Annotated in this window: 99 protein-coding genes and 2 pseudogenes; 38 read left to right on the forward strand and 63 right to left on the reverse strand. The window is 68.3% G+C overall.

All coding sequences use genetic code 11. The annotated features are described in order from the left end of the window. On the forward strand, nt 1-849 hold an 849-nt coding region (locus H5407_RS12790; RefSeq protein ID WP_310737646.1), incomplete at its 5' end, for a glycoside hydrolase family 16 protein. Nucleotides 850-892: 43 nt separating this feature from the next. On the opposite strand, the gene H5407_RS12795 is transcribed toward H5407_RS12790, so the two are convergent. The 16 genes from H5407_RS12795 to H5407_RS12870 all read right to left on the reverse strand — a co-directional run bounded on the left by H5407_RS12795 (nt 893) and on the right by H5407_RS12870 (nt 19,753). Then, a complete protein-coding gene (locus H5407_RS12795) occupies nt 893-1,621 on the reverse strand; it encodes a GGDEF domain-containing protein (protein WP_183104839.1) in 729 nt (242 codons plus the stop codon). Nucleotides 1,622-1,797: 176 nt separating this feature from the next. After that, on the reverse strand, nt 1,798-2,856 hold the full coding sequence (locus H5407_RS12800; protein WP_310737647.1) for a sn-glycerol-3-phosphate ABC transporter ATP-binding protein UgpC: 1,059 nt from the start codon (nt 2,854-2,856) through the stop codon (nt 1,798-1,800). 1 nt (nt 2,857) lies between these two features. Then, nucleotides 2,858-4,195, reverse strand: coding sequence for a GH1 family beta-glucosidase (locus H5407_RS12805; protein WP_183104841.1), 1,338 nt, complete (start codon nt 4,193-4,195; stop codon nt 2,858-2,860). Nucleotides 4,196-4,239: 44 nt separating this feature from the next. Then, nucleotides 4,240-5,073: a carbohydrate ABC transporter permease gene (locus tag H5407_RS12810; RefSeq protein ID WP_183104842.1), complete on the reverse strand. Its 834-nt coding sequence runs from the start codon at nt 5,071-5,073 to the stop codon at nt 4,240-4,242. Then, nucleotides 5,073-5,993, reverse strand: a complete 921-nt coding sequence (locus tag H5407_RS12815) for a carbohydrate ABC transporter permease (RefSeq protein WP_183104843.1) — start codon at nt 5,991-5,993, stop codon at nt 5,073-5,075. Before H5407_RS12815 ends, H5407_RS12810 begins: the two co-directional genes overlap by 1 nt. Beyond that, nucleotides 5,990-7,282 (reverse strand): ABC transporter substrate-binding protein, encoded by a 1,293-nt coding sequence (locus H5407_RS12820; RefSeq protein ID WP_310737648.1) that lies wholly within the window; start codon nt 7,280-7,282, stop codon nt 5,990-5,992. The genes H5407_RS12815 and H5407_RS12820 overlap by 4 nt, the downstream gene beginning before the upstream one ends. Nucleotides 7,283-7,464: 182 nt before the next feature. Beyond that, a complete protein-coding gene (locus H5407_RS12825; protein ID WP_183104844.1) occupies nt 7,465-8,988 on the reverse strand; it encodes a tryptophan halogenase family protein in 1,524 nt (507 codons plus the stop codon). 23 nt (nt 8,989-9,011) lie between these two features. Beyond that, nucleotides 9,012-10,025, reverse strand: coding sequence for a cupin-like domain-containing protein (locus H5407_RS12830; RefSeq protein ID WP_183104845.1), 1,014 nt, complete (start codon nt 10,023-10,025; stop codon nt 9,012-9,014). A 9-nt stretch (nt 10,026-10,034) separates the two neighbouring features. After that, the gene (locus H5407_RS12835) at nt 10,035-10,730 is read right to left on the reverse strand and encodes a SapC family protein (protein WP_183104846.1); all 696 of its coding nucleotides are present in this window, start codon (nt 10,728-10,730) and stop codon (nt 10,035-10,037) included. Between the two features lie 108 nt (nt 10,731-10,838). Then, a complete protein-coding gene (locus H5407_RS12840; RefSeq protein WP_183104847.1) occupies nt 10,839-13,835 on the reverse strand; it encodes a TonB-dependent receptor in 2,997 nt (998 codons plus the stop codon). A 202-nt stretch (nt 13,836-14,037) separates the two neighbouring features. Beyond that, complete coding sequence (locus tag H5407_RS12845; RefSeq protein ID WP_183104848.1) at nt 14,038-15,084, reverse strand: LacI family DNA-binding transcriptional regulator; 1,047 nt, start codon at nt 15,082-15,084, stop codon at nt 14,038-14,040. Nucleotides 15,085-15,279: 195 nt separating this feature from the next. Next, entirely contained in the window at nt 15,280-16,350 is a 1,071-nt protein-coding gene (locus H5407_RS12850) for an alpha/beta fold hydrolase (protein WP_183104849.1), read from the reverse strand. Nucleotides 16,351-16,601: 251 nt separating this feature from the next. Beyond that, nucleotides 16,602-17,450 carry an alpha/beta fold hydrolase gene (locus tag H5407_RS12855; protein WP_183104850.1) on the reverse strand — a complete coding sequence of 283 codons (849 nt, stop codon included), beginning with the start codon at nt 17,448-17,450 and terminating at the stop codon, nt 16,602-16,604. A 103-nt stretch (nt 17,451-17,553) separates the two neighbouring features. Beyond that, a complete protein-coding gene (locus tag H5407_RS12860; protein ID WP_183104851.1) occupies nt 17,554-18,585 on the reverse strand; it encodes a hypothetical protein in 1,032 nt (343 codons plus the stop codon). 132 nt (nt 18,586-18,717) lie between these two features. Then, nucleotides 18,718-19,332, reverse strand: coding sequence for a LysE family translocator (locus H5407_RS12865; RefSeq protein ID WP_183104852.1), 615 nt, complete (start codon nt 19,330-19,332; stop codon nt 18,718-18,720). Further along, nucleotides 19,325-19,753, reverse strand: a complete 429-nt coding sequence (locus H5407_RS12870) for a VOC family protein (protein ID WP_183104853.1) — start codon at nt 19,751-19,753, stop codon at nt 19,325-19,327. The genes H5407_RS12865 and H5407_RS12870 overlap by 8 nt, the downstream gene beginning before the upstream one ends. An 84-nt stretch (nt 19,754-19,837) precedes the next feature. Here H5407_RS12870 and H5407_RS12875 point away from each other — a divergent pair, with 84 nt between their 5' ends. The 22 genes from H5407_RS12875 (at nt 19,838) to H5407_RS12980 (ending at nt 45,290) form a co-directional block, all read left to right on the forward strand. Next, complete coding sequence (locus H5407_RS12875; protein ID WP_183104854.1) at nt 19,838-21,160, forward strand: PLP-dependent aminotransferase family protein; 1,323 nt, start codon at nt 19,838-19,840, stop codon at nt 21,158-21,160. A gap of 264 nt (nt 21,161-21,424) precedes the next feature. Further along, nucleotides 21,425-21,853, forward strand: coding sequence for a division/cell wall cluster transcriptional repressor MraZ (gene mraZ, locus H5407_RS12880; RefSeq protein WP_183104855.1), 429 nt, complete (start codon nt 21,425-21,427; stop codon nt 21,851-21,853). Nucleotides 21,854-21,855: 2 nt separating this feature from the next. Then, nucleotides 21,856-22,878 (forward strand): 16S rRNA (cytosine(1402)-N(4))-methyltransferase RsmH, encoded by a 1,023-nt coding sequence (gene rsmH / locus H5407_RS12885; protein ID WP_183104856.1) that lies wholly within the window; start codon nt 21,856-21,858, stop codon nt 22,876-22,878. Then, nucleotides 22,878-23,180 carry a cell division protein FtsL gene (gene ftsL / locus H5407_RS12890; RefSeq protein ID WP_183104857.1) on the forward strand — a complete coding sequence of 101 codons (303 nt, stop codon included), beginning with the start codon at nt 22,878-22,880 and terminating at the stop codon, nt 23,178-23,180. The genes rsmH and ftsL overlap by 1 nt, the downstream gene beginning before the upstream one ends. After that, complete coding sequence (locus H5407_RS12895; protein WP_183104858.1) at nt 23,177-24,958, forward strand: penicillin-binding protein 2; 1,782 nt, start codon at nt 23,177-23,179, stop codon at nt 24,956-24,958. The genes ftsL and H5407_RS12895 overlap by 4 nt, the downstream gene beginning before the upstream one ends. 3 nt (nt 24,959-24,961) lie before the next feature. Then, the gene (locus H5407_RS12900; protein WP_183104859.1) at nt 24,962-26,473 is read left to right on the forward strand and encodes a UDP-N-acetylmuramoyl-L-alanyl-D-glutamate--2,6-diaminopimelate ligase; all 1,512 of its coding nucleotides are present in this window, start codon (nt 24,962-24,964) and stop codon (nt 26,471-26,473) included. A 14-nt stretch (nt 26,474-26,487) separates the two neighbouring features. Next, nucleotides 26,488-27,918, forward strand: coding sequence for a UDP-N-acetylmuramoyl-tripeptide--D-alanyl-D-alanine ligase (gene murF, locus H5407_RS12905; RefSeq protein WP_183104860.1), 1,431 nt, complete (start codon nt 26,488-26,490; stop codon nt 27,916-27,918). After that, nucleotides 27,908-29,086, forward strand: coding sequence for a phospho-N-acetylmuramoyl-pentapeptide-transferase (mraY, locus tag H5407_RS12910; protein ID WP_183104861.1), 1,179 nt, complete (start codon nt 27,908-27,910; stop codon nt 29,084-29,086). Before murF ends, mraY begins: the two co-directional genes overlap by 11 nt. A 121-nt stretch (nt 29,087-29,207) precedes the next feature. Further along, complete coding sequence (gene murD, locus H5407_RS12915) at nt 29,208-31,145, forward strand: UDP-N-acetylmuramoyl-L-alanine--D-glutamate ligase (protein WP_183104862.1); 1,938 nt, start codon at nt 29,208-29,210, stop codon at nt 31,143-31,145. Further along, a complete protein-coding gene (ftsW, locus tag H5407_RS12920; protein WP_183104863.1) occupies nt 31,145-32,410 on the forward strand; it encodes a putative lipid II flippase FtsW in 1,266 nt (421 codons plus the stop codon). Before murD ends, ftsW begins: the two co-directional genes overlap by 1 nt. Nucleotides 32,411-32,480: 70 nt before the next feature. Then, a complete protein-coding gene (murG, locus tag H5407_RS12925; protein WP_183104864.1) occupies nt 32,481-33,563 on the forward strand; it encodes an undecaprenyldiphospho-muramoylpentapeptide beta-N-acetylglucosaminyltransferase in 1,083 nt (360 codons plus the stop codon). A gap of 7 nt (nt 33,564-33,570) precedes the next feature. Then, on the forward strand, nt 33,571-34,983 hold the full coding sequence (gene murC / locus H5407_RS12930) for a UDP-N-acetylmuramate--L-alanine ligase (RefSeq protein WP_183104865.1): 1,413 nt from the start codon (nt 33,571-33,573) through the stop codon (nt 34,981-34,983). Then, nucleotides 34,980-35,963, forward strand: a complete 984-nt coding sequence (locus H5407_RS12935) for a D-alanine--D-alanine ligase (protein ID WP_183104866.1) — start codon at nt 34,980-34,982, stop codon at nt 35,961-35,963. The genes murC and H5407_RS12935 overlap by 4 nt, the downstream gene beginning before the upstream one ends. A 27-nt stretch (nt 35,964-35,990) precedes the next feature. Beyond that, nucleotides 35,991-36,824 (forward strand): cell division protein FtsQ/DivIB, encoded by an 834-nt coding sequence (locus H5407_RS12940; protein WP_183104867.1) that lies wholly within the window; start codon nt 35,991-35,993, stop codon nt 36,822-36,824. A 12-nt stretch (nt 36,825-36,836) separates the two neighbouring features. Beyond that, entirely contained in the window at nt 36,837-38,066 is a 1,230-nt protein-coding gene (gene ftsA / locus H5407_RS12945; RefSeq protein ID WP_183104868.1) for a cell division protein FtsA, read from the forward strand. 210 nt (nt 38,067-38,276) lie between these two features. Continuing rightward, nucleotides 38,277-39,509 carry a cell division protein FtsZ gene (ftsZ, locus tag H5407_RS12950; RefSeq protein ID WP_183104869.1) on the forward strand — a complete coding sequence of 411 codons (1,233 nt, stop codon included), beginning with the start codon at nt 38,277-38,279 and terminating at the stop codon, nt 39,507-39,509. Between the two features lie 295 nt (nt 39,510-39,804). Next, on the forward strand, nt 39,805-41,847 hold the full coding sequence (locus H5407_RS12955) for a sensor histidine kinase (RefSeq protein WP_183104870.1): 2,043 nt from the start codon (nt 39,805-39,807) through the stop codon (nt 41,845-41,847). A 17-nt stretch (nt 41,848-41,864) separates the two neighbouring features. Then, nucleotides 41,865-42,800: a UDP-3-O-acyl-N-acetylglucosamine deacetylase gene (gene lpxC / locus H5407_RS12960; RefSeq protein WP_183104871.1), complete on the forward strand. Its 936-nt coding sequence runs from the start codon at nt 41,865-41,867 to the stop codon at nt 42,798-42,800. Between the two features lie 110 nt (nt 42,801-42,910). Further along, on the forward strand, nt 42,911-44,098 hold the full coding sequence (locus H5407_RS12965; RefSeq protein ID WP_183104872.1) for an AAA family ATPase: 1,188 nt from the start codon (nt 42,911-42,913) through the stop codon (nt 44,096-44,098). Continuing rightward, nucleotides 44,091-44,783 (forward strand): hypothetical protein, encoded by a 693-nt coding sequence (locus H5407_RS12970; protein ID WP_183104873.1) that lies wholly within the window; start codon nt 44,091-44,093, stop codon nt 44,781-44,783. Before H5407_RS12965 ends, H5407_RS12970 begins: the two co-directional genes overlap by 8 nt. Before the next feature lie 64 nt (nt 44,784-44,847). After that, nucleotides 44,848-45,108: a hypothetical protein gene (locus tag H5407_RS12975; protein WP_183104874.1), complete on the forward strand. Its 261-nt coding sequence runs from the start codon at nt 44,848-44,850 to the stop codon at nt 45,106-45,108. Then, nucleotides 45,105-45,290 (forward strand): hypothetical protein, encoded by a 186-nt coding sequence (locus tag H5407_RS12980; RefSeq protein ID WP_183104875.1) that lies wholly within the window; start codon nt 45,105-45,107, stop codon nt 45,288-45,290. Before H5407_RS12975 ends, H5407_RS12980 begins: the two co-directional genes overlap by 4 nt. Nucleotides 45,291-45,318: 28 nt before the next feature. On the opposite strand, the gene H5407_RS12985 is transcribed toward H5407_RS12980, so the two are convergent. Together H5407_RS12985 and H5407_RS12990 are read right to left on the reverse strand one after the other, a co-directional pair. Then, on the reverse strand, nt 45,319-47,115 hold the full coding sequence (locus H5407_RS12985; protein ID WP_183104876.1) for an ABC transporter ATP-binding protein: 1,797 nt from the start codon (nt 47,113-47,115) through the stop codon (nt 45,319-45,321). Continuing rightward, the gene (locus H5407_RS12990) at nt 47,105-48,856 is read right to left on the reverse strand and encodes an ABC transporter ATP-binding protein (protein WP_183104877.1); all 1,752 of its coding nucleotides are present in this window, start codon (nt 48,854-48,856) and stop codon (nt 47,105-47,107) included. Before H5407_RS12990 ends, H5407_RS12985 begins: the two co-directional genes overlap by 11 nt. A gap of 601 nt (nt 48,857-49,457) precedes the next feature. On the opposite strand from H5407_RS12990, the gene H5407_RS12995 reads away from it, so the two are divergent. The 3 genes and pseudogenes from H5407_RS12995 to H5407_RS13005 form a co-directional block, all read left to right on the forward strand. Then, entirely contained in the window at nt 49,458-52,517 is a 3,060-nt protein-coding gene (locus H5407_RS12995; protein ID WP_183104878.1) for an ExeM/NucH family extracellular endonuclease, read from the forward strand. 17 nt (nt 52,518-52,534) lie between these two features. Further along, nucleotides 52,535-53,038, forward strand: coding sequence for a PEP-CTERM sorting domain-containing protein (locus H5407_RS13000; protein WP_183104879.1), 504 nt, complete (start codon nt 52,535-52,537; stop codon nt 53,036-53,038). A 186-nt stretch (nt 53,039-53,224) separates the two neighbouring features. Next, a pseudogene (locus H5407_RS13005) lies at nt 53,225-54,245 on the forward strand (transposase); the annotation flags it as partial. 190 nt (nt 54,246-54,435) lie between these two features. Here the strand turns inward: H5407_RS13005 and H5407_RS13010 are convergent. The 4 genes from H5407_RS13010 to H5407_RS13025 all read right to left on the reverse strand — a co-directional run bounded on the left by H5407_RS13010 (nt 54,436) and on the right by H5407_RS13025 (nt 59,290). Further along, a complete protein-coding gene (locus H5407_RS13010) occupies nt 54,436-55,434 on the reverse strand; it encodes an anti-sigma factor (protein ID WP_255501231.1) in 999 nt (332 codons plus the stop codon). Between the two features lie 28 nt (nt 55,435-55,462). Beyond that, on the reverse strand, nt 55,463-56,035 hold the full coding sequence (locus tag H5407_RS13015) for an RNA polymerase sigma factor (RefSeq protein ID WP_183104880.1): 573 nt from the start codon (nt 56,033-56,035) through the stop codon (nt 55,463-55,465). Further along, nucleotides 56,032-56,409, reverse strand: coding sequence for a hypothetical protein (locus H5407_RS13020; protein ID WP_183104881.1), 378 nt, complete (start codon nt 56,407-56,409; stop codon nt 56,032-56,034). The genes H5407_RS13015 and H5407_RS13020 overlap by 4 nt, the downstream gene beginning before the upstream one ends. 133 nt (nt 56,410-56,542) lie before the next feature. Beyond that, on the reverse strand, nt 56,543-59,290 hold the full coding sequence (locus H5407_RS13025; protein WP_183104882.1) for a M9 family metallopeptidase: 2,748 nt from the start codon (nt 59,288-59,290) through the stop codon (nt 56,543-56,545). A gap of 297 nt (nt 59,291-59,587) precedes the next feature. On the opposite strand from H5407_RS13025, the gene H5407_RS13030 reads away from it, so the two are divergent. Both H5407_RS13030 and H5407_RS13035 read left to right on the forward strand, forming a co-directional pair. Continuing rightward, a complete protein-coding gene (locus H5407_RS13030; RefSeq protein WP_183104883.1) occupies nt 59,588-62,272 on the forward strand; it encodes a TonB-dependent siderophore receptor in 2,685 nt (894 codons plus the stop codon). 200 nt (nt 62,273-62,472) lie between these two features. After that, nucleotides 62,473-63,036 carry a GNAT family N-acetyltransferase gene (locus H5407_RS13035; protein ID WP_183104884.1) on the forward strand — a complete coding sequence of 188 codons (564 nt, stop codon included), beginning with the start codon at nt 62,473-62,475 and terminating at the stop codon, nt 63,034-63,036. A gap of 1 nt (nt 63,037) precedes the next feature. Here the strand turns inward: H5407_RS13035 and H5407_RS13040 are convergent, their stop codons facing one another. From H5407_RS13040 to ruvC, 5 genes are all read right to left on the reverse strand, one after another. Then, complete coding sequence (locus H5407_RS13040; protein WP_183104885.1) at nt 63,038-64,312, reverse strand: DEAD/DEAH box helicase; 1,275 nt, start codon at nt 64,310-64,312, stop codon at nt 63,038-63,040. Beyond that, a complete protein-coding gene (gene dbpA, locus H5407_RS13045) occupies nt 64,309-65,745 on the reverse strand; it encodes an ATP-dependent RNA helicase DbpA (protein ID WP_183104886.1) in 1,437 nt (478 codons plus the stop codon). The genes H5407_RS13040 and dbpA overlap by 4 nt, the downstream gene beginning before the upstream one ends. An 84-nt stretch (nt 65,746-65,829) precedes the next feature. Further along, on the reverse strand, nt 65,830-66,471 hold the full coding sequence (locus tag H5407_RS13050) for a triacylglycerol lipase (RefSeq protein ID WP_183104887.1): 642 nt from the start codon (nt 66,469-66,471) through the stop codon (nt 65,830-65,832). Nucleotides 66,472-66,484: 13 nt separating this feature from the next. Next, a complete protein-coding gene (locus H5407_RS13055) occupies nt 66,485-67,096 on the reverse strand; it encodes a LysE family translocator (RefSeq protein ID WP_183104888.1) in 612 nt (203 codons plus the stop codon). 75 nt (nt 67,097-67,171) lie between these two features. After that, on the reverse strand, nt 67,172-67,720 hold the full coding sequence (gene ruvC, locus H5407_RS13060; RefSeq protein WP_183104889.1) for a crossover junction endodeoxyribonuclease RuvC: 549 nt from the start codon (nt 67,718-67,720) through the stop codon (nt 67,172-67,174). Nucleotides 67,721-67,930: 210 nt separating this feature from the next. On the opposite strand from ruvC, the gene H5407_RS13065 reads away from it, so the two are divergent. Next, nucleotides 67,931-68,635, forward strand: coding sequence for a hypothetical protein (locus tag H5407_RS13065; protein WP_183104890.1), 705 nt, complete (start codon nt 67,931-67,933; stop codon nt 68,633-68,635). A gap of 34 nt (nt 68,636-68,669) precedes the next feature. On the opposite strand, the gene H5407_RS13070 is transcribed toward H5407_RS13065, so the two are convergent. Both H5407_RS13070 and H5407_RS13075 read right to left on the reverse strand, forming a co-directional pair. Continuing rightward, on the reverse strand, nt 68,670-69,668 hold the full coding sequence (locus H5407_RS13070) for a phosphatidate cytidylyltransferase (RefSeq protein WP_183104891.1): 999 nt from the start codon (nt 69,666-69,668) through the stop codon (nt 68,670-68,672). After that, the gene (locus tag H5407_RS13075; RefSeq protein WP_183104892.1) at nt 69,665-70,294 is read right to left on the reverse strand and encodes a 1-acyl-sn-glycerol-3-phosphate acyltransferase; all 630 of its coding nucleotides are present in this window, start codon (nt 70,292-70,294) and stop codon (nt 69,665-69,667) included. The genes H5407_RS13070 and H5407_RS13075 overlap by 4 nt, the downstream gene beginning before the upstream one ends. 113 nt (nt 70,295-70,407) lie before the next feature. On the opposite strand from H5407_RS13075, the gene H5407_RS13080 reads away from it, so the two are divergent. Next, nucleotides 70,408-71,097 (forward strand): plastocyanin, encoded by a 690-nt coding sequence (locus H5407_RS13080; RefSeq protein WP_183104893.1) that lies wholly within the window; start codon nt 70,408-70,410, stop codon nt 71,095-71,097. 15 nt (nt 71,098-71,112) lie between these two features. Here the strand turns inward: H5407_RS13080 and H5407_RS13085 are convergent, their stop codons facing one another. The 6 genes from H5407_RS13085 to H5407_RS13110 form a co-directional block, all read right to left on the reverse strand. Continuing rightward, a complete protein-coding gene (locus H5407_RS13085; protein WP_183104894.1) occupies nt 71,113-72,711 on the reverse strand; it encodes a GMC family oxidoreductase in 1,599 nt (532 codons plus the stop codon). Between the two features lie 53 nt (nt 72,712-72,764). Continuing rightward, nucleotides 72,765-74,183 (reverse strand): coniferyl aldehyde dehydrogenase, encoded by a 1,419-nt coding sequence (locus H5407_RS13090; RefSeq protein WP_183104895.1) that lies wholly within the window; start codon nt 74,181-74,183, stop codon nt 72,765-72,767. A 521-nt stretch (nt 74,184-74,704) separates the two neighbouring features. After that, a complete protein-coding gene (purH, locus tag H5407_RS13095; protein ID WP_183104896.1) occupies nt 74,705-76,285 on the reverse strand; it encodes a bifunctional phosphoribosylaminoimidazolecarboxamide formyltransferase/IMP cyclohydrolase in 1,581 nt (526 codons plus the stop codon). A 49-nt stretch (nt 76,286-76,334) separates the two neighbouring features. After that, entirely contained in the window at nt 76,335-76,568 is a 234-nt protein-coding gene (locus tag H5407_RS13100; protein ID WP_183104897.1) for a Fis family transcriptional regulator, read from the reverse strand. Beyond that, nucleotides 76,565-77,647, reverse strand: coding sequence for a tRNA dihydrouridine synthase DusB (gene dusB, locus H5407_RS13105; RefSeq protein ID WP_183104898.1), 1,083 nt, complete (start codon nt 77,645-77,647; stop codon nt 76,565-76,567). The genes H5407_RS13100 and dusB overlap by 4 nt, the downstream gene beginning before the upstream one ends. A gap of 166 nt (nt 77,648-77,813) precedes the next feature. Next, nucleotides 77,814-78,554 (reverse strand): ABC transporter substrate-binding protein, encoded by a 741-nt coding sequence (locus H5407_RS13110; RefSeq protein WP_183104899.1) that lies wholly within the window; start codon nt 78,552-78,554, stop codon nt 77,814-77,816. 228 nt (nt 78,555-78,782) lie between these two features. Here H5407_RS13110 and H5407_RS13115 point away from each other — a divergent pair, with 228 nt between their 5' ends. Both H5407_RS13115 and H5407_RS13120 read left to right on the forward strand, forming a co-directional pair. Further along, on the forward strand, nt 78,783-79,277 hold the full coding sequence (locus tag H5407_RS13115; RefSeq protein ID WP_255501232.1) for a YqaA family protein: 495 nt from the start codon (nt 78,783-78,785) through the stop codon (nt 79,275-79,277). A 129-nt stretch (nt 79,278-79,406) separates the two neighbouring features. Beyond that, complete coding sequence (locus H5407_RS13120) at nt 79,407-80,894, forward strand: carboxypeptidase M32 (RefSeq protein WP_183104900.1); 1,488 nt, start codon at nt 79,407-79,409, stop codon at nt 80,892-80,894. A gap of 143 nt (nt 80,895-81,037) precedes the next feature. Here the strand turns inward: H5407_RS13120 and H5407_RS13125 are convergent, their stop codons facing one another. The 3 genes from H5407_RS13125 to H5407_RS13135 form a co-directional block, all read right to left on the reverse strand. Beyond that, the gene (locus H5407_RS13125) at nt 81,038-81,658 is read right to left on the reverse strand and encodes a DUF642 domain-containing protein (RefSeq protein ID WP_183104901.1); all 621 of its coding nucleotides are present in this window, start codon (nt 81,656-81,658) and stop codon (nt 81,038-81,040) included. A gap of 146 nt (nt 81,659-81,804) precedes the next feature. After that, nucleotides 81,805-83,124, reverse strand: coding sequence for a patatin-like phospholipase family protein (locus tag H5407_RS13130; protein WP_183104902.1), 1,320 nt, complete (start codon nt 83,122-83,124; stop codon nt 81,805-81,807). Nucleotides 83,125-83,277: 153 nt separating this feature from the next. Then, nucleotides 83,278-84,006, reverse strand: coding sequence for a phasin family protein (locus tag H5407_RS13135; protein WP_183104903.1), 729 nt, complete (start codon nt 84,004-84,006; stop codon nt 83,278-83,280). Between the two features lie 265 nt (nt 84,007-84,271). On the opposite strand from H5407_RS13135, the gene H5407_RS13140 reads away from it, so the two are divergent. Then, the gene (locus tag H5407_RS13140; RefSeq protein ID WP_183104904.1) at nt 84,272-86,266 is read left to right on the forward strand and encodes an SDR family oxidoreductase; all 1,995 of its coding nucleotides are present in this window, start codon (nt 84,272-84,274) and stop codon (nt 86,264-86,266) included. A 139-nt stretch (nt 86,267-86,405) separates the two neighbouring features. On the opposite strand, the gene H5407_RS13145 is transcribed toward H5407_RS13140, so the two are convergent. The 4 genes from H5407_RS13145 to H5407_RS13160 all read right to left on the reverse strand — a co-directional run bounded on the left by H5407_RS13145 (nt 86,406) and on the right by H5407_RS13160 (nt 91,120). After that, nucleotides 86,406-87,368 carry a hypothetical protein gene (locus tag H5407_RS13145; RefSeq protein WP_183104905.1) on the reverse strand — a complete coding sequence of 321 codons (963 nt, stop codon included), beginning with the start codon at nt 87,366-87,368 and terminating at the stop codon, nt 86,406-86,408. A gap of 77 nt (nt 87,369-87,445) precedes the next feature. After that, nucleotides 87,446-88,690 carry a hypothetical protein gene (locus tag H5407_RS13150; RefSeq protein ID WP_183104906.1) on the reverse strand — a complete coding sequence of 415 codons (1,245 nt, stop codon included), beginning with the start codon at nt 88,688-88,690 and terminating at the stop codon, nt 87,446-87,448. Nucleotides 88,691-88,888: 198 nt separating this feature from the next. Next, nucleotides 88,889-89,986 (reverse strand): hypothetical protein, encoded by a 1,098-nt coding sequence (locus tag H5407_RS13155; protein WP_183104907.1) that lies wholly within the window; start codon nt 89,984-89,986, stop codon nt 88,889-88,891. A 3-nt stretch (nt 89,987-89,989) separates the two neighbouring features. Then, the gene (locus tag H5407_RS13160; RefSeq protein ID WP_183104908.1) at nt 89,990-91,120 is read right to left on the reverse strand and encodes a GH25 family lysozyme; all 1,131 of its coding nucleotides are present in this window, start codon (nt 91,118-91,120) and stop codon (nt 89,990-89,992) included. A gap of 862 nt (nt 91,121-91,982) precedes the next feature. On the opposite strand from H5407_RS13160, the gene H5407_RS24010 reads away from it, so the two are divergent. Further along, nucleotides 91,983-93,257 (forward strand): hypothetical protein, encoded by a 1,275-nt coding sequence (locus tag H5407_RS24010; protein ID WP_220800595.1) that lies wholly within the window; start codon nt 91,983-91,985, stop codon nt 93,255-93,257. Nucleotides 93,258-93,415: 158 nt separating this feature from the next. On the opposite strand, the gene H5407_RS13170 is transcribed toward H5407_RS24010, so the two are convergent. From H5407_RS13170 to H5407_RS13180, 3 genes are all read right to left on the reverse strand, one after another. Next, entirely contained in the window at nt 93,416-94,033 is a 618-nt protein-coding gene (locus tag H5407_RS13170; protein WP_183104909.1) for a YdeI family protein, read from the reverse strand. An 81-nt stretch (nt 94,034-94,114) separates the two neighbouring features. After that, nucleotides 94,115-95,500, reverse strand: coding sequence for an MBL fold metallo-hydrolase (locus H5407_RS13175; RefSeq protein WP_183104910.1), 1,386 nt, complete (start codon nt 95,498-95,500; stop codon nt 94,115-94,117). A 401-nt stretch (nt 95,501-95,901) separates the two neighbouring features. Beyond that, complete coding sequence (locus H5407_RS13180) at nt 95,902-96,936, reverse strand: zinc-binding alcohol dehydrogenase family protein (protein WP_183104911.1); 1,035 nt, start codon at nt 96,934-96,936, stop codon at nt 95,902-95,904. 106 nt (nt 96,937-97,042) lie between these two features. Between H5407_RS13180 and H5407_RS13185 the strand changes: the two genes are divergently transcribed. Beyond that, complete coding sequence (locus H5407_RS13185) at nt 97,043-98,020, forward strand: LysR family transcriptional regulator (RefSeq protein ID WP_183104912.1); 978 nt, start codon at nt 97,043-97,045, stop codon at nt 98,018-98,020. Between the two features lie 20 nt (nt 98,021-98,040). Continuing rightward, nucleotides 98,041-98,883 (forward strand): NAD(+) diphosphatase, encoded by an 843-nt coding sequence (nudC, locus tag H5407_RS13190; protein WP_183104913.1) that lies wholly within the window; start codon nt 98,041-98,043, stop codon nt 98,881-98,883. A gap of 3 nt (nt 98,884-98,886) precedes the next feature. On the opposite strand, the gene H5407_RS13195 is transcribed toward nudC, so the two are convergent. The 8 genes and pseudogenes from H5407_RS13195 to H5407_RS13230 form a co-directional block, all read right to left on the reverse strand. Continuing rightward, the gene (locus tag H5407_RS13195) at nt 98,887-99,771 is read right to left on the reverse strand and encodes a class D beta-lactamase (RefSeq protein WP_183104914.1); all 885 of its coding nucleotides are present in this window, start codon (nt 99,769-99,771) and stop codon (nt 98,887-98,889) included. Between the two features lie 69 nt (nt 99,772-99,840). Beyond that, nucleotides 99,841-101,346 carry a hypothetical protein gene (locus H5407_RS13200; RefSeq protein WP_183104915.1) on the reverse strand — a complete coding sequence of 502 codons (1,506 nt, stop codon included), beginning with the start codon at nt 101,344-101,346 and terminating at the stop codon, nt 99,841-99,843. A gap of 67 nt (nt 101,347-101,413) precedes the next feature. Beyond that, nucleotides 101,414-101,941, reverse strand: a complete 528-nt coding sequence (locus H5407_RS13205) for a cysteine hydrolase family protein (protein WP_183104965.1) — start codon at nt 101,939-101,941, stop codon at nt 101,414-101,416. A 21-nt stretch (nt 101,942-101,962) separates the two neighbouring features. Continuing rightward, nucleotides 101,963-102,181 carry a SlyX family protein gene (locus tag H5407_RS13210; protein WP_183104916.1) on the reverse strand — a complete coding sequence of 73 codons (219 nt, stop codon included), beginning with the start codon at nt 102,179-102,181 and terminating at the stop codon, nt 101,963-101,965. Nucleotides 102,182-102,281: 100 nt separating this feature from the next. Further along, the gene (locus tag H5407_RS13215) at nt 102,282-102,617 is read right to left on the reverse strand and encodes a cupin domain-containing protein (RefSeq protein WP_183104917.1); all 336 of its coding nucleotides are present in this window, start codon (nt 102,615-102,617) and stop codon (nt 102,282-102,284) included. An 80-nt stretch (nt 102,618-102,697) separates the two neighbouring features. Then, nucleotides 102,698-102,928, reverse strand: a complete 231-nt coding sequence (locus H5407_RS13220; RefSeq protein ID WP_183104918.1) for a hypothetical protein — start codon at nt 102,926-102,928, stop codon at nt 102,698-102,700. A gap of 4 nt (nt 102,929-102,932) precedes the next feature. Further along, a complete protein-coding gene (locus H5407_RS13225; RefSeq protein ID WP_183104919.1) occupies nt 102,933-103,448 on the reverse strand; it encodes a DUF1697 domain-containing protein in 516 nt (171 codons plus the stop codon). A 118-nt stretch (nt 103,449-103,566) separates the two neighbouring features. Beyond that, a pseudogene (locus tag H5407_RS13230) lies at nt 103,567-103,893 on the reverse strand (antibiotic biosynthesis monooxygenase family protein); the annotation flags it as partial. A 320-nt stretch (nt 103,894-104,213) separates the two neighbouring features. On the opposite strand from H5407_RS13230, the gene H5407_RS13235 reads away from it, so the two are divergent. After that, a complete protein-coding gene (locus H5407_RS13235; protein ID WP_183104920.1) occupies nt 104,214-107,054 on the forward strand; it encodes a TonB-dependent receptor domain-containing protein in 2,841 nt (946 codons plus the stop codon). A gap of 110 nt (nt 107,055-107,164) precedes the next feature. On the opposite strand, the gene H5407_RS13240 is transcribed toward H5407_RS13235, so the two are convergent. Further along, the gene (locus tag H5407_RS13240) at nt 107,165-107,650 is read right to left on the reverse strand and encodes a hypothetical protein (RefSeq protein WP_183104921.1); all 486 of its coding nucleotides are present in this window, start codon (nt 107,648-107,650) and stop codon (nt 107,165-107,167) included. Nucleotides 107,651-107,819: 169 nt separating this feature from the next. Here H5407_RS13240 and H5407_RS13245 point away from each other — a divergent pair, with 169 nt between their 5' ends. Continuing rightward, nucleotides 107,820-108,539 carry an SDR family oxidoreductase gene (locus tag H5407_RS13245; RefSeq protein ID WP_183104922.1) on the forward strand — a complete coding sequence of 240 codons (720 nt, stop codon included), beginning with the start codon at nt 107,820-107,822 and terminating at the stop codon, nt 108,537-108,539. Between the two features lie 3 nt (nt 108,540-108,542). On the opposite strand, the gene H5407_RS13250 is transcribed toward H5407_RS13245, so the two are convergent. The 9 genes from H5407_RS13250 to H5407_RS13290 all read right to left on the reverse strand — a co-directional run bounded on the left by H5407_RS13250 (nt 108,543) and on the right by H5407_RS13290 (nt 113,560). Continuing rightward, nucleotides 108,543-108,923 carry a VOC family protein gene (locus H5407_RS13250; RefSeq protein WP_183104923.1) on the reverse strand — a complete coding sequence of 127 codons (381 nt, stop codon included), beginning with the start codon at nt 108,921-108,923 and terminating at the stop codon, nt 108,543-108,545. Between the two features lie 42 nt (nt 108,924-108,965). Next, nucleotides 108,966-109,595: a hypothetical protein gene (locus H5407_RS13255; RefSeq protein ID WP_220800597.1), complete on the reverse strand. Its 630-nt coding sequence runs from the start codon at nt 109,593-109,595 to the stop codon at nt 108,966-108,968. A gap of 110 nt (nt 109,596-109,705) precedes the next feature. Beyond that, a complete protein-coding gene (locus H5407_RS13260; protein ID WP_183104924.1) occupies nt 109,706-110,074 on the reverse strand; it encodes an ankyrin repeat domain-containing protein in 369 nt (122 codons plus the stop codon). Nucleotides 110,075-110,467: 393 nt separating this feature from the next. Further along, the gene (locus H5407_RS13265) at nt 110,468-110,692 is read right to left on the reverse strand and encodes a hypothetical protein (protein WP_183104925.1); all 225 of its coding nucleotides are present in this window, start codon (nt 110,690-110,692) and stop codon (nt 110,468-110,470) included. Between the two features lie 97 nt (nt 110,693-110,789). Further along, nucleotides 110,790-111,293, reverse strand: a complete 504-nt coding sequence (locus tag H5407_RS13270) for a DUF6265 family protein (protein WP_183104926.1) — start codon at nt 111,291-111,293, stop codon at nt 110,790-110,792. A 46-nt stretch (nt 111,294-111,339) separates the two neighbouring features. Continuing rightward, nucleotides 111,340-111,930 (reverse strand): DUF1877 family protein, encoded by a 591-nt coding sequence (locus H5407_RS13275; protein WP_183104927.1) that lies wholly within the window; start codon nt 111,928-111,930, stop codon nt 111,340-111,342. Nucleotides 111,931-111,999: 69 nt separating this feature from the next. Then, complete coding sequence (locus tag H5407_RS13280; RefSeq protein WP_183104928.1) at nt 112,000-112,320, reverse strand: hypothetical protein; 321 nt, start codon at nt 112,318-112,320, stop codon at nt 112,000-112,002. Nucleotides 112,321-112,581: 261 nt separating this feature from the next. Next, nucleotides 112,582-113,091 (reverse strand): type II toxin-antitoxin system RatA family toxin, encoded by a 510-nt coding sequence (locus H5407_RS13285; RefSeq protein WP_183104929.1) that lies wholly within the window; start codon nt 113,089-113,091, stop codon nt 112,582-112,584. Between the two features lie 139 nt (nt 113,092-113,230). Further along, a complete protein-coding gene (locus tag H5407_RS13290; RefSeq protein WP_183104930.1) occupies nt 113,231-113,560 on the reverse strand; it encodes a hypothetical protein in 330 nt (109 codons plus the stop codon). Between the last annotated feature and the right edge of the window lie 179 nt (nt 113,561-113,739).

Here is a 113,739-nt window from a genome sequence, read left to right on the forward strand (position 1 = left end):
CACGTGGTCGGCGGCGCCCCGGCTGCCACGCCTGCGCCTGCGCCAGCGCCAGCGCCCAGCCCGGCACCTACGCCCACGCCTACGCCCACGCCCACGCCCACGGCGCTGAGCCGCCCCGCCGACCACGTGCTGGTCTGGTCCGACGAGTTCGATCAGCCCGGCCTGCCCGATCCGCGGCGCTGGTCCTATGACACCGGACGCAATGCCAGCGGCTGGTTCAACCACGAGCTGCAGTACTACAGCGCCGCGCGCCTGGAGAACAGCGAAGTCCGGGGTGGGCGCCTGGTGATCACCGCGCGGCTGGAGAGCCGCACCGAGCAGCCCGACTGGGGCGGCCAGCGCTACAGCTCGGCCCGCCTGCTCACGGCCGGCAAGGCCCAGTGGACCTACGGTTTCTTCGAGGTCCGCGCCCGGCTGCCTTGCGGCCGCGGCAGCTGGCCGGCCATCTGGATGCTTGGCGCCCAGGGGAGTTGGCCCGCGCAAGGCGAGCTGGACATCATGGAGCAGGTCGGCCGCGAGCCGGCGAAAGTCTTCAGCACCGTGCACACCAGCAGCGGCTCGGGCGGGCAGGGCAAGGGCGGGGCCGTGCAGCTGCCCACGGCCTGCAGTGCCTTCCACGACTACCAGATGCTGTGGACGCCCCAGGGTCTACGCTTCGGCGTGGACGGCGTCGAGCATGCCCGCTACGACAACCTCGGCACGGGCCCGGCCCAGTGGCCTTTCGACGCGCCGCAGTTCCTCATCCTCAACCTCGCCATCGGTGGCGATCTGGGCGGCGCGGTGGACGACAGCATCTTCCCGCTGAGCTACGAGATCGAGTATGTGAGGGTCTACCAGCGCCAGCCCTGAGTGGGGCGGGCCGGGAAGGCCCGTAACCGCCCATGCCCTACGCCTAGTCCAGAGAGGCAGCGTCCGGCCTTGCCTTCTTGACCCGGTACATCGCTTCATCCGCCTTGCCCAGCAGGGCGCCGACGGTGTTTCCATCATGAGGATAGCTGCTGACCCCCACGCTCACGGAGGCAGCCAGCTCGCATGAGGCCGGCATACGCAGCCGGCTGACGGCCTGGGTGATCTTTGCGGCCAGTTGGATGCCGTCCTCCCGCGTGCTGATCGGGGCAAACACCACGAATTCGTCGCCGCCCAGCCTGCAGACGGTGTCACTGGCGCGAACGGTACCGACCAGGGTCCGGGCAATGCCTTGGAGCAGCTGGTCGCCCACTGCGTGGCCCAGGGTGTCGTTGACCTGCTTGAAGTTATCGACGTCAACGAAGCAGACGACCAGCATGGAGCCATTGCGCCGTGCCAGATTGAGATCGTGCTCCAGGCGGTCCCACAAGGCCAGGCGGTTCAGCAGGCCGGTCAAAGGGTCCGTGCGCGAGGCATGGACCGCCTTCTCCAGCGCCGCATAGGCGGTGGCGGTGGCCTGGTGGGCGACCAGGTTGGCGGCCGTCAGACGCTGGTTCTCGGCGGCCATGCCGCGAATGACCTCACGCCCTGCGTTGCCGCGTGCGGCATCGATTGACGCCTGCAGCGCGAGCAGTGTGGCTTCGGCCTCGGCGATCTTCCGGCGCAGCGCGCGCAAGCGGCGCTGTTCGGCGGGGATGCCATCGCGGGCAGTCATGAGTCCCACTCCTTGATTGGCGGGATCGAGCCTAACCTGAATTGCCGCCTGCGCTCCATCGGCTGCATGCAGGCCCTTCCGGCACTGGCGCCCACGACATCCCGTCCCTAAGCATACGCCCTTGGCCCATGGTCGTGGCAGGGGCGCATGCTTAGAGACGGGCTGGGCGCCCCGGGTCAGCCCCGCACACGCGCTCCTTCCCCATCAAATCCCAGCGCCCGCAGCGGCGAAGCGTCCAGCCCGATGCGGTCACCCGGCTGCAGGGCCGGCACTGCGCCGTTGAGCTTGAGGGTCAGGGCTTTCTCCAGGCCTTCGACGCGCGCATAGAGCAAGTGGGTATCGCCCAGGTGTTCGGCGAAGTCCAGTTGCGCCGGCACGCCCTCGCCGGCGGGGGCCAGCTGCAGGTGCTCGGGGCGCACGCCCAGGCGCCGGGCGTCAGCGGGCAGGGCCGCGGCCCAGCGGGACCACAGGGCCTGGTGGGCGGGGCTGGCGCTGCCGGCGGGGCGGTCCACGAGATTGATCGCGGGCGAGCCGATGAAGCCTGCCACGAACTCGGTGGCCGGGTCCTCATACAGCGCCAGCGGCGTCCCCAGCTGCTCGATGCGGCCTTGGTGGAAGACGGCGATGCGGTCGCCCAGGGTCATGGCCTCGGTTTGGTCGTGGGTCACGTAGATCATGGTGGCGCCAAGCGCGCGGTGCAGGCGGGCCAGCTCGATGCGCATCTCCAGGCGCAGCGCCGCGTCCAGGTTGGACAGCGGCTCGTCGAAGAGAAAGACCTTGGGCTTGCGCACGATGGCGCGGCCGATGGCCACGCGCTGGCGCTGGCCGCCCGAGAGCTGGGCCGGGCGACGGTCCAGCAGGGCGGTGAGCTTGAGGGTTTCGGCCGTTTTGCGGACCTGGGCCTCGCGCTCGGCTCTGGGCACGCCGGCCATCTTGAGGGCGAAGCCCATGTTCTCGGCCACGCTCATGTGCGGGTACAGGGCGTAGCTCTGAAACACCATGGCAGCGCCGCGCTCGGCGGGCGGCAGCTCGTTGGCGCGCTGGCCGTCGATCAGCAGCGTGCCTTCGGAGATGTCCTCCAGGCCCGCGATCATGCGCAGCGTGGTGCTCTTGCCGCAGCCCGAGGGGCCGACGAAGACCAGGAACTCGCCGTCCTCGACCTCCAGGTCGATGCCGCGGATGACGTCCTGCTCGCCGTAGCGCTTGTGGATGCCTTGCAGGCTCAGTCGTGCCACCTCAGGCTCCCTTGGATTGCGCGGCCAGGAACTGGCGGTACCAGCGGGCGCTGTCCTTGGGGGTGCGCTGCTGGGTCTCGTAGTCCACGTGCACGATGCCGAAGCGCTTGGCATAGCCCGAGGACCACTCGAAATTGTCCAGCAGGCTCCAGACCATGTAGGCATCGACCGGCACGCCCTCCAGCTTGGCCGCATGCACGGCGGCGATGTGGCGCTGCAGGTAGCGGGTGCGGGCCTCGTCCTGCACGCGGCCATCGATCCAGGGGTCGGGGAAGGCGCCGCCGTTCTCGGTGACCCACAGGCTGGGCACCTGCGGGTAGTCGCGGTGCAGGCGCAGCAGCAGCTCGGTCAGGCCCTCGGGGTAGACCTCCCAGCCCATCTCGCTGACCTCCTTGCCCGCGGCCTTGGGGTCCCAGGGCTTGTCGGCGCTCTGCACCGAGCGGGAGTAGTAGTTGACGCCCAGGAAGTCCAGGGGCTGGCGGATCTCGGCGAGGTCGCCATCGTGCATCTTCGGGGCCTTCCCGCCCAGGTCCAGCCAGAGATCGACCGGGTAGCGGCCCTGGCACAGCGGGTCCATGTACCAGCGCAGCAGGCGGCCGTCTTCCAGCACGGCCCGAGCTTTGTCCGCGGCGGAGGGTGTCGCGGGATGGGTAGGCGCGAGGTTGAGCACGATGCCCAGCTTCTCCTTCGCACCCGCGGCACGCAGGGCCTTCAGCGCCCGGCCATGGCTCAGCAGCAGATGGTGCGAGACCTGCAGGGCCAGGGCCTCGTCCTTGAGCCCCGGGGCGAAGACGCCGTTCTGGTGCCCGAGCACCGCGACGACCCAGGGTTCGTTGTGCGTGCACAGCGAGGCCAGGCGGTCGCCCAGGCGGCGCTGGATGCCCAGGGCGTATTCGACGAAATGGTCCACCGTCTCACGGTTGGCCCAGCCGCCGCGGTCCTGCAGGGCCTGGGGCAGGTCCCAGTGGTTGAGGGTCAGGTGAGGCTGGAGGCCGCGGGCCAGCATGCCGTCCACCAGGCGATCGTAGAAGGCCAGGCCGGCCTCGTTCCATGCGCCCTGGCCGGTGGCTTGCACGCGCGGCCAGCTCACGCTGAAACGGTAGGCATTGACGCCCAGGCTCTGGATCAGGTCGAGGTCATCGGCCCAGCGCTGGTAGTGCTCGCAGGCCACGCGGCCGTCGCTCGCGTCGGCAATGGCACCGGGCTGGCGGCAGAAGCTGTCCCAGATGCTGGGGCCCTTGCCGTCAACATCAGCGGCACCCTCGATCTGGAAGGCGCTGGTGGAGACGCCCCAGACGAAGTCGGGCGGGAAGTGCAGGGCGGTGGTCGGGTCGGTCATGGGTCGGGTGAGCGAAGGAAGGGCGGGTGTCGGAAGAGTCCGGCTCACTTGACGGCACCGGCGGTCAGGCCGGCGATCAATTGGCGTGAGGCCAGCATGAAGAGGGCAATCAGGGGCAAGGTGGCCACGGCCGCGCCGGCGATGAGCGCGCCCCATTCGGTGTCCACCGGGTTCTGCAGCAGGCGCAGGGCCAGGGGCAGGGTGAAGTGCTCAGGGCTGCGCAGCACGATCAGCGGGCCTACGAAGTTGTTCCAGCTGCCGATGAAGCTGATGAGCCCGAGCGTGCCCAGGGCCGGCTTGAGCAGGGGCAGCACGATGCGCACGAAGAGGCCGAACTCGCCGCAGCCGTCCATGCGGGCGGCCTCGATCAGCTCCCGGGGCACGGCGCTGCGCACGTACTGGCGCATCAGGAAGATGCCGAAGGCGTTGGCCGCGCCGGGCAGGTAGAGGGCCCGCGGCTCGTCGATCCAGCCCAGCAGGTCCATCACCATGAAGCTGGGAATCATGCTCATGAAACTGGGCAGCAGCATGGTGCCCAGCACCAGCGCAAAGAGCGGGCGCTTGAAGCGGAACTCGAACATGGCGAAGGCATAGCCGCCCATGGCGCAGAAGAGCAGCGTCAGGGCTGTGGACATCAGCGCCACGTAGAGGCTCCAGCCCACGCTGCGCCAGAAGGGGATGCGCTCGCCCAGCAGGCGCAGATTGGCCAGCAGGTCATCGCCGAACCACAGGGGAGGGGGGACGCTGAAGATGTCGGTCCGCGACTGCGTGGCGAAGACGAACATCACGTAGAACGGCGCCAGCATCAGCAGGGCGCCTGCCGCGACGAGGGCGTAGGCCAGCCAGCGCGAGGTCTGCACGGAAGGGCGGATGGTCATCACGCACGCTCCTTGCCAAAGGCGCGGTGCAGGGCCGCCGTGGCCGCCGCGAGGACCGCGAACAGCAGCCACGACATGGCCGCCGCCGCGCCGAAGTCGTTGAAGTCGAAGGCCAGGCGGTAGAGGTAGACCGCGCTGCTCATGCCGGCCTGGTCATTGCCGCCGCGGCCGTTGGTCAGCACGAAGGGCTCCTCGAAGAGTTGCAGGCTGCCCACCACCGAGAGGGTGAAGCCGAAGAGCATCATGCTGCGCAGGCCCGGCAGGGTGATGTGCAGGAATCGCTGCCAGGGGCCGGCGCCGTCCATGGTCGCGGCCTCGTACAGGTCCTTGGGGATGGTCTGCAGGGCGGCGAGGTAGAGCACGGTGTGGAAGCCCACGTAGCGCCAGAACACGACCAGGGCGATGGCGGGGCGCAGGCGGTCGGGGTCGTTGAGCCAGTCGATGGCCTGCGCGGGCAGCAGCAGGCCCAGGCCGGGCGCCTGGCGCAGGGTGGACAGGCCGCTGTTGATGAGCCCGTAGTCCGTCGAGAACAGGGCGCTGAACAGGATGGCGATGGCCACCGTGGAGGTGATGTAGGGCAGGAAGTAGGCCCCCATCAGCGCATTGCGCCAGCGCTGGCCCAGGGTCTGCAGACCGCAGGCCAGGGGCAGAGCCACCAGGTGCTGCGGCACGGCGCTGGCCACGCCCAGCCACACGGTGTTGCCCAGGGACTTCCAGAACCAGGCGTCCTGCAGCGCGAAGGCGAAGTTCTCCAAGCCCACCCATTCCATGGCCGAGAGGCCGCTGGTGGGTTCCCAGCGGTTCAGCGCCAGCCACAGCGAGAACAGCAGCGGGAAGAGGCCGAAGACGGCGAAGAGCAGCAGGAAGGGCGCGAGGAACAGATAGGGTGCGCCGGAGGGGCGGATGCGCAGTCGCTTCATCGCTGGGCCCTCGTCTGCAGCAGGCGCTCGGCATCGCCCAGGGCGCTTGCGATGTCCTTGCCGCGCGTCAGGACCTTGTCCAGCTCAGTGTTGATCACCTCGTCGGCGAAGGCGTCCTGACGGTGCACGGCCACGGGCGTGATCCGCCGCGCGGCCTCGCGCCACAGGTGGCGGGCGCGCTGGCCGCCGAGGAAGGCCACCGGCTCGTCGAAGAAGGGGTCCTCGAAGGTATCGACCAGGGCGGGGAAGATGTCGTGCGTCTGGAAGGCGTCCAGCAGCAGGGTCTTGTTGAGGGTCAGGTCTTGCATGAAGTCCCAGGCCAGGGCCCGGCGGGCCGGGTCGCTCTTGGCCGGCAGGGCGTAGAAGCTGCCGCCATAGGCCGCGAAGGCGCCTTCGGGCAGCTGGGCCGCGCGCCACAGGCCGCGGGTCTTGGGCGCCAGCCAGGAGCCCATGAAGCCCACCAGCCAGGCGCCGATCATCTGGGTGGCGATCAGGCCGCGGCGGAAGCCCTCGGTCCAGTCGCTGGACCAGTTGTAGACCTTGGCGTCCAGGCCTTCGCTGCGCACCTGGCGGGCCAGCTCGAAGGCGCGCTGGAAGCGCGGGCCGGCGACCAGCACGCGGTTGTCCTCGCTGAAGTAGAGGCCCTCGCCGGGCGCGACGCCGGTGCGGATGAGGATGTCCTTCATGTCCCGCGCATGGGCCAGCAGGTAGGCGCCGGTGCGACGGCGGAGTTCGCGGCCTGCGGCCACGTAGCCGGCCCAGCTGCCGTTGAGGTCCGCGGCCTGCAGGCCGGCTCGGCTGAGCAGGTCATGGCGGTAGAGCAGAGTGCCGGGGCCGATGTCCGAGGGCAGGGCCACGATCTCGCCGCGGCGGTTGCTGGCCTGGCCCCAGGTGTAGGGCACGAAGCGCTCGCGCAGGCGGTCCGCCTGGCAGGGCGCCTGGCGCAGGTCGTAGAGGCCGCGCCCCTGGGCGAATCGCCCAACATAGCCCACCTCCAGCGCCATCAGGTCCGGCAGATGGCTGCCGGTGGAGAGGGCGGTGATCATGGCCGCGTGGTGGTCGTTCATTTCGCGGCTGACGACCTCTACCTCCACGCCGGGGTGGCGCGCCGTCCAGGCCGGCACGGCGGCGCGGACGATGGCGTCCAGCTTGGGATAGGCCGCGACCGTCAGCCGCTGCGGGGCCGCCGCTCGGCCGGCCCCGGCCCACAGGCCCAGCCCCAAGGCCAGGCCGAGGCCGGCCCGCCGCTGTCCATCGATCGCTTGTGCGTCCACGCGCTGTGCGTCCACGTTGTCTCTCGTCTTGTGTCTTGTTCCCGGGCGCCGCAGGGCGCCTGGGTATCGTGGGCCGGAAGGCCGCGCGGTCAATTCAGTGGGGCGTTCCCATTGAACATGAAAGCGCTTTCAAACTATAGGGAAGCCAGGTGCCGATGTCAATGGCGCTGGCCCCATGGCCTGCGCCTTGTCCAGGCTCAGGCCATGGCATGGCCGGCCTTGGCATGGGCAGCTGCACAGAAGCGCCGCACATAGGCCTCGTGGGGCGGCAGCGACTGCACCGTGTGCGCCACCTGCTCGTGCAGGCCGCCCAGGAACTGCCGCAGCTCGGACTCGCCCATCAGGTCGGCCACCGGGTGGTAGGCCTGGGGCGTCAGACCCTGGCCCAGCATGACCTGGATCCAGGAGTTCTCGGCAAAGAGTTCGTCCGCGGGCCGGAACACACGGCCCGTCTGCGCGAAGAGATCAAGGCGGTGGCGCAGGCTGGCCGGCACGGTCATCTCGCGGCAATGCGTCCACAGCGCCGAGCCCTCGCGGGCATTGAGGTGGTAGTGCAGGACGATGAAGTCACGGATGTGCTCCAGGTCCTTCTGGGTCTGGCGATTGAATTCCTCGATGTCGCAGGCCTGGATGCCGCCGGCCGGGAACATCTGCAGCAGGCGGATGGCGGCGCGCTGGATCAGGTGGATGCTGGTGGACTCCAGCGGTTCGATGAAGCCGCTCGAGAGGCCCACGGCGATGCAATTCTTCTCCCAGGTGCGCAGGCGCTGGCCCGGCGTGAAGCGCAGCACGCGCGGTTGGATCAGCAGTTCGCCTTCCACGTGCTGGCGCAGCATCTCCGGCGCATCGGCATCGGCCAGCAGCCGGCTGCTGTAGACCAGGCCGTTGCCCACGCGGTGCTGCAGGGGGATGCGCCACTGCCAGCCGAAGTCGTGGGCGATGGAGCGGGTGTAGGGCGGGGCTTCGCGCACGGCGGCGGTCTGCACGGCCACGGCGCGGTCGCAGGGCAGCCAGTGGGACCAGTCCTCGTAGGCCACGCCCAGGGTTTCGCCCAGGAGCAGGGAGCGGAAGCCCGTGCAGTCGATGAAGAGCTCGCCCTCGACGAGGCTGCCGTCCTGCATACGCAGGGCGCTCAAGGCGCCGTCGGGGCCGTCCGCGAGCACGGCGGCAATCTTGCCCTCGATGCGCTGCACGCCGTGCTGCTCGGCGATCTGGCGCAGGAAGCGGGCATAGCGCGAGGCATCCAGGTGGTAGGCGTAGTTCAGGCCGTTGCGCGGCAGGTGGGCGAAGCGCAGGGCTTCGGCGGCGCGCAGCTCCAGGCAGTACTCGCCATAGGGCCGGGCCAGGCCTTGCTGGCGGCCCTTGAGCCAGAAGTGCTGGAAGCCGGCGCTCCAGTGGTCCTGGCCAGTGCGGCCGAAGGCGTGGATGTAGGACTCGCCCGGCGTCTTCCAGCCCTCGAACTGGATGCCCAGCTTGAAGGTGGCCTGGGTGGCGGCCATGAACTCGGCTTCGTTGATGCCCATCAGCTCGTGGTAGGCATGCAGGGCCGGGATGGTGGCCTCGCCCACGCCCACGGTGCCGATCTCCTCGGACTCCACCAGGCGGATCTGCAGCTGCTTCCCGAGCAGCTTGCCCATGAGGGCTGCGACCATCCAGCCGGCGGTGCCGCCCCCGGCGATGACGACGCGGCGCACGGCTTGCGAAGTGTGGAAGGGTGTCATGGGGAACCTCGTGGAATGGTCGCTCATCGGTTGAGCTTGTTGAGCAGCAGGGCGCGCAGACGGCGGTGGGCGGTCTCGTCCAGCGCGCCCAGCAGGCCGCGGGCGTGCGGCGGCAGATGGGCGGCCGTCTGGTCGTCGGCCTCGAAGACGTAATGGTCGAAAAGCGCCCGCCAGGCCGCGCGTTCGGCCGGCGGCAGGTCGCGCACGGTGGCCAGGGCCAGCCACAGGGCGTTCATGGGTGAATCCTGCCACGCGGGCGTGCGGCGCCACCAGTAGTTGATGAGGCCGCTGAAGGGGTCCAGGGCCTGGACCTGGTGCCACCACTGGCTGGGGATGTAGAGCGCGTCGCCAGCCTCCAGCGTCACCTCCTGCGCGCGCGCCTGCGCCGCGGCGTAGCGGGGAAAGCGCTGCAGGTCCGGTGCGGCAGCATCGACCAGGCTGATGGGCTGGCCGGCGGGCGTGAGGTCCAGGGGGCCGATGTAGAGCTCGCCCACAGCGTCGGGCGGATAGAGCGTGAAGCGGCGGCGGCCGCTGACGCAGCAGGCGATGTTGGCCGGCCAGTCCTGGTGGGCCGGCACGGTGACCCGGTTGCCCAGCCACAGGCTCACCAAGGGGGGCTCCTCGGCCTCGATGGCGAGCGGATGGTCCGCCAGCAGGCCAGGCAGGCAGGTCTCGACTGTGGTCGATCCCATGTAGACGGTGGACGGCGCCGGCGCGTCCAGCGCGGCGATCAGCTGGTCCAGCACGGCACCGAAGGGCAGCAGGGCACGGCTGAAGTTGAAGCCCTGGAAATCGGGTGTATAGGCGATGCGGCCGCCGGTCTCCGGCGCCATCTGATAGACGCCCACCGTCGCCCCTTGCCAATGACGGCGCAGCAGGGCGGCGGCCTCGTGCGGGCCTCGACGCGCGGCCTGAACCAGGGGCCAGTGCGAGACCAGGCCACGCAGCACGCAGGGCTGCTCGCTGTCCGGCCCGCTGCCCGTCAGCGTGGCGGGAACCTGGCCCGGGGGGCAGGGCAGCTCACGCGTCGCTGGCATGCCCGTCCTTCAGGCCAGGCGCTGCTCGCGCTGCACCAGCTCGCCGAAGCGCGACAAGGAGGCCACGGCCATCGCCAGCGGCAGCCAGTAGCCGCGCTCGTGAAGGTCGGCCACCACGGCGCCGGGCAGGGCGTCCAGGCGCTCCTCGTGGATCACATGGAAGCCGCCGATGCGGCGCGTGCCGCCACCGGGCAGCGGCAGGTCCAGGGCCATGGGCTCGAGCAGCTCGAGTTGCAGCAGCGCGTCGATGAAGGCGGGCAGGGTCTGCAGCCCGTCGTGCAGGGCCTGCAGCACGCTGACGCGATGCTCCAGCAGCGGCGAGAGGCCGCCCTGGGGCAGGAAGAGGGGTTCGCCCGTCTGCTCGCTCAGACGGGGGCTGTCGAGGTCGATGTGCACGACCCATTGCGAGGCATCCCGGCCCACCATCAAGGGCTGGCGCTCCAGCGCCCAGGGCAGATGCGGCGCTTCCCAGCCCTGCGGGCCCAGGAAGAGGTTGCCGGCGCCGCTGAGGCTCATGAGGGCCACGGGCTGGAAGGGCAGCTCCCCGGTGCCGGCCTGGAAGACGATGGGAAAGCAGGCCTGCAGCAGGCGGAACTCCGCCGGCACCGTGGGCACGACCGGCAGGTCATCGCCCAGGGCGCGCGAGGGCGCGGGATCCAGGCGCAGGGCCTGGTGGCTGATGTTGTCGAGCAGGGCGGGGCGCATGGCGGATCCGAGGCTGGCGTGGACCGATGGTAGGGAGACAGGGATCCCGCCGGGAAGGGCAGGATCCCTGAGCGAGGGGCGCGCGTCGGCGCCCCCCAGGCGCGGCGCTCAGTAGGTGTAGCGCGCCCCGACCATGAAGCGCCGGCCGGTCTGCGTCACCGACTGCACCTCCAGGTGGGTGCGGCCATGCGTGCGGATCACGCCATCGTTCAGGTTGATCGCCTCGAACTGGAAGCTCAAACGCGGGCTGTACTTGTAGCCGATGCTCAGGTCCCACTGGCCATAGGGCTCGGTGTAGGACGGGCCGGAGCCGCCGTTCACCGCCGCATTGGTGCTGTTGAGGAACTCGCCGCGCCAGTTGTAGGCCATGCGCACGCTGTAGCGGTCGTCCTCGTAGAAGCCCACCAGGTTGGCGGAGTTGCTCAGGCCCACCAGCGCGTTCTGGTCCTTCAGGTCCTCGTTCTGGAACTTCAGGCCCGAGCGCACATAGGTGTAGTTGGCGGCCAGCCCGAAGCCGCTGCGGCCGAAGGCATGCTGCACGTTGAGCTCCAGGCCATTGATGTGGTCGTTGCGCTGGTTGGTGGGCACGCTGATGTTGAACACCGCCATCGGATCGCCCGCCTGGCCCGCGATGGTGCCCAGGGCGTTGCCCGAGCCGTCCACGCCGGTCTTCACGATGCCGTTGCGGCCGTTGTAGGTGTTGAGCAGGTAGTTGCGCACGCAGGTCAGGTCTGCGCCGCCGCAGGCCGTGGCCGCTTCCTTGAACAGCGCGCCATTGATGGGCGAAGTGAGGCTGAAGGGCGTCATCGGGACCACGCTGGTGCCGATGTAGTTGCTGATGTTCTTGCGGAAGATGCCGATCGCGGCGTAGCTGCTCTTGGCGTAGTAGTACTCGGCCGAGAAGTCGAAGTTCTTGGACAGCAGAGGCTTGAGGCCTGGATTGCCCTGGTTGCCCGAGCCGCCACCGGCGCGGTACTCGGTGAGCGTCTGTCCGCCCTGGATCTTGTCCCAGCCCGGGCGGCCGATGGATTCTCCGAAGCTGGCGCGCACCTTCCATTGGCTCGTCAGCTCGGCCTCCCAGTCGATGCTGGGCAGCAGGTAGCTGTACTTGCCGGAGAGGCTGGTAAAGCCCGGTGCGCCCTTGAGGATGGCGAACTCGTTGGCCGAGACCCACTGGATGCCTGTGGCGATGGGCACCAGGGCCTGGGAATCGACCTTGGTGCGCTCGTAGCGCAGGCCCAGGGCGGCGCTCATGGGCACGCCCCAGTCGAAGTCGGTGCTGTACTGCAGGAAGGCGCTCGTGCTGCGCTCCTGGGTGCGGCGGTCGTCGTCGAAGTTGTCGGTGGCCTTGAACCACTTGTCGCTGCCGTCGGCCTTCACGGCGGCGTCGCGCACGGCGCTGAAGTCCCAGACGAAGAAGTTGTTGACCATGCCCGTGCGGTCCGCCGAGCCCATGGCGCGGCTGAAGTACTGCTGGATGGTGTCCGCCTGCCAGAGGGTATCGGCGTAGTCGCTGGGCTTGTTGTGGCCGCCCCAGTCGTTCTGCTGTACGTTGGCAAAGGCGGTGCGGTTGTTCACCTTGGTCAGGCCCACGCCGAAGTCCAGGTTGGACGCATCCGACAGGGTGTACTTGCCCTTGATCTGCGCCTGGTCGATGGCATTGCGCATATAGGCGTTGCGGAAGGACGAGCCCGTGACCTGCATGAGGCTGGCGCTGTCCGCCGGATTGCCGGACAGGCCGATGCTGAGCACCGGGAACTTGCCCGAGAAGTCCACGCGGTCGCTGGCGCGGTTCTGCATGGACACGCCCAGGGCGTTGTTGGTGCCGTAGGGGCTGTCGGCGCCGGCGGTGGCGACGGAGTGGTGTGCGTCGAACTCCAGCTTCAGGCGCTCCGAGGCGCGCCAGGCGGCGTTGAAGCCGGTGGAGTCGTTCTTGTTCTTGGTGCCGAAGTAGGCGCCGCCCATGGCCACGTCGGCCGGGCCGTTCGTGTAGAGCTCCGAGAAGATCAGGGGCGAGGCGATGGGGCCGTCCGCCCAGGTGGTCTTGTCGTAGGCGAAGTTGAACCAGGCCGAAAGCTCACTGCGCTTGGTGTGGATCTTGTTCTCGGAATAGGTCTTGTCCAGGGTCAGCGTCAGGTCCTTGAGCGGACGGTACTGCAGCACCAACTGGCCGTTGGTCCGCGTGCGCTCGATGCCGTTCATGCTGTACATGAGGTTTTGGGGCACCTCGTACAGGTCGGTCAGCTTGGGCCGGTTGGTGATCTTGCTGGCGCCGGGCTCGGTGGGCAGGGGCAGGGCCGTCCAGTCATTGGCATTGGCCAGGTTGCCGGGCTTGCTGTACCAGCCATTGGGCACGCCGGCCTGGTTGTAGCCGGAGTTGCGCTTCTGCAGGCTGCCGGACAGGGCAATGCCGAAGGTGCCGTCGGCGAAGACCTGGCTGTAGATGCCCGAGAGCTCCGGCGTGGTCTGCGAGCCGGCGATCACGCCGGGCAGGCGCTTGTTGGAATCGTCGCTGACCAGCTTGGCGCCGAAGCTCGCCACGGTCTTGGGGTTGTCCAGCGGCCGGGCCGTCTTGATGTTGATGGTGGCACCGATGCCGCCGGTGGGGTTTTCCGAGCGCCCGGTCTTGTAGACCTCCAGAGCCGCCACGCCTTCGGAGGCGAGGTTGGCGAAGTCGAAGGAGCGAGCGTTGGAGGCGGTGGTGTCAGCCAGGTTGGCGGCCGGCATCTGGCGGCCGTTGAGCAGCACCAGGTTGAAGTCGGGGCCCACGCCGCGCACCGTCACCCGCGAGCCCTCGCCATTGGCGCGGTCGATGGACACGCCGGCGATGCGCTGCATGGACTCGGCCAGGTTGGTGTCCGGGAACTTGCCGATGTCCTCGGCCACGATGCCATCCACGACGCCCTGCGCCTTGCGCTTGAGGTCCAGGGAGCTGTCCAGGCTCTTGCGGATGCCGGTGATCACGACGGTGTCCAGCTGCGCGCCCTCGTCCTTCTTGGCGGGCGCGGCCTGCTGGGCCTGCAGGGTGGGGGCGATGAGGACGGCGCAGGCGGCGGCCAGCCGGCTCAAGGGCAAGAGCGGGCGGCGGCGCGAGGTGCAAGTCATGGGTCTGTCTCCTGGTGGTATTGGTGTGGCAGCAGGGGCGCTTGGAACCCTGCTGCATTGAAAGCGCTTTCAAATAGTAGCGCCAGCCACCAAGCGGTGTGACCTAGGCATCACCCTAATATGAATGCATTGCCCTGCAGCAAAGCAACAGCGGCCCGCGGAGCCGCCAGCTGCGGGATGAAACCGATTTCTGACGGCGCCTTCAGCGGCCGCCACGGGCCAGGGCGGCCACGGAATCGCGCTCCACGAGGCGGGGCTCGGGCAGCTTCAGGGTGGGCTTGCCGCCGGCCAGCATTTCCAGCAGGGCCTGGGCGGTGAGGCGGCCCAGTTCCAGGCTGGCCTGGTGCACCGTGGTGAGCGGCGGCGTCATGTGCATGGCCAGCGCCAGGTCGTCGAAGCCCACCAGCGAGACGTCCTGCGGCACGCGCAGGCCGGCCTTGTGCAGGGCCACGGCGGCGCCCATGGCCATCTGGTCATTGGCGGCAAACAGGGCGGTGAAGCGCTGCGGGCTGGCCAGCAGGCGCTCGGCGGCCTGGCGGCCGCCTTCTTCCAGGTAGTTGCCGCATTCCACCAGGGCGGGGCGGAAGGGGATGCCGGCCGCCTCCAGCGCGGCCTGGTAGCCGGCCAGGCGCTCGCGGGCGTCGGAATGGCTCTGGTCGCCGCCGATGTGGGCGATGTCCCGGTGTCCCCGCGCGATCAGGTGCTGGGTGGCCAGGCGAGCGCCCTCGCGGTGGTCGTAGTCCATGGCGTAGACATTGGGCGCCTTGATGCTGCGCCCCGTCACTACGGTGGGCACCTGCTTGGCCAACTGGCGCAGGGCGGCGTCGCCGACCCGGCCGTTGAGGATGATCATGCCGTCCACGCGGCGGCCCATGAGGGTGTCGATGCAGCGCTGCTCCACCTCCACGTCCCAGTGGCCGCTGACGAAGAGGGCGCTGTAGTGCGCCTCGCTGAGCGTTTCCTCGATGCCGCGCATGGCGACGCCGAAGAAGGGGCTGTCGATGAACTGGGTGATCACGCCGATGCTCATCGTGCGCCCGCCGGCCAGGCCGCGGGCGATGGGGTTGGGCACGAAGCCCAGCTCCGCGATGGCGCGGTCCACCGCCGCCTTCTTTTCCGCGCTCACCACCGCCGTTCCGTTGAGGATGCGGGAGACCGTGCTCGGCGACACGCCGCTGGCCTCGGCCACCATGCCGAGCGTGACGGGACCGGACTTGCGGGCCGAGGGCGGTGCGGGGGATCGAGCCATGGGCGTAGCGGTATGAAAGCGTTTGCGTGAACGTTGGGGCGAGTGTAAGGGCAGCCTCCGATGTCCTTGTCGAGTCGTCCGGTCTCTGCCGCGCAAAGGGGGAGCAGGACGGGGCTCATGCCTTCAAGCAGGCTCCAGGGGCTGGGACACTGGGCTGATTCACCCCGCAGGGAGCCCCCATTGGCGCGGGCCGGCCTATCGACCGTCTCTGACAAACTGATCGCGCGATTCCCTGGTGGGTTCGTTGGGCAGTGCAGCAGGCTTGCCATCGACGAAGCGGACGATGGCCTCATGCACGAGGGCCTGACCCTTTGGCGTTCCCCAAAGAATGTGCCCCACGCCCTGCAGCCACTGAGCGCGGGTGATGGGCATTGCATCGAAATACGCCATGGCCCTGCCGCGAGGCACGTAGCTGCACTCACCCAGCATCAGCAGGACCGGCGCTTTCAGTGCTTCCCGCAGCGTCGGCTGTTGGGCCTTGGTCGCCGACCGGCCCACAGCCATATTGGCGGCGGGATTGAAGCGCAGCGGCTGGAAGCGATCAAGTTGATCGGCAGATCCCCGGCAGTAGCCGCTGGAGATCAGGTTGCGTTGCACGGCAGGGCTGGCAAGGTTGATGAGTTCTTCCTGGGGCACGAACAGGTTGCCGGCCGGGAGCAGCGTGCCGACCAGCATGCGCGGCGCCAGCATGGACGACAGGACCGCCAGTGACGGCGCTTCGCTGGCATCTGGCGCCCTCGTGGTCTTCTCGTTCAATGCGGGATCGAGGCCGGGCGTGCTCCCGGGCAACTTCCCGGGTTCGGTCAGGACCACCTGGGTGACCCACTTCCGTGCGCGAGGGCTCTGCAGGGCGGAGGCCACGATGGCGGCTCCATAGGATTGGCCGACGAGTACCGTGGGCTTGCCGATGCGGTCGAGGATGGCCAGCAGGTCGGCCACGTTGCCGTCGTGGGTGTAGTCTCGCCCATCGCCCTGTGGAGAGCGGCCGCTGCCGAACTGGTCGTAGAGCACGACCTCGAACCCCTCCCTGGCGAAGCCGGCGAAGAAGTCGCGATCAAAGTTGCGGATGTAGGCGCCAGGGCCCCCATGGACGAACACCAGCGCCTGCTGCCGATCCTGCACGCCTGCATCGGGGGCGATGCGATAGACCGCGACCGACCGGCCGTCGGAGGTCGGCCACGGCTGGACTGCCGGATCCTCGGGCAATGGCGGCAGGTGCCGCGAGGCTGCCGGCACCATCAGCACCCACAGAGGCAGGAGCGTCATGGCCAGCGTCAGAGACCGCTGGAGCCGCATGCGCATCGGCAGGCCCGACCATCCGTCTGGACGGATTTGCACGATTCGCCGCCGCCAGATCCAGAAGGCCAGCGCTGAAGCCAGGAGCAGCGCCAGCGCTCCTGAGAACCGCCCTTGGCTCACCCAAAGAGTGACAAAGAAGGCAATCCATACGCCCAATGGCCGGGCGACTGCCCCTGCCACCCGGTGAATCCGTTTCGCTGCATTTCCCACGACGTACCTCATAGTGAGCCCTGGCCTTTGGCCGAGGCGGCCCTGGACTTGGCCAGGAGTTGACTGATCGCCTCAGCAACCCTGCCGGCCTCTTCCTTTTGAATGTAATGACCGGAGGTGGCGACTTCCCTTGCTTCAGCATTCGGTGACATGGACAGCCATTGGGCACGCAAGGCCCTGACCATTCTTTCGAATGCCCCCTGTTCTTCCATGCGGAACCTGCCGCTGAATAGAAAGTGAAGGGGCCTGTTCACCGCGTTCTCCGCCTTCAATTGGGCGGTGCAAGTGGACTGCCCATCAAATTCCTGGCGCATGGCCGGGGTGAACAGGCTGTATCTGAGTGCACTGAGAATTGCCGCGTGTGCCGGCGCCTGCCGTTTCATTTCTACCAAATGGTCTGGATGTGTCGGGTCAATCAGGACCAAACCGATGACCTCCTCCGGATGCCGCTGCGCGTAGCTGTATTGATAAAGCCCACCCAGCGAATGCCCCACCAGGATGAAGGGGGGGTTCAGGCCCAGGCGCCGGATCAATTGCTGCAATTCGTCTGCGATGGAGCAGGGGTCACGAGAACCCGAGGTGAGTGGGCTGCCGCCATACCCGGGCCTGTCATAGCTGAGGACCTGGGTTGCAACGGGCAGTTTCTCAATGACGGAAGCCCAGACGTTCTTGTCATCGCCCAGGCCGGACTGGAAGATGACAACAGGCCCTGAGCCGTGTCGCCAGAAGTAGCTGACCTCATTCCCTGAGGCGAGCGTGGTGCTGGCGGAGGGCTGCACTGTCGAGCAGCCGGCCAGGCCGGTGAGGCAGCTCAGGCAGACCAGGAGCGACAGCATGAAGGAAGGGCGGGTGGGCATGATGGGATGGGATTCGTTGCGCGATGGAGGATGCCTGCATGTCAAACCTGAGGGCACCATGGATGAATACCGGGGGCGGGCCGGGAATCCCTGGGGGCTGGCGTCACTGCAGGTTTTTCCAGCCCCACTCGGCGATTCTTTTGCGCAGCGCATGGCCTGCATTGCCTTCCGCATGGCCGCTGATCCAGCCGGCGATCAGGTCGGCGCCGATTTCGTTCGGGTGATAGTTTTCCTGCCGGTTGGGGAAAATGTCTTGGTACTCACCGATGGAGTTCAAGTCCTGAATGCGGGCTTGCCCTCTTTCATCCAGGGCGACCACGAAATTGCCATGGCTCTCCTTGAGTTCAATGGCAACGATTCGGAGGTCGCTGGCCATGTCCGGCTGATCGAGCTTGCGAAGCATCAGGTCGGGCCGGATCCACTGGTCTTTTCCGCCGATGTTGATTTTGTAGATCCAGCCGAGATCCTGTGCATCGGGATTGGCGACACGGTGTTCAAGCAGCCACGGATGGTCGGGAACTGTGTCCAGATGCCGGAATCCAAGGATTTCCGTGTACAGGCTGACAAAACGTTGTGGGTGCGCGCGCTGAAGCACATGGACCTGTTCATGGACGAGCAAAGGGGCGGCCATCTGATCAAGAATGCTTGTCCAAGCCCAGCGATACATGCGCATCATGGCGTCGAGCTCCGTCTGTGAGAGCACGATATGGGCACCCCGGGTATGTGGGATCCCTGCCTCCACGCAGGACCCCGTCTTGATGAACGAAAAGGGGGTTCGGGCCATGAGCGGGGCTTTCCCGATGATTTTTGGTGCCAGCCGCGACATCACATCCCGCAGCATTGCCTCCTCGCTCGGGGTGAAGGCGCGGACGTCCTCCGCATAGCGTTCCCGGAGCTGGCTGCGCGCCATGGTCAGCGCTACGTTGTCGAGGCGCAATTTGCCTTTCGCGCGCAGGTCGCCCATTTGCAACTGCTCAAAATACGTCGCTTCTTCACCGTCCACCAGAGCTTTCTTGCCCTGCGCGATGCTCAGGAACCGAAGGCTCAGCGAAGAGCCAGGGGGCGGGACTTCTTGAGCGCCTGTCGCCCACGTCAGGGGCATTAGGCACAGGCAGGCGATCAGTAGTCGTTTCATTTCATGTCCTGGGTGTTGGCGCAGTGCGGCGGGGGCGATCGCCGTGCTGCACCTGGGAGCCTCGGGCGTTCAGTCGCCCTCGAACAGCGGCGCAGGCGAAGCCTGGGGCAGGTGCCTGGTATCCGGCTGCTCCTAGGCAAGCAGGCGCAGCCCGAGCAGGAATAAGACGAGAGCCGTGATGCGCGCCATGCTCTTGCGCCCCTGCCCGTTCGGCGCAATCCATCGGCGCATCAGGCTGCCTGCAGCGCCCAGCAGGGCATGGAACAGCACGCTCAGCACGGTCAGCCAGCTGCCCAGCGCGACCAACTGGGCTGACGCGGGGCCTCGTCCGGCTTCCAGGAATTGCGGCAGGAACAGCGCGAAGAACAACACGGCCTTGGGATTGAGCAGGCTGTTCAGGCAGGCGCGCCACCAGAGGGCATGGGCCGCCACGAGTGAATCGCCGCCCACTTCCGGCAAGTCCTTCGGCGTCAAGGCGCGCCAGGCCAGATGGAACAAGTAGGCGGCGCCGCACAGGCGCAGGGCGCCCTGTGCCGCCGGCGTCTCGGCAAAGAACAGGCCCAAGCCCGATGCGGTCAGCACGGTCAGCACGATGTCGGCGACGCCGATCCCGAAGGCGATCTGGAGCGCGCCTCGCCGGCCATAGTGAACGCCATGGACCAGCACGAAGGCCATGTTGGGCCCAGGGGAGAGCAGCAGCAGCAGTACCGCCGTGCTGAACAGCGCAAGGGTCTCGGGGCTAGGCATTGCAGTCTCCCGGCGGGCGGACGCCGGCGCTCGCGAAGGTCACCAGGTGCAGCTTGTTGCCATCGGGATCGCGCAGGTAGGCCCCGTAATAGTCCGGACCGTACTGCGGGCGCCAGCCGGGGGCGCCTTCGCAGCGGCCGCCCGCCGCCAGCCCCAGCGCATAGGCACGATCGACCGCGTGGCGATCGGCGGCCTGGAACGCGACCATGCAACCGTTGCCCGCGCTGGCGGGCAGCTGGTCATAGGGCTCATAGACGTAGAAGCGAGGGCGGCTCTGGGCGGCTGCTGCCCAGCACAAGGCGGGCGAACCACCGTCCGGCAGGACTTGGCGCCGCTGGAAGCCCAGGGCGTGCATCAAGGGGGCGTAGAACCGAAGCGACCGCGGCAGGTCGTGGCTGCCGACGGTGATGTGACTGAACATGAACGTACCCGTGCATGAAGAGCGGAGGAAACAGCTTAAGATCGCCCAGCGAGTACATTCAACGAATTGTTATAGGTACTTTGCATGAAGGGCTCCCAAGACTTGGCCAATCGGATCCTCGAGCGCATCGAACGCGGGGAGTTGCGTCCGGGGGCTCAGTTGCCGCCCTTGCGGCAGCAGGCCCGGGAGTGGGGCGTTGCGCTGGCGACTGCGGTGCGCGCCTATGCTTTTCTCCGGGAGAAGGGCCTGGTCGTTGGTGAGCGGGGGCGCGGCACTTTCGTGCGCGATCAGGGGGCCGGCTGCAACGACGCCCTGGTGCAGGCGCCTTCCTCTGCGCCAGCGATCGACCTGAGCTTCAACTCGCCGACCGTTCCGGGGCAGGAAGAAATGTTGCGCCACGGTCTGCGCACTCTTGCTGCGACGGGTGACATCTCTGCGCTGATGCGCTCAATGCCGCCGGGTGGGACGCCGCACCAGCGCACAGTCGCTGCACGTTTTCTGCGCGAGCGCGGCCTGGCGCTGGACGCCGAGCAGGTCCTGTTCGTCAATGGCGCTCAGCACGGGATTGCCATGGCGCTGGCCGCCTGCTGCCAGCCCGGAGACGCCGTGGCGGCCGATGCCCTCACCTACCCAGGGCTGCGCGCCGCCGCCCAGGCGCAGCGCATTGATCTGGTTCCCGTGCCGATGAGGCCCGATGGCTGTGCCGACCTGTCAGCGTTGGAGCGGCTGTGCGCTCGATCCAGGGTGCGGGCCTACTACTGCATGCCGACGATCCACAACCCGCTGGGTTCGGTGATGTCCTTGGCGCAGCGGCGGAGTCTCGTGGCCCTTGCGCGTGCGCAAGGGCTGACCCTGATCGAGGATGCGGCCTATGCCTTTCTGGCCGATCCGGCGCCCCCGCCCCTTTATGCGCTGGCCCCGGAAAACACGATCTATGTATCGGGCCTGTCCAAGAGCATTGCCACGGGCCTGAGGATCGGCTTTGTCGCAGCCCCCTCGGGGCGGGTCGAGGCGCTGGCGCGGCAGATCCGTGTCTCGATCTGGAATCCCTCCTCGCTGGCCATTGCCTTGGCCTGCCAGTGGATGGGCAGTGGCGAGGTTGTGCGCTTGGAGGCCGTCAAGCGCCAGGATGCGCGCGAGCGCCAGGCCTTGGCGCGGGAGATCCTGGCCGGTTGCGCGCTGCGTGGGCATGAGGCGGCCTATTTCGTGTGGCTTGAGTTGCCAGAGACCTTGCGCGCAGAGGATGCAGCCGCACGGCTGGCCCAGCGCGGCCTGATCGTCACGACGGCCGAGCCTTTCGCAATCGGGCCCGTGCGGCCCCAGGCCTTGCGCCTGGCTCTGGGGTCCTTGCCCCTGGATGCGCTTCGCGCCGCGCTGCAGCAGGTGCGTCGCGAAGTGCTCTGGTAGGTTGCGCGCCACCGGCAGGCGGCGCCAGCACGCCCCCTGCCACCGCGGGAAAGTCCCCAATCCAGGCGTCTGCAGTTCATCCAGCACTTTTAGTGCGATCCGCAAGTCCTTATTTTTGAAGGACTTTTTTTCTGCGGCTGGTCGGTGAAATCAACTGTAAGTGATTGATTTCATTGAACTTTTTTCTGATTTTCCTTGACCTGGCGGCGGTCGGTTAGTAAAGTGGGAGAAATTGTCAAATAGTGGGCCGCTGTGGCGAATTACGTGTTTCAAGGGGCGAGTGCCTTGGCGATGGACGCCAAGGGGCGCTTGACCGTCCCTACACGCCACCGAGAGCTGTTGCAGGGCTTGTGCAATGGCCAGCTGACCATCACCAAGCATCCCGAGGGTTGCCTGATGGTCTTCCCCCGCCCGGCCTGGGAAACCTTTCGCGACCGCATTGCCGCGCTGCCCATGTCGGCCGCCGGCTGGAAGCGCGTCTTCCTGGGCAATGCCCAGGATGTCGAGATCGACAGCGCTGCCCGCGTGCTGATCGCCCCTGAACTCCGTGCCAGTGCCAGCCTCCAGAAGGACGTGATGCTGCTGGGCATGGGCAGCCATTTCGAACTCTGGGACGCCGCGGCCTATGCCGCCCACGAGGCCCAGGTCATGCAATCCGAGCTGCCGGACGCGCTCAAGGACTTCAGCTTCTGATCATGAGCGCCACCCCCACTGCCTCCCCCGAGCCCTTCAAGCACACGACTGTCCTCCTCAACGAGACGGTGGAGGGCGTGCTGCACCAGCCGGACGGCGTCTATGTGGACGGCACCTTCGGGCGCGGCGGGCATTCGCGTCTGCTGCTGAGCCGGCTGGGACCGCAGGGCAGGCTCATTGCCATCGACCGGGACCCCGAGGCCATCGCGGCCGCCACCTCAGGCGAGACGCGGGTCGAGGACCCGCGTTTTTGCATCTGCCACGCCCCCTTCGCCCAGATGGGCGAGGAGCTGGAGCGCCTGGGCGTGCACGCCATCGACGGCCTGATGCTGGATCTGGGCGTCTCCAGTCCGCAGATTGACAACCCCGAGCGCGGGTTCAGCTTCCGTTTCGACGGCCCGCTGGACATGCGCATGGACACGACCCGCGGCGAGAGTGCCGCGGATTTCCTGGCCCGTGCCGACGAGCGCCAGATTGCTGAGGTGATACGCGACTATGGCGAAGAACGGTTTGCTCTCCCGATTGCAAAGGCGCTTGTTGCTCGCCGGGAAGGCGGGAGCCCTGTTCGAACAACCGCCGAGCTTTCCAAAGTCGTGGCTGGTGCGGTCAAAACCCGCGAACCGGGCCAGGACCCTGCAACGCGCACATTTCAGGCTCTACGGATACTCGTCAACGCCGAGCTTGAGGAGCTCGAGCAGGGTCTGAACTCGGCCCTGCGCCTGCTGCGCCCGGGCGGCCGCCTGGCGGTGATCAGCTTTCACTCGCTGGAAGACCGCATCGTCAAGAACTTCATCGCTCAGCACAGCAAGGACGTGGTCGATCGCCGCGCGATGTTCGCCGCGCCCAAGCCCCTGGCGCTGAAGGCCCTGGGTCGCATCAAGCCCAGCGAGGCCGAGGTGAAGGCCAACCCGCGCTCGCGCTCCGCCATCCTGCGCGTGGCCGAGCGCACGGACGCGCCCCTGGTCGAGGCGCCGGCCGCCGTGCCCAAGCCTGGCAAGCCCGTCAAGCGCAAGGGAGGCCGCTGATGTGGTCTCGCATCTCGCTGGTGCTGTTGGCTGCGGTGATGGTTTCTGGCTACTACCTGGTGCGCAGCAGCTATGAGGCGCGCCGTCTCTTCACCGAGGTCGATCGCGCCCAGAACGAGGGTCGCAAGCTGGAGGCTGACCACCAGCGCCTGCTGGCCGAGCGCCATGCCCAGGCCACCAATCTGCGGGTCGAGCAGGTCGCCCGCGAGCGCCTGAAGATGCGCGCCGTCTCGCCCGCCATCACCCAGACCGTCGAGCTGGGCGGCCGTCCCGCCTCGGCGGTTGCAGGAGCACAGCCGTGAGCGCCAAGCGCCCTGGCGGGAATGCCCTGAGCCCGCGCGGCGTCAATTACGCCACCAGCCCCCTGCTGGCGGCCAAGACGCCGCCCTGGCGTTCGCGCTTTCTTGTCGCGCTGGTGGGACTGGCCTTCGCCGGCCTGCTGGGGCGTGCCGTCTATGTGCAGCTGGTGGCCCAGGACTTCTTCCAGCGCCAGGGTGAGGCCCGCTACGCCCACACCCTGGAGCTGCCCGCCAGCCGCGGCCAGATCAAGGACCGCAGCGGCCAGGTGCTGGCCTCCAGTGTGGCCGTGCCCTCGATCTGGGCCTTCCCCAAGGACGTCGATACCGACCCGGACAAGCGCCGCGAACTGGCCCGCATCCTCAAGGTCAGCCCGCAGGAGCTGGACAAGCGCCTGGACCCCTCCAACCGCTTCGTCTTCCTTCGCCGTCTGGCCGACGATGACACCGCCGCGAAGATCAAGGCCCTGAACCTCAAGGGCGTCTTCCAGGACCGCGAGTACAAGAGGCAGTACCCGGAAGGCGAGTCCGCCGCGCACATCGTCGGCTTCACCAACCTGGAAGAGCGGGGCCAGGAAGGCATCGAGCTGGCTTTTCAGAAGGAGCTGCAGGGCCGCGACGGCAGCCGCGCCGTGGTCAAGGACCGCCTGGGCCGCGTGGTGGAGGACATGGGCGAGCGCGTGCCCGCCAGCAACGGCCGCGACATCCAGCTCTCCATCGACGCCAAGGTGCAGTTCTTCGCCTACCAGCGCATCCGCGACGCCGTGGCCGAGCACCGTGCCAAGGCGGGCTCCGTGGTGGTGCTGGACGTTCAGACCGGCGAGGTCCTGGCGCTGGCCAACTGGCCCAGCTACAACCCCGGGGACCGCCAGAACCTGCTGGGCGAGCAACTGCGCAACCGCGCGCTGACCGATGTCTTCGAGCCTGGCTCGACCATGAAGCCCTTCACCATCGGCCTGGCCCTGGAGACCGGCCGCGTGCGCCCGGACACCGTCATCAACACCGCCCGGGGCGCCGTGATGATCGCCGGCTGGTCGCCCACCGACGTCCACCCCTACGGCGACCTCACGGTGGCTCAGGTCATCCAGAAGTCCAGCAACGTGGGCACGGCCAAGATCGCCATGCAGATGCCGGCGCGCGAGATGCACGAGATGTTCACCGCCATCGGCCTGGGCCAACGTCCGCAGCTGGAGTTCCCCGGCGCGATGACCGGCAAGCTGCGCCCCTACAAGAGCTGGCGGCCCATCGAGCAGGCCACCATGAGCTATGGCTACGGGCTCTCGGCTTCGCTGTTCCAGCTGGCCCGCGCCTACACCACTTTCGCCCGCGACGGCGAGGTCATCCCCATCACCATCATGAAGCGCGCCAGCAGCGAGCCGGTCAGCGGCCTGCGCGTCTTCAAGCCCGAGGTGGCCCAGCAGGTGCGCGCCATGCTGCAGACGGCCGCCGCGCCGGGCGGCACGGCGCCGGCGGCCATGGTCCCGGGCTACAGCATCGGCGGCAAGTCCGGGACCGCGCACAAGCAGGAAGGCAAGGGCTACGCCGGCCACAAGTACCGCTCCTGGTTCGTGGGCCTGGCGCCCATCAGCAAGCCGCGCATCGTGGTCGCGGTGATGGTGGACGAGCCCAGCAACGGTGTCTATTTCGGCGGCGCCGTGGCCGCCCCGGTCTTCAGCCAGGTCGTGGCCCAGACCTTGCGCCTGATGGGCGTGGCGCCGGACCTGGATGTCAAAACACAGATCGTCGCGAGCCAGAAGCTCGAGGCGGTCGAAGAAAGCTTCTGAGCCATGCTGACCCGTCTCAAATCCCCCGAAGCTGCCGCCCGCTGGCTCCAGGAATGGACCACGGGCGCCCTGCGCACTGACAGCCGCCTGGTCCAGCCCGGTGATGCCTTCATCGCCTGGCCCGGCTACGCGCGCGACGGCCGCAACTACGTGGCCGCTGCTCTGGCCGCGGGCGCCGCGACTTGTCTGGTGGAGGACGAGGGCGTGGACGCCTTCGGCTTCATCGACGCCCGCGTGGCCTCCCTGCCCGGCCTGAAGAGCCGCACCGGCGCCATCGCCGCCCAGTACTACGGCCAGCCCAGTCTGATCCTGCCGGTGGTGGCCACCACCGGCACCAACGGCAAGACCTCCACCGCCTGGTGGACAGCGCAAGCCCTGACCCTGCTCGGCCATCGCTGCGGCGTGGTGGGCACCCTGGGTGTGGGGGTGCCGCCCATTCCGGGCACCGGCCAGGCCGCCGCGATCGAGTACACCGGCCTGACCACCCCTGACCCCGTGATGCTGCAACAGGCCTTCGCCCGCATGCGCGACGAGGGTTTCGGCGCCTGTGCCATCGAGGCCTCGTCCATCGGCATCAAGGAGCACCGCCTGGATGGCACGCAGGTCCGCGTGGCCCTGTTCACCAACTTCACCCAGGACCACCTGGACTACCACGGCAGCATGGCCGCCTACTGGGAGGCCAAGCGCGAGCTCTTCGGCTGGAGCGGGCTGCAGGCGGCGGTGATCAATGCCGACGATGCGCAGGGCGCCGCGCTGGCCGCGGAGCTGCGGTCCCAAGGCAAGCTGGACCTCTGGACCTACGGCCTGAACCGCAGCGATGTGCGCCTCTCGGCCCATGCGCTGCACTACCGCGCGGGCGGCCTGGCCTTCACGCTGAAGGAGCAGGGCGCGGCGGACCAGCTCATCGAGACCGGCCTGATCGGCGAGTACAACGTGGCCAATCTGCTGGCCGTGATCGGCGGCCTGCGCGCCCTGGGCCACACGCTGGAGGCCCTCGTGCCGGTGGCCGGCCTCGTGACGCCGGTGCCCGGCCGCATGCAGCGCGTTGGCAATGGGCGCGAGCTGCCGCAGCTGGTGGTCGACTACGCCCACACGCCCGACGCCCTGGAGAAGGCCCTGGCCGCGCTGGCGCCGCTGGCCGAGGCCCGTGGTGGCCAGCTGGTGTGCGTCTTCGGCTGCGGCGGTGACCGCGACCGGACCAAGCGCCCGCAGATGGGCGCCATCGCCGCTCGCCTGGCCGGCCAGGTGGTGGTGACCAGCGACAACCCCCGCAGCGAGGACCCGGCGCAGATCCTGGCCGACATCGTCGCCGGCCTGCCGTCCGGTGCGCCGCACAGCGCGCTCATCGACCGCCGCGTGGCCATCCGCGAGGCCGTGCTGGGCGCCTCGCCGGCCGACGTGGTCCTGGTGGCCGGCAAGGGCCATGAGGACTACCAGGAAATCCAGGGCCAGCGCCATCCCTTCTCCGACGTGGAGGAGGCCCGCGCCGCCCTGATCGAGAGGGCCGGCCTGTGAGCGCTGCCTGCCTCATGACTCTGGCCCAGGCCCACGCCCTGCTGCAAACGCTGCTGCCGCAGGCCCGGCTGGTGGGCGAGGGCACGACGCCGCTGCAGCGCGTGCACAGCGACACCCGCAGCCTGCAGCCCGGCGACCTCTTCGTGGCCCTGCGCGGCGAGCGCTTCGATGCCAACGACTTCCTGGCCCAGGCCCGCGAGGCCGGTGCCGCTGCGGCCTTGGCCGAGCGCGGCCTGGAGGCCGCCGGCCTGCCCGGCATCGAGGTGCCTGACGCCAAGGCAGCCCTCGGCCTGCTGGCCCAGGCCTGGCGTGCCCGCCTGCAGCTGCCGGTGATCTCGGTGACCGGCAGCAATGGCAAGACCACGGTCACGCAGATGATCGCCAGCATCCTCACGGCCTGGCTGGGCGAGGACGCCCTGGCCACCCAGGGCAACCTCAACAACGAGATCGGCGTGCCCCTGACCGTGCTGCGCCTGCGCCAGGACGACACCCGCTGGCACCGCGCCGCGGTGATTGAACTGGGCATGAACCATCCCGGCGAGATCGCCCCGTTGGCCGCCATGGCCCAGCCCACGGTGGCACTGGTCAACAACGCCCAGCGCGAGCACCAGGAGTTCCTCGGCACGGTGGAAGCCGCCGCGCGCGAGAACGGCGAGGTGATCCGCGCCCTGGCCGCCAACGGCGTGGCCGTGTTCCCGGCCGAGGACGCCTGTGCCCCGATCTGGCACGAGCTGGCTGGCGCGCGCGCACAGCTGAGCTTCGCGCTGCAGGGCCAGGCCGATGTGAGCGGCCGCGCTCAGTGGGTCGATGCCGGCCACTGGGCGCTGGAGCTGCACACGCCGGCGGGAGACGCCCCGGTGGTGCTGTCGGTAGCCGGTCAGCACAACGTGCGCAATGCGCTGGCGGCTGCGACCTGCTGCCTGGCGGCAGGCGCGCCCCTGGCCTCGGTGGTGCAGGGGCTCGAAGCCTTCCGCCCGGTCAAGGGGCGCTCGGCCTTGCGTCGGATCGAGTGGGCAGGGCAAGACCTGACCCTGATCGACGACAGCTACAACGCCAACCCGGACAGCGTGCGGGCGGGCATCGAGGTCCTGGCCGACCTGCCAGGCAGCAGCTGGCTGGTGCTGGGCGACATGGGCGAGGTCGGTGACCAGGGCCCGGAATTCCACCGCGAGGTGGGGGCCTACGCGGCCCAGCGGGGCCTGGCCGCGCTGTGGTGCGCGGGGCCGGCGGCGGCCCATGCGGCCGCGGCCTTTGAGGCGTCGGGGGGCGCGGGCGGCCACAAGGACTGCCGCGCCTTCGCGACGGTGGACGAGCTCATCGCGGCGCTGGGCGCCGCACCGGAAGTCAAGAACGTGCTCGTCAAGGGATCGAGATTCATGCGCATGGAACGGGTGGTGGCGGCCTTGGCCGGCACGCAGGACCAAGGGGGCGCTCATGCTGCTTAGTCTGGCGCAATGGCTGGCCGGGATGTTCCCCGAGTGGGGCTTTCTGCGGCTCTTCAACTACATCACCTTCCGCGCGGTGATGTCGGCCATGACGGCCCTGCTGATCGGCCTGGCCTTCGGGCCCTGGGTGATCCGCCGCCTGACCGAGATGAAGATCGGCCAGCCCATCCGTGAGTACGGCGTGCAGCAGCACCTGGCCAAGAGCGGCACGCCCACCATGGGCGGGGTGCTGATCCTGATCGGCATCGGCATCTCCACTCTGTTGTGGTTCGACTGGACCAACCGCTTCGTGTGGGTGGTGATGCTGGTCACCATGGGCTTTGGCGCCATCGGCTGGGTCGATGACTGGCGCAAGGTGGTCTACAAGGATCCCGAGGGCATGAAGAGCCGCGAGAAGTTCTTCTGGCAGTCCCTGATCGGGCTGATCGCCGCGCTGTACCTGGCCTTCTCGGTCTCCGAGACCAGCTTCCTGGGCGTGGTCCAGCTCTTCTTCCGCTGGATCTCCAGCGGCTTCTCGACCGAGCTGCCGCCCAAGGCCGACCTGATGGTGCCCTTCTTCAAGACGGTGAGCTACCCGCTGGGCGTCTTTGGCTTCATCGGCCTGTCCTACTTCGTCATCGTGGGCACCAGCAATGCGGTGAACTTCACCGACGGCCTGGACGGCCTGGCCATCATGCCCGTGGTGCTGGTGGGCTCGGCGCTGGGCATCTTCGCCTACCTGACCGGCTCCTCGGTCTACGCCAAGTATCTGCTGCTGCCCTACATCCCCGGCGCCGGCGAGCTGCTGATCTTCTGCGGCGCGCTGGCGGGGGCAGGTCTTGCCTTCCTGTGGTTCAACACCCATCCGGCCCAGGTCTTCATGGGCGACGTGGGCGCGCTGGCCCTGGGCGGCGCCCTGGGCACCCTGGCGGTGATCACGCGCCAGGAGATCGTGCTTGGCATCATGGGCGGCGTCTTCGTGGCCGAGGTGCTCTCGGTGATGCTGCAGGTGACGTGGTTCAAGTACACGAAGAAGAAGTTCGGCGAGGGCAAGCGCATCTTCAAGATGGCGCCGCTGCACCACCACTTCGAGAAGTCGGGCTGGAAGGAGACGCAGGTCGTCGTGCGCTTCTGGATCATCACCATGCTGCTGTGCCTGATCGGCCTGTCCAGCCTGAAATTGCGCTGAACATGGCCCACCCCCTACGCGCTTCGCGCGCCCCCTTCGAGGGGGCGAGCCCGACGGACCGGCAGAGCCGGATCCGCGCGCTCCGCTGGACGGCATGGGCGGACTGCATGGAGAGTCGCACATGAGGCAGCTGCATGGTCTGTCCTTGCTGATCCTGGGTCTGGGAGACTCCGGGCTGGCCATGGCCGCATGGGGCGCGAAGCATGGCGCGGCGCGCATCCAGGTCTGGGACTCGCGCGAGCAGCCGCCGCAGCTGGCGGCCCTGCGCGAGCAGCTGCCCATGGCCGAGTTCTTCCATGGCGAGCTGGCGGAGTCGGCGCTGAACGGCGTGCACCTCGTGCTGAAGAGCCCGGGACTGTCGCCACTGGATGGCCGCCTCGTGCCGCTGCTGTCGCTGGCCAAGGCCACCGGCATCCCGGTGCAGGGTGAGCTGGACCTGTTCGCCCGCGCCCTGGCCGACCTGAAGGCCGAGCGCCGCTACGAACCCGCCGTGCTGGCCATCACCGGCACCAATGGCAAGACCACCACGACCTGCATGACGGCTCTGCTGGCCGAGCGCGCGGGCAAGCGTGTGGCCGTGGCCGGCAACATCGGACCCAGCATGCTGGGCCTGCTGGGCGCGGCCATGGACCTGGAGCCAGCGCCCGCAGCCGTCGAGGCGCCTGCCGCCGCTGGCGATGAAGATACGCTGCCGCTGGAGGCCGCGGCAGAGCTGTCCGCCGAGCCTGCGGACGCCGAAGCGCTGCCGCTGACGGATGAGGGCGACGCATCGAATGAGGCGCAGGCGAAGGCCTCAGTCGATGACGAGGCCGCCCCGGCTGCTGACTCCGCCACCGCCGACTTCGCCCGCGCTGATGCCAGCGTCGCGCTGCCCGCCGACGCCCCTTCCACCCTCGAGACCGTCGCCGCCCTGCTGGACGAGCAGCCCCTGCCCATCAAGCCCCCGCCCCCGAAGCCGCCGGTCTTCGAGCACCTGCCCGAGGTCTGGGTGCTGGAGCTCTCCAGCTTCCAGCTCGACACCGTGGTGGGCTTCGAGCCCACGGCCGCGGCAGTGCTGAACCTCACCCAGGACCACCTGGACTGGCATGGCGACATGGCCGCCTACGGCCGCGCCAAGGCCCGCATCTTCGGCCAGCAGGCGCTGATGGTGATCAACCGCGACGACCCGGAGGTCGAGGCCATGGTGCCTGCGCCGGTGTCCGTCAAGCAGGGTCGCGGCCGACCGACCAAGCTGGTCTCGCGCGAGGTCGTGCGCTTCGGCCTGAATGCGCCCATGAACCCGGGTGACTACGGCCTGGTGATGGAGGGCGGCATGGCCTGGCTGGTTCGCGCCCGCGAATCCGATGACACGGTCAAACGCAGGCCTGTTCGCCCTTACGCCGCTACGCGGCTGCCCTCCGAAGGGGCTGAGAAGGCTTGGGGCGGCCCGGCGCCTTCTCGGGACGAGCCCGAAGAGATCCTGCTGCAACGCCTGATGCCCGCCGACGCCCTGCGCGTGCGTGGCCGCCACAACGCCGCCAACGCCCTGGCCGCCCTGGCCCTGGCCTCGGCCGCGGGCTGCGCGCTGGCGCCCATGCTGCACGGCCTGCGCGAGTACCGAGGCGAGCCGCACCGCGTCGAGTACGTGGCCACCGTGCGCGGAGTGGACTTCTATGACGATTCCAAGGGCACCAACGTCGGCGCCACCGTGGCCGCCATCAAGGGCCTGGGGGCCGACCGTGCGCCTGCGAAGCTCGTGATGATCCTGGGCGGCGACGGCAAGGGGCAGGACTTCTCGCCCCTGCGCGAGGGCCTGGCCCAGCATGCCCGCGCCATCGCCCTGATCGGCCGCGACGCGCCCGAGCTGGCCGCCACGCTGGAGGCCCTCGACCTGCCTGTACAGACGCACGAGAGCCTGGAAGCGGCCACCCGCTGGTGCCTGGCGCAGGCACAGGCCGGTGACAGCGTGCTGCTGAGCCCCGCCTGTGCCTCGCTGGACATGTTCCGCAACTACGCCCACCGCGCCGAGGTCTTCGTGACCACGGTTGAGGCACTGGCCAACGAGGAGGGCCTGGCCTGATGGCTGCCGAAGCGCTCCAGGGCCTGGGCGAGAAGCTCCGTGGCCTCTTCTCCCGCGCTGGCGCCGATGCCGGCGCCGATGCCGTGCCGGTGCGTGACTGGGTCTCCACCTCGGCCGGCCAGCCCACGCGCCTGCAGGGCTTTGACATCACCCTGCTGTGGGTGGTGATCGCCATGATGGCCCTGGGCCTGCTGATGGTCTATTCGGCGTCCATCGCGATGCCGGACAACCCCAAGTTCGCCAAGTACCTGCCCACGCACTTCCTCACGCGGCACATCGTGGCCATCGGCCTGGGACTGCTGGCCGGGCTGATCACGGTGCAACTGCCGGTGAGCACCTGGGAGAAGGTGGCGCCCTGGCTCTTCGTGGCGGCCCTGGTGCTGCTGGTGGCGGTGCTGATCCCGCATGTGGGCAAGGGCGTCAACGGTGCGCGGCGCTGGCTGCCCCTGGGGGTGATGAACTTCCAGCCCTCTGAGCTGGCCAAGCTGGGGATCGCGATGTACGCGGCCAGCTACATGGTCCGCAAGATGGACGTGAAGGAGAACTTCTTCCAGGCCGTCTGGCCCATGGCCGTTTCGCTGGCCGTGGTGGGCGTGCTGCTGCTGGCCGAGCCCGACATGGGCGCCTTCATGGTGATTGCGGCCATCGCCATGGGCATCCTCTTCCTGGGCGGCGTCAACGGGCGCATGTTTTTCCTGATCGTGGCGGTGCTGATCGGCGCCTTCGTGCTGATGATCACCTTCAGCGAGTTCCGCCGCGAGCGCATCTTTGCTTATCTCAACCCCTGGGACGAGAAGTACGCGCAGGGCAAGGCCTACCAGCTGACGCACTCCCTGATCGCCTTCGGCCGCGGCGAGTTCTTCGGCCAGGGCCTGGGCGGCAGCCTGGAGAAGTTGCACTACCTGCCCGAGGCCCACACCGACTTCCTGCTGGCCGTGATCGGCGAGGAACTGGGCTTCGTGGGCGTGGCCATCGTGATCTTCGGCTTCTTCTGGCTGACCCGCCGCATCTTCCACATCGGCCGCCAGGCCATCGCACTGGACCGCGTCTTCGCGGGGCTGTACGCGCAGGGGATCGGTATCTGGATCGGCGCGCAGTCCTTCATCAACATGGGCGTGAACCTGGGCGCGCTGCCGACCAAGGGGCTGACGCTGCCGCTGCTGAGCTTTGGCGGCTCGGCCATCCTGATGAACTGCGTGGCGCTGGCCATCGTGCTGCGGATTGACATCGAGAACCGACAGCTGATGCGGGGAGGGCGAGCATGAGCACCGCACGGCTGCCCGTAGGGGCTCCTTCCCGCCTGGCGGGACAGCACGCAGTGCGAAGGGTGCCCCAATGAGCACCCGCCACCTGGTCATCATGGCGGCCGGCACCGGCGGCCACATCATCCCCGGCCTGGCCGTGGCTGAGGAGATGAAGCGCCGCGGCTGGAGCGTCAGCTGGATCGGCACCGAGACGGGCATGGAGAACCGCCTCGTGCCGCCCACCGGCATCCCCCTGGACCGCCTGGCCTTCGCCGGCCTGCGTGGCAAGGGCCTGCGCCATTCCTTCACCGGTCTCTTCACCCTGGTCCGCGCCTTCGTGCAGTCCCGCATGGTCTATGTGACCCGCGACGCCGATGCCGTGCTGGGCATGGGGGGCTATGTCTGCGTGCCCGGCGGCTTCATGGCCTGGCTGATGCGCAAGCCCCTGGTGCTGGTCAATGCCGATGCCGCGCCGCTGATGTCCAACCGTCTGCTCAAGCCCTTTGCGCGACGCATCGCCTTCGGCTTCGAGGGCGAGGCTGCAAAGGCCCTGGGCGACAAGGCCCTGGTCTGCGGCAACCCGGTGCGCGCCGCCATCGAGGCCCTGCCCGCGCCGGCCGAGCGCTATGCAGGTCGCAGCGGCCCGCTGCGCCTGCTGGTGGTGGGCGGATCGCTGGGCGCCAAGGCACTCAACGATGTGCTGCCCCAGGCCGTCGCCCGCATGCCTGCACAGCAGCGCCCCCTGGTCGTGCACCAGACCGGCCAGGGCCAACAGACCCAGGTGCAGGCGGCGTACAAGGCGGCAGGCGTGGAGGCGGACGTGCGCCCCTTCATCGACGACATGGCCCAGGAGCTGGCCGCCTGCGACCTCATCCTCTGCCGAGCAGGCGCCGTGACGGTGAGCGAGCTGTGTGCCGCGGGCGTGCCGTCCATCCTCGTGCCCCTGGTGGTCCAGACCACCTCGCACCAGCGCGACAACGCCGCCTACATGGCAGACAAGAGCGCCGCTCTGCACCTGCCGCAGGGCGAGCTGACGCCCGAGCGTCTGCAGCAGCTGCTGTCCACACTCTCTCGCGAGCGCCTGCTGCAGCTCGCCACGAATGCCCGGGCCCTGGCCCGTCCCCAAGCGGCCTCGCGTGTGGCCGATGAAATCGAGAGGCTGGCCAAGGCCTGAGACTTCCATGAGACACGCCATCAAGCACATCCATTTCGTCGGCATCGGTGGTGCCGGCATGAGCGGCATCGCCGAGATCCTGCACAACCTGGGCTACACGGTCTCGGGTTCGGACCAGGGCGAGAGCGTCACGACGCAGCGCCTGGCGCAGCTGGGCCTGCAGGTGCACATCGGCCATGCGGCCGCGCACATCACGGGGGCGCAGGTGATCGTCACCTCCACCGCAGTGAAGGCCGACAACCCCGAGGTGCTGGCCGCCCGAGCCGCCCGCATTCCCGTGGTGCAGCGCGCCGTGATGCTGGCCGAGCTGATGCGCCTGAAGCAGGGCATCGCCATCGCCGGCACGCATGGCAAGACCACCACCACCTCGCTGGTGACCTCGGTGCTGGCCGAGGCCGGCGCGGACCCGACCTTCGTGATCGGCGGCAAGCTGAACTCGGCCGGCGCCAACTCGGCGCTGGGGCAGGGCGACTACATCGTGGTCGAGGCCGACGAGTCCGATGCCTCGTTCCTGAACCTGCTGCCCGTGATGGCGGTCGTCACCAACATCGACGCCGACCACATGGACACCTACGGCCACGACTTCGCCCGCCTCAAGCAGGCCTTCGTGGACTTCCTGCACAAGATGCCCTTCTATGGCGCAGCCATCCTGTGCGGCGACGACGAGGGCGTGCGCTCCATCATGCCGCTGGTGTCGCGCCCCATCGTCAGCTACGGCCTGGGCGAGCACAACGCCGTGCGTGCCGTCAACGTGCAGGCCCTGGCCGGCGGCCAGATGCGCTTCACGGTGCAGCGTCGCTTCGAGGGCGCGCCGCTGCCCGAGCTGGACATCACGCTGAACCTGGCCGGTCATCACAACGTGCTCAATGCCCTCGCCGCCATCGCCGTGGCCACCGAGCTGGAGCTGGCGGACGCACCCATCGCGGCCGCCCTGGCCCGGTTCGGCGGTGTGGGCCGCCGCTTCCAGCGCTACGGCGAGCTGCCGGCGGGCGATGGCGGCCGCTTCACCCTGATCGACGACTACGGCCACCACCCCGTGGAGATGGCCGCCGTGCTGTCCGCGGCGCGCGGTGCCTTCCCCGGCCGTCGTCTGCTGCTGGCCTTCCAGCCGCACCGCTACACCCGCACCCGCGACTGCTTCGCCGACTTCGTCCGCGTGATCGGCCAGGCCGACGCGGTGCTGCTGACCGAGGTCTATGCCGCGGGCGAGGCCCCCATCGCCGGCGCCGACAGCCAGTCCCTCGCGGCCGCGATCGAGGCCGCGGGCGGCAAGCCGATCTTTGTGCCGGACGTGGACCTGCTGCCGGCCACCATCGCCAGCGAGAGCTGCGAGGGCGATGTGGTGATCGTGATGGGCGCGGGCTCCATCGGCGCCGTGCCGGCGCGCACCGTTGAACTGCTGAAGGAGGCCGCCGAATGAGCCTGGACCTGAACATCGATCCCAAGGCCCTGGGCAAGGTGGCCGTGCTCTTCGGCGGGCACAGCGCCGAGCGGCCGGTCTCGTTGATGAGCGGCCAGGGCGTGCTCGCCGCGCTGCAGTCGGTGGGCGTGGACGCCCATGCCTTCGACCCCGCCGAGCGTCCGCTGCAGGCACTCAAGGACGAGGGCTTCGACCGCGCCTTCATCGCCCTGCATGGCCGCGGCGGCGAAGACGGCTCGCTGCAGGGCGCGCTGGAGTGGCTGGGTATGCCCTACACCGGCTCCGGCGTGACGGCCTCCGGCGTGGCCATGGACAAGACCATGACCAAGCGTGTCTGGGCCGCCGAAGGCCTGACGACGCCCAAGTACCTCGCCCTGAGCCGCAGCGAGCTGACGCGCGAGCGCATCCGCAGCATCCCCGACGAGCTGGGCCTGCCCGTGGTGGTCAAGCCGCCGCACGAGGGCAGCAGCATCGGCATCACCAAGGCCGTGGGCTACTCGGTGATGCAGGAGGCCGTCGAGCTGGCCCTGGGCTTCGACGACGAGCTGCTCTTCGAGGAATGCATCGAGGGCCCCGAGCTGACCTGTGCCGTGCTGGGGCAGGGCGACGGGGCCGTGGTGCTGCCTGTGGTCGAGATCCGCGCCGTGGGTGGCGACTACAACTTCGAGAACAAGTACGTCACCGACACCACTCAATACTGCTTCGGCACCCTGCCGCCCTCACTGGAGGCCGAGATCCAGCAGATGGTGCTCAAGGCCTATCGCCTGCTGGGCTGCCGCGGCTGGGGCCGCGCCGACCTGATGCTGCGCAAGTCCGACATGAAGCCCTTCCTGCTGGAGATGAACACCAGCCCGGGCATGACCTCGCACTCCCTTGTGCCCAAGGCCGCCAAGGCCATGGGCATCGAGTACCCGCAGCTGTGCCTGTGGCTGCTGGCCCAGGCGCAGACCGACCGCAAGCTGCCAGCCGGCAAGACCTGACCCCCAGACCCGACCGCCCGACACGCCATGCGTTCGACCACCCTCCACGCCCCGCTGCCGCCGGACATACGCCTGATGAACGGCGTGTCGGCGCTGCTGGTGCTGGGCGTGCTGCTGGCAGCCCTGGGCTTGGGCCTGCAGTGGCTGGTGCGCCAGCCGGTCTTCGCCATCCGCTCCATCACCGTCGAGGGCGACGTCAACCGCAACAGCGCCGCCTCGCTGCGCGCCAATGCCCTGCCGCGCATGAGCGGCAGCTTCCTCAGCATGAACCTGCAGCAGACCCGCGCTGCCTTCGAGGCCGTGCCCTGGGTGCGCCATGCCACGGTGCAGCGCCTGTGGCCTGCCCGCCTGCAGGTGACGCTGGAGGAGCACCAGCCCGCCGCCTACTGGGAGACCAAACCCGAAGGCGCCGATGCGGAGAGCGACGCCACCGTCGAGCGCCTGCTGGTCAATGACCACGGTGAGGTCTTCCAGGCCAATCTGGGCGATGTGGAGGACGAGGACTTGCCCGTGCTCTCAGGTCCGGACAAGAGCTCGGCCCACATGCTGGCGCTGTGGCGGCAGCTGCAGGCACAGACGGCGCACCTGGAGGACAGCATCAGCCGGCTCGACCTCTCCGGCCGCGGCTCCTGGCGCGCCACGCTGGAGAAGGGCACGGTCATCGAGCTGGGCCGCGGGACCGACGCCGAGGTGCTGGCCCGCTACACGCAGTATGTGAGCAGCATCACCCAGGTCAGCGCCCGTTTCCATACCGCCGTGCTCAGCGCGGACCTGCGCCATGTCGATGGCTATGCGGTCCGGCTGCGCGGCATCTCGACATCCGCAGCGACGCCGGCCAAGCCCGGCGCGAAGAAGAACTAGTGAAGGACTGACATGGCCAAGGAATACAAGGATCTGGTCGTCGGCTTGGACATCGGCACCGCCAAGATCATGGCCGTCGTGGCCGAGGTCATGGGCAATGGCGAGCTGCGCATCGCGGGCCTGGGCGTGGCGCCTTCGCACGGGCTCAAGCGCGGCGTGGTGGTGAACATCGACGCCACCGTGCAGTCCATCCAGCAGGCGCTCAAGGAGGCCGAGATGATGGCGGACTGCAAGATCAGCCGCGTCTTCACCGGCATCACAGGCAGCCACATCCGCGGCCAGAACTCCACCGGCATGGTCATCGTGCGCGACAAGGAGGTCACCCCGGTGGACGTTGCCCGCGTGGTCGAGACCGCCAAGGCCATCAACATCCCCAACGACCAGCGCCTGCTGCTGGTCGAGCCGCAGGAATTCGTGATCGACGGCCATGAGGTCAAGGAACCCATCGGCATGAGCGGCGGCCGCCTGGAGGTCAAGGTCCACATCGTGACCGGCGCTCAAAGTGCCGCCGAGAACATCGTCAAATGCGTGCGCCGCTGCGGCCTGGAGGTGGACCAACTGGTGCTCAACCCCAGCGCCTCCAGCCTGGCCGCCCTGACCTCGGACGAGCGGGACCTGGGCGTGGCGCTGGTGGATATCGGCGCCGGTACAACGGACGTCGCCATCTTCACCGGCGGCTCCATTCGCCATACCGCCGTGATTCCCATCGCCGGGGATTTGATCACCAGCGATATTGCGATGGCCCTGCGCACACCGACCAAGGATGCCGAGGAAATCAAGGTCGAGCATGGCGTGGCCAAGCAATTGCTGGCCGACCCCTCTGACCAGGTCGAGGTGCCGGGTTTGGGCGATCGGGCGCCCCGGATGCTTTCAAAACAAGCACTTGCGGGTGTTATTGAACCCCGTGTCGAGGAAATCTTCTCTCTGGTCCAGCAGGTCATCCGCGAATCCGGGTATGAGGAGCTGCTGTCCTCGGGGATTGTGCTGACCGGGGGCTCGGCGGTCATGCCGGGTATGGTCGAACTGGCCGAGGACATTTTCCTCAAACCCGTGCGGCGCGGAAACCCGACCTATAGCGGCGCCCTGTTCGACATGGTGGCCAACCCGCGTTCGGCCACGGTGATGGGCCTGCTGGAGGAGGCCCGGCTGTCGCGCACCCGCGGCTTGAAGGCGGCGCAGCAGGCGGGCTCGGTGAAAACCCTGTTCGGCCGCGCCAAGGACTGGTTTCTGGGGAATTTCTGAGACCCACCGGCCAAAGGGTATGGACCGGTTTGGGCGGGTTTGATGAGGACGTGTTGGTGAATATGGGACCGGGATGAGCCCGCAAGGGTCCTGGAATGTGGTGTAAAGGGATACAAACCCCCAAAAAACAAGGGGGGTACCCATAAAAAAGGGTAGATCCCTCTCGTTTTTTTCTGCTGGCAACTGCACAATTGCTGAAGGAGGTATGTTATGGCGATCGAGATGATCGAAGAGTTTGATCAGGGCACCCAAATCAAGGTGATTGGTGTCGGTGGCGGCGGTGGCAACGCGGTCGATCACATGATTGATCAGGGCGTGCAAGGCGTGGAATTCATTTGCGCCAATACCGATGCACAGGCACTGAACCGTTCCAAGGCCGACCAGCTGCTGCAGCTGGGCACCACGGGCCTGGGCGCAGGCGCCAAGCCCGAGGCCGGCAAGGCTGCCGCGGAGGAGGCCGAGGCCCGCATCCGCGAGGCCATCACGGGCGCCAACATGCTCTTCATCACCGCCGGCATGGGCGGTGGTACCGGCACCGGCGCGGCCCCCGTGATCGCCCGCGTTGCCAAGGAGATGGGCATCCTGACGGTGGGTGTGGTGACCAAGCCCTTCGAGTTCGAAGGCTCGCGCCGCATCAAGGCTGCCGACAGTGGCCTGGCCGAGTTGGAGGCCAACGTCGATTCCCTCATCGTCGTGCTGAACGAGAAGCTGTTGGACGTGCTGGGCGAGGACGTCACCCAGGACCAGGCCTTCGCGCACGCCAATGACGTGCTGAAGAACGCCGTGGGCGGCATCTCGGACATCATCCACATCCCCGGCCTCGTGAACGTCGATTTCGAAGACGTCAAGACCGTGATGAGCGAGCCTGGCAAGGCCATGATGGGTACGGCGCAAGCCACCGGCCCGGACCGCGCCGCTAAGGCGGCCGAAGCCGCCGTGGCCTGCCCGCTGCTGGAAGGCATCGACCTCTCCGGCGCGCGGGGCGTGCTGGTGCTGATCGCCGCGGGCAAGAGCAACTTCAAGCTCAGCGAGTCCCGCAACGCGATGAACACCATCAAGCGCTATGCGGCCGAGGATGCCCACATCATCTACGGCACCGCCTACGACGAGAGCCTGGGCGACGCCATGCGCGTCACCGTGATCGCCACCGGCCTGTCGCGCCGCGCCGCCCAGCAGCAGCCGCTGCAGGTCGTGCAGCAGCAGGCCCAGCTGCGCACCGGCACTGACAACATGCCGGTGCTGACCAACCCCGTGATGATGGGCAACCCCGCCATGGGCGCCCCGGTGCCCACCGCGCAATCGGTGGCCCAGGACTTCGGCGGCATGAGCGTGCCCAGCGTCTGGCGTCATGGCCGCACGGCCGCCGCCAAGGTCGAGGCCCTGTCCTCCAACGGCATGGACGAGATCGAGATCCCGGCCTTCCTGCGCAAGCAGGCAGACTGAGCCTCCCGCGGGCCCTTGCGCCCGCCGCCCCCGGCGACTCGTGCCCCGCCGGGGGGGGGCTCGCTGACTTCACCCGTCGCGCCTTACCTCCTTCAGGCGCGGACGGGTGTTTTTGTTTGTAAGTCCGCTGGGCTGCGCTTCGTATTTACGCGACGCTCCCCATGCTTGCGCGGGACGTCCGTCTTGGCAGCCTTGGTCGCTCGGCGCAGACTGCAGCCGCTTCGCGGCATGCATGCCGCCACTATTTCAATAACTCATGGCTGTTGTTGGGCGGCGTCGTCAGCCGGATACGTTCTTGCATTTCCCGGCGTGGATCCTGGGGCTTTTGCTGGCGCTGCTGCTGTGCGCCCCGCAGGCCCGGGCCCAGGTGCCGCCGCGCCTGCACCCCGAGTTGCCGACCATGCGCGCAGGCGAGCAGGCCCGCACGGCGGAGCTGGCCGTCACCGCGCTGAGCCGCCAGGACCTGCAGGCCTGGTGGACCGCGCTGCGCCGCATCGACGGCAGCAATGCGGCACTGCCCGCGACGCTGCTGCCCCCCGAGGAGGTGCAGGCCTGGCGGCAGGTGGACCTGCCGGACATCCGTCAGCGCGCCATCAGCACCGATTTCTCCGGCCCCGCCGAGTACCAGATGCGCTGGTACCGCTTCCGCTACCGCGCGCCGGATGACCGCTGGCCCACCAGCGTGGCGCTCTACAGCCCCAAGGTCGTGGGCATGGCAACGGCGGTGCTGGTGCGCACCGAGGCCGGCTGGCGCCCCATCTACGACAACCAGGCCGGTGCCCGCGAGCAGTGGGTGCGGCCGCTGTGGGCGCTGATCCCCGGCGCGCTGACGGCCCTGCATGAGGGGCAGGACATGGAGATCGTCCTGGCCGTGCCCGTGCACCGCAAGGGCTTCTACACCGTCACCACAGCCTGGCTGGGGGCGCGCGAGGACCTGGAGCCCATGGTCGAGCGCCGCTGGGCCCTGCAGATCGGCGTGCCCCAGGCCACGGGCCTGACCCTCGTGGTGCTGGCCCTGTTCTCGATCACGCTGTGGTGGTGCCGCCGCCAGGAGCCCGCCTACCTGCTCTTCACCCTGGCCAGCCTGGCCTGGCTGCTGCGCAACCTGCATTACCACCTGGACATGCCGCGCAGCCTCGACGCCCTGGACTGGTTCTGGTGGCTGACGCATGCGTCCATGTCCTGGGTGATGCTGCTGACCTTCATGTTCGCGCTGCGCTTCGTGCCCACGCGCTACCGGCGCTTCGAGCGCTTCGGGCTGGGCTTCGTCGTCGTCACAGGCCTGCTGACCCTGCCGACCTGGGGCCGCTTCTATGACACCGTGGTGGCCCAGCACCTGGCCAACGGGGTCGTGGGGATCCTGGGCACGGGCTTCATGCTGCGCGTGGCCTGGCGCGCACGCAGCCGCGAGCTGTGGGCCATCGTCATTGCCCTGGTCATCGGGCTGGGGCTGGGCGTGCACGACCTGGGCCTGCTGGCAGGCTGGGGCTGGCCCGAGCACATCTACCTGATGCCCTTCAGTACCTTGATCATCGTAGCCAGCTTCCTCTATGCGGTGCGCAGTCGCTACTTGGGCGCGCTGAACCAGGTCGAGCGGGCCAACGAACACCTGGCCCAGCGCCTGTCCGAGCAGGGCCGCCAGCTCTCGGCCCAGCACGAACAGTTGCGCGAGGCCGAGCGTCAGCAGGCCCTGCTGCTGGAACGCCAGCGCCTCATGCAGGACATGCACGACGGTCTGGGATCCTCTCTGCTTTCGGCCATGGTGGCCGTGGAGCAGGGCCGCATGGAGCAGCCCACCGTGGTGGAGGTGCTGCGCGAATGTGTGGACGACCTGCGCCTGGTGATCGACTCCCTGGAGCCCGTGGGCCACGACCTGGTCTCCCTGCTGGCCACCATGCGCTACCGCCTGGCCAAGCGCCTGCAGGGCTCGGGCCTGGTGATGGAGTGGGACGTGCAGGACCTCCCGCCACTGCCCTGGCTGGAACCGCCGGATGCCCTGCATGTGCTGCGTCTGCTCCAGGAGGCCCTCAACAATGTGCTCAAGCATGCCCGCGCCCAGCGCGTGCGTATTGCCACGCGCGACCTGGGCGACCGCATCGAGATCCGTGTGGAGGACGACGGCCAGGGCTTCGACATGGCCTCGGCGCGCAAGGGCCGTGGCCTGCGCAACCAGGTCAAGCGCGTGCAGCGCCTGGGCGGCACCCTGCACGTGGACAGCGCGCCGGGCCTGGGCACTCGGCTGAGCCTGCGCCTGCCCGTGAGCAAGGGGGAGGATGGCACCTCGGGCGCCGATCCGGGCCCGCCCGCCATGGCCCCGGGCGGGCAGGGCGGGGCCTGATCGCCGACAATAGGCGCATGCTCAAGCAAAGAACCCTGAAGTCGCTGACCCGCGCCGTCGGCGTGGGCATCCACAGCGGCCAGAAGGTCGAGATGACGCTGCGGCCTGCCGCACCCGACACCGGCATCGTCTTTCGCCGCATCGATCTCAACGTGCCCGTGGACATCCCCGTGCGCGCCAGCACAGTCTGTGACACCCGCATGGCTACCACCGTGAGCCCCGGCGGCGACCCGGGTGCGCCGCGCGTGCAGACCATCGAGCACCTGCTCTCGGCCTGCGCCGGCCTGGGCCTGGACAATCTCTACGTGGACATCACCGCCGACGAGGTCCCCATCCTCGACGGCTCGGCCGCCAGCTACGTCTTCCTGCTGCAGAGCGCCGGCATCCAGCTGCAAGACGCGCCCAAGCGCTTCCTGCGGGTGAAGAAGACGGTCGAGGTGCGCCAGGGCGAGGGCAAGCGCCTGATGTGGGCGCGTCTGGAGCCCTGGCATGGCTACACCCTGTCCTTCCAGATCGAGTTCGACAACCCCGCCGTCGCGGCCACGGGCCAGCAGTTCACCTTCGACATGGGCTCCGGCCTGTACAAGAAGCAGATCGCCCGTGCCCGCACCTTCGGCATGACCAAGGACATCGAGCTGATGCGCTCCCGCGGCCTGACCCTGGGCGGCGCCATGGACAACGCCATCGTCGTGGACGACTACCGCGTGCTCAATGCCGACGGCCTCCGCTACGACGACGAGTTCGTCAAGCACAAGATCCTCGACGCCATCGGCGACATGCACGTCGCCGGCCACCCCATGCTGGGCGCCTACACCTCCTTCAAGGGCGGCCACGCCCTGAACAACCAGCTGCTGCGCGCCCTGCTGGCCGACGAGGCCAACTACGAGATCGTCACGTTCGAAGACGAGCGCGAGGCACCGCAGGGTTTTGCGGCGCTGGCGCCGGCGTGGTGATGGCCCAATCGTTGCCTCTGTGCTTGGCTACGCGCAGATGTCTTGATAATGCCTGTCTCGTCAGGGACCTCTTTGGCTCACGGTGCTGACGAAAACTTGGGGATTCCGGCATGTTGCGAACGGTGAACATTCATGGCTTCAAGTCCATCCATGAGGGAACGATTGAGCTGGGGCGCCTGAACTGCTTCATCGGCGCCAATGGTGTGGGCAAGAGCAATGTTCTTGAGGCGCTCGGGGTTCTGGGCGCTGCAGCCAACGGCGTGGTGGATGACGAGAGCCTGCTCCGCCGAGGCGTGCGCGCGGGCTTGCCACGCTTGTACAAAAGCTCCTTTGCCACGGAGCGCACGCCGGCCCATATCGGTATTGGCGTCGTGGGTGACCAGCGCGAAGCCTATCGAGTCTCCTTGCTGAACCCCTTGCTGTCGCCGGAGCCGGCTTGGTCCTACAAGACGGAGGTCTTGAGCGATGGTGTGCATGAACCCGTCTCGGATGGTGTCCGAAACAAGAAGAACTTGAACCCTCAAGCCGGTCTGGCGGCGCTCAAGATGGTGGATCTGGATCCGGGCAACGCGGCCGCGAGGCTGATGCAACGCCTACAGGAATACGCGATCTACTGCCCGAACACACCCACGCTGCGGGGAATCGCACCTGACGTGCAATCGCGGTGGCCGGTCGGCTTGAATGGGGGCGGGCTCGCCGAAGGCTTTGAGGCACTAAATACGCATCTGAAGTCGCTTGGTGAGCCGGGCGAGGAGACCCTGGATGAAGTGCTGGAACTGATCGACTGGGTGGCTGATGTTCAGGCCACGAGCCACGGTGCTTCGCTCGTGTCCAGTAAGGTTCCCCGAACGAAGCTGATGCTGAAGTTCACCGACCGCTTCATGAATAAATCCCGCAACGAGTTGACGGCCTACGATGCCAGCGAGGGTGCGCTGTACATCATCTTTTGCGCCGTGTTGTGCTTGTCACCCCTGGCCCCCCTTACGCTGGCCATCGATAACCTGGACCAGGCACTCAATCCCAGGTTGCTGGCTAAGATGACCTCGCGCTTGTCGAGCTGGCTTTGCAAGAATCCCGGTGATCGGCAGTTGCTTTTCACCGCGCACAATCCGGCGGTGCTGGATGGCCTGGACCTGGATGATCCAGAAACACGCCTCTTCGCCGTGGAGCGCAACGGCAACGGGCTGACGGTTGTGCGCCGCGTCGAAATATCTCCGGCGCTGGCTCGGCAGAACAGGGAGTACCCGCTTTCTCGCCTTTGGATGATGGGGAGCCTGGGAGCTGTCCCCAATGTCTGACATGCACATCGCATTGGTGGCCGAGGGGCCTACTGACTACGAAATCGTCAAGGCTTCACTTCTGGCGATTTTGCCCAGGTCCTTTGTGCTAACACCTTTGCAGCCCGAGCATACGCGCCCAGATATGGGAACGGGATGGAGCGGCGTTCTCAAGTGGTGTCATGCCGCTGGTCATCGACATGCAGGGACGCTGGACACTGATCCTACGCTTGAAGGTTTCGATCTTCTGATCATTCACCTCGATGTAGACGTGGCGGCAGCCTCCTATGAGGACTGTGGGCCAGCCGTGACCGAAATGGCCCTTGCCAATGAATGGGCGGATTTGCCTTGTGCGCAGCCGTGCCCACCCGCTTCTGCCTCAGTTGCACCGTTGACAGGCGCATTGATGAGCTGGCTTCAGCCGGCTCAGCCTGGAGCGAAGACCGTGCTTTGTCTGCCTGCCCAGTCCATCGGTGCCTGGTTGGCCGCGGCGACCTTGCCTTCTGGCCACGCTTTGCTGTCCGCTGCGGAGTGCAACGCTCAGTTGGAGTCGAGGCTGAGGAATCTACCTCTGAGCCAGAGAATCAAGAAGACGCCACGAGACTACAGGGCAGCTGCCAGCAAGGTGGCTGCGAATTGGGACGCGATCCGCGCACACTGCGGGCAGGCTCGAGCATTTGAGCAGGCGGTGCTTGCAGCGCTTTGACACGCCATGCCAAGTCGAAGATGAGAGGCACGATCAAACTCTCCCCAATCCGGACCTGACCCCCATGATCTTCCTCGTCCACTACGACCGCAAGAAAGCGACCCTCGTCGACTTCCTCACCTACGCCGACGAGCAGCGGCAGGAGGCGGAGCGTGCGCGCCTGGACCGTGAGCTGGCGCAGCTGCGACAGCCCGGCGAGTTCGAGATCATCCTGCTGGAGGCCGGCAGCGAGCAGGACGTCCGCCATACCCATCGGCGCTACTTCGAGACCCTGGAAGAGCTGCTGCGCCCTGTGCCCGACAGGGCGGAGGCGTCGCACCCATGATGCTCTTCCGCCTCGTATTCGGCCTGCTCCTGCTGGGCGCACTGCTGTGCTTCGCGATGTACATCGGTACCCGCCAGCCCCTGTGGCGGCGGCGCGGTCAGCTGCTGGTCAAGTGGACCCTGCTGGCTGCCTTCGGCTTCTTCGGCGTGCTGCTGCTGGAACGCCTGGCCGTGATGCTCTGAATGCAGGCGGCCGGGCTGGCCGCCGCACTCATTCCTCCAGGGCCTGCAGCTGCACGAGCCGCTGGTAGATCCCGCCCTCAATGTCCATCAGCGCCTCGTGCGTGCCTTGTTCGGCGAGGCGGCCGTGGTTGAGCACCAGGATCTGGTCCGCCTCGCGGATGGTGGAGAGCCGGTGCGCAATGGCGATCACGCTGACCTCACCGTGCAGCTCGCGCAGGGCCTCGGAGATCAGGGCCTCGGTGGCGCTGTCGATGCTGGCCGTGGCTTCGTCCAGGAAAAGCACCCGCGGCGCACCGGCCAGGGCGCGGGCCATGGCGATGAGCTGCTTCTGGCCGGTCGATACGCGCGCCCCGCCTTCGCCCAGCAGGGTGTCATAGCCCTGGGGCAGGCTGGCGAGGTAGTCATGGATGCGGGCCTGGCGGGCCGCGCGGACCATGGCGTCCTCTGAAATGTCCCGACCCATGGTGATGTTCTCGCGCGCCGAGGCCGCCATCAGGTAGGGCTCCTGCGGCACCAGGCCCACGGCGTCACGGAAGGCGGCGTCGGGGATGTGGGCCAGGGGCTGGCCGTCGATCAAGACCTGACCCCGCTGTGCCCGGTAGAAGCGCAGCAGCAGAGAGAGCAGGGTGCTCTTGCCCGAGCCCGTGTGGCCCACGATGCCGGTGAAGCTGCCGGCCGGGAAGTGAAGGTCCAGGTCCTTGAGCACCCACAGGGGTTGGCCCTCGGCCGTGTCCTTGTAGGCGAAGCTCAGGCGCTCCACGCTCAGATCGCCGCGCGTGATGCGGGCCTCGGCCTGCTGCTGGCTGGCCTCGCCCGGCTCCTGCAGCAGCGTGCGCACCCGCGAGGCGGCGACCATGGACTGCTGCAGCTGGCCGAACTGCATCGTGATCTGGATCAGCGGCTCCACCACCCGCGAGATGTAGCTCAGGAAGGCGTAGAGCAGGCCCACCTCCATGGCCTCGCCCAGGCCGGCCACATGCAGGGCCTCGCGCTGGCCGAAGCCGTAGATGAGGGTGATGATCAGCAGCACATTGAGCAGGTCCAGCGCCGGGCGCAGCAGCCAGGCATTGGCGCGCAGCTCGGACACGCGGGCCTCCCAGTGCTGGCCATTGGTCTGCTCGAAGCGCTGGGCGAAGCGCCCGGCGGCGCCGGAGGCCTGCAGCACCGCCATGCCGGCCAGGCTCTCGGCCATCTGGGCGTTGATGTCGGAGCGCAGCTCGCGCGCGCGCTGCACCGCTGGCGCGCTCCAGCGCTGGTAGAGCCAGATGATCAGCACGCTGGCCGGCACCAGGGCCAGCACGATGAGCATCAGCCGCCAGTCCAGCCATGCCATCGCCGCCAGGGCGCCCAGGATCACGAGGCTGGAGTCCAGCATCACGTAGAGCACCTGGCGGTAGAGCTGGTTGACTGCCTCGGTGTCGTTGGTGACGCGGCTCAGCAGCTGACCCGAGATGGAGCGGTCGAAGAAGGCCATGGGCAGGCCCATGACGTGGGCGAAGACGCGGTCCCTCAGGCGCAGCACCGAGCGCCGAGCCACCCCGGCCATGCGGGTCAGCTGGGCGTAGCGCACCCAGGAGGCCGTCCAGCCGCACAGCAGCAGGCCCGCCAGCAGGGCGGCCATGGCGGGCAGCTCGAACTGGCGCGGCAGCAGGTGTTCGTCGATGAAGCGCTTGCCCAGGGCCGGGCCAATGGCCTCCAGGCCGGCGGCGATCAGCAGCCACAGCGCGCCCCAGCGCAGGCTGCGCTTCTCGGGGCGGGCCGCCTCCAGCAGCAGACCGACGGCCTGCCAGGGGCTCGGGGCCTTGTTCTTGTCCTCAGGCTGCATCGAGCGAGGCCTCCAGTTGTTGATAGCGCCATTGCGCGGCATACCAGCCACCCAGGGTCAGCAGGGCCTCGTGCGTGCCTCGCTCGACGATGCGGCCGGCCTTGAGCACCACGATCTCGTCCGCCTCCATTACCGCGCTGAGGCGGTGGCTCACCACGACGAGGCCGCGCTCGGGATGCTGCTGGCGCAGCTCGCGCAGGTGCGAAAGGATCTGAGTCTCGGTGCCGGTGTCCACGGCGGAGAGGGCGTCGTCCAGCATCAGCAGGGGCGCTTCGCTGAGCAGGGCGCGGGCGATGGCCACGCGCTGGCGCTGGCCGCCCGAAAGCGTCACGCCGCGTTCGCCCACGAGCGTCTCGTAGCCCTGGGGCAGGGCGGCAATGTCCTCGTGCACCGCGGCCAGGCGGGCCACCTGCTCGACCGCTTCGCGCGACGCTTCCGGGCGGGCCAGGGCGATGTTCTCGGCGATGGAGGCCGAGAAGAGGAAAGGCTCCTGCGGCACCCAGGCCAGGCCGCGGCGCAGGGCTTCCAGGCGCACCTCCACCAGGGGCAGCTGGCCCAGCAAGACCTGACCCTCGCTCGGCTCGAACTGCCGCAGCAGCAGCTTCAGCAGGGTGGACTTGCCCGATCCGGTAGGACCCACGATGCCCAGGGTACGGCCCGGGGCCAGGCTCAGGCTGATGCCGCCGAGGGCCTGGCGCTCGCTGCCGGGATAGCCGAAACCCAGGCTCTGCAGGTGCAGGGGCACCTCCGTGGGCATGGCCAGGCGGCCGCTGTCCTGCAGGCTCAGCGGGGCGTCCAGCACGGGCTGCAGGCGGCTCCAGGCGGCCCGGCCGCGTTCCAGCAGGGACAGCACCCAGCCCGCTGCGAACATGGGCCAGATCAGCTGGCCCAGGTACATGGTGAAGCTGGTCAGTTGGCCGATGCTCAGCTCCTGGCGGGCCACCAGCCAGCCGCCCAGGCCCAGGGCGATGACGGTGGCGGCGGTCAGCGCCATGCCCACTGCCGGCTCGTAGGCGGCCTCCCAGCGCTGGGCGCGGAAGGCGGCCTCGCCGGCGTGGTCGGCCAGCTCATGGAACTGGCGGCCGGCCCGCGGGATCAGGCCCAGGGCGCGCAGCGTGCGCACGCCGGCCAGGCTTTCCTGGGCATGCTGGTTGAGGTTGGAGAAGCGGGCGAGCGAGTCTTTCCAGGCCAGGTGCACATGGTTGGAGATGAACCAGAAGGCCAGGGCCATCAGCGGGAAGGGGATCAGGGCAGCGAGGCCCAGGCGCCAGTCCACGCCCAGGGTCATCATGCTCAGCACCAGGATCAGGGTGAGGCTGCCGTCGAAGGCGGCCAGCAGGGCTTCGCCGGCGGCCATCTCGACCGCGTCGATGTCATTGGTGGCCAGGGCCATGAGGTCGCCGCTGCGCTGGACCTGGAAGAAAGCCGGGCCCTGCAGGGTCATGCGTTCGTACAGCCGGGTGCGCAGCTCGCGACCCAGGCGGTAGGCCGCAGCGAAGAGCTGCAGCCGCCAGCCCACGCGCAGCAGGTAGATGGACAGGCCTGCCACCAGCAGCAGGCCCAGCTGCATCAGCAGGTCCGGGCCCTGCAGCCGGCCCAGGGCCAAGCCATCGACCAGGTGGCCAACCTGGCGTGGGATCCAGACGGTCAGCAGGGCGATGGTGGCCAGCATCACGGCGGACGAGGCATAGGCACGCCAGTGCCGGGCCACGAAGGCCGAAAGAAGGCGGGTGAGTGTCATGGGGGGCGGAGCTTAAGCGCATCCGGCAGAAGCGTGCGACGCTCATTGTGCCAAGGCTGCTCAGACGCATCCAAAGGTGACATCGCCAGGCCATGCCCCCCGGCCGACGCGGGCTGTTGCCTGACTTCCACATGGTTTGCCCCAGGGCGACAAGAGACCCCCGCGCACCCTGTCCGGGGCATGGCGGGTGTGCTGTGCGGGGAGCGCCCCGTGGCCATGGGGGCCAGTGGGCCTGCCCCGGTGCGCCAAGTTGACGCAGGGCGCGCCCCCGCTGCTGCCAGACCAGACCCGCCCCCCCGCGATCCAGCGCGTGAATTTGTCACATGCCCTCGCTAGCATGCGCGTGCGCCGTGGCAGAGGTCGTGGGCCGGGGCGCAAACCGTGCAGCGGAGATGAGCCCGTTCGTCGCCGCCATGGGATCGCGCAGCAGGGTAGAGCAGGAGCAGTGCGCCGTCAGGCGTAGGCGGAAGAACGCAAACCTTTGCGGCTTCCGGGGATCGCAAAGGTTTGCGCCTTTGCCGGGCCGCTGCTTCGCCCACCGCTGCTGCGGCGATCCCCTGCACACAGAGTCCTACCCCTAGCAGCACACGAGATGCAAACCATGAAGCTCAAACCCTTGGCATTCCTGCTGGCCGCGGCCTTCGCCGCGCCGGCGGCCCTGGCCTCGTCCAGCGGCGTCGTGATCAGCCAGATCTACGGCGCAGGCGGCAACACCGGCGCCAGCTACAAGAACGACTACATCGAGATCTTCAATGCCGGGACCACGGCGGTGAACATTGGTGGCTGGTCCGTCCAGTACGCCTCATCGGGCGGCAGCAGCTGGCAGGTGACCGGCATCCCCGCCGGCACCCAGCTCCAGGCCGGCCAGTACCTGCTGGTCAAGCAGCAGGCGGGCGCGGGCGGCACGGTGGACGTCCCCGGTGACATCACCGGCAACATCCCCATGTCTGCCACGGCGGGCAAGGTGGCCCTGGTGCGCAGCACGGCGGCACTGAGCGGCACGAATCCGGCCGGCGTCGAGGACATCGTCAGCTTCGGCACGGCCGCCACGCCCACCGAGGGCTCGCCCACGCCCACCCTGAGCGTCAGCAACGCCGCCTTCCGCGTGGCCGAGGGCTGCACCGACAGCAACAACAACAGCGCCGACTTCAGCCTAGCCACGCCCCTGCCGCGCAACAGCGCCAGCCCCTTCAAGGCCTGCGGCGGCGTGCCGGTGACGCAGCCCATCATCCCCAGCTGCCCGGACGGCAACGCCACCTCAGGCAGCATCAGCACCCTGACCGTGACGGCGGCGGACGCCGACAGCATCGTCAACGCCGCCAGCATCGTGGGCAGCTGGCCGGCGGGCATCACCCTGAACGGCTTCAGCGCCGCGGGCAGCGTGGGCGGCACGGCCAGCCAGTCGGTCCGCGTGGACGGCAGCGTGCTGCCCGGTCTCTACAGCCTCAGCCTGGACTGGAGCAATGACGGCGGCCAGCACGCCAGCTGCAGTTTCAAGGTCAATGTCAGCGGCCCGGTGCCCATCTACAAGCTCCAGGGCAACGGCGCCAAGAGCCCCTACGAGGGACAAACGGTGACGACGCGCGGCGTGGTCACCAAGCTCAACAGCAACGGCTTCTTCCTGCAGGACCCCGTGGGCGACGGCGACCCGACGACCTCGGACGGCATCTTCGTCTTCACCAGCACCGCGCCCACCGTGAGCGTGGGCCAGCTCATCCAGCTCAGTGCCAAGGTGGCCGAGTTCAACGTGGGCTCCGCCGGCAATGCCGCCACCCTGGCTCGCCCCCTGACCCAGCTGACCTCGCCCACGGCCATCGTGGTGCAGGGCAGCGGCTATGCCGTCACGCCCGTGGAGGTGGACCTGGCCGCCCTGCCGGTCGATGGCCTGGAAGCCTACGAAGGCATGGTCGTGACCCTGCGCGGCCCGCTGACCGTGCAGCAGAACTACTTCCTGGGCCGCTTCGGCCAGCTGACCCTGGCTGCCGGTGGCCGCCTGCTGACGCCCACCAACGTGCTGCCCGCCGGGCCGGACGCCCTGGCGCTGAAGGCCGACAACCTGCGCCGCGCCATCATCCTGGACGACGGCACCTCGCTGCAGAACCCCAGCCCCACGCCCTTCATGGCTGCGGACGCCACGGTGCGCGCGGGCGACTCGCTTGCCACGCTCACCGGCGTGATCGACTACGGCCTGGCCACCAGCAGCAGTGGGGGTGCGGGCTCGTACAAGATCCACCCGCTGGCTGCACCGGACTTCGCGCGCACCAACCCGCGCACGGCCACGCCGCAGGTAACGGGCGGCAATGTGCGCATCGCCAGCGCCAATGTGCTGAACTTCTTCACCACCTTCACCAATGGCCAGACCTTCGACGGCAAGACCGGCCAGGGCTGCTCGCTGGGCGGCTCGGTCTCGGCCAGCAACTGCCGCGGCGCGGACAGCCTGACCGAGTTCCAGCGCCAGCGTGCCAAGATCGTCGCCAACCTGGCCGGCCTGAACGCCGACGTGGTGGGCCTCATGGAGATCCAGAACAACGGCAACACGGCGGTGCAGCACCTGGTGGACTCGCTCAATGCGCAGGTCGGCGCGGGCACCTACGCCATCGTGCCCACCCCGGCCCAGGGCACGGGCGACGATGCCATCCGCGTGGCCATGATCTACAAGCCGGGCAAGCTGACGCTCAATGGCGTGCCGATCTCGGACCCGGACAGCATCAACAACCGCCCGCCGCTGGCCCAGGGCTTCCTGCTGCCCAACGGCGAGAAGTTCTCGGTGATCGTCAACCACCTGAAGTCCAAGGGCAGCTGCCCCTCCTCGGGCCCGGACGTGGACGACGGCCTGCAGGGCTGCTGGACGGCCACCCGCGTCAAGCAGGCCCAGCGCCTGAAGACCTTCCTGGGCACGGTGAAGAGCGCCTTCGGCACGCCGCAGGTGGTGATGCTGGGTGACTTCAATGCCTACGCCAAGGAGGATCCCATCCTGGCGCTGACCGGCGACGGCAGCATCGTGGACCAGGTCGGCCGCTTCGACCCGACGGACTACTCCTACGTCTTCGACGCCATGGCCGGCCGCCTGGACCACGGCTTCAGCTCGGCCGAGCTGAGCCCGAAGGTGGTCTATGCGACCTCCTGGCATATCAACGCCGACGAGCCCACCATCATCGACTACAACCTGGAGTTCAAGCAGCCCGCCTGCGCCAGCTGCGGCCCCGACTACTACACGCCCACCGCGTTCAAGAGCTCGGACCACGACCCCATGGTGATGGGCCTGGACCTGACCAAGACCATCGTCGGCACCGCCGGCAATGACACCCTGGTGGGCACGGACGGCGACGACGTCCTCGAGGGCGGCCTGGGCCGCGACTCGCTGACCGGCGGCAAGGGCCGTGACCAGTTCGTCTACCGCAGCGGCGCGGACGGCATCGATACCATCAACGACTTCACGCCCGGCGAGGACCTGCTGGTCTTCACCGAGCTGCTGAAGAGCGTGGGCATCGGCAGCGCCGACCCGCTGGGCCAGGGCTTCGTCACCTGCACGCCGTCCACCGGCGGCGCTCTGATCGGCTACGACCCCGACGGCGCCGTGGGCACGGCCAAGTCCCGCCCCGTGGTCCTGCTCAAGGGCCTGGGCTGCAGCGCCGTGACGCCGGCCATCTTCAAGTTCTGAACCCTGAGGGATCCATCATGAAAACAATCGCATCACTGATCGCCGGCGCCGCGCTGACGGCCGGCCTGAGCCTGGGCGCGCAGGCCGCGCCCGTCAGCAAGACCTTCGAGGGCCTGATCGATGCCGGCCCGCTGCTGAACGAAACCTTCACCGGCTTCTTCAGCTACGACGACGCTGGCCTGAGCTTCAGCGGCTTCGAGTCCGTGGCGCTGAGCAGCTTCGGCCTGGACTTTCTCGGCGCCAGCCACGGCCTCAACGCCACGGCGACCGCCGACTTTCAGGACGGCATCTTCCTGGGCCTGAGCTACTTTGACGGCACGCCGGACTGGAGCCTCAGCTTCACCTCCGGCTCGTTTGACAGCAGCGATGCCTATCTGCACTACAGCCTGACCGGCGGTGTGGAGAGCAGCGGCGCCTACACGGTCAAGGGCGCGGCCTCCGCCGTGCCCGAGCCGGCCAGCCTGGCCCTGAGCCTGCTGGCGCTGGGCGGCCTGGCGGTGGTGAGGCGGCGCAAGGGCTGATCGATTCGGCTGACTGCCTGAGGGGCGCCGCTTGCGGCGCCCTTTTCTTTGCAGTTGCGGGGGGAAGTTCGGTGGCGGAGGGGCTGGCGTTGGGGAGGGCGGCTATGCAGCGAGGCTGTGTGAAAACCCTCCTTGGATTGCGCGCACTGCTGCCTAGATTGTGGGAACGCCACTCAGGGCTGCCACATGAAGCGATTCATCGAGGGAGAGGATCGGCACCAGGTCACGCTGCTGCCAGAGTGCCTGGACGACTTCATTGACACAGACAACACGGTTCGGGTCGTTGACGTGTTCATTGACGAGCTGGACCTCGCAGCGCTGGGCTTCGATGGGGCGAGGCCTGCTGCGACGGGCCGCCCCTCGTATCACCCGTCGGTGCTCTTGAAGCTGTACTTGTACGGCTACCTCAATCGCATCCAGTCCAGCCGGCGTCTTGAGCGCGAATGCCAGCGCAATGTGGAGCTGATGTGGCTGACTGGCAGGCTGGCTCCCGACTTCAAGACCATCGCGGACTTCCGTCGGGACAACGGCAAAGGCATCCGCAACGTCTGTCGCCGCTTCGTGATGCTGTGCCGAGAACTGAAGCTGTTCACCGAGGCTGTCGTGGCCGTCGATGGCAGCAAGTTCAAGGCGGTCAACAACCGCGAACGCAACTACACGCCAGGCAAGATCGAGCGTCGCGAACGTGAACTGGAAGAGAGCATCCAGCGCTACCTCGATGCATTGGAGACGGCCGACCGGACACAGCCGGTGGAGATGCAGGCGAAGACGGCGCGCCTGCAAGGCAAGATCCAGAAGATGCGGCAGCGCATGCAAGAGCTTCAAGCCGTTAAGGCACAGCTTCAGGCCCTACCGGATCAACAGCTCGATGACGTCCAACGCAAGGGCAGAAGGCCGATTCGACAAGACAGACTTCATCTACATCGCTCGGGAAGACCAATACCAATGTCCCGCAGGGCAGCGAGCGATACACCGCTTCAGTCGTGAAGAGGCGGGGCTGCCGATCCGCATTTACTGGTCCAGCGCCTGCCCCTCGTGCCCCATGAAAGCGCAGTGCACGACCAGTGAATACCGACGCATCCGGCGCTGGGAGCACGAAGAGATTGCGGAAAGGGTGCAGCAGCGACTGGACCGCATGCCGGATGCCATGACGGTACGCAAGCGCACCATTGAGCATGTGTTCGGCACGCTCAAGCACTGGATGGGCCGTTGTTTAGGCTGAGCCAGAGAAGCGCCTAGCCACGTACACACAGAGCGCGGACAGACCAAGAGGAACGCCGACTTCGATCACGGTAATCAGGGTGCTGTGCTCCGTGTATGGGAGGGCGCCAGTTAGGACCCCGCCTCAAGCCGCCATCCGAGCATCATTGCGTGCGAGCGTCACCAGCACCAAACCCTCACCCCTGCAACCCCCGATACACCCGCTGACTCAACGCCTCCAGCTCCCCCGCCCCCACCGACCCACTGAGCGCGTACGCCAGCGGCCCATCCATCCAGTAGATGCTGCGGGTGAGCAGCTCGCCCTGGCGTTGCTCGCTGCGCCGGAAGGCGGCGCCACGCTCGCGGCCCGCGGGGCTGCCATCGACGGCGATGTAGAGGGTCAGGCGTTGCCCCTGGCCGTTCTCGTACATCAGCTGGGCGCGGGCGAGCGCATGGCCTGAGGCCATCTCGCCAGCGGGTAGCAGGCGGCCGCCCATCAGGCGGTAGCCCTCGGCTTGCAGGTCCGGTGCGCGCAGGGGCTGGCCCAGGCGCTTGGAGAGCCATTGCATCAGATGGTCCTGCTCGCTGGCCGGCACCTCCACGGGATGGCGGCGCTCGACCTGGTAGACGGCATGGGCGATGGCGGCGTCGCGCACGAAGGGCGGTGTCGTGGACGGCTGCAGTGCGGCCTGCGAGGGGCTCGCGGCGCCGGCCTCGTGCTGGCCCCAGTGCCAGCCCAGGGCGGTGCCTGCGGCGCCCGAGACGGCCACGCTGCCCATCAGCAGCCACATCGCGGCTTGGCGATGGGCCCACCAGGGGAGGGCGTCGGCCGCACCGGCAGCGCCGGAAGTTGCCGCGCCATGGCCTGAGGTGGTGGCGTCGTCGGTCGGGCGGCCCGGTTGCGCAGCCGCCTGGCGCCAGGCGTCGAGCAGCCGCGCGGGCACCGGCTGCTGGAGCTCGTCGGCGTGCAGGGCCTGCAAGGCTTCGCGCTGGGCCTGCCAGTCCTGCACCTTGGCCGCCAGCTCGGGCCAGTCCTGGAGCTGGCGGCGCAGGGCCTGGGCCTCGTCGGACGTGAGCTCGCCATCCACGAGTGCATGCAGGCTGGCTTCGTCAGGCGGCGGCGTTGACGGCGATGGCGTGGGGGTCAGGTCTTGCCCGGCATTGCCGGGGCCGTGGGGATCATGGGGGGCGCTCATGCGAATTCCTCGGGCGGCAGGGCCGGGCTCATTTGACGACGCGCAGGGCAGGCGCGCCGGCCACGGGGCGGGCGGGCTCATTCATGAGCACGCGCAGGCGCTCGCGGGCACGGGACAGGCGGGACATCACCGTGCCCACGGGCACGTCCAGCACCTGGGCGGTGGCCTCGTAGCTGAGCTCTTCCACGCAGACCAGCAGCAGGACCTCGCGGGCTGCCGGGGGCAGGGCGCCCAGGCCGCGTTCGAGGTCCAGGCGGAGCTGGAGCTGCTCATGGGGGCGATGCTGCCAGTGCGAGGCGTGCAGTTCATGCGGCGCCTGGGCCGCGTGAGCCTCATGGGACTCGTCCAGGCTTTCCATGCGGGCGGCCTGTTCGTCCCGCCACTGGTTGAGAAAGCGCCGGTGCATCAGCGTCAGCAGCCAGGCCCGCAGCGCGGCACCGGGGACACGCTCCTCCGCCGGCGCCACCCAGCGATGGGCCTTGCGCGCGGCGTGCTCCAGGGTGTCCTGCAGCAGGTCGTCGGCGCGGCTGGCATCGCCCGTCAGCAGGCGCGCGTGGCGCCGCAGCCGGGGGAGGTGGGGGAGCGTGTCGTCCAGGGTCATGGGGTGGCGAGGTGCCAGACCTTGTTGAAGCCGTCGCCGGTGCGATCGCCGGGCTTCTGGTCCTTGGCCCAGTAGTACAGCGGCTTGCTCTTGTAGGCCCACTGGCGGCTGCCGTCGTCGCGGGTGATCACGGTCCAGTCGCCACCGGCCTTGGCATCGGCTGCGGCCATCAGCGGGGGCCAGTTGGCGGTGCAGGGGCCGTTGCAGGTGCTCTTGCCGGCGCTGTCCTTGTCGAAGGTGTAGAGCGTCATGCCGTTGGCGCCGACCAGGGCGCCGTCCTGCGCGCGGGCAGGGGCCGGCGGGGTGCTGGCGCAGGCGGCCAGGGTCAGGGTGATCGTGGCGAGCAGGGGCAGGGCGAGGCGAGGGGGCTTCATAGGCGTCTCCTGTTGAGGTGAAGGTAGAACACCGCGCCCAGGCCGAATATTCCATCGCCCTCGAAAAAAGAAAAGGGCCGGCATGGCGCCGGCCCTTAGCGTTGTCAGCGCGAGCGCTGTGCCCGTCTGCCCATCAGTCCGCGGTGGCGGCGATGCTCAGGTTGCTGTAGCCGGGCGTCAGCATCACGTAGACCCATGTGCCCGAGGGCAGGCCGCTGAGGCGGCAGGTTTCGGTGTTGCCGGACGCCATCGAGCGGCAGCCATAGTCCGTGGTGGACGGCCAGGCGTTGTGCTTCAGGTAGACGTCCGCATTGCCGGTGCCGCCGGTGGTCTTGATGGTGATGGCGCTCTTGCCCGTGGGCACGAGCACGGCGTACCAGCCGGGGTTGCTGCCGCTGCTCGTCAGACCGGTGCGCACGCAGCCGTTGGTGTTCAGGGCATAGCCGCTGGCGTCGGTGCAGACGGGGCCCTGGCTCCAGTCGGGAGCGGCCGGCTGCAGGGGCAGGTCGCTGAACATGCCGCGCAGGGTGGCGGAGACGAAGTCGCCGCGGGGCACCACCATCACGTAGACATAGCCCGCACCGCGCGTCTGCAGGGGCAGGCGCAGGTCGGCGTTGCTGCCGCCGACCGTGACCTCATAGTCCGTCGTGGAGGGCCAGCCGGTGGTCTTGGCGTAGATGTCGGCACCGCCCTTGAGGTTGGACAGGCGGAAGATGGCCAGCTCCCAGCTCTTGGCGTTCATCGAGAAGCTGAAGGGGCCGGTGCCGCTCAGTGCGCGGCTGCAGCCATTGGCCAGCACGCTGGTGCTGGAGAGGTTGCAGGCGCCGATGGCGTCGGCGTTCAGCAGGGGCAGGGTGTTGGCGCGGCGGCTCGTGCAGTTGGAGCTGGCGAGGTCGCCATTGCCGATGCACTGGGTCAGCCAGGACTTGAAGTCGGCGTCCAGGCTGGTGCCGATGGCGTCGATGCGGTTGCTGTAGCCGACGTAGTCACCCTTGCGCATCAGGGGCAGGAAGGCCTGGTCCTGGCTGGGTTGGCGCTCCAGCATGTAGCGCACGGCAAGGTAGCCCCAGTTGTAGACCCGGGTCTGGCCGCTGCTGTAGGTGTTGCGCATCACTTCGCTGAGGGCCACGGGGGCGGTCTGGGCGCGCGAGGTCGCATCGGCGTTGTAGGCACGGCGATAGCTGTAGGACACGTACTCGGCCACGCCTTCGATCCACCAGACGGAGGAGTTCTTGACGCTGCCGTTGAGCTCCAGCGGATAGGCTCCGAAGCCGCCCCACAGGTTGTAGCGGCCATCCAGGTAGTGGGTGAACTCGTGGTTCAGGTTCCAGATCTCGAAGCCGGCCAGCCAGTCGGCGCGGTGGGCCAGGAAGCGGGCCTGGTTGCCGGGCTCCGAGGGCGTGCCTTCCAGGTAGATGCCGCCGTTGTTGGTGTCGTTGCCGAACAGGAAGCCCGAGAAGCGCGAGTACTGGGCATAGCTGTCGAAGACCACCAGCTCGAGCTTGGCATTGGTGTCATTGGCCACCGGCTGCGAGGCATTGGTGCCGAACAGGCCATGGAAGTAGCCGGTCTGGTTGGTGATGCTGGTGCAGGTGTCGGCCAACTGCTGGGAAGTCATGGCCTGGGCGCGAATCACGTACTGCGTGCCGCAGGCGTAGTTGATCGGCAGCTTGATGCGGGCCACGGTGTCGTAGGAGTTGCAGGTGCCGTAGCTGCTGCAGTTGGCGCTGTCGTACTTGTCGACCATGGAAGCGCCGCGCATCCAGACGTCGATGGTGGCGTCGTCGGTCGCCTTGTAGTTGGCGATCTGGGTGACGCCCAGCGGACGCACGGTGCTGACGAGCGCCGGGTAGCGCAGGAAGCGCAGCATCTCGCCCATGGCGTTGGCCAGGTGGTAGCCGTAGCTGGTGCCGGCCTGGCTGCGGTTGCGGGTGAGGAAGGCGTCCAGCGAGCGCGCATAGCTGGCGTCGTTGGCCACAGCGGCGCCGAAGTCGTCCTGGCCATCACCGTAGAACAGCACGTTCATTGCGGCCAGGATGGTCTCGTTGGTCCAGTAGCCGGTGGCGAAGGTGCTGGCCTGGGTCTGATCGATCCAGCGCTTGGCGACGGGCGCCATGCTGGCGGCAAAGCCGGAGGCCACGGTCTTGAAGACTTCGCTGGCGAAGTAGGCGTTGTCCTCGGTCTGGTTCATGAAGGCCGGGGCATTCATCAGCTGGGTCAGGGCGCCGCGCGCCGAGTTCAGCATGGCGGTGCTGCCGGCGGGAATGCCGTTGTAGCTGTCACCGCGCACGGACATGTAGTTCCAGTAGCCCGCCGTGCGCAGGAAGGACAGCAGGTTCATGGACTTGTTGCTGTCCGTCCCGTTGTAGCTGAGGGCGCGGCGCTTGAGTTCGTCGGCAACGGTGATGATGTTGGCGTCGCTGAACACCGTGCGGTACTGGGCGGCCGAGCCGACGTAGAGCTTGTACATGCACTCGCGCAGGGATGCGTTGTCGATGAAGCTCAGCAGGGTGCTGCCGCTCTTGCCGACGAAATCGGTGCCCGTGCAGACCGCCGAGCCGGAGGCCAGGGTCCTGGCCGAGAGGCTGCGACGGCGGGCGCTGGTGTTCTCGGGCTTGAAGTTCTCGCGCTGCAGGGGCGGGGTCAGGCTGTCCGCGTTGCGCAGGGGCAGTTGGGAGGGATGCAGGCCCTTCTTGCCCACATGCTCGCCCTGCTGGGGTTCACCGGGCAGGCTGCTGTGGGCCTGCTGGGCCTGGGTGGCCCGCAGGCTGGCCGTGTCGGCCGCCTGGGCGCCGGACATAGCGCCCAGGCCAAAGGCCAGTGCCAGCCACGGCGCGGCATGGCGTAGCGGGGGCCATGCATTTCTTGAAATTTCGGACATCTTGGTCTCCGTTGAGGGGGTGTTGTGCACGCCGCCGGGCGTGCGACGCACATTTCAAGATGTATTTCAGAAAAATGCCATAAATATATAGCTAGCATGCTGTAAACACCGAGGCCTGGTGAGGCGGGGTGGGCGAGGTGTCTCAATCTGTGCCAATTCGGGGCACTTTCGGCCCTGGGGCAAGCCCTTAGATAAATATACTGCGGAAATGCCAGAATTATTTGTGAAGGATACAAATCCTTTCGCCGCATGACGGCACCCGTCCAGCTTCACAGAACACCCCCTCGAGGAGACTCCATGAACCGCCACCCCCAGCGTCCGCTACCGGCCCGGCTGAGCCTGCTTGCCTGCGCCCTGGCGGCACTCGCCGCCCAGGCCCAGGCGCAGAACGCCGCCCAGGAAGCGACCGCCGAGAAACCGCCCCAGACCTTGCAGCGGGTCGAGATCGTGGGCTCCAGCATCAAGCGCATCACTGCCGAGGGTCCCAGTGCCATCGCCGTCTACAAGCGCGCGGACATCGAGGCCACCGGGGCCACCTCGACGGTGGAGCTGCTGTCCAAGATGGCGGCCGTGACGGCCTTCGATGACGGCAGCAACGGCAACTCCTTCTCCGCCGGCGCCACCAGCGCCAGCCTGCGCAATATGGGCGCCCAGAACGTGCTGGTGCTGCTCAACGGCCGGCGCCTGGCCAACTACGCCTTCGCGGCCGGCACCGATACCCCCTTCGTGGACCTCAACACCATCCCGCTGGCGGCGGTGGAGCGGGTCGAGATCCTGCGGGACGGCGCTTCGGCGCTCTACGGCTCCGACGCCGTGGCCGGTGTGATGAACTTCGTCACCAAGACCGACTACCAGGGCATGGAGCTGGCCGGCAAGCTGGGCCAGCGCACGGCGGGTGACCAGCGCCGCGGCGAGTTCAGCCTGACGGCCGGTCGCGGGGACATCGACCGTGACGGCTACAACCTGCTGGCCATGGTGGCGGCCTCGCGCCGCGAGCCCGTGCTCGCCGGCAAGCACAGCCTGACTCGCAGCACCGACCTGCGCCCCTACGGCGGCCTGGACCTGCGCGACACCGCCCGCAGCCCTGGCTCCATCCAGCGCATCGATCAGGGCTACCGCAAGGCGCATCCCGCCTGCCCGGCCGGGCAGGTGGAGGTGGACAACATCGGCGACGAATACTGCCGCACCGACATCGCGGCAGACGCCCAACTGAGCCCCACCCTGGAGCGCATCAACGCCTCCCTGATGGGCAGCAAGTCTCTAGGCGCCAACATGAGCCTCTTCGGCGAGCTGGTGCTGGGCCACAACAAGACCGACTGGCGCGGTGGCTATCCCACCCTGGAATCGGGCGTGGATCACCGCGTGACGCCGGGCATGGCCGCCTATGTGCCGGCCCTGGGCCGCTGGGTGGACGACAAGGGCGTGGTCCACGAGAACAGCCCCCTGCAGGCCTACCGCTCGGTGGACGAGGCCGGCGAGCGCGGCACCCGCTCCCTCGTGACCAGCAGCCGGGCCCTGGCCGGCCTGCGCGGCACGCAGGGCAACTGGGACTGGGAGGCCGCTGCGATGTTCAGCCGCAGTCGCGGCGACCAGACGGAGTTCAACATGCTCAAGCGCGACGCCGTGCTGAACGCCCTGGCCAAGGGGGGCTACAACCCCTTCGTGCCTGTGAACAGCCGCGCCGACGCGCAGGCCCTGCTGACCGACATCACCAAGCAGGCCACCTCCACGCTCAACGCCCTGGACGCCAAGGTCAGCAATCCCGAGCTGACCCGCTTGCTGGGCGGCCCCCTGGGCATGGCGGCTGGCGTGCAGTTCATGCACGAGAGCATGAAGGAGGTGGCCGATCCGCAGCTGGCTGCCAAGAACATCGAGAACTGGAGCGGCACCTCCTCGGACGGCAGTCGCAAGGTCGCCTCCGGTTTTGTGGAATTCAATCTGCAGCCCAACAAGGCCACCGAGATCCAACTGGCCCTTCGCAGCGACCACTACAGCGACTTCGGCACCACCACCAATCCCAAGATCGCCGTGGCCTTCCGCCCCAACAGCGACTGGCTGCTGCGCGCGGGCTTCAACACGGCCTTCAAGGCACCCTCGCTGCCGCAGATGCACATGGGCTCGACCAACGCCTATCCTGGCGAGGGCATCCGCGACTGGATCCGCTGCAAGCCCATGGGCCTGAACTACAACCAGTGCGCCTACTACCCGCGCCTGACCTATGTGCCCAATGAGCAGCTCAAGCCCGAGCGCAGCGACATCTGGAGCGCCGGCCTGGCCTTCAACCCGTCCAAGGCCCTGAACACCACGGTGGATCTGTACTACCTGAAGCAGAAGGACTCCATCAACCTGCTGGACGGCCAGTACCTGATCGACCACGAGTTCGACATCCCCGGCTACGCCGACCTCGTCACCCGCGACCCGCGCAACCCGGTGCTGGAGCAGCGCTACCCGGGCCTCAAGAACGGTCGCCTGAAGTACCTGACCCTGCCCTACATGAACGTGGGCGGCGTCGAGACGGGGGGCGTGGACTGGACACTGCGCCTGGAGCATCAGTGGGCGGGCATCCGCTTCTGGCTGGAGAACGAATACAACGCCATCCTGCGCTACAAGTCGGCCTTCACGCCCGATGGCGACCTGCTGGACCGCGTGGGCGGCTACAGCCAGGAGAAGTGGCGCAACACCCTGCGCGTGGGTGGCGAGCGCGGCGCCTGGCGCGTTCAGCTCAACGGCCTGACCTATGCCGGTGTTCTCAACGTCTCCAGCCCGGCGGTGCTGCAGCCCGGCGTGGACCCGGGCCGCATGCCCAGCCGCACGGTGTGGGACCTCTCCGTGGGCTACACCGGCTGGAAGGACCTCAAACTCAACCTGACGGTGCTGAACGTCTTCGACATCAAGCCGCGCTTCTCCACCGGCTACGGCGGCTTCTATGACGACCGCTACGGCCCGACCATCCAGCTGGCCGCACGCTACACCCTGCGCTGAAGCCCTGAAACCCTTGTCTCTGCTGCTGAGCTCATCAGCGGCTCTTCGGTTCTGGTACCTGCATGCCAGTCCCTTGATGCCCCGCCTCGTGCGGGGCTTTTTTGTGCGCCCGCGCCGCTGCCCGGCAGAGGATGCGCAGAAAAATCGTTAGCATGCCGCCCATGCCCGATACGGAAACCTCTGACACCAGGACCCGCCGCATGCAAGATCCCCAGGGCAGTGCGGCGGCCACGGGCCGCCTGCACATCAGCCCGCTGGGCGAGTCGGACATCGAGCCCCTGGCACAGGGCCTGTGGCACGAGGAGGTGTACCACCACATCGGCGGCCTACCCGAGGCGCGGTCCGAGGTGTCGGACTGGCTGCGCCACACCCTGGCCGGACCTCCGTCACAGGAGCCGCCGCAACGCTGGCTCAACTACGTGATGCGTCGCGCGCCGGGCGAGGCGCCCGTGGGCCTGCTGCAGGCCACGCTGCATGGGGGCGTCGCCGAGGTGGCCTACCTGCTGCTGCCTTCCGAGTGGGGCCAGGGCCTGGCCGGCGAGGGCCTGCGCTGGCTGCACGAGGTGCTGGCCCGCGTCGCCCCCGAGGCGCACTGCTGGGCCACCACCGTGCCGGCCAACGAGAGGAGCTGGCGGCTGCTTGAACGCTGCGGCTATGTGCGCGCGGCGCCGCCGGAGGCGCCCGCCCTGATGAGCTACGAAGAGGGGGACTGGGTCTTCCGCCGGGCGTTGCCGCCGCAGGGCCCGGGCGCCGCGGGGTGCTGAGCTAGCCGCCCGCGGCCCGCAGCTTGTCCTTCTTGCTGGGGCGCCTGCCCTTGACTCCGCCGGTGGCCGCGGCCGGAGGCGCGGTCTCGGTCGGCTCAAAGCCCGCCAGCTGCTCACGAGGAATGCGCCGGCCCTGGCGCTTCTCGATCAGACGGAAGTGCGCCTCGGTGGCCGCGCTGACAAAGCTCACCGCCAGCCCTTCGGCCCCCGCGCGCGCCGTGCGGCCGATGCGGTGCACATAGTCCACCGTGGAGCGGGGCAGGTCGTAGTTCACGACCACGGGAAGCTGGACGATGTCGATGCCTCGCGCGCCGAGGTCCGTGGCCACCAGCACGCGCAGCTCGCCGGACTTGAAGGCCGCCAGCACCCGGGTGCGCGCCCCCTGGCTTGCATCGCCATGGAAGGCCGCGGCCGCCAGGCCGGCACGCTGCAGCTTGTCGGCCACGTGGTCGCAGGCATAGCGCGTGGCCACGAAGACCAGCACGCGCGGCCAGCCCTCCTGCTCGATCAGCTGGCGCAGCAGGGGGGTGCGCCGCGCGGCATCGACGGTGATGGCGCGCTCGGTGAGCTTGCGATCTCCGGGCTCCACATCGAGGGTCAGGTCTTGCCCGATCTCCACTCGAAGCGGATCGTGCAGCAGCTGCTCGGACAGCGCCTGCACCGACGCCGGGAAGGTGGCGGAGAACAGCAGGTTCTGGCGCTGCGCCGGCAGCAGGGCCAGCACGCGCGCGAGCTCCTCGGCAAAGCCGGCGTCCAGCAGGCGGTCGGCCTCGTCCAGCACCAGGCAGCGCAAGCCTGTGAGCGAGAGCCCGTTGTGCTCGAGCACGTCCAGCAGCCGGCCGGGCGTGGCGACGACGATGTCCGCCCCGCCGCGCAGCGCCATCAGCTGCGGGTTGATGGACACGCCGCCATAAAGGACGGACACCTTCACCGACACCGCCAGGCAGCGCGCCGCGGCACGCAGGAGGGCGCCTGCCTGCGCGGCCAGCTCGCGCGTGGGCACCAGCACCAGCACCTGCGGATGCCGCGCCGCGCCTGGCAAGGCCCGGCCGTTCTGCCGCTCGACCTGCTGCAGCACGGGGAAGGCGAAGGCCGCCGTCTTGCCCGAGCCCGTCTGGGCCGAGGCCAGCACGTCGCGCCCGGTCAGCGCCGCAGGGATGGCCGCGGCCTGCACCGGCGTGGGCGCCTCGAAGCCCAGCTCGCGGGCGGCCTTCAGCAGCGCGGGTGAGAGGCCCAGGGCGGCAAAGCTGCCGTCGGCGTCCGGGACCGTGCTCACAGCGCGCGCACCTTCACCGACTTGCCCTTGACCTTGCCTGCGTTGAGCCCGCGCAGCGCTTGCTGGGCGATGCTGCGGTCCACCGCCACATAGGTCGAGAACTCGTTGACATTGATCTTGCCGATCAGCGCGCCGGCGAAGCCCATGTCCTTGGTCAGCGCACCCAGCACGTCGCCGGGGCGGATCTTCTCCTTGCGGCCGCCCAGGATCTGCAACGTGACCATGGGCGGGTGCAGGGGCTCGCCGCTCTCGGCGGGCGTCAACTCGGCCAGCGAGTGCCAGGTGAAGGGCGAGCCCTGCTGGTGCTCGATGCGGCCCACGGCGCCCATCTCGTCCAGGCTGGCCAGGCTGAAGGCCCAGCCTTCGCCGTCGGCCCGGCCGGTGCGGCCCACGCGGTGGGTGTGGACCTCGGCGTCGGGCGTGATATCGACATTGATCACGGCCTCCAGCTGGGCGATGTCCAGTCCGCGTGCGGCGACGTCGGTGGCCACCAGCACGCTGCAGCTGCGGTTGGCGAACTGCACCAGCACCTGGTCACGGTCGCGCTGGTCCAGGTCCCCGTGCAGCTCCAGGGCCATGATGCCTTCGGCGCGCAGCACGGCCACCAGGTCGCGGCACTGCTGCTTGGTGTTGCAAAAGGCCAGGGTGCTGGCCGGGCGGAAATGGTTCAGCAGCAGGCCCACGGCGTGCAGGCGCTCGCTGTCCTTGACCTCGTAGAAGCGCTGGCGGATCTTGGTGGCCGCATGCGCCTCCTTCAGCCGCACCTCCTGCGGCTCGCGCATGAAGCGCGAGGCCATCTGGCTGACGCCGTCCGGGTAGGTGGCCGAGAACAGCAGGGTCTGGCGGGCCTTGGGCGCGCAGGCAATCACCTGGGCGATGTCCTCGGCGAAGCCCATGTCCAGCATGCGGTCCGCCTCGTCCAGCACCAGGGTGTTCAGCGCGGAGAGGTCCAGGGTCTCGCGCTGCAGGTGGTCCAGGATGCGGCCCGGCGTGCCCACGACGATGTGGGCGCCATGCGCCAGGCTGGCCAGCTGGTTGCGCACGGGCACCCCGCCGCACAGGGTCAGGGCCTTGATGTTGTCCTCGGCACGGGCCAGGCGGCGGATCTCCTGCGTCACCTGCTCGGCCAGCTCGCGCGTGGGGCACAGCACCAGGGCCTGCACCGCGAAGCGCCGCGGATTCAGGTTCATCAGCAGCGGCAGAGTGAAGGCGGCGGTCTTGCCGCTGCCCGTCTTGGCCTGGGCGATCAGATCCTTGCCGGCCAGGGCCAGGGGCAGGCTGGCGGCCTGGATGGGAGTCATCGACAGATAGCCCAGTTGCTGCAGGTTCGCCTGCATGGCGGGCGGCAGGGGCAGGGTGGAGAAGGAGGCGGCGGCGGCGGAAGCGCCAGCGTTGGGGGCAGCCGTCGGGCTGCTGGGGGTGCTGCGGGTCATGCGTGATTGTCGGTCATGCGGGCCTGGACACCGCAAACCGTGGCAAGGGCCGCGGCCCGCAGTCCGTGCTGCAGTGCCGGAAGCTCAGGCTGCCGGGCCCTGAAACCAGCCGTGCAGGGCCGCCAGAGCCTGGACGTTGGCCGGGATGAAGGCATGGCTGGCGGCCACGGGAAAGGCCGGGAGATGCCCATGCTGCGGCGCGCGGGCCTCATCGACCGCCACCATGCCGTCGTTCCCGAGGCCCCGGCCGAAGAAGCAGCCGAAGACGCCCAGCCAGGGCCAGGTGCCGTAGACGCAGGCCGTCGGTACATCGGGCAGGGGCACCTGCGCCATCAGCGCCTGCTGAGCCGCGAACTGCCCGCATTCGCCAGCCATCCAGCGATAGAGCCGCCAGTGCCGCAGCCGCTGGCTCAGCCGCATGGCCGTCAGCGGCGAGGCCAGCAGGGCGACTTTCACGGGCTGGATGCCCTCGGCCCCAAGGTCCGTCAGGGCCAGGCGCAGCAGCACGCCGCCGAAGGAATAGCCGATGGCATGAAACTCGCCCTGGGCGGCCACCTGGCGCAGGAAGTCGCGCAGCCGCGCACGGATCTCGTCTACGGACTGGCGGGACGGGACGTAGTCGAAGCAGTGGACCTGCAGGCCCCGACTCTGGAAGTAGCGGATCAGGCGCCCGCGCATGAAGCGCTTGCCGCCGACGCCGTCGATGAAGGCGATGTGTGTTGCCATGCGCGGAAGTGTCTCATCGGCTCAGCAAGCGCACCCCGAAGCCCAGCAGGCACACCCCCGCAAGCCGCCGCAGCCACAGGCTCATGCGGGGGTCGCCGCGCACCCGCTCGCCCAGGCGGTGGGCCAGCAGCACGGCCGCGAGGCCGTAGGCGCAGGTGAGGGCGGCGATGGTGGCGGCCATCACGGCGAAGGTCAGCAGGCCGCGGTGTTGCGAGGGATCGACGAAGAGCGGGAAGAAGGCCATGTAGAAGACGATGGCCTTGGGATTCAGCAGCGTGATCAGCATCGCCTGGCGCAGGAAATGCCCGGGCTTGAGCTGCAGGGCCGCCGCCTCGCCGGGCCGGGCGCGCAGCATCTGCCAGCCCAGCCAGCCGAGGTACAGCGCACCGCCCCACTGCACCACGCTGAAGGCCGTGGGCGAGGCCGCGAGCAAGGCCGCCACGCCCGCGACAGCGGCCCACATGAGCACCTGGTCCCCCAGGATCACGCCCAGCGTCGCCGCCATGCCGCCGCGCACGCCGCCCTGGGCGGTGGCGCTGATCAGCGCGAGGTTGCCCGGCCCGGGGATCGCGAGGAACACCAGCACGGCGATGACGAAGGCGGGGTAGTCGGCGATGCCCAGCATGAATGGATCCTGGTCGATGAGCGTCGATGCTAAGGGGGCAGACTGGCGCGAGGCTTGCGGCGCCTGACAGCGCGGTCAATACGTCCGCCCCCCCTTGAACTGCGCATGCTGCTTGCGCTGCAGCGCGGTGTGCTTGCCCATCGCGTCAAAGGAGACTCGGGCGTGGGCATGCATGATGGCGATGCCCAGCGCATCGGCCGCATCCTTGCCCGGCAGGCCGGGCAGGTTCAGCAGGCGCTGGACCATGGCCTGGACCTGGTCCTTCTTGGCATGGCCATGGCCGACGATGGCCTTCTTCATCTGCAGGGCGGTGTACTCGGACACCGGCAGATCGCAGGAGACCAGGGCGGTGAGTGCGGCCCCGCGGGCCTGGCCCAGCAGCAGGGTGGATTGTGGGTTCACGTTGACGAAGACGATCTCTACCGCGGCGCACTGGGCCTCGTAGCGCTGCTGCACCTCGCGGATGCCGTCGTAGAGGATCTTCAAGCGCCCCGGCAGGTCGCCCGTAGGCACGCCGGTGGTGCGGATGGTGCCGCTGGCCACATAGCTCAGGCGCGGGCCGTCGGCGTGGATCACGCCGAAGCCGGTGGTCTGCAGGCCGGGGTCGATGCCGAGGATGCGCATGAAGGGGTAGTTGGGGGCGGGTAACGGGGGCGGCGGGGCGGCCAAGGATACCGGACAAGCCTAGCGCCTTTCACGAGGATCGCCGCCGCCGATTGCGTGTGATTTGTGTGCAGGCTGCGTGCCCCTTGTGTGCAGCGGTGCCCAGGCGCCTTTGCGGCAGGGATCCGCCGAGGCATCATCGCGGCCGAACAGGACGAGGAGACCCCGACCATGACCAAGCCCCCGCGCCACCCGATGCGCCCCGCACTGACCCTGGCCCTGGTGGCCGCCACGCTGACGAGCGGCTGCGCCCGCATGGAGCCCCGGCTGCAGGTGCCCGACGAGGTGAAGCTGGCGCTGCAGCGGGTGGACCTGCCTGGCATCGGCCTCAGCCGCAGCGGGCGCAGCGAGGTGGACGGTCGTGCCTTCAGCTTCAGCCGCTCGGCCTCGTCGATGCGCTGGTTCGGCGCGTTCGACAGCGGCAGTGGCGAGCTGTCCCTGAGCCTGGAGGGCGAGCCGGCGCTGGGCGCCCACTGCCGCAGCAGCCGGGCCGACCTCAAGCTCTTCGGGCTGCACCTGGAGAAGCCGCTGGCCACCGAGTGCCGGGTGCAGCACGGCGCGCTGCAGAGCGAGATGCGCCTCTGGACGCGGTCCATGGGTTCTCCCTCGCAGGGCGAGGAGGTGCATGGGGAATGGACCACGGCCGACGGGGAGCGGGTGATCGTCCAGTCCCTTCACACCAATCCGGCCGGCGGCATGTTGGGCCGCCCTCTGGGCTTTTCCATCGTGCGCCGGGGGCAGACCCTGGCCCTGGTGGATGTGAGCCACTGGCAGCCCCGCCTGTACCTGCCCAGGGAGGCGCGGGCGCGCGAGGACGTGCTGCCTGTCGCGATGCTCATGGCCCTGCTGATCCAGCCGGGTACGTCGGGCAACTGAATGGCTCATGGCGTGAGCCACCCGCGGCCCGGCCTCACAGCGGCAGCTTGAAGTACCAGCGCACTGAATGGAAGAACACCGGCGCGGCAAAGCACAGCACGGCGATGCGGTCCAGCAGGCCCACGGCGCCGGTGATGTTGCTGCGGTTGCCCCAGTACTCGACCCCGGCGTCCTTCTTCAGCGCCTTCATCACCAGGGCGCCGAAGCTGCCTGCGCCCGCCGCGATGAAGGACATCACCAGGGCCTGTCCGGCCTTGAAGGGCGTGATCCAGTAGAGCAGGGTGCCCACGACGGCCGCCGTCAGCGTGCCCACCCACCAGGCGCGCATGGAGAAGCTGCGGCTGATGCGCCGGGCCAGCGGCCGGCGGCGCAGCCGCTTGGCGGCGAGGTACTGCGCGATCTGCCCGCAGGCGGCCACGATCACCAGGTAGAAGAGCAGGAAGGCGCCGCGACCCTTGAAGCCGGGGAAGTCCAGCAGCAGCAGGGCCGGCGCGTGCGAGAGCCCGTAGACGCAGACCATGATGCCCCACTGGATCTTGGCATTGCGCTCCAGGAAGCGGCGCGGGTCGTCCGCCAGCGCGCTGGCCACCGGGATGGCCAGGAAGGCGTAGACCGGGATCAGCACCGAGAAGATGTCGAACTGCCGCGTGCCCACCAGCACGTACTGCAGGGGCAGGATCACGAAGAAGGCGAGGATGAGGCTGCGGTGGTCGCCCCGGCGCGTGTGCATCAGGGTGATGAACTCGCGCAGCGCCAGGAAGCTGAAAACGCTGAAGAGCAGGGTCGCGCCCACCGGGCCGGAGATCCAGGCTGCCCAGAAGAGGCTGGCGAAGAGCCACAGCATGTTGAGCTCATGGCGGAAACGGCTCCAGCCGCGGTGCCATTCGCCGTCGTCCTCGTTCTCGGCCCGCTTCTTGAGCGAGAAGAGGAAGCTGCCGATGCTGGTGAGCATCAGCGCGCCGAACAGCATCACGAACAGGAAGGCCACCTGCTCGCTGGAGTTGAGGGACTTGAGCCAGCGCAGCCCGTTCATTCGCGCCACCCGCCGGGTTTGAGCGCCATCACTTCGGCGCGGGCGCGCTCCAGGAAGGCGCGCTTGTCCTCGCCCTCATTGAGCTGCATGGGCGCGCCGAAGGTGACGGTGCACAGGATGGGCACCGGCACCACTTCACCCTTGGGCATCACGCGCTGCACGTTGTCGATCCAGGTGGGGATGAGCTTGAGCTGCGGGAACTGCTCGGCCAGGTGGAAGAGCCCGGCCTTGAAGGCCTGGGGCTCGCCCTTGTTGGAGCGGGTGCCCTCGGGGAAGATCACCAGGGAGTCGCCTTTGGACAAGGCTTCGACCAGGGGCTCCAGCGGGTCTTCGTCCGGCGTGCTGCGGGTGCGGCTGACGTAGATGGCGTTGAAGACATTGGAGGTGAGCCAGGTCTTGAGCGGGCTGGAGGTCCAATAGTCGCGCGCGGCGATGGGCCGGGTCGCGGCGCGCAGCTCGCGCGGCAGCGAGGCCCAGATCAGCACCCAGTCGAAATGGCTCTGGTGGTTGGCGAAGTAGATGCGCTGCTCCGCCATGGGCGGGCAGCCTTTCCAGTGGCCCTGGGCGCCCGTGATCAGGCGGGCCAGGAAGGCCAGAAAGAGGCCGGTGGAGTCGGCAATGGACATGATGGGCGGGATTCTAGGGGGCTGACGATGGGCCCGCCGGCCCTAGGATGGAGAGGAAACCCCAGGCGCCCCTCGCCATGAGTGGCCGCCCCGCCCTTCAGGAGATCCAGACGATGCTTTCATCCCCCCTGTTCAGGCCGCTGCTGCTGGCCGGCTTCATGAGTGTCTCGGCGACCGCGTGGGCGGCCGACCTGCAGATCCAGGTCCTGGACCGCACCGGCAAGCCCCTGCCCGAGGCGGTCGTGCTGCTGGACAGCCAGCAGCCCGGCCCGCGCCCAGCGCCCCACCTGGAGCAGACCATCACCCAGCAGCAGATGCGCTTCCTGCCGCAGGTGAGCGTGGTCTCGCCCGGCGCCAAGGTGACCTTCACCAACCTGGACAAATGGAACCACCATGTGCGCGGGGGCTTGAGCGGCCCTGGCGGCGTCTACCTGGACCCGACCCAGGGCTTCAGCTTCAAGCTCTCGGCCAAGCGCGAGGGCCAATCCCTGGCCACCGCCACCCAGCAGCTGACTCAGCCCGGGCCCTATCTGCTGGGCTGCCATCTGCACGGCTCCATGCGGGGCCATGTCTACGTCAGCGACACGCCCTGGGCGGCCGTCAGCGACGACAAGGGTCAGGTCTTGCTCGCAGGCGTGCCCGAGGGGCCGGCCCGCGTGCGCGTATGGCATGTGGACCAATTGGTGGATGGCGCGCCGCAGGCCGTGCAGGTCAGCGGTGCGGGTGGCATGGTGAAGCTCCCCACGGCCATCGAGGCGAAGGCGCGCAAGCCCGCCGCGGAGGAACGGCCGCCCGGCTATTGAGTCCTGTGCGGCGTCTCAACCGGCGGCGCGCATCATCAGCGCCGCCTTCTCGCCAATCACCATGCAGGGCGCATTCGTGTTGCCCCCAATGAGCGTGGGCATTACGGAGGCATCCACCACGCGCAGGCCCTGCAGGCCGTGCACGCGCAGTTCGGCATCGACCACGGCCATGGCGTCGCGGCCCATGCGGCAGCTGCCAACGGGGTGGTAGACGGTGTCCACGCGGCGGCGCAGCAGGGCGCGGATCTCGTCGTCGGTGTGGGCCTGGGCCTGCCACAGCTCGCGGGTCCAGAAGGCGCGCAGCGAGGGCTGGCGCATGAGCTCGCGGCTGAGCTTGAAGCCTTCCATCAGCTCGTCCACATCGGCCGGGTTCGCCAGGAAGGCGGGATCGATCAGCGGGCGATCCTCGATGCGCGGTCCGCTGAGTCGCACGCTGCCGCGGCTGCTGGGGCGCAGCAGGCACACATGGCAGGACAGGCCGTGGCCCAGGCCCAGTTCGCGGGCGTGGTCGTTCACCAGGGCCACGACGAAATGCAGCTGCACGTTGGGCAGGGCCAGGTCCGGGCGGGTCTTGAGGAAGCCGCCGCACTCGGCGAAGTTGGAGCTGATCATGCCCCGGCGCTCGCGCTGGTAGCGGACGATGCTCTTCGCGAGCCGCAGACCGCCCTTGAGCGAGATGCCCACGGTGTCCAGGCTCTCGCTGAGGTAGCCATGCACGAAGTCGGGGTGGTCCTGCAGGTTCTCGCCCACGCCGGGCAGGTGCTGGAGCACCGGGATGCCCAGGTCCTGCAGATGCGCGCCCGGACCGACGCCGGAGAGCATCAGCAGCTGCGGCGTCTGCAGCGCGCCCGCACTGAGCACCACTTCGCGCCGGGCCTGGATCTGCACGCGGGGGCCGCCCAGGCGGGTCTGCACGCCCACGGCCCGGCGGCCCTCGAAGACCACGCGCTCGACCTGCGCGCCGGTGATGACGCGCAGATTGGGTCGGTGGCGATTGGGCTCGATGTAGGCCCGTGCGGCGCTCCAGCGCTCGCCCTCGTGCTGGGTGACCTGGTAGACGCCGATGCCTTCCTGGTCGTGGCCGTTGAAGTCATCGGTGATTTTCAGGCCCATGGCGCGGCCGGCGTCCAGCCAGGCCTGGTGCAGGGGGCTGTCGGTGCGCAGGTCGCTGACCTTCAGCGGACCGTCCTGGCCGTGCCAGGGGGCGCCCAGGCGCTCGTTGCACTCGTTCTTGATGAACAGGGGCAGCAGGTCCTCGAAGGACCAGCCGGGGTTGCCCAGGGCGGCCCAGTGGTCGTAGTCCGCCCGGTGGCCGCGGGCATAGACCATGGCATTGATGGCCGAGGAGCCGCCCAGGGCGCGACCGCGGGGCTGGTAGCCGCGGCGGCCGCCGAGGCCGGCCTGGGGTACGGTCTCGAAGGCCCAGTTGTTCAGCGATGTCGGGATCTGAAAGACGCCTGCGGTGGGCGTGTTCACCACCCAGCTGTCGCCGCGGCCGCCGGCCTCGATGAGCAGCACGTCCACCGAGGGGTCCTCGCTGAGGCGTGCCGCCAGGGCGCAGCCGGAGGAGCCGCCGCCGACGATCACGTAGTCATGGCTCTGGTCGAAGGTCATGCGCTGGCTCCTGTCGGGGCGTGGGGTCAGGTCTTGCCTGGATGCCCACAGGCTCAGGCGATCTTGCGCAGCAGGCCCAGGAGGGTCTTGAAGGTCTCGCCGTAGGGCGGCTGGAACAGCCGGGTGCCGGCGAAGCGGGACTGGACGAAGACGGGCTTGAGCTTGCTGAAGGTGTCGAAGCCCCATTCGCCGTGGTAAGCGCCCATGCCGCTGGAGCCCACGCCGCCGAAGGGCTGGGACTCCTGGCCCAGGTGCCAGATGCAGTCGTTGATGGTCACGCCGCCGGCATGGGTCTGGCTGAGCACCTGCTCGCGCGCCCGGGCGTCCTCGCCGAAGAAGTAGAGGGCCAGGGGGCGGTCGCCGGCGTTCACCTGGGCGATGGCCTGGTCCAGGCTGTCATAGGGCAGGATGGGCAGGACGGGGCCGAAGATCTCCTCCTGCATCAGCTGCATAGAGGGCTTGGCGTCCAGCACCACATGGGGCGTGAGCTTGCGGCCGGCGCCGGGGTCCAGCTCCTGCGGATGGCTGGGCAGGAGCTCGGCGCCCTGGGCTCGGGCGTCGTCCAGCAGCTGCTGCAGGCGGGCACGGTGGCGGGGCGTGGCGATGCTGGTGTAGTCGGGGTTGGCGTGCACGGTGGGCACCATGCGGCGCCAGTGGCCCAGCACGGCCGCGGCCAGGGGGCGGACCATGTCGCGCGGGGCCAGCACGTAGTCGGGGGCGACGCAGGTCTGGCCGGCGTTGAGCAGCTTGCCGTAGGCCAGGCGCGAGGCGCTGCGTTCCAGGTCGCAGCTGCGGTCGAAGATCGCCGGGGACTTGCCGCCCAGCTCCAGCGTGACCGGGGTGAGGTTCTTCGCGGCGGCCTGGGCCACATGGCGGCCGACGGCGGTGGAGCCGGTGAAGAAGAGGTGGTCGAAGGGCAGGGCGGAGAAGGCGCGGGCGAGCTCGGCGTCACCGGTCAGCACGGACATCTCTTCTGGGCTGAAGTGCTCGGCGACCATGCGGGCCATCAGGGCCGAGGTGGCGGGCGTCAGCTCCGAGGGCTTGATCATCACCCGGTTGCCGGCGGCCAGCGCGGCGATGGCCGGGCCGGTGGTCAGGTAGTAGGGGTAGTTCCAGGGCGCAATGATGCCGACCACGCCCAGGGGCTGTGGCATCAGCACATTGCTGCCGGGCATGAAGTGCAGGGCCGTGGGCATGCGGCGGGTCTTCATCCAGCCCCGCAGGTGCTTGATGGCATGCTCGGCGCCGGTGATGCTGGTGAAGACCTCGGCCAGCAGGGTCTCCTGGTGGGCGCGGTGGCCGAAGTCCTGCGCGATGGCCTCGCACAGCGCCTGCTCGTGCAGGCGCGTCATCGCGATGAGGCGCTGCAGGCGGTCCTTGCGCACCGCGAGCGTCGGCATCGGCTCGCGCGCATAGGCGGCGCGCTGCGTCTCGAAGGCCAGCTGCAGGGCTTCCTGGGTCGAATGTTCCATGGCGGTGTGTCTCCTGCCGCGAGGCTAAGCCCAAACGGCGGCACCACCAAGCGTGGCGACCCTCGCCTAGAGAAGCCCGTCTAGTCGCGGAGGTGACAGGGGCCGCTGCGGCGCTGAGCGGCGCCGCCTACCCACGGCTCTCGCATGTCATGGACTGAGCATCGCCGGGACGCGGGGGGCACGATTGCTCCATGTCCCCCGCCGTCGCCTGCGGCGCCGGCTCCTCCTTTACTTCCGCAATCGCGCCCCCCGCATCCCGGCTCCAGCATCACTGAGTGCAGGCCCGCTGGCTGAAGTGCTGCATCGTTGCGAGCGCGTATCGCGAGCTGCCCCTCCCTATGCGAGAGCCCAAAAGAAGAAGCCCACCGGTGCAAGCCGGTGGGCTTCGTTCAGAGCGACGCCTGCGGATCCGGCTCTGCCGGGCCGTCAGGCGTGCCCCCTGAGGGGGCCGGCGGAGCCGGTAGGGGGAGAGTCAGTCCACCCCCTCGAGGGGGCCGGCGAAGCCGGTAGGGGGGGAGCCTTCAGTGCCTAAAGTGGCGCACGCCCGTGAACACCATCGCCACGCCGCGCTCGTTGGCGGCGGCAATCACTTCCTCGTCACGCATGGAGCCGCCCGGCTGGATCACGCAGCTCGCGCCGGCATCGGCCAGCACGTCCAGACCGTCGCGGAAGGGGAAGAAGGCATCGCTCGCCACGACGGAACCCTTCAGGTCCAGGCTGGCGTTGGCGGCCTTGATGGCGGCGATCTTGGTGGAGTCCACGCGGCTCATCTGGCCGGCGCCCACGCCCAGGGTCATGCCACCGCCGCAGAAGACGATGGCATTGCTCTTGACGTACTGGGCCACGGTCCAGGCGAACATCAGGTCATCGAGCTGCTGGGCCGTGGGCTGCAGGGCGGTCACGACCTTGAGGTCGGACTTCTGCAGGAAGTGGTTGTCGGCGCTCTGCAGCAGCAGGCCCGAGCCGATGCGCTTGCTGTCGCCCAGGTTGCGGCCCTGCAGCCACGGCGTTTCGCCGCCCGGTGGCAGGGCGATTTCCATCAGGCGGACGTTGACCTTGCTCTTGAAGATCTCGCGGGCCTCGGCCGTGAAGCCGGGGGCCATCAGCACCTCGACGAACTGCTTGGACACCAGCTCGGCGGCCGCGCCGTCCACCTCGCGGTTGAAGGCAATGATGCCGCCGAAGGCGCTGGTCGGGTCGGTCTTGAAGGCCTTGGCATAGGCCTCGGCCGGCGTCGCGGCCACAGCCACGCCGCAGGGGTTGGCGTGCTTGACGATCACGCAGGCCGGGGTGCTGAAGGACTTCACGCATTCCCAGGCGGCATCTGCATCGGCGATGTTGTTGTAGGACAGCTCCTTGCCCTGCAGCTGCTTGCCCGTGACGATCGATCCGGGCGCGGGGAAGAGGTCGCGGTACAGCGCGGCGGTCTGGTGGCTGTTCTCGCCGTAGCGCAGGTCCTGCACCTTCACGAAGGTGCTGTTCATCTGCGCGGGGTAGGCGGCTAGGCTGCCGTCGTCCTGGCGGGCGCTGAGGTAGTTGCTGATCGCGGCGTCGTACTGGGCGATGCGGTTGAAGGCGGCCACGCTGTAGGCGAAGCGCGTCTTGTCGCTGGTCTTGCCGTGGGCCTTGAGCTCGTCCAGCACGCCGGCGTACTGGCTGGCGTCGGTCAGCACGGTGACGTCCTTCCAGTTCTTGGCGGCGCTGCGCACCATGGCCGGGCCGCCGATGTCGATGTTCTCGATGGCGTCTTCCAGCGTGCAGCCTGCCTTGGCCACGGTGGCTTCAAAGGGGTAGAGGTTGACGGCCAGGATATCGATGGTGGCGATGCCGTGGTCGGCCAGGGCCTTCATGTGCTCGGGCAGGTCACGGCGGGCCAGCAGGCCGCCGTGGATCTTGGGGTGCAGGGTCTTGACGCGACCATCCAGCATCTCGGGGAAGCCGGTGTGGTCCGCGACTTCCGTGACCGGCAGGCCGGCGTCGGCCAGCAGCTTGGCGGTGCCGCCGGTGGAGAGCAGGCGCACGTTCAGGGCGTGCAGGGCCTTGGCGAAATCGACGATGCCGGTCTTGTCGGACACGGAGATCAGGGCAGTCAGTTGCGTCATGGTGGACTCGGGATGGTGGGGATTCGGTGGAGCAGGGCGGCCCCCGCGCTCAGAGCAGCTCGTGGTCGCTGAGCTTGCGGCGCAGGGTGTTGCGGTTGATGCCCAGCCATTCGGCGGCCTTGCTCTGGTTGCCGTCGGCCTTGGCCATCACGACTTCCAGCAGGGGCTTCTCGACCAGCTTGATCAGCATGTCGTGCATGGAGTGAGGGACCTCGCCGTCGAGGTCGCGGAAGTAGGCCTCGAGGTTCTCGCGGATGCACTGGTCGATGGGTTTGGGCGTCATGCCAATAGCCTTTGTTCTTCTGCGTCGTCGTCGTTGGCCGCGTCCAGGGCGGGCGGGAGGTAGGGCAGGCGCTCGTGCTGGTCGGCCAGGGCGGCAAACCAGTCGGAGAGGGCCTGGACCTGCGCCTCGCAGCTGTCCAGCCGGTTCATGGCCTGGCGGAAATCCTCCCCGCCAGGCAAGGCCTTCACGGCCCAGGCGATGTGCTTGCGCGCGCTGCGCATGCCGCTGTCGCTGCCGTAGAGGCTGTAGTGGTCCTGCAGATGCTCCAACAGCCAGTCGCGCGCCTCCAGCACGCGCGGGGCGGGCAGGTGCTCGCCGGTGGCCAGGAAGTGGGCGATCTCGCGGAAGATCCAGGGGCGGCCCTGCGCCGCACGGCCCACCATCAGCGCATCGGCGCCGGTGTGCTGCAGCACCTGCAGGGCCTTCTCGGGGCTGTCGATGTCGCCGTTGGCGACCACCGGGATGCCCACCGCCGCCTTGACGGTGCGCAGGGTGTCGTACTCGGCCAGGCCCTTGTAGCCTTGCTCGCGGGTGCGGCCGTGGATGGTCAGCATCGCGATGCCGGCGTCCTCCGCCATGCGGGCCAGGGTGAGTGCGTTGCGGGCCTCGGCGCTCCAGCCGGTGCGCATCTTCAGCGTCACGGGCACGTCGAAAGGCCGGCAGGCCTCGACTACCGCGCGCACGATCTCCGCGGCCAGGGGCTCGTTCTGCATCAGGGCAGAGCCGGCCCACTTGTTGCAGACTTTCTTGGCGGGGCAGCCCATGTTGATGTCGATGATCTGGGCGCCGCGCTGGATGTTGTAGACGGCCGCCTCGGCCATCATCTGCGCCTCGGTGCCGGCGATCTGCACGGCGATGGGGGCAGTCTCGCCTTCGTGGTTGGCGCGGCGCGAGGTCTTGAGACTGTTCCAGAGGTCCTTGCGCGAGGTCACCATCTCGGAGACAGCGTAGCCCGCGCCCAGGCGCTTGCACAGCATGCGAAAGGGGCGGTCCGTCACTCCGGCCATGGGTGCCACGAACAGAGGGTTCGGCAGCACATGGGCGCCTAGCCGCAGCGGTGTGGGCAAGGGGGAGGGCATGGGAGGGGCGGGCGGCTGCTCAAAAAAGAGGCAATATTATAACGCCTGCCACTCCAGCAAGCCGCGCGGGGGTGAGAGCCGGTCCGGCTTGAGACCCCGCGGCTGACGTTCACCGCGCAAAGCTTCACGCCCGCACGGGCCGGTGGGGCTCACGCGCGCATCGCGGTCATTGCGCCGGCACGTTTTGCTTGCGCCAGAGCTGAATGGACTGGCTGATCCAGTCGTTCATCTGCGTGGTCCTGGAGAGCTTGTAGACGGCCCGCGCCAGCTTGCCGCGCAGCTCGGGCGTGTTGCAGGCCGACTTGTGCGAGAGCGTCAGGTACAGCGGCTCCTTGGCCACGGCGCCCTCCAGCTGCTTGATGTCGGTGATGGCCATCTTGGCCAGGAAGGCGTCGCCGGGGCTGTCCTCGTAGACCAGGTAGTCGGCGCGGCCCTTCTGCAGGATCTGGATGGCCTGCTCCAGGCTGGCCACCTGCGTGATCCTGAGGTTCTCGCGGGCGTAGCGGTCGAACTCTTCGCCGAAGCTGTTGTTGATCACGGTGACGCCCTGGCGGCCTTGCAGGTCACCCCACTTGCGGTACTTGAGCTTGCTGCCGTCCTTGGTCCAGACCGCCGAGCGGGTGTCGCGGAAGGGCGGGTGGAAGTAGTCCATGTATTCGGTGCGCGGCACCGTGAAGAAGGCGCCGGCGATGAGATCGACCTTGCCGGCCCGGACCTCCTCCTGCACGCGGCCCCAGGGGCCCACGTAGCGCACCTCGATGGGGATGCCGATCTCCTTGGAGAGCCACTGCATCATCTCGGCATTGGCCCCGACCAGCTTGCTTTCGTCTTCCGGGGCGCGCCACAGATAGGGCGGGTATTGCGGGTTGCCGGAGGCCAGCAGGTGCTTGCAACCCTCCTGTGCCATGGCTGGGTGGACCAGACCCAGTGCCGAGCTCAGGACTCCCAAACAGACGAACCCAGTCCTTGTGAATTTCAGCATTGCCCGTGACCTCTTTGATGGCCAAGCCCGGACGAGGTCGTATCGACCCTGATCCAGTTGTGCGCTCCCTGAACCACTGAGTGTGCATGCCTTCCGTCATGGGTGCAACCCGACAGGACAAGGAATTGTGGTGTCCCTCGCATAATGGTCCGCATGGAGCAATCGATGATGGATGCGCTGGCCGCCGTGCTGGCTTTTTTTTCCCTGCCGAAGGTCGGCCTGCCGGCAATCTTCGTGATCGCTCTGGTGTCGGCCACGCTGCTGCCGCTGGGGTCGGAACCGGCGGTGCTGGCCCTGGTCAAGCTGGAGCCCAGCCTGTTCTGGCCGGCCGTGCTGGTGGCCACGGCGGGCAACACCATCGGCGGGGCCATCACCTGGGGCATGGGCTACGGCGCCGAGCGGCTCTACGAGGAGCGCGCCCACCACAGCCCGGCCAACAAGGCCCTGCGCTGGCTGGAGCGCTTCGGCCCCCGTGCCTGCCTGCTGAGCTGGCTGCCCTTGGTGGGCGATCCGCTGTGCGCGGTGGCCGGCTGGCTGAAGCTGCCTTTCTGGCCTTGCCTGCTCTACATGGGCATCGGCAAGTTCCTGCGCTACCTCTGCATGACGGCCCTGCTGCTGTGGGTTTTCCCGGGCCAATGGGGCGCTTGATGCGGCTCAAAGGCGGCCACAATCGCAGCCACGAGTGGCCGGCAGCCTGGCTGCCGCCGGCTGGGCGTCGAGGAAACGCCCTTTCATGAGTGACGACCGCCCCGGCGTCGTCGGACAAGAGACAAGACCATGAGCAAGACCGCCTACGAAACGCTGTGCGCCCGCCACGTGCGCATGTACCGCCTCTCCCACCTGCATTCGATCGCGTCCTGGGACCAGTCCGCCAACATGCCGTCCAAGGGCAACGAGGCCCGCTCGCTGGCGCTGGCCGAGATGGGCGGCCTGCTGCACCAACTCGCGACCGAGCCCGAGCTGCAGCGCCTTCTGGAAGCTGCCTCACAGGAGGACCTGGACGAAGTCGAACGCGCCAATCTGCGCGAGATGCAGCGCGCCTGGCGCGCCAGCAATGCGCTGCCGCAGTCCCTGGTGGAGGCCAAGAGCCTGGCCAACTCGCGCTGCGAGCACGCCTGGCGCAGCCAGCGCCCCGCCAATGATTGGGCGGGCTATGCCGAGAACCTGCGCGAGGTCGTGCGCCTGGCCCGTGAAGAGGCGCGCTGCCTTTCGGCGGTGACAGGTCTTGCCCCCTACGACGCCCTCATGGACCAGTACGAGCCCGGCATGCGCTCGGTCGAAGTCGATCGCGTTTTCGGCGACCTGCGCCAGTGGCTGCCCGGCCTGATCCGCGACGTGCTGGCCAAGCAGTCCCGCGAGGGCGTGACCCGCCCCGTGCCGCCCTTCTCGCAGGCGGCGCAAAAGGCCCTGGGCCACGACGCCATGCAGCTGATGGGCTTCGACTTCGAGGCTGGCCGCCTGGACGAGAGCGCCCACCCCTTCTGCGGCGGCGTGCCCGAGGATGTGCGCATGACCACGCGCTACCGCGAGGACGACTTCCTGCCCAGCCTGATGGGCACCATCCATGAAACCGGCCACGGCCGCTATGAGCAGAACCTGCGCCGCGACTGGCTGGGTCTGCCCATCGCCAACGCCCGCTCCATGGGCCTGCACGAGAGCCAGAGCCTGTCCTTCGAGATGCAGCTGGGCAGCCATCCCGGCTTTGCCGGTCTGCTGCGCCCCCTGCTGCTGAAGCACCTGGGCGATCAGCCGGCCTTCGAGGGCGGGAATCTGCACCGCCTGCTGACCCGCGTGAAGCCGGGCTATATCCGCGTTGATGCCGACGAGGTCACCTATCCGGCCCATGTCATCCTGCGCTACGAGATCGAGCGCCCGCTGATCGACGGGCAGATCGAGGTAGACGATATCCCTGCGCTGTGGGACGCCAAGATGCAGGAGTTGCTGGGTCTGGACACCCGTGGCAACTTCACGGACGGCCCCATGCAGGACGTGCACTGGGGCGCCGGCCTCTTCGGCTACTTCCCCTGCTACACCCTGGGCGCCATGTACGCCGCCCAGTTCTTCGCCGCCATGCGCCGCGAGACCCCAGACCTGGATGCCCGCATCGCTCGCGGTGAGCTGGGCCTGGTCTTCGACTGGCTGCGCAGCCGCATCTGGAACGAGGGCAGCCGCTGGGAGACGCCTGAGCTGGTGCGCCGCGCCAGCGGCGAGCCGCTCAACCCGGCCCATTTCCAGGCCCATCTGCGCGCCCGCTACCTCGGCTGAAGGCGGCGCACCCGGAAACAAGAAGAGGCCCGTTGGGGCCTCTTCTCGCTTCTTCTAATGGAACAGCAGCGCGGGGCTGCGGGGTGGCGGGTACGGGCCCGCTCGGTTTTTCAACGACGTCGCTTCTTGAATTCGTCCCGGGCTCAGGCCTTGCGGCGGCGTGCCACGAACAGGGAGCCGGCGGCCATGGCCAGCAGAGCCAGGCTGCCGGGCTCGGGCACGGTGCTCTTCGCGGCGGGCGGCAGCTGGGTGACGGACACGGCGTCCAGCGAGGTGCCCATGCCGTCCGAGGTGCCCGTGGCGCCCAGGCGCAGGGTGGTGCTGGTGCTGGTGGCCACGAAGTCCTGGTCGAACTGGGTCCAGCGGGTGATGGTGTTCGTACCGACCACGCCATCGAGGGCCGCGACCTGCCAGCGGATGCCGTTGCTGTTGGCGCCTACCTGGTCGGGCCGGTTGGCCCACATGAAGCTCAGATGGTAGGTCTGGCCGACGACGGTCGTGAAGGCCTGGGAGATCCAGCTGTTGCGGCTGGTGTCTAGCTCCACGAAGTTCAGTCCGGCGAAGGCCGAGCCCGCCACGTTGTTGCGGACCTCGACGTTCTGCGGGCCGACGGTCCAGCCGCTCAGGGTGCCATACGTGCTCCAGGTGCCTTTGGCCAGCGAGACGGACTCGAAGCTGCCATTGCTGATCAGGTTGATCGGCGTAGCCTGGGCCAGCAGGGAGGCGGCGCTCAGGCCGAGGGCGATGAGGAACTTCTTGGACACGGTGAGGACGGCTAGGGAAGCACCGGCGGTGCGATGACGCCATTGTTGTTTGGCTGCCCTCGCGCAGGCCCCCCTTAGGCTGTGGGGTCAGGCCTTGCCGGGCGTGAAGCCCTTCACGCAGGGCTTGCCTTTTCGGTGTCCGGCGCTCAGGGTGCGCGCACGCCGTGCCGTGCCTCGAGCAGGCTCAGGGTCTGATCCAGGCGTGCCATGGCCAGCGAGCAGCGACTGGGAGGCTTGAGCGCGCCCGGTACTAGTTCACGCTTGCTGTCACAGAGACGATCGACGCGCAGGGTCAGGCCATGGCGCGCCAGCCTGGGGGTCAGGTCTTGCGCGCGCTCAAGAAGCTGGCGGCGCGTGGCCTGGTAGGCGTGCTCGGCCAGGTGGCGGCGCTGCGAGTAGCTGAAGGTGTTGGCCATGAAGAGCTCGGCATCACGCTTGCTCGGTTCGAAGAGCAGGATGTCGGTGTCCGGGTGGCTGCGCGCATAGCCCTTCATGCCCAGCTCCAGGCGCGAGTGGATCAGCGATCGCAGGGTCTGGGACAGCACCACGGGCAGGCCGCCATCGACCAGGCGCGGGATGCGCTGGCCCTTGGGGCGCACGCTTCGGTGCGGCTCATGCTCCTGCACGCCGGGCTCGCCCTCGTAGGGCACCAGCGGGTTCAGGCACAGCAGCAGGTCCAGGCCTTCCTTCAGCAGCACGGAGGCGTGGATGGTCTTCTTGAGGGCGCCGTCCACGTAGTAGCGGCCGTCGATCTCCACCGGCGGGAAGAGGCCGGGCAGGGCGGCGCTGGCCTGCACGGCCTTGGAGACAGGCACGTGGTCCCAGCCCGGCAGGCCGAAGGGCACGGCCTCGCCGCTGTCCAGGTCGGTGGCCACGAGGACCAGGCGGTGGCGAAGCGCGCGGAAGTCGTCGCTGCGGCCAGGCCGGCTGAACTGCGCATGCAGCTGCTCGGCCAGGGCTTCGCCCGAGAGCAGGCCGGCGGGCAGGGCGCGACCCAGGCGCTCGAAGGCGCCCAGCACAGAGCGGCCCTGCACCACGGTCTGCCACAGCGCGGTGCCGACCAGGCCGGGCACGGTGCGCAGGCGGCGCCAGTATTCATCCCAGGCCGGATGCAGCAGGACCGAGGGGTCGAAGGTGTCGGGCGAGCGGGCGCTGTTCTCGATGAAGGCCTCGGAGAGGTCGCGCGGCGAGAGCCCGTTGATCAGCCCCGCGGCGATGAAGCCGCCTGCGCTGACGCCGATGTAGCTGTCGCAGTTGCGCAGGTCCAATCCGTCGATGGATTCCTCCAGCGCACACAGGGCGCCGATCTCGTAGATGGCGCCCAGCGGGCCGCCGCCGGCCAGGGCCAGGCCGATGCGCGGACCGCCCTTGGGCTGGTCGGCCCGCCGCCGCCGGGGTGCCGCGGGAGCAGCAGGGGCCTCGGTGGTACTGCGCGTCGAGGGGCGGGGGCGGGAACGGGCGTTCATGCGGGGGCGGATCCTGTTTGTCTCGCTCAAGAAACTGACAAGCCGCCTCGGTGGGCCTCGCCCCGATCGATCGGGACTGGCGCGAGGCGGCAAGTCAGGGGCGCTCTGCGGCGCCTTGCGAGCCTCGCTCAGGCGAGGCCCTGGGCTTCAAGCTCAGGCCTGAGCGGCTTCGGCGGCCGGGGCGACCGGCGCCGGGGCCGCAGGCTTGGTGGCGGCCTTGCGTGCGGCCGGCTTGGCAGCCGACTTGAACACGGCCTTCTTTGCTGCCGGCTTCGCGGCGGCCTTCTTGGCCGCAGGCTTGGCGGCCGGCTTGGCAACCGCCTTCACGGCTGCCTTCGGGGCCTTCTTGGGCGCAGCCTTGGCGGCGGGCTTGGCTGCAGCCTTGGCAGCCGGCTTGGCGGCGGGCGCCTTCTTCGCCGACTTCTTGGCCGGGGCGATGCCCACGGCGGCGCTCAGCGCGTCGATGCGGGCGATCAGCTGCTCCACATCCTTGCTGCTGGGCACGCCCAGGCGGTTCAGGGCGCGGGCCACGCGCTCCTCGAAGATGGTCTCCAGCTTGTCCCAGTGCTGGCCGGCCTTGGCGCCGACTTCACCGGCCATGCCGCTCATCTTGTTGGCCACTGCGCCGAGCTTTTCCTCGGCGGCGGACTGGGTCTTCTTCTGCAGCTTCATGCCTTCCTTCACCAGGGTCTCGAAGACTTTGCCGCCTTCGCCCTGAGCCTTGGAGAAAGCGCCCAGGCCGGCAGCCCAGATCTGCTGTGCGGAATCCTTGATCGTCTGGGCCACCTGGCTGTCCAGCAGGCCGGCGGGCAGTGCACCACCGAAAGCGCTGTTGGCGGAGGCCTTGTTCTTGGCAGCCATTTTCTGCAGCTTCTTGACCATTGTTGAGTCCTTTTCTTGAGGTGGAACTACGCGAGAGTCGCTGAAACTTTCCACGCGGCATTGTCGCGCCAGCGCAGGCCCTCCAGCAGGGATGGAACCACTATAGGCCCGGCCACACGGCGCTGCTCACCCAATCCTAGTGTGCGGTCTCTATGCTCTAGAGTCGGCCCTGGGGAAAGCGCGCAGCGGTGAAACCCGAGGTTTGGACAAGAATCATCCGCCACCCTGCCTCCCAAAGGCCAACCAAGAACACAGGAGAGACACGATGCAGTACTTCGTCACGGGCGCCACAGGCTTCATCGGCAAGCGGCTGGTCAGGAAGCTCCTGGCACGGCGCGGCAGCACGGTGTACTTCCTGATGCGCGAGGAGAGCCGCGACAAGCTGCCCGAGTTGCTGGCCTACTGGGCCGTCAGCAAGAGCCGGGCGATTCCGATCTACGGCGACCTCACCGGGCGCAAGCTGGGCGTGAGCAGCGAGGACATCAAGAGCCTCAAGGGCCAGATCGACCATCTCTACCACCTTGCCGCCGTCTACGACCTGAAGGCCGACGAAGAGAGCCAGGTCCGCACCAACATCGAAGGCACGCGCAACATGCTGGACTTCGCCGCGGCCATCGACGCCGGGCATGTGCACCATGTGTCCTCCATCGCCGCGGCCGGCCTCTACGAAGGCGTGTTCCGCGAAGACATGTTTGACGAGGCAGAGAACCTCGACCACCCCTACTTCATGACCAAGCACGAGAGCGAGAAGCTCGTGCGCAAGGACTGCAAGAAGCCCTGGACCGTCTACCGCCCCGCCATGGTGGTGGGGGACTCGCAGACCGGCGAGATGGACAAGGTCGATGGCCCCTACTACTTCTTCAAGCCCATCCAGCGCCTGCGCCAGATCCTGCCGCCCTGGATGCCCTCCATCGGCCTGGAGGGAGGCCGCGTCAACATCGTGCCGGTGGACTACGTGGTCAACGCCCTGGACCACATCAGCCACCAGGTGAAGGCCGGCGGCGGCTGCTACCACCTCGTGGATCCGGTGGGTTACCGCGTGGGCGATGTGCTGGACATCTTCTCCAAGGCGGCCCATGCGCCCAAGATGAACCTCTTCGTGAATGCAGCCCTGCTGGGCTTCATCCCCAAGAGCGTCAAGAAGGGCCTGATGGCGCTGGCGCCGGTGCGCCGCATCCGCCATGCCGTGATGAAGGACCTCGGCCTGCCCGAGGACATGTTCACCTTCATCAACTACCCCACGCGCTTCGACAGCCGCGAGACCGAGAAGGCCTTGAAGGGGTCAGGTATTGCCTGCCCCAATCTGCATGACTACGCCTGGCGCCTGTGGGACTACTGGGAGCGCCACCTCGATCCGGACCTCTTCATCGACCGCAGCCTCAAGGGCGCCACCGGCGGCAAGGTGGTGCTGGTGACGGGCGGCTCCTCGGGCATCGGCCTGGCCGCGGCCAAGAAGTTCGCCGAGGCGGGCGCCATCACCATCATCTGCGCGCGCGACGAGGGCAAGCTGGACGAGGCCGTGAAGGAGATCCGCGAGCACGCCGGCAAGGGTGCGCAGGTGCACAGCTATTCCGCCGACATCGCCAGCGAGGAGAGCTGCGCCGGCATGATCGCCTGGATCAACGAGAACTTCGGCGGCGTGGACTTCCTCATCAACAACGCCGGCCGCTCCATCCGACGCGCCATCGAGTCCAGCTACGACCGCTTCCACGACTACGAGCGCACCATGCAGCTGAACTACTTTGGCTGCCTGCGCGTGACCATGGGCCTGCTGCCGGGCATGGTCGCGAAGCGCAAGGGCCATGTGGTCAACATCTCCAGCATCGGCGTTCTGACCAACGCCCCGCGCTTCTCGGCCTATGTGGCCTCCAAGGCCGCGCTGGACGCCTGGACCCGCTGCGCCTCCAGCGAGTACGCCGACCAGGGCATCACCTTCACCACCATCAACATGCCCCTGGTGCGCACGCCCATGATCGCGCCCACCAAGATCTACAACAACGTGCCCACCCTGGCCCCGGAAGAGGCCGCCGACATGATCGCCCAGGCCTGCATCGCCAAGCCCGTGCGCATCGCCACCCGCCTGGGCATCACGGGCGAGCTGCTGCATGCGCTGATGCCGCGCGTGGCCCAGATCGTGATGAACACCAGCTTCCGCATGTTCCCCGACAGCGACGCGGCCAAGGGCGAGAAGGGCGGCAAGCCGCAGCTCTCGCCGGAGGCGATTGCCTTGCAGCAGATGATGCGGGGCATTCACTTCTGAGGCTGGCAGGGGGGGGGGGCTGGCTGTGCCCCCGATCACGCTGGGGATGGTACTGTCCGTGGTGCCCGTGTGGTGCGTGGCGACGGACGGGTGCAAGTCCGAACCCATTCCGGCCGCCCGCGGGCACGGAAGAGCGCCTTCAGCTGTTGAGCGCGGTCCTGACGGCTGCGATCTGTGCGGCGGTAACGGTACTGTCGAAGAATGGCGGGAAATTGGGTACCGATTGGCTGGCTTGCGTCAGCAGGGCCAGCCACTCCCCAGCCAAGCCATTTTGGTTCATCCAGGTGGCCAGCTTGACAAGTTCAGCTTCCTTGGCTTCACGGAAATAGGAGTCCAACCAGATGCGCAGCAGTCGTCGTTGTACGGCGGGGCCGACCCGATCCAGGTGGGATCTCAAGAACGTCCGAACTTCTGAAAAGGTCAGTGGAACTGGATCAACGCTCAAGCCTTGGGCACAGTACATGAGCGACTCTGCTTGATCCTGAACCATGCCATCACGAAGATCGATCCAGTCTTGGTCGCCGCCAAGGTCCGCCTGCGCGCAGAACATGGCGGCACTCGTCATCAGCGACATCCGCTCCCTCACAACAGCCGTTTGCTGAGGGTGGTTGGCGATGGCCTGAAGTCGCGCAAGAGCGTCGAGAATCTTGGCCCGCACTTTTTTTGCGCTGGAAGGGTTCGCCGACCAACAGGACCAGATCTGCTCTAGCGTCCTTTGCCCGAGTTGCAGACAGGGATGCTCAGCCCTCATGGTGGCGAGCGCCGTCAGTTCCTCGGCGAAGAGTTCCTGCGCCGCCCGGCGGACGTCAAACAATCGAACTTCCTTCAGATCCACATCCGACGTATGAAGCGAGAACGAGCGCACCTTCTTGAGCTGGTACTGCCCGGGTTGCTCCGAAACACTAGCGCTGAGTCTGACCACCGTAGGTTTGCTGGGCGCGCTTTGCCAGGCGAACTGGCCCTGTTCGCCGGTGGGTACCGTGTCGGTGTCCGCTGCCAGGGCGTCCTCGTCAAAGTTGAGCGTGATGAGCGCTTGGCTTGCCTTGGCTCTGGTTGGAGATCCCTGGTAGGGGTAGATATTGACGAAGCCTTTGGTGCTCACCTCGGCAGCCGAAGGCATTGGCTGGGCCCAGATCAGGAGCTGCAGGACAACAGCGACCCACCAGGCTTTGCGCCGCCTTATGTTGGGCATACAACCCCCTTCAGCTTGAACTTCTGGTCTTCGAAGACAAAGCCGTTCGGGTTGGCCTTCTTCCAGGCGAGCACCGCCGCCGAAGAGCCCACGTCGCACTGGGTCAGCTCCTTGAGGGTGGAACGGATCAATGCTTTGTCGTCGTCGGAGACCTTCTCGGTGCCTGCGTTCTGCTCCAGCTGGATCAACTCCTCAAGACTGCTCGGATCACGGTTGCGTCGCAGGTTTTCGATGGCGGCAAAGGTCCTGGCACCGTCGTATACCGATTTGCCGGCAGCTTTGACGGCGGTCAGGTCGGCTTGCTGGGCTGTGCGCAGCAACGTGGTCAGGTAGCTTGATCGTTGCGCCACGATTGCCGGCACGATCGACTGAGCAATGGAGACAGTCAGCGTCACAACAGGGGCGGCCACCGGACTTCCGTTGGAGTAAATCTGGGTGGTGGCAGGATCCAGGCTGCCCTTGAAACTGGCCCAATAACTGCTTGGGTGATCGAGTGGACGACCCACGAGCAGAACCCGGCCCTTGCGTAGCGGTGTGAGGCCTGAGCCGTCGGCCGCCTGAATAGCCTCGTCAGAATAGAACTGCACCGTATAGTCCAGCAGCTGCGTGTTGGCGCGGCTGGCGATCACCAAGGACGCCGCTTTCATGCCCAGGCTCACCGCAGCCTGGTTGGCCCCAGGAATCAGGGCGCTGACACCCTGCGCCAAAGTGCCTACCTGCGCGAGTGCGTCACGGGCTTCCTCGTTTTTCTCGGAACTGACGTCCACCACGCGAATGCGAACGAAAGGGGCGACACGCGAGTCCCAGCGGGGTTCGAAGTGGATGAGCAGGTTGGCGAAATTCAGCGGTTGATCCGCGCGTACGCCCCGCTGATACCAGGCGACAACAGGAGCGGACTCGCCACTGCTTGCCGTTCCAACCTCAAGAACGACCGCAATGTCCTTCGTCCCCTTGGCCTGTGACGGTGGCAGCGTCACGTTGTTAAGGATCAGCGAGAGCGGACTCCCATGAAAGATCATCGACTTTGAATCACTCGTGAGTTGGTCGGCGCGTTTCAATGGATACTGATCGTTCTCCAAATTTTGCAATACGTAGAAGACCTTGTTGTCGAAGTAGCTGGGTGTATTGATGACGAAGCGGTCACGTTCCTCAAAGCCGGGCTGCCTGGAAGTTGCGCACCCGACGAAGAGGCACAGGAACAAGGCCATGGATAGTGTTTTGGCTGTCTTCATTCGCGTTTCACCTTGACTGGCTTAGAGGGGCTCGTGAGTTGCCATTGTTTTGATTAAATCGCATTGGCTTCTGGGGGTGTGTGTGGGTGCCTGCATGTCTCGGTGCTATCTGAACTTTCGAAAAATATGCAGCCCTCAGGAGGGTTGCTATCTGGATTTCAAAAGAAACTCAATGCAGCCATCGGCGGGCTTTGCATTTCACTTTGGGTGAAAGGTAATTGGTGGTGGCAAATCATCCCGCCTCACCCAGTCGGTGCCCGCTTCAGTATTTATTGCGATAGACGGAAACCAGCGATTGATGTCAATGCCTTGGGGTTTCTTTGGGTTGAATCCCTTGGCGCTCGCAAAGGTCGCTCGATGGGAGTATTGATGGATGACGCAGCGATTTCCGGTCGATAGGAGGCACAAGCGCTGAGCCGATTCGTCGCTGAATATCGATGCGGCCCTTCTCGACGACGAATAGATCGAATCACCGCCATCAGCAGTCGTGTGCGCGATCCAGACTGGCAGGCCCTTGATGCAGGCATGATCGGCCGGAAGGGCATAGCGGAGATAGTCCCCATACACGGCGGGCATCGTGTACAAGATGACTGTCAGGTCCGTGTGCCGTTTTTTAACGAGCGTCGTCCATCGGCAAAGTGCCCTTCCATAGCCGCGACCATATGCGACCCGATGTTCGCGCTGGCTTTGTTTTTCATCTAGCAACTTCTCCTCGATATCAACCGCTATCAGTTTTCCGCGCATTCCAGCGATTTCGATAGATTGAAGCGCTAGCTGGCTTTGCTCAAGCTGATTCAGGGTTGTTGACGCTGCCTTCTCGGCGATCAATTCGAACTTGGATAGGATCTGCTCCAGTTGCTGTGAGCCGTCGCCGGAATCTACGTATTTGTGGGCTCGCCTCAATTCAGTTGGGATTTTGAAATAGACGTAAGGAACTGGTTTTATGCCGGCCTTCTGCAGTGCTCTATAATGGGTATCGAAGCCGTTGTCCATTCGCACGAAACTGAATTTTCCGCCGCAGGCAGCCATCTTCTCGTGCGTCACCTCGTTGTAAATGGAGAGATCTGATCCGTGAAGAACATCGAATACCTTGTTCCCTGCGCCAATCAAATCGACGAAGCCATCGACAATGACACCTGAGTCCGTCGTTCCCCAGACCGCAGGTGCATTGTCGAATTGCCCCGGCGCCTGATATCTTGGACACGGCTTCGGTGACTCCTGGCCGAGGGTACGCCCGGGCAGGAGCAGCGCAGTCATCATCGCCATCATGAGTCCGATTGTTCGTTTCCATTCCATGGATCACCTCGAAATGGTTTGCAGCCAAGTGGTGAACTCTTGCTCTGTGCCGAAGAATCGATCCAGATCCAGGGCCTCATCGCTGTCGAACTGCGCGAAGCCTCCAAACGACGAATACAGTTGAAAGACGCAGCGATTGCGCCCATCTGTCCGCAAGCAGAGCGCCTCCTCGACCGCTTTCTGAGCGGCATTGCTAGAGAATCGCTCCCCTGTTTCGGGGAAGTTTGCGATCCAGACCGGAAGGTCCTTCAAGGCGCAAGGAGCCGCGTCAAAGCCGTAGTCCTTGAAAATGTACGGATAGGTGAACAGCAGCGTCCCCTTGTCATTGAGACTCGGGATCTCCTGTTTCACTGTTTCGATCCACTTGCATGCGGCCGCAGCATAAATTGGGCCGTACTGTGCCGCATCGCCGGGCTTTCGAACATGAGGCGACACCGCTGCAATGGTCAGAACGACAGGCAGGAATGGGCGGGAACCTGTTCTCGCTGGATCTTTCCCTTCGAGCGACAAGACCTCCCTAAGCCGTGCAGCGAACAGAGTTGCCTGACTGGATGCTGATGCCAGCGTCAGCGCTGCCAACCGCGACCATTCGCTTGCCGAAGCGTCAGGCGGCAGATCCAGGAGCGGAACGGTCAGATAGTGGTACGGGCCCGGCAGCAGGCCTGAGCCTCGCGCATTGGCCCAGTGCACGCGGTACTCAAGCTCATTGTCCGGAAGAGCTCCTGCCGACAGTCTGATGTAGGCGAATCGCCCGCCACACTCTTTGATCCGCTTGAAGTCCGCGTGGCTCTGCCACTTTGAGACATCGACGCCATGGACCACGGGAGTCTTGTCAGCCAGCGCGACAAATCCTGATGGAACGATGCCGTGATTGAAGGGGTGCCCTCTGGAGTTGCGCCGCCCGGTCTTTACCGGAAACTTCTTGGGTGCCAGTTCAATCGGACAGCTCGGTGCCCTCTGACTCGGTGCCTGGGCGGCAGGCTTCGACGGCGCTTGCAATGTTGCCGCACCAGACCATCCGCAAAGTACGACGCAGATAAAAGTGACCAGTCGCCGGCAATGACGGACGACCCGAGCGGGACGTATGGTGATGCCCTCTAAGCTGGCCAGCTTAATTCCGTACTTAGGGGACATTGGATTCATCCTCGACTGGCAGGTCACCGGCGGCTATCAGCAGGCGCTGAAGGGTCCACTGGAGTCGAGGAATGCTATTTTTCTGGCCGCGCAGTGGCATCCTAAAGAGTGAGTATTGACGCGCAGCTGCTTACAGAGCTACCCGGTCGGCTGATTCGAAGGGGTGAGTCCTCTTGCTCAGTTGGCTGAGATCCGGCAGTCGCCCGACTGTGCGGCTATCAAGCCCTCGATTGGTGGCATGAAAGCGCGCGCAGCCTGACCCAGCACTCAGGAGCTCAAGCGGCAGGCCCAGGTGCCGGAAGCGCCTTTGCTTGAGCCCACTTGCTGTTCGGCGCGGCTCCCGGCGGGGTAATGCAGATCAGCAACTGCTGGCGAGCCCAGGCGTCCCTCAGCGCGTCGGTGCGCGTGTCTGGACCGTCGCACCGGCCTCATGCCCACTGGCTGCTCAATACCGTCGAAGGCGGACAGACGAATCCAGTGTTGCTGAACGCGGCCGCTGCAACTGGCCTGTCCAGCGTGAATGCGGCTGAGGCCCCCGTCATGAGGCAGGCCGACCAGTTCGTGCTCAAGCAATGCGCCACCGCTCATGGTGCGCTGACGCCCTTGGGACCAGCGGCAGTGGGACCAGGCGACCAGGCGGCTATGGGGTCAGGGATACCATCAATCCGGAGGTGTCGAGGGTTCGCCACGACGCCGAGCTCTGCCGCCAGGATGCGGTAGAGCGTGCGCAGCAGGATTTCCGGCATGGCGGCGCGGGCCACCGCCTGCGTCGATGCTGTCACAAATGATTGCAGCGAGCGCCCAGCCCCCCTGCTTCAATGCCAGCCGGAGACGCGACACCTCTCGTCGCGCGGAGTCAGCCATGCGCAGCCACAAGATCAAGCGGGCGGGTCAGATCTGCCTGCTGGCCAGTTCCATCGCCCTGTCGGCTTGCGGCGGAGGCGGTGGCGCCGACACGCCCTCGCCGGCGCCCACACCCACGCCTACGCCTACGCCTGCGCCTACGCCTACGCCTGCGCCTGCGCCTACACCCACACCCACACCCACACCCACACCCACGCCCACGCCCACGCCCACGCCCACGCCCAGCGCCGCCCCCCAGCTCGGCGGCTGCGAGCTCTTCCCCGCCACCGCGGTCTTCAACACCCGCATCGACGACGTGCAGCGCTTTCCAGTTCACGCCAGCAGCGCCACCTGGATCGCCACCATCGGCACGACGCGGGCCTTCCATCCGGACTGGGGGACGAACGAGAACCCGCAGCAGACGGCCGACTACTACGGCATTCCCTACAACGTGGTGGACGGCAGCAGTGCGGCTGCCACGACGAGCTGGCCGACGGTGAACTTCAACCCGACCGATCCGCGTGCCGGCAGCGGCGACAGCGCGCCCGACGAGAGCGACTGCGCGGCGCCTGCGGTGAACGGCTATGCCCTGGTGCGCGACTGCACCACGCTGCCCGCGGCCAACCGGCGCTTCCCCTTCCCGCGCGACGACCTGCTCAAGGCCGAGGGCGGCGCCTGCAACGACGCGCGGCAATGCGGTGACCGCCACGTCCTCATCGTCGAGCAAGGCAACTGCCGGCTGTGGGAGAGCTACGCCAGCTACCAGCTGGGCGGCCAGTGGTACGCCTACTCCACCGCCGCCTGGGACCTGAAGAGCCACGCCCTGCGCCCCGACACCTGGACCTCGGGCGATGCCGCCGGCCTGCCTCTGCTGCCCCTGCTGGCGCGCGCCGCCGAGGCCAGCGCGGGGGAGATCCGCCACGCCTTGCGCGTCACCCTGCGCGACAGCGTCATGGCCCGCAGCCACGTCTGGCCCGCCCGCCACCACGCTGGTGGCGACACCCCGGGCGGCGTTCCCTTCGGCGCCGTGCTGCGCCTGAAGGCCGGCTTTACGCCGCCGGCCTCCTGGAGCGCCCAAGCCAAGGCCCTGGCCTTGGCCATGCAGCGCTACGGCCTCTACGTGGCCGACATCGGGTCCGACCTCTATGTGCAGGGCGAGCCCAGCGCGCAGTGGCAGGACGCGACGATCTCGCAGCTCAAGACACTCAAGGCCTCGGACTTCGAGTTCGTGGACCTGGGTGCCATCACCCGCGACAGCCGCTTTCGCGGAGACTCCCTCCAGGCGAGCTGGTAGACGCTGCGGGGCGCGCCCGTGCAGGCGCGAAGGGCTGTGGTCGATGGGGCTGCGGTCGATGGGTCGTCTCTCGGGCAGGGGCTTGCCTGAGGGCGCTGCAGCGCATGCGCAGAAGCTGACGCCTGTGTGGTCGAGGGGCGTGCCTGCAGGCTGGCCGATCAGCCCTTGTCCCGGGGCTTGACGAGGTGGATGGCTTCCCCGCGTGCCAGCATGGCGACCAGTTGGGCGATGCGCCTGGAGCGGGTCTCGGGCTTCACGGCGGTCTGGATGCGCCACAGCACGGCGTAGCGATGGCTGGCATTGAGGGTCGCGAAGAAGGCCTGGGCTTCAGGCGCAGCCTCGAGCGCTGCCCGCAGGTCCTCGGGCACCACGGATGTGCGCGCGCCGTCATAGGCCCGCGCCCAGCGCCCATCGGCCTGGGCGGTCTCGACCTGCGCGAGGCCCGGGGGCTGCATGCGGCCGGCCACGATCAGTGCGGCCACCTTCTCGACATTGACCTTGGACCAGATGCTGCGCGGTCGCCGCGGCGTGAAGCGCTGGAGATAGTGATGGTCGTCCAGGCTCTTCTTCTGCCCGTCGATCCAGCCCCAGCACAGGGCGATCTCCACCGCCTCGGCGTAGCTGACGCTGGGGCCGGGCGCGCCGCGCTTGGCGATCTGCAGCCAGAGGCCGTCAGACGCGGCGTGATGCTTGCGGAGCCAGGTCTCGAAGGTCTGGGCGGTCTTGAACAGGACCGGCGCGGCTTCGGCTTGACGGGCGGGCTGGGTGGCATTCATCGTCGACGAGTGTGCCGCAGTGCCATGCGACGGACCGCTGACTTCAGATCTCCCGCGCAGCACCGGGTCCTGCCGCGCCCCTCAGAGCGCGCGGCGCCGCAGACCCAGCGACTGTCTCACGTCGTCGGCACTCGCTGCGCGCCCATGCACGCCCAGCACGCGCTGCGGCTCCAGCCCGGCCTGATGCAGCGCCTGGCTCAGCTCCTCAGTGCCCTCGAAGGCCGGCGGCACCGGCCCCTGCTCGGGTGCATAGAACAGGTCGCCGTGGAAGACGGAGCGGCTGGTGGCGTCCCAGGCCACCAGCATGTCCTCAGCATGGCTGCTCGTGACGGGCAGCAGGCGCAGGGGCCGGCCGCCCAGCTCGATCGCCAGGGCCAGCCGGACCTCCTCGGCGCGCTCGGCCTGCGCGGCACCGTGCTGCCGGGCCAGGGCCTGGCGGCCGCCCCGCCCGACGAAGAGCCGGGTGCCGGCTTCCAGATAGGCGGGCAGCCCCGCGCAGTGGTCGCGATGTCCGTGCGAGAGCACTACCGCGGCGATGGGCAGCCCCGGCGCCGTGCGCTCGATCAAGGCGCGCACCCGGGCGCCTTCCTCGCGGCTCACCGGCGTGTCGAAGACCACCACACCCTGGGGGCCGACGATGAAGTGGTTGTGGTAGCGCGAGGCCACGCCTTCGACGCGGTAGACCCCCGGCGCCAGGCCTTCGGCGCGCAGCTCGCCGGTGGGCGTCTGAGGCTCATAGCCGGCGGGCATGGGCGGGCGGGTGCTGGATGGCTCCACGGCATCGGCCCGCTGCAGCTGCCAGCGCTGGATGCGCCGCTCGCCTGTGTAGACCTCGATCTCGGCGGCTTGCAGGCCGCGCTCGTCATGAGCGCCGAGGTAGACGTAGCGTAGCGCTCCCTGACGCACTTCCAGCAGCCGGCCCTGGGCGCCGGACCAGCGCAGCTGCAGTTCGCGGCCGGCGGGATCGCGCAGGGTCTGCTGCCAGTGGCCCTGCTGCTCCTGCACTGCGGTAAGCGGCGTGGACTGGCGCAGCAGCTCCTCGGGGAACCACAGCAGCTGGTCGGCGAGGTGCTGGCGGGCCGTCTGGGCATCCACGGCCTGGATGGCCGTGCCGTCCCGCCAGCCCATGAGATCGATCCGCTGCGCGCCCTGGGCATTGCCTGTCTCCCGGTAGCGGAACACGATATCGCCGGGAAAGCGACTCTCCGTCTCCAGCCGGAAGTGCCCGTCGCGGGCCAGCCAGAGCGTCTGCCGTGCCGGCACCGGCACGGAGGCGTCACCCGGATGCGCCGCCTGTTCGCGCGCGAGCAGCTCCCCGTGCATCTGCAGCTGCCAGGCCTCCGGTTCGGTGCCCGGCGCGGCATTGGCCGCCCCCACGGCGGCAAACCCGAGGGCCAGCGGCAGTGCCAGGCGCCGCCAACCGGACGGGCGCGACCTTGCGCCGCTGCGCGAGCAGCGAGATGTCATGGTGATCCTCCCTGAATTGTTCGCGCAGTGTCGCGGCCCGGTCCCACCCTCCAGGAAGTCATGCCGGCACGCTTGCGAGGCGCCTCCCGCAGCCCGGCCCATGACCACGAACCAAGCCCCGACCCACCAAGAGCGCCCGGCGCAGCCGACGCTCGCCCCGGCACGACACCCGAGGGTCCGGCTGCGCCGGCCCTGCCGGCATGCTTGCGAGGCGCCTCCCGCTCAAGTACCTCGGGCCTCTCCGCCCTGGCCCACAGCCACGAACCAAGCCCAGGCCCGAACCACCAAGAGCGCCCGGCGCAGCCGACGCTCGCCCCGGCACGACACCCGAGGGTCCGGCTGCGCCGGCCCTACGGGTGTGCCCCCCCGGGGGGGCGGCCGGAGGCCGTAGGGGGGGGACGTCAGTATTCGAGGACCAGCTTGCCCTGCGTATGCCCGCTTTCCAGCCGCTCATGCGCCTGCTTCAGGTGCTTGGCATCCACGGGCCCCAGCACCTCGCTGAGCGTGCTCTGCAATTGGCCGGCATCGGCCCATTGCGCCAACTGGGCCAGCAGCCGGCCCTGCTCGGCGATGTCGTGGGTCTGGTGCAGGGAGCGGGCGAACATCATCTCCCAGTGCAGGGACAGAGCCTTGCCCTTGAGCTGCATGACGTCCAGCGCGCCGGGCTCGAAGTCGTCGATCATGGCCAGGCGGCCCTGGGGCTCGATGAGCGCGACGAAGTCGGCGAAGTGCTGGGGCGTGTGCGAGAGGCTGGCGATGTGGCGCACCGGCGGCATGCCTTGCGCCTGCAGGGCGGCGACCTGCGGGGCGAGGGCCTGGCGGTGGTCGATCACGTGGTGGGCGCCGAGGGCCTTCAGGCGGGCGACCTCATCGGGGCGCGAAGCCGCATCGCCCAGGGTGGCGATCACGGTCAGCTGCGGCTGCTTGCGCGCCAGCTGCAGCAGGATGGAGCCCACGCCGCCCGCGGCCGCCGTCACCAGCAGACTCACGGGGCGTTCGGGCGACTGCTGCACCTGCAGCCGCTCGAAGAGCAGCTCCCAGGCGGTGATGCCGGTGAGGGGCAGGGCGGCGGCTTGGGCGTCCGTCCACCGGGCCGGGGCGTGGGCGGCGATGCGGTGGTCCACGGCCTGCAGCTCGGCATAGCTGCCCGGGCGGTTGATCTCGCCGGCCCACCAGACGCGCTCGCCCACGGCGAAGCCCTTCACCTCGGCGCCCAGGGCGCGCACCACGCCCACGCCATCCCAGCCCAGGATCTGGGCCTGGCCGTCCGGCGAGGGGCGGTGCTGGCGCACCTTGACGTCCACCGGGTTGACGGCGATGGCGCGCACCTCGACCAGCAGGTCCTGCGGGCCGGGCTCGGGCTCGGGCAGGGTCAGGTCGATCAGGGACTCGGGGGCGCTGATGGGCAGGGACTGGTAGTAACCGACGGCTTTCATGAGGGACTCCTGTTGAGACTGTTGCAGACCACGGCGGTGTGCATGGACAGAACTTTGCGGCCTGGATCACTTTCAAACCAGAGTCTCTGGCATCATTCACTTTCAAATGCAAATTGAAAATACGTCCGAACTCCGTCTGCTGGTGGAATGCGCCCGCCGCGGCAGCCTCAGCGCCGCCTCGCGGGAGATGCAGCTCAGCCCCGCAGCCGCCAGCGCCATGCTCAAACGCATGGAGGCGCGGCTGGGCGTGCGCCTGATGGAGCGCAGCACCCGCGCCCTGCGCCTCACCGCCGCCGGCGAACAGCTGCGGGACTATGCCCAGCGCGCCCTTGAGCTGCTGGAGGAAGGCCTGGCGCAGGTCAGCGAGGCGCCGCTGAGCCTCAAGGGCAAGACGGCGGAACGGTTGCGCGGCCGCATCCGGCTCAGCGCCTCCAGCGACCTCACGCGGCAGTGGCTGCTGCCGCTGCTGCAGGGCTTCATGGCGCGGCACCCGGCGGTCGAGCTGCACCTGAGCGTCAGTGATTCCCTGCAGGACATCTACAAGGACGAGATCGACGTCGCCCTGCGCTACGGCCTGCTGCCGGACTCCAGCCTGGTCGCGCGCCGCCTGGCCCTGGTGCGCCGCCAGGTCGTGGCCAGCCCGGACTACCTGAAGCGGGCCGGCGCCCCGCGCACGCCGGAAGACCTGGCGCAGCATGACTGCATCACCTTCCGCATCCGCAATCGCCATGAGCGCGCCTGGCGCCTGCGGCCGGCCGAGACGCCCGATGCCGAGCCGCAGAGCTATCCCGTCCAAGGCCGGCTCAGCACCGACGACGGCGAGATCGCCCACCGCTGGGCGCTGCAAGGCCAGGGCTTGATCTACAAGAGCGAGCTGGATGTGCGCAGCGCCCTGCGGGAGGGCCAAATGGTGCAGGTGCTGCCCGGCTGGCTGGGGGATGAGTTGCCCCTGCATGCCGTGATGCCCAGCCAGCGCTTTCTGCCCCAGCGGGTGCGGGCCCTGGTGGACCACCTGGTCGAGGGCTTCGCGGCCCTGCCGGCTCCGCGCGCGCCACGCGCACGCCGCCGCAGCGGCCCCGCCTGAATGCCTCTACAGTGCGAGGCATGACACACCTGGACGACTCCGCAGGCTTCACCCCCGGCATCGAGGCGCCGGCCGCCCCCAGCGCGCTGGGCTGGCACCTGGTCTTTGTCGAGGGCCAGCTGCTGCTGCCCATCGAGGGGCAGGGCCTGATCCCCCAGCCGGATGCCTTCACAGCGGCCGCCGAACGCCATTACCTCGGTCGGCTTGGCGGCCTGGACTGCTGGACCCAGCAGGCCGCTGCCGCGCCAGAGGGCTGGGAAACCCAGGGCCTGCGCGCCGCCATGATGCAGATGGACGCGCCCCTGCTGCAGCTCGCCAGCCGCGCCGCCCAGGTGATGGAGTGGGACCGCGCGCACCGCTTCTGTGGCGTCTGCGGCACGCCCACCGAGCGCCAGGCGCAGGAGCGCGCGCGGCGCTGCCCGTCCTGCGGTCATGTGGCCTATCCGCGCATCAGCCCGGCCATGATGGCCCTGGTCTGGCGCCGTCACGAGGGCCGGCCGCAGCTGCTGCTGGCCCGCTCGCCGAATTTCAAGCCGGGCTTCTACAGCGCCCTGGCCGGCTTCGTGGAGGCCGGTGAATCGCTGGAGGCCTGCCTGCACCGCGAGGTGGCCGAGGAGGTGGGCGTGCGGGTCCGCGGCCTGCACTACTACGCCAGCCAGAGCTGGCCCTTCCCGCACAGCCTGATGCTGGCCTTCCGCTGCGAATGGGCGGGCGGCGAGATCCGCGAGCAGCCCGGCGAGATCGAGCATGCCGACTGGTTCGACCTCGATGCCCTGCCGGGCCTGCCGCCGCGCTTCAGCATCGCCGGCTACTTGATCGGCGACACCATCGCCTGGCTTCAGGAGGGCGGCGACCTGGCCTGAGCCTCAGTCCAGGCAGCCCTGCGCCTGCAGGGCCTCGCGCGCCAGGCGCTCGCGATGCGGGCCCAGTTGGCGGATCAGCTCATGCTGCGTGGGCTTCTTCGCGCCCTGGGGCAGGGCCTTCGCGTCGATCTGCATGTCCATGTTGAGGGCGAAGAAGCAGCGCCCGGCGCCGGTCTTTCGCTCGGTCCAGCCTACGAACCAGCCCAGCTCCACCGGGCCGGTGCCGTCCCAGCCGGTCTTGGCGAAGAGGCGCCAGGCGGGCGTCTCTTCGCGCAGGAAGACGCGCCGCGCGAGGGCCGCGCTGCGCTCGCTGATGGGCAGGCGGTGCTCGGCGAGGCGGCGCAGGAAGTCGATCTGCTGGACGGCCGTGATGCGCAGATCTCCGTCCAGCCAGAAGCTGTCGTGCTTCGGGCCGGCCACGGCATTGCCGTAGCGCCAGGCCCAGAGCCGGGACTGCATGCCCTCGGCGCCGACCTGGCGGGCAATGTGCTGGTAGACCCACACCGCGGAGAAGCGGAAGGCGGTCTGCAGGGTCTGGTCCTGGTTCCAGTCCTCGTTCCAGCGCTTCTGGCCGTCCCACTTGAAGACCTGGGTCTCGTCGCTCGCGACACCGGCCTCCAGCGCGATCAGCGTGCCGGGGATCTTGAAGGTGGAGGCCGGGCGGAAGCTCTGGAAGGCACGGCGGGCGTCGGACACGGTCCAGCGCCGGGCCTGCTCGTCATAGAGGGCAATGACGCCGCGCGTGCCCAGAGCCTGGAAGCCCTGGCCGAGTTCGGGCGCGGTGCGGAAGGCCTCGGCGGCACTGTCGGCCCTGCTGCTGCCGCCGAGCAGGGCGAGGCCCAATGCGGCGAGTGCGAGAAGGGACTGGCGGGCTGCGGTCAAGGTCATGGAATCTCCTGTTGGATGGAAGACCGCAGTGTGTCGGTGAGGGGGGCGTGTGTCAGTGCCAATACGGCGTTACGCTTGTTGCGCCTGCAGGCCCAGGGCCGCCAGCAGCTGGCGGGCCTCGGCCTCGTAGCGATCGCGCTGGGACTCGGCCCGCAGCTTGCGCCCGTGATGGCGGGCCTGCTGCACCAACTCGGCGGCGCACAGGGCGTCGCCCTCGCGCCAGGCATGGCGGGCCCACAGCAGCAGGAAGGCGCAGCGCTGCTCGGCCGGCAGCTGGGAGTGCAGGCGTCGGCAGGCCTCCCAGCGCTGGTCGGCCAGGCTGCGGAAGCTGTCGCCGGCCAGGGGCTGACCCTCGGCCTCGGCGCGCTGCTGGGCCTGCTCGAAGCTCCATCCCTGCTGCTCGGCGATGCGCAGCAGAAAGATGGTGTTGAGCAGTGAGTGGCGGGCCAGGCCCCAGCGCTCGCAGACGCTCTCGCTGAGCAGCAGCCAGCCCCAGGCCTCGGCGCCGCGCTGCGGCGGCAGCAGGCCGGCGCCCTGCAGCAGGCACAGCGCGTTGGCCAGGTTAGCGGCGCTGACCTGCAGGGCGTCTGGCAGGCCGGCCAGGCTGGCCTGGCGCAGAGCTGCGGCGAGGTCTTCCAGCGCGGCGCAGGCCTGAGCGGCCGAGCCGCCCTGCAGGGCCAGCTCGCGGCCGGCCATGCCGCGCAGGTTGAGGTAATCGACCAGCAGGCCGGCATCGAGGGCCAGGTCTTGCTCGTCCAGCCCGGCCAGCTTCTGCAGGGCCACGGCACTCTCGCCCAGGCTGCCATGGCAGTGCCAGGCTTCCAGCACCGCCAGGCGCCAGCCGATCTGGCGGGCTTGGCCCTGGGGCAGGCCCGGCTGCTCTAGGCCCTGGCGCAGGGTGCGCAGCTCCTGCTGCAGCGTGGCCCAATCGCCCAGGCGGCGTGCGATGCGGGCGCGGCGCAGGCTCAGGGAGAGCTGCGCGGGCAGGTCGAGCGCGGGCACGTGCTCGCTCGCCTGGGCCAGGGCCAGGCGGGCGGGGTAGAGCTCGCCGCGTTCCAGGGCCAGGTCGGCGCGGGAGAGGGCCTGCACATAGGCCAGGGGCAGGGCCTGGCGCGCCAGGGCCCGGCTGGCCGCCGGGGCGTCGGTGGGCAGCTGGTTCAGCAGCGCGAGCCAGGCCGCCCGGTCCATGGCTTCGCCGCGGCGCAGCCAAGTGCAGCGGGCCAGTTGGGCCTCATCCAGCCAAAAGGGGCCGGCGGAGCGGGCACCATGGCGGATCAGGCCGCACAGGGGGCTGTCGTCCAGGGCCTGCAGGGCGCGCCACAGCTGGGTGCGGTGCAGCTCGGCGCGGTCGCCCAGGCGCTGCTGAAGGGCCTTGCGACTGCAAGGCCGGGACTCGCAGGCCTGCCCCTCGGCATGGGCGAGCAGCAGGGCTGCGAGCAGGCGGGGCAGCAGGCGGTTGCGCAGGCGACGCGGTGAGGCGGTGCCGGGGTTCAGCGTGAGCTGCTGGCTGTCGAGTTGGACCACCAGCGGCAGGCCGGCGGCATCGGGGGCGGGGGGGCGGGTGTCGGGGCTCACGGCGGCATTGTGGGCCGGGGGCGCGGGCCGTCCGGGCTTCAAGGGCCAGGGCCTTGCGTTACAGGCGTTACAGCATCAGCTCCGCCAGGGGCAGGGCGCGGATGCGCGGGCCGAAGCTGCTGATGCTGGGCAGGGTGGCGTTCTCGTGGGCCCGGATCTGTGCCCCGCCGGCATGGGGTTTGTCATGGGTGGTGTGGGCGTCGGCGACCAGCGTGACCTCGAAGCCCAGCGCTGCCGCGCGCCGCACGGTGGTGTCCACGCAGAACTCGCTGGCATAGCCGCAGACGGCCACATGGCTCACCCCGGCCTCGCGCAGGGCCGGCTCCAGGGGGGTGCGCAGGAAGGAGTCCGGCGTGGTCTTGGACGTGACGGTGTCGCTGGGGCGGGTCTGCAGCCCCTGGGCAAAGGCCCAGCCGGGCGAGCCGGCCTGCAGCGCACCCTGCGGGCTCTGGTGCTGGATGAGGAAGACGGGCAGGCCCTTGGCGCGGAAGCGTTCGGCCAGTGCATTGATGCGCTCGATCACGGCAGGCGCCTCGAAGGGCGGCGGGTCGAAGAGGGCCTGTTGCACGTCGATGATCAGCAAGGCCTGGGGCAGGGGGGCGGTCATGGGATGGCTTCAGTAGTGGGGCGGCAGTTCGTCGCGCAGGGAGCGGGGGGGGCCACCGGCGCTGTCGGGCATGCGGTCGCGCAGTTGGAGCAGTTCGCGCAGCAGGGCATCGATCTGCTGCTGCTGGCGCACGATGATGCGGTTCAGCTCGTCGAGCATGTCCTCGGTGTAGGCGGCCTTGATTTCCAGCTCGGTGAGGCGCTGGTCGTGGGGGTCTGGGTCTTGCATGTCGAGGGCATCCGGGGCCGCCACAGGAGGCGGGCGGCCAGCCGTCGCATTGTGCCCGGCCGGGGCGCGGGCGCCGCAAGTCAGGGGCGCCCGCAGCCCTTCAGGCGCCGCTGCGCAGAGCGATGGTCACCAGACCGGAGGCATCCTCCAGCGCCGTGACGCCATGCAGGGCATTGCGCTGCAGGAAGAGCAGTTGGCCGGGCGCCAGCACTTGGCAGTGGCCGTCCACGCTGACCTCCAGCCGGCCTTCCAGGCAGTGGATGGTGATTTCGCCCGCCACCTTGTGTGGCGGCAGGGACTTGCCCTGCAGCAGCACCAGGTGGATCAGCTCCAGGTCCTGGGACTTGAACAGTGCGCTGGTCTTGGCGCCCTGCAGGCGAGGGCCCAGGGGCTGGACTGGGACCGGCTGGCCGGCGGTGGCATGCGTAAGGGCCATGAGCTGCTCCTAGGGGACGGACGAGGGCCAGTGTGGACCTCACAGCGGTTCACTGCAAGAAGGGGCATGAGCGCCCCGCCTCAAAGGCCGGGCAGGACGCGGTACGGCGGCGGCTGGCCAGCCTGAAGGCGCAGCAGGGGGATCACCTGCTGCATATGGGGCAGGGCGCGCAGGCGCTGCTCCAGTGCCGCGGCCTGGGCCGCATCCCGGACGCAGCCCTCGGCATAGACGACCCGGCCCTGCACCATGATCCAGACGCTGCTGCCGGCCAGCAGCGCGCCCTGCAGCAGGAGTGGCCGGGGGCGCCTCATGGCTTCAGGCCTTCAGGCATTTCTTCACCGTGTCCAGCGTGCGGGTGGTGATGTCCCGGCCGAAGAGCTGTTCCAGGCGGCGCATGAAGAGCGGCCCGTCTTCATGGGGCTGGTAGGCGCTGAGGACCTGACCGCCGTCGCAGGCCAGGATGTGCACGCCCTCGGCCACCTGGGGCAGGGCCGGCGGCGTCTCGGGCGGCTGGCGCAGGAAGGTGACGATGCGCTTGGCGTCGGCGGGCAGCTCGAAGGGGCCGAAGGGATCGGCCTCCAACCAGGCCTGCAGCGCGTCCTGCCGACGCAGGATCACGAGGAAGTGCCGCCCCATGCCGGCCTCGATGTGCTGCTCCAGGCGCTTTTCCAAGGTGGGCAGAGGGCTGAAGCGGCCGTCGAAGACCACATTGCCACTGGACAGCAGGGTGCGGACCTCGGTGTAGCCGGCGTCCTCCAGGCAGGCCTTGAGCACGGGCATCCTGGCGTTTTGCGGGCTGACGCCGCGCAGGAGGGCGATGTATCGGGGCATGGGCTGCTCAGCTGGGTCGGCCACCGCTTCAGATGGGTAGGAGTCCGTCACCAGCAGGCTCGTCGGTGTTGAAGGGCTGGGGTGCGGGTGCCAGGCCCCGGGGCGCCGTGCAGGTCGGCACGGCCTCGTAGTGGAGCACGGTGGGGAAGGGCTCGTAGAAATGGTGCAGCAGGGCGCGCCACTGCTGGTACTCGGGCGACTTGCGGAATCCCTGCTCGTGGTGGGCCACGCTGTCCCAGCGCACCAGCAGCAAGTAGTGGTCGGGCCGCTCCAGGCAGCGTTGCAGCTCGTGGCCGCGGTAGCCGGGCATGGCGGCGATCAGGGCCTGGGCCTGGGCGAAGGCCTTCTCGAATTCGGCCGAGCTCCCGGGGCGCAACTGCAGCGGGGCGGTTTCCAGGATGCCGGGCGTGGCATGGCCCGCGGCGGGCGCCAGGGCTCCGGGCATTCCCTGCTGCACGTATGACAAGGTTTCCATCATGCCTCCTTCAGCGAGCGGCCAGTGTGCCACCGCCCGGCCCCGGTGCCGGGCCGCGCGGGCGATTAGCACGGGACCGCCCAGCCTGGATAGATGAAAACACCTATCCATCAAGTTAGTCGACATTCAATATATTACAAAAGCACAAGCGATATACAAGATCGCCCCTGTGCAGCCAAGCCCAAAGCAAGGTCGGCGGAACCACCGCGACACGCAGGGCTCCAAGGCCGGGACCCCCCGTTCCGCCGCCCAACAACCGCTGCACCACGGGGTGCAACACAGGTGCAATCTTGAAAAAAAATCTGATCACGAAGGCCGTCCTCCTCTCGCTGGGGCTGGCCGCCACCGGAGGGGTGCTGGCCCAGGAGACGCTGGAGCGCGTGGAGGTCACGGGCTCCTCGATCAAGCGCATTGCCAACGAGGGTGCGCTGCCGGTGCAGACGCTCAGCCGAGCCGACATCGAGCGTTCGGGCGCCCGCAATGTGGAGGACCTGATCCAGGCGCTGCCCGCCATGCAGGGCTTCCAGACCTCGTCCGCCTCCGTCAACGGCGACGGCCCCGGCGGCGTGCAGAACGCCTCGCTGCACAATATCGGCGCCTCCTACACCCTGGTGCTGCTCAACGGCCGCCGCCTGGCCGCCTACAACGCGGGCTCCGCGGTCAACCTTTCCAGCATCCCGCTGGCCGCCATCGAGCGCGTGGAGGTGCTGACCGACGGCGCCTCGGCCCTCTATGGTTCGGATGCCGTGGCCGGCGTCGTGAACTTCATCCTGAAGAAGAACCAGACGCAGCTGGCGCTGGATGCCTCCGTCTCGGTGCCGCAGAAGCACGGCGGGCGCTCCAGCAGCGTCAACCTCAGCAAGGGCTTCGGCGACTATCCCGTCGATGGCTACAACGTGATGCTGGCCTTCGCCCATGAGCGCCAGAACGAGCTCAATGCGGCCGATCGCGACTTCGCCAAGTCCGGCGTCGTGCCCTTCACGCACGAGGGCAAGGCCTACACGCTCTACGAATCGGCCCGCAACACGGCGCCGTCCTCGGTGACCCTGGGCCTGAAAAACCCGCTCACCGGTCCGGGCGGCAGCGCCGTCAGTGCGCTGACCTTCTCGCCGGACTACCTCAAGAACGGCAAGTGCGGCCCCAACACCGTGTTGGCCACCGTCAGCCTGGACCAGGCCTGCCAGTTCGACTACGCCGCCACCGTGCAGCTGCTGCCTTCCACCAAGCGCGACAGCCTCTTCGCCGCGGGCACCGTCAAGCTGAACGAGACCACCAGTGCCTTCTTCGAGGCTGTGGCCTCCAAGTTCGAGCTGAAGGAGCGCCATGCGCCGGTGGCCCAGGCCATCTCCCTGAACCTCAGCGATCCGCTGTACGCCGCCAATGTCCAGCCTTACCTGGCCAAGCTGGGCGTTGACCCGGCCAACGTCAGCAAGGCCACGACCAACAACCGCTTCAGCGATGCCGGTGGCCGCTCGGACCTCTTCAAGACCGAGGCGCGCCACCTGGCCGTGGGCGTGGAAGGTGTCTTCCGCGACTTCGACTACAGCGCCAGCTATGTGCACTCCACCAGCCGGGCCGACACCTACTACGACGGCGGCTACCTGCGCCAGAGTTGCTACAACGAGCTGCTGGCCAGCGGCAAGTTCAACCCCTTCGCACCGGTGGGCGGCAATGCCAGCGCCTTCGCGCCCTGCATCCTGAAGGAGCGCAATGACAGCACCCGCACCGCGCTGGACACCGTGGGCGCGCGCATGTCCGGCGAGCTCTTCCGCCTGCCCGCGGGCCCGGCGATGCTGGGCGCGGGCGGCGACCTGACACGTCAGAAGTACGACTACGATCCCAGCGCGCTGGCCATGGGCCCCAATGCCCTGCACAGCGGCACCGACACCGCCTTCGGCCGCGGCACCGGCGCCCTGCCCATCGAGGCCAGCCGCCGCAATTGGGGCCTGTTCGCGGAGCTGGCCCTGCCGGTGACCAAGACCCTGGAGACCACCGCTGCATTGCGCTACGACGACTACAGCGCCGTGCAGAACAACGTCGTGCTGAACGATCTCGGCAAGCTGGCCGCGCCGGCCAAGCAGGGCAACGCCAACAGCAAGGCCACCTACAAGCTGGCCTTCAAGTTCCAGCCGCTGGACACCGTCCTGGTCCGCGGTTCCTACGGCACGGGCTTCAAGGTGCCCGAGATGGACCTGATCACCCGGGCCATCTCCGGCGGCACCAACACCAGCGGCGCCTATGCCTGCCCGGTCAAGGCGCCGGACCCGCGCGCCGTCAACTGCGAGGGCACGACGCAGTACGACCTGCTCAGCGGTGGCAATCCGCTGGCCGGCGCCAACGGCCTGAAGCCGGAGGAGTCGCGCAACATGACGCTGGGCCTCAAGTTCGAGCCTATGAAGGGCCTCAGCGCCGGCCTGGACTACTGGGCGGTCAAGATGAAGCATCAGATCGTGTCGCTGCCCGAGACCCTGGTCTTCGGCAATCCCACGGCCTATGACAGCCTGATCCGCACCGTCTACGACACGGCCCGGGGCTCGGACAAACTGGCCGTGCTGCTGCCCAGCTATAACCTTGGCAGCTCGCGCTACAGCGGCGTGGATTGGGAACTGTCCTCTGCCCACAAGCTGGAGGGCCTGGGCCGTCTGGCGCTGAGCTGGTCGGGCACCTACATGCTCAAGTCCGAGATCGACGACGGCGCGGGCAATGTGGAGAACTCCGTGGGCCGCTTCGACGCCTACAACACCGTGACCTTCCGCGTGATCCAGCGCGCCAGCGCCACGCTGAGCCACGGCATGTTCAGCCACACCGCCACCTGGAACTGGCGCAGCGGCTACCACGACAAGGAGCAGTCCGCCGCGGACGGCAAGGTGCGCGCAGTCAATGCCGACGGCAGCCTGGGCGCCTATGCCACGGTCATCCGTGACGTCGAGTCCTACGGCACGCTGGATTGGCAGACCCGCCTGCAGCTGCTGAAGTCCACCGCGCTGACGGTGGGCATTCGCAATGTGCTGGACCAGGCGCCGCCTTTCTCGCTGCGCACCTCGGGGGGCGGCAATCAGATCGGCTTCGATGCACGCTATGCCAATCCGCTGGGTCGTACCTTCTACGTGAACGCCAGCTACAAGTACTGATCCCGGGAAAGGCCGGACAGGCCTTCGGAGGAAGAGGAGCGTCAAGGCCCCGGGCAGCCCGCCCGGGGCCTTGTCGTTTTCTGACGGCGCCCAGCCGGCGGGGCGGGCCCTCAGCGGCGCCGCGCCCGGGGCTCGGCCGTGCCCTCGATGCCGATCCAGAGGTAGACCGGAATGGGCTTGCCCTGCCAGGTGGCCGGGGCGAAGCGCCACTGACGGATATAGGGGAAGAGCAGCGTCTTCTCGCAGGCATCACCCTCGACGGGCACGTGGTGCGAATGCACGCCGGCCACGCTGCCGTCGGCCTCGATCAGGGCCTCGTACTCGCCCACGGGCTTGCGGGCCAGGCAGCGGGCGTCCTGGGGGGCGACGATGGTCAGGGCCACGGGCGGGATGAATCCGGGCTCGCCGATCCGAGGTGGCCCGTCGAAGGCCGAGCTGCCCACCGGGTGGAAGCTCAGCGCGAAGCCGGGGTGACCCGCAGCGTGGGCGGCCTGCGCGGCGCACATCAGCAGCGCTGCGCTCAGCCGCCGGGCCCAGACCGGGGCCGAGCAGGCGGCGAACTGTCGGGCGGCGGGGGGCGATGGGGCGTGCAACATCCGAGGGCTCCTGTCGATGCCGGAGGTGGCTGCGATGTTAGCCCTCCGACGGCCTGGCCTGGCCTGGCCTGGCCTGGACCGCCGATGGCGTGGGCGCAAGAAACGGGCTGCCCTGCGCGGTCACAGCGGCGAGCATGCACCGCCTCAACCTCTATCGAAGGAATGAACGATGGCATGTCTGGCAGACAAAGTGGCTCTGGTGACGGGAGCGAGTTCGGGCATAGGCCGGGCCGCGGCCCTGGCGATGGCCAGGGAGGCCGTGGCCGAGGAGATCCGCCGGGCCGGCGGGCAGGCCCTCGCACTGGCCGGCGATGTGCAGAACGAGGCCTATGCGCAGGCCCTGGTCGGGCAGGCGGTGTCGGCCTACGGCGGCCTGGACATCGCCTTCAACAATGCCGGCACCCTGGGCGCGATGGGCGAAAGTCCGTCGATCACCCGCGAGGACTGGGACACAACCCTGGCCATCAATCTGAGCAGTGCCTTCCTCGCGGCCAAGCACCAGATTCCCGCCATGCTGAGGCGGGGGCAGGGCTCGGTGATCTTCACCTCGACCTTTGTCGGCTACACGGTTGGCTTTCCCGGCATGGCCGCCTATGCCGCGAGCAAGTCCGGCCTGCTGGGCCTGACGCAGGCCCTGGCCGCCGAGTTCGGTGCTCGGGGCATCCGGGTCAACGCCCTCTTGCCCGGCGGCACGGACACGCCCATGGGCCGCCAGCTCGCGGACACCGAGGACAAGGTCCGGCACGTCAGCGACCTGCACGCGCTGAAGCGCCTGGCGACGCCAGAGGAGATCGCCGGCACCGTGCTGTACCTGGCCTCCGAGGCCTCGTCCTTCACCACGGGCGCGGCCCTGCTGGTCGATGGCGGGGTGTCCATCACGCGGACTTGAGCTTCAGCGGGCCTCGCGCTCGTGGAACACGGCCTCGAGCTTGTGCCCGTCCGGGCCGATGACCAAGGTCGCGTCGTCGTCCGCGTGGTCGTGGGGGCGCAGGCCCGGGGCGCCGTTGTCCAGGCTGCCGGCCGCCAGCGCCTTGCGGTGGAAGGCGTCCACCTGCTGGCAGCTGCGGGCCGAGAAGTCCAGGTGCAGGGGGGCGGGCTTCTGGTTGGTCTGGTGCAGGCACAGCGAGACTTCGCTGCCGGGCTGGCACAGCTTGACGCCGAAGCCGGGCTCGCCTTCGCCGCCCTTGTACACGCCCAGCGGCGCCAGCGCCTTCAGGAAGAAGGCCTTGCTGGCTTCGTAGTCGCTGACACCGAACTTGACGTGATCAAACATGAGGTCTCCAGGAGAGGGAAGGGCGCGGCCGGCCGGGCTCCTCTAGGCGCCGCAGGCCGGGTCGCCCGGGATGTTGCGGCCGAGGTGGATGTCGCGCTGCACCTGCCAGACGCCGTCCTGGCGGACCGGCAGGGAGATGCCGTTGCCGCCCCGGTTCCTGGCGATGCGCTGGACCTGCCTGGGCGTGAGCTTGGGGTCGTCGGCGAACATGATGTCGTCGATGTAGTAGGTGGCGCAGCCCGGTTCAATCACATGGAAGTGGATGTGCTCGGGCACGTCCTCGCCCGGGTAGCTGCCGGGCCGGATGGTGTCGAAGGTATAGCGGCCCGAGGCGTTGGTCTTCACCCAGCCGCGCAGGCGGCCCTGGCGCCGGGTCTCGACGTCAAGGATCCCGGCCAGCTCGGGGTACACGCCCCGGCTGTCCGTCTGGTAGGCGTAGAGGATGACGCCCGCCTGTGCCTGGCCCTTGCGGTTTAGCACCCGTCCGGTGACGACCATGGGCGCGCCCGGCTCCGAGGCCGGGGCGATGCGGGCACGGGCGCCCAGCTGCGCCGGCATGCCGAAGAACACGGCCTCGCAGCCTTCGCAGGGCAGCCCGACGACGGGCTCCCGCTGGCCCTGCGCCCCTGCGGGGGTGGCGGCCAGCAACAGCATCAAGAAGAGGTGTCTCATGGGGGTTCTCATGGGGGTTCTATTGAGACCAGGGGGCCGTGAGGGCAGGGCCTGGGCCGTTGATGGGTGGGGCAGGCGGGGTCAGGTCTTGCGCGGCTGCTGCCCGCGGGCTAGGCCGCCAGGCCGGCCCGGCGCAGCAGCCATCGGCCGAATCCCTCGCGTGCCGGCGGGAGGGGCGGTGCCTCCTGCACGCCCATCGCCAGCAGGCGCTGAGCCACGGTCGCCAGTCCGGCCCGGCGGGCCGCCTGCAGCGGCGTGGCGCCATCGAATTCCGAGAGCAGATGCGGGTCCGCGCCATGTTCCAGCAAGTACAGCGCCACCGCCTCCTGCCCGGCCAGGATGCAGGCCACCAGCGGCGTGCCCAGGAACTCCGGATGGGCGTAGTTGAGGTCCACCCCCTTGATGGTGTGATAGCGGACCAGCTCCAGGTCCCCGTTGCAGGCCGCGTGGAAAAGTTCCTTCCAATCTCCTCCGGACATGGTGTCTCCCTTATGCAGGATGTCGTGCTGGATGTCGTGCTGAACCTTGTGCCTCGCCGTGTGCCTCACCGTGTTCGGCACCTGAAGCTGCACCTCGTCTCGGCTGACCGCAGGTCCGTGCCCGCAAGCGGGTCGCGGGGCGGGTGCCAGGTCTTGCCTGCGTGGCGGCTGTGGTGTGGACGTTGCTGTATGGCAGGTGCCGCATGACAGGCGCTTCGTGAAGGGTGAAGGGTGTGGGCCGTTGCATGAGAGGTGCTGCGTGACAGAAATTGCCGACGTCCGCTACACCACGTGCGCCGCAGCGCAGGATGCCAGAGTCAGGGCCGCGGGCGCAAGCGCCGGCCACCGCTCGCGCGGGGCGGGTCGCCTCCTGCCCAGGCCGGGCGGTGCGCACTACGCCCGGCGCCGTCGGCGCAGGGACCAGGCCGCCAGCACGACGCCGTCCAGGCCGAAGGCGAGCAGGCCCAGGATGCCGATGCCCAGGATGCCAATGCCCAGGGGCCTGCCGTCATCGCCATCCAGGGCATGCTCGCAGGCCGGGTACAGCAGGGCACAGATCGACGGGCATCGCAGCGTGGACGTGACGCAACCCGTGCCAGCAGGCCGAGTTGCAGGCACAGGACCGCGGCCAGCGCCAGGCGCAGGTGGCGCGGGGCGGGGGGCAGGGCGGCGGGCGCTAGCAGCGTTGCCGTGAGGAGGGGGAACTGCATGGGTCTCAGCGGGGCTGGAGTTCGTCCTCGCAGCCGACCCTTGAGAAGGTGAACTCGATCCGGCGCGTCGTTCCGTTGCGCAGGCCCTCGATGCTCACCAGCAGGCGCGACTCGTCCGACCGCGTATAGGCGATGCGCTGGGGGAAATCGTGGGCCGGATTCTCGAAGACGGCCTCCTGCGGCCCGGCGCTCAGCAGGCGGAACACCGTCGCGGGCCTGCCCGCCGGCTGGGGCATCAGCGCCAGTGTGCCGTCCTGTAGCTGCCGCAGCTGCAGAAACTCGAACTCCACGGTCTTGCCCTGCCTGACCGTCCGGCTCATGGCCAGCATGGTGCCACCTGCCGGCGGGAGCCATTGCTCCATGGTGCCGGCCTCGCCGAAGTGCCCGCGCCAGCAGCCCGCCAGCCAGGCCATACCGTCCACGGACTGCGCCCGAGCGGGCAGCGCAGCGCAGGCGGCGGCGAGGGCCAGCGCAGCGGGCGGGATGGGGCGGATACGGGAGGAGGGCATGAAGGCTCCTGTGGGTGTGCCGCTCCTCGGCCTGGGTTGGGTGCCGCTAGGTGTAGCAGATGACAGCGGCCTGCCCCTGTGCGGCGGCCTGCCGCAGGAAGCCGAGGAGTTCGCGGAAATTCTCAAGCAAATAGTCTTCGGCGTCTGCCCCCCGCCGGCGCCAGACATCGCCGAGGTAGACGTCCTTGAAGTCCGTGGACTGGAGCTGCCGCCGCAGGCCCTCCTCGTCGATGCCCTCCAATGCGGCGGCATAGCGGGCCAGGGTGCCGCTATCGACGGCCAGGGCGGGGCCATAGCCCACCTCGATGCGGCCGATGGAGCCGTCGCCGGCGAAGAAGTCCGGCGCATCCGGGGCGCATAGACCGAGGCAGTGCCGCAGGCCGTCCCAGGACTTGTCCAGATCGACCTCCATCCGCTCATGCGCCGGAAAGTCCGGCACGGCCACCGCCGGTGCGGCGGGCGCCCTGGTCTGGCCGAAGAGACGCTGCAGCCAGGAGATTCGCTGCGGGGGCGCCACCTCTGCGAGGTAGGGTGTTTCGTCGTCGGGCTCCACAAGCCGCCAGATCAGGGGCGGATCGGCGCGAAGCCGCGCCAGCTGCTCGGGAGAGAGGGCATAGAGGCTGCAGCAAATGCCCATGGTGTCGGTGCTCCTTCGGGGTCAGGTCTTGTCTCGCGGCTGTGGCCGCAGGCTGAGGTCATGCTGCCTTCAGCTGGCGCGTGCAGCCGAGGGCAGGCGGGTGGCCAACTGGACCGCCAGCTCGCGGGCCTCGACCTCGTCCAGCCCCTGGGCCAGCCGGATGGTCCTGGATCCGAAGTCGAAGGCCAGTGCGCCGCGAGCCGGACCCATGAACGGAGGCAGCCAGGCCTGGTACTGCGTCGCGCCGCCCTCCGGCGACGGGCGCAGGGCCTTGACCTCGGCAGCAGCATAGTGCCGCGTGAGGCCCAGGCCGAAGATCTCGATGCGGTGGGTCAGGGGCGTGGCATTGACCGCCAGCGTTTCCCGGCCGGCGAACTGCCACAGCATCATGCTCAGGGCGCCCAGGCCGCCCGCCGCCCGCCGTCCAGCCGGCCAGCCACAGGAGCAGGAAGGCGGTGGGTGTCTTGTCGGAGGGCTGGCGCAACTGCTCAATGACCTGCACCTCGCCAAAGCACCAGCCTCCCAGCCAGATCAGCAGGAAGATCAGGGACAGGAGGCTACGCCGGGCGGGAATGGTCGCCTGCAGGCCCTCGGCGCAGAGGGTCGTCTGGTAGCAGGGGGGCTGGGGGGTGATTTGCATGGGGCTGGAGATCAGGAAGATTCGTAGCGATCAGAAGGGGGCTGCAGGGGGCCCGAGGGGCTGGCCGGCCGTTCGCAGAAGGCCTTGAGGCCGGCAAGCCGTTTCTCGACGACTCGCGTGAAGTACAGCGTCGCCAGCGGTTCGATCAGGCCACGCAGAAGGCCGGGCCGCGCGACGATGTTGTAGCGAAACCGTGCCAGGGTGCTGTCCATCGACTGCGCCTGGAAGACCCAGGAGCCGGCGAACTTCGTCAGGAACCACGGGCCCTGGACCATCTTCACCGCGGCGCGCGTGGGCGGCTGGAGCTGCACGAAGGCCACGCGCATGTCCATGCCCAGCCTGGAGCGGATGTGGACCTGGCTGCCCACGGCGAGCCCGCCCGTGGGGCCGGCCAACTCGGCCACGGGCTCGATGCGCTCGGGGAAGGGGTCCCATTCATAGCGCACCGCATAGTCCTGCGAGATGCGGTACACCTGCTCGATCGGCGCGGCAATGAGGGTGTGGCGTTCTATCAGGGCCATGCGGAGTCAGTAATCACGGGTGCGGCTGGGCCGCGGATGAGGTCCTCCCCGGAGGCAGCCCAAGTCGGGCTTCGTGCCAGCGCTGCCTCCTGGCCGCCGCGCCCCATCAGCGGCGCCGGCTGCACCGGGGCTGCGCCGCTCATGCCACCCCCTGCAGGCGTGCCAGGGAAGGTGCCATCATCAGCAAGGCCGCGGTCAGTATCTGCGCCTGCGGGATCGGGGCCGGGCACAAGCTCAGATGTCGGCTCGAGGGCATGGCTTGGTTGAAGCCTTCGGTCAGGATCAGGGGCGTCATGAAGGCCAGGGCCGAGAGCAGCAGACAGCCCAGGACGGGCAGCAGCTGGAGGGTCTTCGCTTCCATGTAGGCGTTGAGCACGAAGACCGGCATGCCGATCATCACCAGGCCGCTACAGAGCAGTCGGTGCCGCAGTCCTTGCCGCACACGGGATCCCAGGCTCGATGCACTCACGATGTCCTCCTTGAAGTCGGGCTCCTGCCCCTTTTCTGGCCGTCAGCGCATGTGCGCCTCACGCTGCTGATGCTGCCATATGCCGGCCTGGTGTCGCGGCCCGCCACGAGGATCTGCGAGGGCTGGGGGTGATGGCTCGGCAGCCCAGTAGCCCAGTAGCCCAGTAGCCCAGTAGCCCA

It is taken from the genome of Mitsuaria sp. WAJ17 (assembly GCF_014174515.1).
In the GTDB taxonomy this organism is placed as follows: domain Bacteria; phylum Pseudomonadota; class Gammaproteobacteria; order Burkholderiales; family Burkholderiaceae_C; genus Roseateles_B.

Bases quoted from the DNA above. Each gene is read 5' to 3' on its own strand.
- murD (WP_183104862.1), top strand. From the start codon at position 29,208: ATGAGGCAGCTGCATGGTCTGTCCTTGCTGATCCTGGGTCTGGGAGAC.
- H5407_RS13120 (WP_183104900.1), top strand. From the start codon at position 79,407: ATGAGCAAGACCGCCTACGAAACGCTGTGCGCCCGCCACGTGCGCATG.
- H5407_RS12795 (WP_183104839.1), bottom strand. From the start codon at position 1,621: ATGACTGCCCGCGATGGCATCCCCGCCGAACAGCGCCGCTTGCGCGCG.
- H5407_RS13275 (WP_183104927.1), bottom strand. From the start codon at position 111,930: ATGGGCATTTGCTGCAGCCTCTATGCCCTCTCTCCCGAGCAGCTGGCG.
- H5407_RS12850 (WP_183104849.1), bottom strand. From the start codon at position 16,350: ATGACGCTCCTGCCTCTGTGGGTGCTGATGGTGCCGGCAGCCTCGCGG.
- H5407_RS12935 (WP_183104866.1), top strand. From the start codon at position 34,980: ATGAGCCTGGACCTGAACATCGATCCCAAGGCCCTGGGCAAGGTGGCC.
- H5407_RS13090 (WP_183104895.1), bottom strand. From the start codon at position 74,183: ATGGAACATTCGACCCAGGAAGCCCTGCAGCTGGCCTTCGAGACGCAG.
- H5407_RS13075 (WP_183104892.1), bottom strand. From the start codon at position 70,294: ATGTCCATTGCCGACTCCACCGGCCTCTTTCTGGCCTTCCTGGCCCGC.
- H5407_RS13175 (WP_183104910.1), bottom strand. From the start codon at position 95,500: ATGACATCTCGCTGCTCGCGCAGCGGCGCAAGGTCGCGCCCGTCCGGT.
- murC (WP_183104865.1), top strand. From the start codon at position 33,571: ATGAGACACGCCATCAAGCACATCCATTTCGTCGGCATCGGTGGTGCC.
- H5407_RS12940 (WP_183104867.1), top strand. From the start codon at position 35,991: ATGCGTTCGACCACCCTCCACGCCCCGCTGCCGCCGGACATACGCCTG.
- H5407_RS13195 (WP_183104914.1), bottom strand. From the start codon at position 99,771: ATGACCTTGACCGCAGCCCGCCAGTCCCTTCTCGCACTCGCCGCATTG.
- H5407_RS12980 (WP_183104875.1), top strand. From the start codon at position 45,105: ATGATGCTCTTCCGCCTCGTATTCGGCCTGCTCCTGCTGGGCGCACTG.
- lpxC (WP_183104871.1), top strand. From the start codon at position 41,865: ATGCTCAAGCAAAGAACCCTGAAGTCGCTGACCCGCGCCGTCGGCGTG.
- H5407_RS13030 (WP_183104883.1), top strand. From the start codon at position 59,588: ATGAACCGCCACCCCCAGCGTCCGCTACCGGCCCGGCTGAGCCTGCTT.
- H5407_RS12965 (WP_183104872.1), top strand. From the start codon at position 42,911: ATGTTGCGAACGGTGAACATTCATGGCTTCAAGTCCATCCATGAGGGA.
- H5407_RS13285 (WP_183104929.1), bottom strand. From the start codon at position 113,091: ATGGCCCTGATAGAACGCCACACCCTCATTGCCGCGCCGATCGAGCAG.
- H5407_RS13150 (WP_183104906.1), bottom strand. From the start codon at position 88,690: ATGAAGACAGCCAAAACACTATCCATGGCCTTGTTCCTGTGCCTCTTC.
- purH (WP_183104896.1), bottom strand. From the start codon at position 76,285: ATGACGCAACTGACTGCCCTGATCTCCGTGTCCGACAAGACCGGCATC.
- H5407_RS13220 (WP_183104918.1), bottom strand. From the start codon at position 102,928: ATGAGGCGCCCCCGGCCACTCCTGCTGCAGGGCGCGCTGCTGGCCGGC.
- H5407_RS13015 (WP_183104880.1), bottom strand. From the start codon at position 56,035: ATGACCCTGGACGACACGCTCCCCCACCTCCCCCGGCTGCGGCGCCAC.
- H5407_RS12845 (WP_183104848.1), bottom strand. From the start codon at position 15,084: ATGGCTCGATCCCCCGCACCGCCCTCGGCCCGCAAGTCCGGTCCCGTC.
- ftsA (WP_183104868.1), top strand. From the start codon at position 36,837: ATGGCCAAGGAATACAAGGATCTGGTCGTCGGCTTGGACATCGGCACC.
- H5407_RS13270 (WP_183104926.1), bottom strand. From the start codon at position 111,293: ATGCCCTCCTCCCGTATCCGCCCCATCCCGCCCGCTGCGCTGGCCCTC.
- H5407_RS12840 (WP_183104847.1), bottom strand. From the start codon at position 13,835: ATGACTTGCACCTCGCGCCGCCGCCCGCTCTTGCCCTTGAGCCGGCTG.
- H5407_RS13000 (WP_183104879.1), top strand. From the start codon at position 52,535: ATGAAAACAATCGCATCACTGATCGCCGGCGCCGCGCTGACGGCCGGC.
- H5407_RS13035 (WP_183104884.1), top strand. From the start codon at position 62,473: ATGCAAGATCCCCAGGGCAGTGCGGCGGCCACGGGCCGCCTGCACATC.
- H5407_RS13155 (WP_183104907.1), bottom strand. From the start codon at position 89,986: ATGGAATGGAAACGAACAATCGGACTCATGATGGCGATGATGACTGCG.
- H5407_RS13130 (WP_183104902.1), bottom strand. From the start codon at position 83,124: ATGAACGCCCGTTCCCGCCCCCGCCCCTCGACGCGCAGTACCACCGAG.
- H5407_RS13245 (WP_183104922.1), top strand. From the start codon at position 107,820: ATGGCATGTCTGGCAGACAAAGTGGCTCTGGTGACGGGAGCGAGTTCG.
- H5407_RS13225 (WP_183104919.1), bottom strand. From the start codon at position 103,448: ATGCCCCGATACATCGCCCTCCTGCGCGGCGTCAGCCCGCAAAACGCC.
- H5407_RS12975 (WP_183104874.1), top strand. From the start codon at position 44,848: ATGATCTTCCTCGTCCACTACGACCGCAAGAAAGCGACCCTCGTCGAC.
- H5407_RS13135 (WP_183104903.1), bottom strand. From the start codon at position 84,006: ATGGTCAAGAAGCTGCAGAAAATGGCTGCCAAGAACAAGGCCTCCGCC.
- ftsL (WP_183104857.1), top strand. From the start codon at position 22,878: ATGTGGTCTCGCATCTCGCTGGTGCTGTTGGCTGCGGTGATGGTTTCT.
- H5407_RS12805 (WP_183104841.1), bottom strand. From the start codon at position 4,195: ATGACCGACCCGACCACCGCCCTGCACTTCCCGCCCGACTTCGTCTGG.
- H5407_RS13185 (WP_183104912.1), top strand. From the start codon at position 97,043: ATGCAAATTGAAAATACGTCCGAACTCCGTCTGCTGGTGGAATGCGCC.
- H5407_RS13050 (WP_183104887.1), bottom strand. From the start codon at position 66,471: ATGGCAACACACATCGCCTTCATCGACGGCGTCGGCGGCAAGCGCTTC.
- H5407_RS13055 (WP_183104888.1), bottom strand. From the start codon at position 67,096: ATGCTGGGCATCGCCGACTACCCCGCCTTCGTCATCGCCGTGCTGGTG.
- H5407_RS24010 (WP_220800595.1), top strand. From the start codon at position 91,983: ATGCGCAGCCACAAGATCAAGCGGGCGGGTCAGATCTGCCTGCTGGCC.
- H5407_RS12810 (WP_183104842.1), bottom strand. From the start codon at position 5,073: ATGACCATCCGCCCTTCCGTGCAGACCTCGCGCTGGCTGGCCTACGCC.
- H5407_RS13240 (WP_183104921.1), bottom strand. From the start codon at position 107,650: ATGTTGCACGCCCCATCGCCCCCCGCCGCCCGACAGTTCGCCGCCTGC.
- dbpA (WP_183104886.1), bottom strand. From the start codon at position 65,745: ATGACCCGCAGCACCCCCAGCAGCCCGACGGCTGCCCCCAACGCTGGC.
- H5407_RS13115 (WP_255501232.1), top strand. From the start codon at position 78,783: ATGGAGCAATCGATGATGGATGCGCTGGCCGCCGTGCTGGCTTTTTTT.
- H5407_RS12995 (WP_183104878.1), top strand. From the start codon at position 49,458: ATGAAGCTCAAACCCTTGGCATTCCTGCTGGCCGCGGCCTTCGCCGCG.
- dusB (WP_183104898.1), bottom strand. From the start codon at position 77,647: ATGCCCTCCCCCTTGCCCACACCGCTGCGGCTAGGCGCCCATGTGCTG.
- rsmH (WP_183104856.1), top strand. From the start codon at position 21,856: ATGAGCGCCACCCCCACTGCCTCCCCCGAGCCCTTCAAGCACACGACT.
- H5407_RS12830 (WP_183104845.1), bottom strand. From the start codon at position 10,025: ATGCCAGCGACGCGTGAGCTGCCCTGCCCCCCGGGCCAGGTTCCCGCC.
- H5407_RS13250 (WP_183104923.1), bottom strand. From the start codon at position 108,923: ATGTTTGATCACGTCAAGTTCGGTGTCAGCGACTACGAAGCCAGCAAG.
- ftsZ (WP_183104869.1), top strand. From the start codon at position 38,277: ATGGCGATCGAGATGATCGAAGAGTTTGATCAGGGCACCCAAATCAAG.
- H5407_RS13180 (WP_183104911.1), bottom strand. From the start codon at position 96,936: ATGAAAGCCGTCGGTTACTACCAGTCCCTGCCCATCAGCGCCCCCGAG.
- H5407_RS12865 (WP_183104852.1), bottom strand. From the start codon at position 19,332: ATGCCTAGCCCCGAGACCCTTGCGCTGTTCAGCACGGCGGTACTGCTG.
- H5407_RS12835 (WP_183104846.1), bottom strand. From the start codon at position 10,730: ATGCGCCCCGCCCTGCTCGACAACATCAGCCACCAGGCCCTGCGCCTG.
- murG (WP_183104864.1), top strand. From the start codon at position 32,481: ATGAGCACCCGCCACCTGGTCATCATGGCGGCCGGCACCGGCGGCCAC.
- H5407_RS12825 (WP_183104844.1), bottom strand. From the start codon at position 8,988: ATGACACCCTTCCACACTTCGCAAGCCGTGCGCCGCGTCGTCATCGCC.
- H5407_RS13280 (WP_183104928.1), bottom strand. From the start codon at position 112,320: ATGATGCTGTGGCAGTTCGCCGGCCGGGAAACGCTGGCGGTCAATGCC.
- H5407_RS13210 (WP_183104916.1), bottom strand. From the start codon at position 102,181: ATGCAAGACCCAGACCCCCACGACCAGCGCCTCACCGAGCTGGAAATC.
- mraY (WP_183104861.1), top strand. From the start codon at position 27,908: ATGCTGCTTAGTCTGGCGCAATGGCTGGCCGGGATGTTCCCCGAGTGG.
- H5407_RS13025 (WP_183104882.1), bottom strand. From the start codon at position 59,290: ATGTCCGAAATTTCAAGAAATGCATGGCCCCCGCTACGCCATGCCGCG.
- H5407_RS13170 (WP_183104909.1), bottom strand. From the start codon at position 94,033: ATGAATGCCACCCAGCCCGCCCGTCAAGCCGAAGCCGCGCCGGTCCTG.
- H5407_RS13255 (WP_220800597.1), bottom strand. From the start codon at position 109,595: ATGAGACACCTCTTCTTGATGCTGTTGCTGGCCGCCACCCCCGCAGGG.
- ruvC (WP_183104889.1), bottom strand. From the start codon at position 67,720: ATGCGCATCCTCGGCATCGACCCCGGCCTGCAGACCACCGGCTTCGGC.
- H5407_RS13100 (WP_183104897.1), bottom strand. From the start codon at position 76,568: ATGACGCCCAAACCCATCGACCAGTGCATCCGCGAGAACCTCGAGGCC.
- H5407_RS12855 (WP_183104850.1), bottom strand. From the start codon at position 17,450: ATGCCCACCCGCCCTTCCTTCATGCTGTCGCTCCTGGTCTGCCTGAGC.
- H5407_RS12870 (WP_183104853.1), bottom strand. From the start codon at position 19,753: ATGTTCAGTCACATCACCGTCGGCAGCCACGACCTGCCGCGGTCGCTT.
- nudC (WP_183104913.1), top strand. From the start codon at position 98,041: ATGACACACCTGGACGACTCCGCAGGCTTCACCCCCGGCATCGAGGCG.
- H5407_RS13080 (WP_183104893.1), top strand. From the start codon at position 70,408: ATGCTTTCATCCCCCCTGTTCAGGCCGCTGCTGCTGGCCGGCTTCATG.
- H5407_RS12990 (WP_183104877.1), bottom strand. From the start codon at position 48,856: ATGACACTCACCCGCCTTCTTTCGGCCTTCGTGGCCCGGCACTGGCGT.
- ftsW (WP_183104863.1), top strand. From the start codon at position 31,145: ATGGCTGCCGAAGCGCTCCAGGGCCTGGGCGAGAAGCTCCGTGGCCTC.
- H5407_RS13160 (WP_183104908.1), bottom strand. From the start codon at position 91,120: ATGTCCCCTAAGTACGGAATTAAGCTGGCCAGCTTAGAGGGCATCACC.
- H5407_RS13070 (WP_183104891.1), bottom strand. From the start codon at position 69,668: ATGAACGGGCTGCGCTGGCTCAAGTCCCTCAACTCCAGCGAGCAGGTG.
- murF (WP_183104860.1), top strand. From the start codon at position 26,488: ATGACTCTGGCCCAGGCCCACGCCCTGCTGCAAACGCTGCTGCCGCAG.
- H5407_RS12985 (WP_183104876.1), bottom strand. From the start codon at position 47,115: ATGCAGCCTGAGGACAAGAACAAGGCCCCGAGCCCCTGGCAGGCCGTC.
- H5407_RS12970 (WP_183104873.1), top strand. From the start codon at position 44,091: ATGTCTGACATGCACATCGCATTGGTGGCCGAGGGGCCTACTGACTAC.
- H5407_RS13140 (WP_183104904.1), top strand. From the start codon at position 84,272: ATGCAGTACTTCGTCACGGGCGCCACAGGCTTCATCGGCAAGCGGCTG.
- H5407_RS13065 (WP_183104890.1), top strand. From the start codon at position 67,931: ATGACCAAGCCCCCGCGCCACCCGATGCGCCCCGCACTGACCCTGGCC.
- H5407_RS13085 (WP_183104894.1), bottom strand. From the start codon at position 72,711: ATGACCTTCGACCAGAGCCATGACTACGTGATCGTCGGCGGCGGCTCC.
- H5407_RS12815 (WP_183104843.1), bottom strand. From the start codon at position 5,993: ATGAAGCGACTGCGCATCCGCCCCTCCGGCGCACCCTATCTGTTCCTC.
- H5407_RS13020 (WP_183104881.1), bottom strand. From the start codon at position 56,409: ATGAAGCCCCCTCGCCTCGCCCTGCCCCTGCTCGCCACGATCACCCTG.
- H5407_RS13215 (WP_183104917.1), bottom strand. From the start codon at position 102,617: ATGGCCCTTACGCATGCCACCGCCGGCCAGCCGGTCCCAGTCCAGCCC.
- H5407_RS13260 (WP_183104924.1), bottom strand. From the start codon at position 110,074: ATGTCCGGAGGAGATTGGAAGGAACTTTTCCACGCGGCCTGCAACGGG.
- H5407_RS13010 (WP_255501231.1), bottom strand. From the start codon at position 55,434: ATGAGCGCCCCCCATGATCCCCACGGCCCCGGCAATGCCGGGCAAGAC.
- H5407_RS12900 (WP_183104859.1), top strand. From the start codon at position 24,962: ATGCTGACCCGTCTCAAATCCCCCGAAGCTGCCGCCCGCTGGCTCCAG.
- H5407_RS12860 (WP_183104851.1), bottom strand. From the start codon at position 18,585: ATGAAACGACTACTGATCGCCTGCCTGTGCCTAATGCCCCTGACGTGG.
- H5407_RS13110 (WP_183104899.1), bottom strand. From the start codon at position 78,554: ATGGCACAGGAGGGTTGCAAGCACCTGCTGGCCTCCGGCAACCCGCAA.
- H5407_RS12875 (WP_183104854.1), top strand. From the start codon at position 19,838: ATGAAGGGCTCCCAAGACTTGGCCAATCGGATCCTCGAGCGCATCGAA.